We start from the raw sequence: 113069 nt of genomic DNA, 5'->3' as shown, positions 1-113069 counted from the left end.
GGACGTCGACTACGGACCTCTGGTCACGCGGGCGGCCGTCGAACGGGTGCAAGGCTACATCCAGCAGGGGATCGACGAGGGTGCGACGCTGCTCGCCGACGGTCGCGGCTTCACGGTCGAAGGGCACGAAGAGGGCTTCTATCTCGGACCGACCCTGTTCGACCACGTCACCACCGACATGGCGATCTACCGCGAGGAGATCTTCGGCCCTGTGCTCGTGATCGCCCGCGCCGCCGACTACGAGGAGGCGCTGCGCATGGCCTCGGAGCACGAGTACGGCAACGGGGTCGCCATCTTCACGCGCGACGGCGACGCGGCTCGTGACTTCGCCGCCCGCGTCGAGGTCGGGATGGTCGGGGTGAACGTGCCGATCCCCGTGCCGATCGCCTATTACACGTTCGGCGGGTGGAAGCGCAGCGGCTTCGGCGACCTCAACCAGCACGGCACCGATGCCTTCCGCTTCTACACGAAGACCAAGACGGTGACGAGTCGCTGGCCCGCGGCAGGCATCCGCGACGGCGCCAGCTTCGTCATCCCGACCATGCACTGATCCGCACCACCCGGTTCGAACTCCCACAAGGAATCACGATGACCATGACCACCGTCACCACCACCGCCGAGGAGCGCGAGGCGATCATCGGCGCCGTCCGCGAGTTCGCCGAGACCGAGCTCGCCCCGTACGCCGCCGAGCGCGACGAGAAGCATCTGTTCCCGAGGGAGTCGCTGAACCGTGCCGGCGAGCTCGGCCTCGGCGGCATCTACGTCGACGAGGAATTCGGTGGCAGTGGCCTCAGCCGCCTCGACACCGTGGCGATCTTCGAGGAGCTCGCGAAGGGCGACCCCGCTGTCGCGGCCTACATCTCCATCCACAACATGGTGGTCTGGATGATCGACACCTACGGCGACGACGCACAGCGCGGCGAATGGCTGCCGAAGCTCACCGCCATGTCCGAGTTCGGCGGTTACTGCCTCACCGAGCCGGGAGCGGGATCGGATGCGGCCAACATCGCGACCAGCGCGGTCCGAGACGGCGACGACTACGTGCTCACGGGCGTCAAGCAGTTCATCTCCGGAGCGGGCGAGGCCGCGGTCTACGTCGTGATGGCGCGCACCGGGGAGCCGGGAGCACGCGGTATCAGCGCCTTCCTCGTTCCCGGCGATTCCGAGGCGCTGAGCTTCGGGGCACCGGAGAAGAAGATGGGCTGGCACGCGCAGCCGACCCGCCAGGTGATCCTCGACGGCGTCCGTGTTCCGGCATCCGCCATGCTCGGCGACGAGGGCCGCGGGTTCGCGATCGCGATGTCGGCCCTCAACGGCGGACGCCTCAACATCGCCGCCTGCTCGCTCGGCGGCGCGCAGTGGGCGCTCGATCAAGCGGTGCAGTACGTGCATGAGCGGGTGGCCTTCGGCGAACCTCTCGCCGAGAAGCAGTCGATCCTGTTCGCGATCGCCGACATGCGCACCGACCTGCACGCCGCACGCCTCATGGTGCGTGACGGCGCGCAGGCGGTCGACGAACATGCGCCCGACGCCACGATGCGCTGTGCGATGGCCAAGCGCTTCGCGACCGACGCCGGGTTCGACGTCGCCAACCGCGCGCTGCAGCTGCACGGCGGCTACGGCTACCTGCAGGACTACGGGATCGAGAAGGTCGTCCGTGATCTGCGGGTGCACCAGATCCTGGAGGGGACGAACGAGATCATGCGACTGATCGTCGGCCGCGAGATGCTGCGCCCCGCGGGTTCGACGTCCGTCCAGCGAAGCGGCGGAGACCAGATGCGGAGCGCATCATGAACGCCTCCTCGTCGAAGGCGGTCGTCGCCTTCCTCGGCCTGGGCCACATGGGGCTGCCGATGGCGAAGAACCTCGTCGCCGCCGGTCACGAGGTGCACGGCTTCGACCTCATGCCCGCGGCCGTCGAGGCGGCCCAGGCGTCCGGCATCCCGGTGGCGGCGAGCGGTGCAGACGCCGTGGCAGGGGCGGATGTCGTGATCACCATGTTCCCCGCCGGAAAGCACGTGATCGAGGCCTATCGCACCGAGCTGCTGGCGGCGGCCCGGCCCGGCACCCTCTTCATCGAGTCGTCGACGATCGCCGTCGACGAGGCGCGTGCTGCACATGCTCTCGCGCTCGCCGCCGGACACCGCAACGTCGACGCTCCGGTGTCGGGCGGCGTGGTCGGCGCGGAGAACGGCACGCTCGCGTTCATGGTCGGCGGCTCGGACGACGACTTCGCCGCGGCGCTCCCACTGCTCGAGATCATGGGAAAGCGCATCGTGCACTGCGGCGGTCCGGGCCTCGGACAGGCCGCGAAAGTGTGCAACAACATGGTGCTCGCGGTCTCGCAGATCGCGGTCGCCGAAGCGTTCGTGCTGGGCGAGCGGCTCGGACTCGAGCACCAGGCGCTCTTCGACGTCGTCTCGCAGGCCTCGGGCCAGTGCTGGTCGATCACCACGAACTGCCCGGTTCCCGGACCGGTGCCCACGAGCCCGGCCAATCGCGACTACCAACCGGGCTTCGCCGGTGCGCTGATGGCCAAAGACCTCGGGCTCGCGTTGCAGGCGATCGAGCAGACCTCGACCGATGCGCGCATGGGCAGGCTCGCCCAGGAGATCTATGCGGCGTTCGCCGCCGGGGACGGTGCGACGCGGGACTTCTCCGGCATCATCACCGACATCCGCGACGACCGGGTCTGACGGCCGGTTTCGAATCGCGCAAATGGCCCTGTCTGGAGCGAACAAGCGGCCATTTGCGCGATTCGACGGCCAGGGTGAATGCTGAAGAACACCACGACGGAGAGGGTGACATGACCGAGTACGAGACGATCCTGGTCGAGCAACGCGGACGGGTGGGGTGGATCACGCTGAACCGCCCGGAAGCGCTGAACGCGTTGAACAGCCGGCTCGCGGAGGAGGTCACCGCCGCGGCGCTCGCCTTCGATGCGGACGAGGGCGTCGGCGCGATCGTCGTCACCGGGTCCGAGAAGGCCTTCGCCGCCGGTGCCGACATCAAGGAGATGGAGGGCATGTCGGCGGCGCAGATGCTCGAGACCGACCACTTCGGCATCTGGCACGAGTTCGCCGCCGTGCGCACGCCCGTGATCGCGGCTGTCTCCGGCTTCGCCCTGGGCGGCGGATGCGAGCTGGCGATGATGTGCGACATCATCCTGGCGGCCGACAACGCCAAGTTCGGCCAGCCCGAGATCAACCTCGGTGTGATCCCCGGGATGGGCGGCACGCAGCGCCTGATCCGTGCGGTCGGCTACTACAAGGCGGCGGAGCTGGTGCTGTCCGGGCGCTTCATGGGCGCAGAGGAGGCGGAGCGCTCCGGCCTCGTGTCGCGCGTCGTGCCGGCATCCGATCTCCTCGTCGAGGCGACGAAGCTCGCCGACACGATCGCCTCCAAATCGCTCCCGTCGGTCTATGCCGCGAAGGCCGCTCTCGACGCCGCGATGGAGACGACCCTGGCCGAGGGGCTGGCGCACGAGAAGCAGGCGTTCGCCGCGCTGTTCGACACCGCGGATCAGAAGGAGGGCATGTCGGCGTTCCGCGAGAAGCGGACGCCCGACTTCCGGAACCGCTGAGTGCGCGACGAGAAGAGTGGCTGACGAGATGTCTGCCGGGATCGGGGAGCGGTCAGACGCGGAGCGCGTCGACGATCTTCGCGATGCGGCGCTCACGGGTCGCCTCCTGCTTCGCGTCGGCCACGCTCCTCGCGTGCTCTTTGCGTGCGGAGTACGACAGCGCGTCGAACGCGGCGCGCAGCGCGGGGTCGACGTCGAGCGCTGCGGCGAGCTCGGGTGGAACGTCGACCGTGCGCTCGGCGGAGTCCACCCGGATCACGGCGTCGATCTCCTGGTCGATCTCGAGTCCGAGGTCGGCGCGCACTGCTTTGCTGAAGCCGATCATGTTCTCGCTGCCCATCCGCGCCAGGCGCAGGCGAGCGGTGCGTCCGCCGATCGTGACGGCGACAGGGAACGCCTTGCCGGCGCCGAGAGAGGCGACCTGCTCGTCGCTGAGAAGGATCGCCGCAGCGGGGCCGCGGCCGGTGAGGACGGTGTGCAGGCGCAGTTCGCTCATGCCGAAAGGGTACGCCCGGGATCGTCGAATTCCGCGGCGAGAATCGCGTTGCGCTCCACGATGAGGCGGCGCATGTACCCGCCGAGGAACACCGCGTCGACGAGTCGGCCGAGGGGACCGAAAGGTGAGCGGAACGTCACGGTGTCGTGCATGAGCGTGCCGGCGGGATGCTCCTCGAACCGGTGTTCGTGCAGGAACGCGGCGAACGGACCGGAGAGCTGGCGATCCGCGAACCCATGGGGCGGATCGATGTCGAACACGATCGAGCGCAGGCGGAAGGGGATGCCGAAGTGGCGTGCCCGCCAGGTCGCGGTGGTCCCCTCGGTGAACACGCCGCCGGCCGGTGCCTCGACCATCGTCTCGCCGAACCGGGCCATGCTCTTCACGTGCAGCGCCGGGTCGAGCGATGCGGCGAACACCTCGGCGGGAGCCGCACCGATGATCGTCTCGAGTGCGAACCGCGGCATATCAGAGGGCTTCGGGCTGCGGACGAGGATCGGCGAAGTCGCCCGCGTCCTTGCGCAGCCTGGCCACGATCGCGACGAGCTCGGCGGCGTCGTCGCGGCTCAGGCCGGGCTCGGCGAAGACGTCGGCGTTGAGAGCCTGCGTGGCGCGCTCGACCAGTTCCCTGCCGGACTCGGTCAGCACGAGCAGGGCCGCGCGGCCGTCGTGGGGGTGCGGCTCGCGCGCGATCAGGCCGTCGCGCACCAGGCGCTCCGCAGTGCTGGTGACCGTGGTCGGGTGCACCTGCAGGCGGGCGACCACGCTCGACAGGGGCAGGCTCCCGGCGCGACTGAAAGCCAGCAGACGCAGCACCTCGTAGCGCGCGAAGCTCAGGGCGAACGGCTTGAGGGCCGCGTCGACGCGGGCGAGCAGCAGCTGCTGGGCCCGCATGACCGAGGTGACCAGTGCCATGCCGTCGGCGGCATCCGTCCAGCCGTGCGCCAGCCACTGCCGCTTCGCCTCGGCGAGCGGATCGATGGGGAGCGGGCGGGGTCTGGCCATTTCTCTACGGTAGTGGCGCGAGCGCGGGGTGCGGCGACGGCGCGCGACGCATCTCGTGCCGACTTCCCTGAGTCTGAGTCGCAGAGCACGTGGAACTCAGTATCGCGGTCTAGAATTGCAGCAGTCGTGAGGAGCAATCGATGAAGATCTTCGTCCTGGTCAAAGAGGTGCCGGACACCTATGGCGATCGCAAGTTGAATCTCGAGACCGGGCTCGCCGATCGCGCGGCGGGTGATGTCGTCCTCGACGAGATCACCGAGCGGGCCCTCGAAGTCGCGCTCAGCTACGCCGACAAGAACGACGGCACCGAAGTGGTGGCCGTCTCGATGGCACCGGAGGGATCGACGGCCTCCGTGCGAAGGGCGCTCGCGATCGGTGCCGGCTCGGCCGTGCACATCGCCGACGAACAGCTTGCCGGCGCCGACCTCGGACTCACCGCCGAGGTGCTCGCCGCCGCGATCCGCCGCGGCGCCCCCGACCTCGTCATCACGGGCAACCTGTCGACCGACGGTTCCGGTGGCGTGATCCCCGCGATGCTGGCCGAGCACCTCGGATTCGCGCAGGCCACCGCCCTCACGTCGGTCGAGATCACCGCCGACGGCGTCTCGGGAGTGCGGGGCGCGGACGCCGGCAGCCAGCCGGTCTCGGCGCCGCTCCCTGCCGTGATCTCGATCACCGAGGCGCTTCCCGACGCGCGATTCCCCAATTTCAAGGGCATCATGGCGGCCAAGAAGAAGCCGCTCGAGGTGCTCTCGCTCGCCGACCTCGACGTGTCGGCGGATCCGTCCGTCGCTCCGCGCACCATCATGACCACCGTGTCGGAGAAGCCGCCGCGGGCGGCCGGTGTGAAGATCACCGATGAGGGTGATGCGGCCGACAAGCTCGTCGACTACCTCGTGCAGAACAGGCTGGTGTGAGATGACCACTTCCGAGAATCCGATCCTCGTCCTCGTCGACGTCGACCCCTCCGGCTACGTGGCCACCAGCACCGCGGCGCTCATCGGCGCGGCCTCGACGATCGGCACGCCCGTCGCCCTGATCGTCGGGGGCAGTCCTGCTGCGGTGGATCAGGCCGCTGCCGCCGGAGCATCCGTCGTGCTGACCGCCGACAGTGACGCTGCCGCGCTCACGGTGCCGATCGTGGATGCCCTGCAGGCGGCAGCCGCCCAGGTGCGCCCCGACGCCGTGCTGATCTCGAACTCCATCTCCGGTCGCGACGTGGCAGGACGCTTCGCCGTGCGCACGAAGAGTGCACTCTCCGTCGACGCCGTGGGGGTCTCGCGCGACGACGAGGGCGTGGTCGCCCACCACTCGGTCTACGGCGGGGCCTACCTCGTCGACTCGGCGCCTACCTTCGGCACCCCGGTGATCACGATTCGCCAGGGTGCGGTGGATGCGCGCGCCGAGGCTGTTCCGTCGCATTCGGTCGAGGTGCTCGATGTCGCGGCGTCCGGTGCGGTCGCGGCGACGGCGGGTGCCGTCGAAGCGGTTGAGGTCGCCTCGTCCCGTCCGGAGCTGCGCGGAGCCACGCGTGTCGTCTCGGGGGGCCGCGGTCTCGCCTCGAAGGAGAAGTTCGTGCTCGTCGAGGAGCTCGCCGATGCGCTCGGCGCGGCGGTCGGAGCGTCCCGTGCTGCCGTCGACGCGGGCTACATCCCGCAGTCGCACCAGGTCGGCCAGACCGGCGTCTCGGTGTCGCCCCAGCTGTATGTCGCCCTCGGCATATCGGGAGCGATCCAGCACCGGGCCGGCATGCAGACGTCGAAGAACATCGTCGCGATCAACAAGGACCCGGAGGCGCCGATCTTCGACGTCGCGGACTTCGGCATCGTCGGCGACGTGTTCGCCATCGTGCCGCAGGTGATCGCGGCCCTCGAGGCGCGGAAGAAGTAGCCATGGCGACGCGGATGCTGCGACGCGGTCTGCCGCGTGTACCCGGCGGGGAGCCCTGGCCCCCCGCTGATGCGGCGGCGGCGGAGCCGGCGCAGACGGCCGGCGTGGCCGCCGAGGTTCCGACGGTGACCGAGGCCGATGCCGCGGTGACGTCGGATGTCGCTGTCGCCGACACTGTCGTAGCGGCGGAGTCGGCAGCGGGGGTCACCGCTGAGCCGACCGAGAGCGCCGCTCCTGCGGCGACCGCCGAAGCTCCGCGAATCCGTCGCGGCCTGCCACGTGTGCCGGGCGGAGAGCCCTGGCCGCCATCGATCGCCGCCGTTCCCGCCGCGATCGTGGCTACCCCCGCTCCGCAGGCGACGAAGCCGGTATCGGGTGTCGCGGCGGCAGTTCCCGTATCTTCGGCGACCGGCAGCGCACCGGCGACGGCTCGTGCCTCGAGCGCACCTTCGCCCGCCGTCAGCGCGCCCGAAGCGCAGACCGCCCCCGCAGGCGGCATCCGTCGCGGCCTGCCCCGCGTGGTCGGCGGCGAGCCGTGGCCACCCGCAGACACCGTCCCGCTCGCACCTGCTGTCGCGGCATCCGACGAGCCCGTGGCTCCTGCGCCGGTCGCTCCTGAGAGCACCCGACCCGCAGACACCGGACCCGAGAGCACTGTCGCCGTTGCGGCGAACACGACCGCTACGGCCGCGACCGTACCCGCCATCGCCGATGTCTCGACCCCGCTGCCGTGGACGCGCACGGTCTGGAACGGACGCGCGCCACGTCACCTCGCCGACACGCCCGCCGCCGCCACTGGTCGACATCGCCCGACCTGGACGCAGGCGATCGGTGTGCTGTTCGGGGCCGCCGCGCTCGGAGTGCTCGCGGGCGCCGCCATCGCCTTGGTGCGCACGCTCCTGAGCTTCCCCTTCATGCAGGACTTCCTCGCGGCCTTCCCCGGAGAGTACGAGCCGGCGATCGCGGTCGAACCCGGATTCTCCCCGTGGGTCGGCTGGCAGCACTTCTTCAACATGTTCCTGATGGTGCTGATCATCCGCTCCGGGCTCCAGGTGCGCACCGAGAAGCGGCCGACCGTCTTCTGGACACCCCGAGGCAACGCCAAGGGCAAGATCAGCCTGAACCTCTGGTTCCACCAGTCGCTCGACATCCTGTGGCTGGTGAACGGTGTGATCTTCGTGGTGCTGTTGTTCGTCACCGGGCACTGGGTGCGCATCGTGCCGACGAGCTGGGAGGTCTTCCCGAACGCGCTGTCGGCGGCCCTGCAGTACGTCTCGTTCGACTGGCCGCACGAGAACGGCTGGAACAACTACAACAGCCTGCAGCAGCTCGCCTACTTCGCGACCGTGTTCATCGCCGCGCCGCTCGCAGCGATCACCGGATTCCGCATGTCGGGGCTGTGGCCGAAGAAGGCCGAGAAGCTGTCGAAGGCCTACCCGGTCGAGTGGGCGCGGGCGCTGCACTTCCCGATCATGCTCTACTTCGTGGCGTTCATCATCGCGCACGTCGCCCTCGTGATGCTCACCGGCTTCCTGCGCAACCTGAATCACATGTTCGCTTCGCAGGACGCGGTCACCTGGACCGGATTCTGGGTGTTCATCCTCTCTCTCGTGGTGATCGCGATCGCCTGGGTGGCCGCCCGGCCCCTCGTGCTCGCGCCCATCGCGAAGGCGTTCGGCAAGGTCTCCGGCCGCTGACGTCACCACGTTTCCCGCGACGGAAGGAAGATCATGGTCGAGGCATACATCATCGACGCGGTCCGTTCCCCGGTGGGGCGGCGTGGGGGATCGCTCTCCGGCATCCATCCCGCTGATCTGGGGGCACACAGCCTGCGGGCGCTGGTCGACCGCGTCGGTGTCGATCCCGCCGCGATCGACGACGTCGTGCTCGGCGCGATCGACGCGATCGGCGGGCAGTCGGGCAATGTTGCACGCACCGCCGCTCTGGTCGCCGGATTACCCGAGCACGTGCCCGGCGTCACGATCGACCGTCAGTGCGGATCGAGCCAGCAGGCCGTGCACTTCGCCGCGCAGGCCGTGATGAGCGGTGTGAACGACCTCGTTATCGCGGGCGGTCTGCAGAACATGTCGCAGGTGCCTCTGACCGCGGCCGCGACCGTCGGGGAGCAGTACGGCTTCACCACGCCGTACGCGGAGTCTCGCGGGTGGCGCGAGCGTTACGGCGATCAGGAGATCTCGCAGTTCGTCGGCGCGGAGATGATCGCCGAGAAGTGGGGCATCTCCCGCGAGGAGATGGAGCAGTTCGCTCTGGAGAGCCACCGTCGCGCGGCCGTCGCGCAGGACGAGGGGCGCTTCGTGAACGAGATCGCCCCCCTGAACGGCCTCGCTCACGACGAGGGTGTGCGGCGGGACACGACCCTGGAGCGGATGGCGGGACTCACGCCGCTGCGGGAGGGCGGACGGATCACGGCTGCCGTGTCGTCGCAGATCAGCGATGCCTCCAGCGCCGTGCTCGTCGCGAGTGAACGGGCGGTGCGCGAGCACGGGTTCACTCCCCGCGCGCGCATCCATCAGATGACGGTGCGCGGTGCCAGTCCCGTGCTCATGCTCACCGCGCCCATCCCGGCGACCCGGCACGCTCTGGAGCGTGCGGGCCTCGGCGTCGCCGACATCGACCTGTTCGAGGTGAACGAGGCCTTCGCACCCGTCGTGATCGCGTGGATGCGCGAGCTCGATGTGCCGCACGAGAAGGTCAACGTCAACGGCGGAGCCATCGCACTCGGTCACCCCATCGGGGCGACGGGCACGAGAGTGCTCACGACCATGCTGAACGAACTCGAGCGCACCGGCGGGCGGTATGGCCTGCAGGTGATGTGCGAGGGCGGCGGCGTCGCGAACGTGACCATCATCGAACGGCTCTGAGCCGGAGCGCACCGGAGCCGACAGCGAGAACGGGCCGCCTCCGAGAGGAGACGGCCCGTTCTGCGCGTGTGCGGTGGTCGATCAGGGGCGGACGAAGCGGACTTCGGTCAGCGTCTCGCCGAGGAACGGCTCGGTGTGCGAGGCGCCGTCGAGACGGAAGCCGTTGCGCGTGTAGAAGCGGTGCGCGCGGGGGTTGTCCTCGGCCACCCACAGGTACAGCGGCTCGTCCTTCTCGACGGCTGCGTCGAACAGCTTCTGACCGATGCCGGTCGAGTGCCACGCGTCGAGCAGGTAGATGAAGTACAGCTCGCGGAACGCGGGGGCATCCTTGTCACGGGCAGGACCGGAGCCGACGAAGCCGACGATCTCGCCGTCGACGAGCGCGGCGTTCATCTTGAACTCGGCGCCCTGCGAGGCCCAGTGCGTCCACAGCTCGGCCATGCGTCGGGGCGAGACCTTCTCCAGCGCGGCCTTGCTGATCAGGTGGTCGTAGGTCTCGTGCCAGCACTGCGCATGCACGCGACCGAGGGCTTCCGCATCCACATCACGGACCGGACGGACGATGACTTCAGGCTGGGCTTCGGCGCTCATGTTCGTGACTCTACGCGCGGCGTCCGCGAAGAGGAAATCGAGTGGATGTTCGATGACACCCGATGCGCGGGCATGGAGGGTTTGCACAACGATGTTCGCGAATCGTGCACGTCTGGCTACGATCGATCCTCGTGAACGTGATCTGGCGGACCCTCCTGGTGATCCTCGGCGCTCGCCGCCGTGTGCGACGGGGGAAGACCCTCGATCCGACCGCGGTCGGCAGTATCACCCTCACGACGCTGCCGACCGACATCGACATCCTGCGCCACATGAACAACGGCCGCTATCTGTCGCTGTTCGACCTCGGGCGCTGGGACCAGTTGATCCGCACCGGGCTGTTCGACGCGATGAAGGACCGCGGCTGGTACGCGGTCGTCTCCAGCGAGACGGTCACGTTCCGCAAGTCGCTGCAGTTGTGGCAGCGGTTCGAGGTTCAGTCACGTTTCATCGGACATGACGACAAGGCGCTCTTCATGGAGCACCGCGCCGTGGTCGACGGCGAGGTCTACGCCCGCGCGATCGTGCGCGCCCGCATGCTGCGCCGCACCGGAGGCACCGTCAGCAACGAGGAGCTGTTCGCCGCGGTGGGCAAGCCCGAAGGCGTGCCGGAGATCGACGCGTGGGTGCACGACTGGGCCGCGGCGTCCGCGCTCCCTCCCGTGCGGGTGAAAGCTCCGAGCGTCTGGGGCTGATCCCTCGACGCACTTCCTCTCCTCCGGTTTCCGTAAGAACGTCGCTTCTTTCCCGGTCACAGAGCCCAGGAGAGGGCGTTCTCGCCACGGCGCTCAGTACTCTGAGCGGGAAGTCAGGGGCGCAGACGCCCCGGTGATCCCGTCGACGCAGACGGGCGGAGGAGGATGCAGTGGCAGTCATCGGCATCGTGCGGGAGCCTGCGGGCGAAGCGCGGGTCTCGGCCACCCCCGCGACGATAGCGTCGCTCGGGAAGCTGGGCCACACGGTCAGGGTCGAGCAGGGAGCGGGTGCCGCGGCCTCGTACCCCGACGCCGAGTACGAGACGGCGGGAGCGGTACTCGTCGACCGTGCAGACGCCTGGGGGAGCGAGGTCGTCCTGGCGATCACAGCCCCCGGGGTGGAGGAGATCGCCCTCCTCTCCGACGGCGCCACCCTCATCGCGCTGCTCTCGCCGGCCCTGCGCCCGGACCTGGTCGAGTCGCTCGCGCAACGCGGCATCACGGCGGTCGCACTCGATGCGGTGCCGCGCATCTCGCGCGCGCAGTCGATGGACGTGCTCAGCTCGATGGCGAACATCGCCGGCTACCGGGCCGTCGTCGAGGCCGCGCATGAGTTCGGCCGCTTCTTCACGGGTCAGGTGACCGCAGCCGGCACGGTGCCGCCGGCGAAGGTGCTGGTTGCCGGAGCCGGAGTCGCGGGGCTCGCGGCCATCGGCGCGGCATCCAGTCTCGGTGCGATCGTGCGCGCCACCGATCCGCGCCCCGAGGTCGCCGACCAGGTCACGTCGATCGGCGGCAGCTATCTGCCCGTCGACGTCGAGGTCGCGGCCTCCACCGACGGCTATGCCCAGGCGACGAGCGCGGACTACGACCGCCGTGCCGCCGAGATCTACACCGAGCAGGCCGCCGACGTCGACATCATCATCACGACGGCACTCATCCCCGGGCGTGCGGCCCCTCGCCTCGTCACGGCATCCGATGTCGCCCAGATGAAGCCGGGCAGCGTGATCGTCGATATGGCTGCAGGCCAGGGCGGCAACGTCGAGGGCTCGGTCGCGGGCGAGCGCGTCGTCACGGACAACGGTGTGATCATCCTGGGCTACACCGATCTGGCGTCGCGCCTGGCCGCGCAGGCATCCCAGCTCTACGGCACGAATCTCGCCAACCTCGTGGCGCTGCTGACGCCTGCGAAGGACGGGCAGCTGGTGATCGACTTCGACGACGTGGTGCAGCGCTCGGTCACGGTCGTGCGCGACGGCGAGGTCACCTGGCCGCCGCCTGCGGTGCAGGTCGCGGCCGCTCCCGCCGCGAAAGCCACGGCGGAGCCGGTCGAGGTCGCACCGCCGAAGAAGATGTCCACGGCCCGCAAGGTCACACTGATCGTGGTGGGCATCGCCGCGCTGTTCGCCGTGAACGCGTTCGCCCCGGCCCCGCTGCCGCAGCACTTCACGGTGCTCGTGCTGTCGGTGGTGATCGGCTTCTACGTGATCGGCAAGGTGCATCACGCGCTGCACACCCCGCTCATGTCGGTGACCAACGCCATCTCGGGAGTGATCGTGGTCGGCGCGATGCTGCAGATCACCTCGCCGCTGCCCGTCGTGCAGGTGCTCGCCGCGATCGCGGTGCTGCTGGCCTCCATCAACATCTTCGGAGGGTTCGCGGTGACCCGGCGGATGCTCGCGATGTTCACCCTCGGCACATCGGCGAAGGGCGGCCGGAAGTGACCGTCGACGCGCTCGCCGGGGCGGCCTACATCGTCGCCGCCCTGCTGTTCATCCTCAGCCTCGCGGGGCTCAGCCGGCACGAGTCCGCCCGCTCCGGTGTGGTCTACGGCATCGTGGGCATGACCATCGCGCTGGTCGCGACCGTGGCCCTCACCGTCGCGGATGCGTGGAGCACCGGCGCCTTCCTCGGTCTCGGCCTGCTCGTCGCCGCGGTGCTGATCGGCGCGGCCATCGGTCTCTGGCGGGCCCGGGTGGTCGAGATGACCGGCATGCCCGAGCTCATCGCGCTCCTGCATAGCTTCGTCGGCCTCGCAGCGGTGCTCGTGGGCTGGAACGGGTACCTCGCACACCCGGAGATCGCGCCCGCGCTCGTCGGCATCCACAACGCCGAGGTGTTCATCGGGATCTTCATCGGCGGCGTCACCTTCACCGGATCGATCGTGGCGTACCTGAAGCTCTCGGCGAAGATGTCGTCGAAGCCGCTCATGCTGCCGGGCAAGAACGGGCTCAACATCGGGGCTCTCGTCGCGTTCGTCGCCCTGACCGTGTGGTTCGTGAACGACCAGCAGCTGTGGCTCCTGATCGCGGTCACCGTGCTCGCCTTCGCACTGGGGTGGCACCTGGTCGCCTCGATCGGCGGCGGAGACATGCCGGTGGTCGTCTCTATGCTCAACAGTTACTCGGGTTGGGCGGCTGCCGCGGCGGGCTTCCTCCTGAACAACGACCTGCTGATCGTCACGGGCGCGCTGGTCGGATCGTCGGGTGCGTACCTCTCGTACGTGATGTGCAAGGCCATGAACCGCTCGTTCCTCTCCGTCATCGCGGGCGGATTCGGGATCGCGGCCCCGTCTGCGGATGACACCGAGTACGGCGAGCACCGCGAGATCACCGCCGAGGGCGCGGCTGAGATGCTCGTCGCCGCCGACAGCGTGGTGATCGCACCCGGCTACGGAATGGCGGTCGCGCAGGCGCAGTACCCCGTCGCCGACCTCGTCCGACGGCTCCGCGAGCGGGGTGTCGATGTGCGGTTCGGCATCCATCCGGTCGCTGGGCGGTTGCCCGGTCACATGAACGTCCTTCTGGCCGAGGCCAAGGTGCCGTACGACATCGTCCTGAGCATGGACGAGATCAACGACGACCTCGCCTCCACCTCGGTGGTGCTGGTGATCGGCGCGAACGACACCGTGAACCCGGCCGCCGCCGAAGACCCCTCGAGCCCCATCGCCGGGATGCCGGTGCTGAAGGTGTGGGAGGCCGAGAAGGTCATCGTGTTCAAGCGCTCGATGGCCGCCGGGTATGCGGGGGTGCAGAACCCGCTGTTCTTCCGCGACAACGCATCGATGCTGTTCGGCGACGCGAAACAGCGGGTGGAGGACATCATCGCGGCGCTGTAGCCCGCCCCTCCCCATGCTCACCCAGTTCCGGTCGCACTTCCTGTCGCTCCGCACGCCGGAAAGCGACGGGAAATGCGACCGGAACGGGACGAGCACGGGCGGCGCGGCGCGGAATCCGGCGCATCCAGACCTAGGGTGAAAGTCATGGCAGACCTCCCGCCGGATGCCGTGGCATCCGCACCCCTCGCAGACCGTGCCGTCGAGCTCGCTCGGCGGTGGGCGATCGAGGCCGCGGCGATCGAACCCGACCCCGCGGCCGCGCGGCTCGCGGGCGTGTTGCAGGACGCGAACGGTCTGCCGTTCACGCTCGGCTTCGTCGACGGTGTCATGCGCCCGGAGAGCCTGACCGCCGCGGCCTCGCAGCTGCACCGGATCGCCCCGATCGTGCCGGAGTTCCTGCCCTGGTACCTGCGCTCGGCCGTGCGTCTCGGCGGCGGTGTCGCGCAGGTCCTGCCGTCACCCGTCGTGCCGATCGCCCGCCGGGTGCTCCGCGACATGGTCGGGCACCTCGTGGTGGATGCGCGACCCGCGAAGCTCGGCGCGGCGATCGAGCGGATCACAGCGACCGGTTCGCGCCTCAACCTCAACCTGCTCGGCGAGGCCGTGCTGGGTGAGGCGGAGGCGCGGCGGCGGCTCGACGGCATCCACGCGCTCATCCGGCGCCCCGATGTCGACTACGTCTCGGTGAAGGTCTCGGCCATCATCAGCCATCTCTCGATGTGGGCGTTCGACGAGGTCGTCGACGAGGTGGTCGAAAGGCTCCTCCCGCTGTATCTGACGGCCGCGGCGGACGGCACCTTCCTCAACCTCGACATGGAGGAGTACCGCGACCTCGACCTCACGATCGCGGTCTTCACGCGCATCCTCGAGGACCCGCGCCTGGCCGGGCTGGAAGCGGGCATCGTGCTGCAGGCCTATCTGCCCGACGCTCTGCCCGCCCTGCAGGAGCTCACGGCCTGGGCGCAGGACCGCGTCGCGCACGGCGGTGCCCGCATCAAGGTGCGCCTCGTGAAGGGTGCGAACCTCGCGATGGAGAACGTCGAGGCCCGGATGCACGGGTGGACGCCCGCGACCTACGACACCAAGCTCGACACCGACGCGAATTACCTGCGCTGCCTGGACTGGGCTCTGCGGCCCGAGCACGCCGCGGCAGTGAAGCTCGGCGTCGCCGGGCACAATCTCTTCGGCATCGCCTACGCCTGGCTGCTCGCCGGCGAACGGGGCGTGCGCGAGGCCGTCGAGTTCGAGATGCTCCTCGGCATGGCGCAGGGACAGGTGCAGGCCGTCTCGCGCGAGGTCGGTCCCGTGCTGCTGTACGTGCCGGTGGTCGAGCCCGCCGAGTTCGACGTGGCGATCAGCTACCTGGTGCGCCGGCTCGAAGAGAACGCTTCGCCGGACAACTTCCTCTCCGCCGCGTTCCGGCTCGGCGAGGACGAGGCGCTGTTCGTGCGGGAGCAGGACCGCTTCCTCGATGCACTGGACAGATCGGGAGACGCCACGTTGCGCATCGGCCCGCGTCGGATGCAGGATCGGAGCGCGCCCGTCCACGAATCCGTGCGCACGGCGCCTGCCGCTCCCGTACCGGAGACCGACCTGACGAAGGCGGTGCTCGGCATCTCGCGCGGATCCGACGACGGGGGGCGCGAGGCGTTCCTCGAGACCGCCGTGTACTCGGCCCGCGAACTGGATCAGGATGCCGGTGGCGCTCCCGGCTTCGCGAACACGGTCGACAGCGACCCCGCGCTCCCCGCGAACCGGGAATGGGCACGCGAGGTGCGTGAGCGCATCGCCGACTCCGACCTCGGGTCGGCCACGATCGCGTCTGCCCGGGTCTCCGATCAGGAGGATCTCGAACGGATCGTGCAGGGTGTGCGCCGCGCCGCTCCGTCGTGGGGCGGTCGGCCCGCTGCCGAGCGCGCCGAGGTGCTGCTGCGTGCGGCGGCCGCACTGGAGTCGCGTCGGGGAGACCTCATCGAGGTCGCGGCCTCCGAGACGGGCAAGGTCTTCGCGGAAGCCGACGTCGAGGTCAGCGAGGCCGTCGACTTCGCCCGCTACTACGCCGCCAAAGCGCGTGAGCTCGACGCGATCGCCGGGGCCGTGTTCGTCCCGGCATCCGTCACCGTCGTCACGCCGCCCTGGAACTTCCCCCTCGCGATCCCGGCCGGAGGGGTGCTCGCGGCGCTCGCCGCAGGTTCGGGCGTCGTCTTCAAACCCGCTCCCCAGGCTCGCCGCTGCGCCGCCGTCATCGCCGAGACCCTGTGGCAGGCGGGGGTGCCCCGCGATCTTCTCGCGCTCATCGACGTCGAGGAGGGCGAGCTCGGCCGCGAGCTCATCACGCACAACGCCGTCGACCGGGTGATCCTCACCGGCGCGTGGGACACCGCCGCGCTGTTCCGCTCCTGGCGTCCCGACCTGCCGCTGCTCGCCGAGACCAGCGGCAAGAACGCGATGATCATCACCCCGTCGGCGGATCTCGATCTCGCGGTCGCCGACCTCGTCAAGAGCGCCTTCGGACACGCCGGGCAGAAGTGCTCGGCGGCCTCGCTCGCGATCCTCGTGGGACCGGTCGGACGCTCAGCGCGGTTCGCGCGACAGCTGGCCGACGCGGTGCGGTCGCTGCACGTCGGGCAGCCCACCGATCCGCTGGCCGAGGTGGGCCCGGTGATCGAGAAGCCGACCGGAAAGCTCGCGTGGGCCCTGAGCGAGCTGGAGGGCGAGGAGCAGTGGCTGATCGAACCGTCGCTCGCGGCGGGCGACGACGGCAGCCGACGGCTGTGGCGGCCCGGCATCCGGGTCGGCGTGCAACCGGGGTCGCGTTTCCACACCGAGGAGTTCTTCGGGCCGGTGCTCGGAGTGATGCACGCTCCGACGCTCGCGCGTGCCGTCGAGATGCAGAACGCGGTCGCCTACGGGCTCACCGCGGGGCTGCACACCCAGGACCCGGAGGAACTGTCGTACTGGCTCAGCCGGGTGCAGGCGGGCAACCTCTACGTCAACCGCGGCATCACCGGAGCCATCGTGCAGCGCCAGCCGTTCGGCGGGTGGAAGCGCTCCTCCGTCGGCCCCGGTGCCAAGGCCGGCGGCCCGAACTACCTCATCGGTCTGGGATCCTGGCGGTCACTGCCGGGTGGACCGGCTTCCAGCACCCTGCATCTGCGGGGACTCGACTCCCGCATCACCGCCCTCATCGAAGCGGCCCAGTCGTCGCTCGCCTACGAGTCGTTCGAATGGCTGCGGCGCTCGGCGCTGTCGGATGCGCTGGCCTGGGACCGGGAGTTCGGGCAGGTCCGTGATGTCTCGCGTCTCGGCGTCGAGCGCAACCTCTTCCGCTATCGCCCGGTGCCGGTCGAGGTCCGTGCGACCGACGATGCGGCACTGCACGACCTGCTGCGCGTCGTGATCGCCGGGGTGCGCTCGGGCGCGAAGTTCGTCATCTCGACCCCGGTCGGACTGCCCGGCGAGGTGCGCCGCGCTCTCGGCGACCTCGACGCCCCGGTGTTCCTGGAGAGCGATGACGAGTGGCTGCAGCGGCTGCTGCGACAAGACGGTGCGCCCGAGGGCATGGCGCTGCCGGTGAGCGATCGGGTGCGGCTGGTCGGTGGTCGGGACGGTGTCGCGGCCCTTCGTGCGAAGCTCGCCACGGCTTCCGCCGGCGACCCCGACCTCGCGGTGTACGACGGCGAGGTGACGGCCGCCGCCCGCATCGAGCTGCTGCCGTTCGTGCACGAGCAGTCTATCTCGATCACCGCCCACCGCTACGGCAACCTCGATCCCTGGAGCAGCGATGTGATCTGAGCCTCGTGGCGGAGCGGCTGCATGGCGAGTCGCGCGTCTCCCGCGGGGCGTTCGGGTCGCGCTTCCTGCCGTCCGATGCGTGCCAGCGCGGCAGCAACTGCGACCGGAGTGACCTGATGTAAAGAATTCTTGACACGGTGGTCGCGCGGGCGTACGCTGAGCGTGTCAAGAATCCTTTACATCGGAGGGTGTCATGGTCTACGAAGAACGCAACGCCTGGGCGGGACTCATCGTGAGCCCCTTCGTGATGGTCGTGTACGTCGTGCTGGTGCTTCAGCAGGCGGGGGGAGGGCCGCTCACCGCCGTCGACTGGTTCCCGCTCATGCTGTGGGTGATCGGCGGCGGCATCGTCGCGACCATCGTCCTGAGCATCGTCTGGGGCATGATCGCCGGGGCGAAGGACCCCGAGAGCGTCGGCCGCTCCGACATCCGCGACCGCGACATCAGCCGCATGGGTGGCCGCGTCGAACAGGCGTTCGTCGTGATCGCCGGTCTCGGGGTCATCGCCCTCTGCGCCGTCGGCGCCGATGTGTTCTGGATCGCGAACACGATGTTCGCCGGCTTCGCGGTGTCGGCGCTCGTCGGCGGCATCGCGCGCGTGATCGCCTACCGGCGAGGGCTCGTCTGATGGTCAAGCCCACCCTCGTCTCCAACAGCATCCGCGCGCATCGTGAACAGGCCGGGATGACGCAGGCCGAGCTCGCCCGCACGATCGGGGTGACGCGGCAGACGCTCATCGCGATCGAGCAGCAGAAGTACTCGCCCACCCTCGAGATCGCCTTCCAGATCGCCCGCGCGTTCGGTCTCGGCCTCGACGACCTGTTCGCCTACCCCGGCGCATCCGGAGCGTCGTCATGAGCCGGTCGATGAAGGCGTGGCGCCGGGAGACCTACGGGCCGGCCGATGGCGTGACCCTCGAACGCGTACCGGTCCCGGTGCCCGGCCGCGGCGAAGTGCTGCTGCGGGTGCGGGTGACGGCGCTGAACGCGGGCGATGTGCGCCTGCTGCTCGGCGATCCGCTGCTCGTGCGGCCCGTGTTCGGGATGACCCGTCCGAAGCATCCGGTGCGCGGCATGGAGGTCGCCGGCACCGTGGTCGCCGTCGGATCCGACGTCGTGGGCGCGGAGATCGGAGAAGACGTCGTCGGCGAGCTCGTCGGCGGCGGAGGCCTCGGCGAGTACGTGAGCGTTCCCGCCGCGCGGCTCGTGCCCATCCCGAGCGACATCACCCCGGACGCCGCCGCGTGCCTCCCCGTGGCCGGGGGAACAGCCTGGCAGGCGCTCGACCTCGCGGGCGTCGGCCTGACGGAGGGCGCCCGGGCCGACGGCGCCCCGCCGCGGGTGCTGATCATCGGCGCCTCGGGAGGAGTGGGTACGTTCGCGGTGCAGCTCGCCGCGCTTCGTGGCGCCGAGGTCTGGGCGACCTGCCGCGATCGCAATGCACCGCTCGTCGAGAAGCTCGGCGCCGTGCGCACCTTCGACCATCGCGAGTCGCCGTTGAGCGCGCTGCCCGACGGTCGGTTCGACGCGATCGTCGACATCGCCGGTGGGATGCCGCTGCGGGAGTTGAAGCGCCTCGTGGTACCCGGCGGCACGGTCGTGCTCGTCACAGGCGATGGGGGACACGTGCTCGGCCCCGTCCCGCGGATGGTGCGCGCGGTGTTCCTGTCGATCGGCTCGCGGAGCATCCGGCCGCTCGCCGCGACACCGCGTCCCGAGGTGCTCGCGAAGCTCCTCGAACTCGTCGCCGACGGACGTATCGTGCCGGTGGTCGAACGCGAGTACCCCTTCGCCGAGGCATCTGCTGCCCTCGCCCGCCTCGAGGCGGGCCACACGGTCGGCAAGCTGGTCGTCACCGGCTCCGCCGTCTGACGGTTCCCGTCGCACCTTCTGCGGATTCCGGTCGCACTTCGTGCCGCCTTCACGCTCTTCCGGCGGCACGAAGTGCGACCGGAGCGATCGTGGTGACTGGGACTCGGACTCGGACTGGGACGGGGACTGGGACGGGGACGGACGGGACGGGCAGGGACGGGGCAGGAGGGGAACCGCCGGCGCTCTGGCGGCGCACAGGGGGCGGGTGACAGAATGGAGCTCGGCGTGCCCGAGTCGCATCTTCCCCGACGCCCGCTCGATCGAGCGAAGGGTCGAAGGACCGCCGGGCCCCTGGACAGCGTCCGCCGCGCCCGTCCCACGAGGAGAGCACCCATGTCGACGCCTGAAGCCGCCGTCTCCACCGCCCCCGCCCGCATCGCGCACCACCGCCGCTATCTCATGTGCAAGCCGGAGCACTTCACGGTCAACTACTCCATCAACCCGTGGATGGAGCCGACGAAGCCCACCGACACCGCGAACGCGGTCGCGCAGTGGCAGAAGCTCTACGACCTGTACATCGAGCTGGGCCATGAGGTCGAGCTCATCGAACCGCTCGCCGGCTACCCCGACATGGTCTACACGGCCAACGGCGGATTCCTCATCGACGGCCGCGCCTACGTGCCCGAGTTCCGCTTCGTCGAGCGTCAGGGCGAGTCCCCGGCCTTCGCCGACTGGTTCCGCGCTGCGGGCTACGACACGGTGATGCCGAAGGAGGTCAACGAGGGGGAGGGCGACTTCCTGCTCGTCGGCGACGTGATCCTGGCCGGAACCGGCTTCCGCTCCACGGGCGACAGCCACCGCGAGGTCGGCGAGGTCTTCGGCCGCGAGGTCGTGTCGCTCAACCTGGTCGACCCGCGCTTCTACCACCTCGACACCGCGATCGCCGTGCTCGACCCGGTGCAGGGCGTCGAGAACGGCGGCCCGGAGCACGCGAACATCGCCTACCTCCCCGGTGCCTTCGACGACGCCAGCCGCGCGATCCTGGAGGAGCGCTTTCCCGACGCGATCCTGGTGTCGGACGAGGACGGTTCGGTGTTCGGCCTGAACTCAGCCAGCGACGGCTACAACGTGGTCATCTCGCCGCGGGCGAAGGGCTTCGAGAAGCAGCTGCGCGAGCGCGGCTACAACCCGATCATGGTCGACCTGTCCGAGCTGCTGCTCGGCGGCGGCGGCATCAAGTGCTGCACGCTCGAGCTGCGGGGTGCGAAGTGACCGCGGTCGACGAGACCACGGGAACAGCGACCCCGACGGGAGCTGTGGGCACCGAGCCGCACGTCGCCCACAACTACCACCCGCTGCCGGTGAACATCGCCCGCGCAGAGGGTGCGTGGGTGACCGACGTGGAGGGCAAGCGCTACCTCGACCTGCTCGCGGCGTACTCGGCCGTGAACTTCGGCCACCGGCATCCGGCCCTCGTCGCCGCGCTCACCGAACAGCTCGGACGGGTCACGCTCGTCAGCCGTGCGTTCCAGAGCGACCGGCTCGAGCCCTTCGCCGCGGCACTCGCCGAGCTCGCGGGCAAGGATCTCGTGCTGCCGATGAACACGGGGGCCGAAGCCGTCGAGACCGGCATCAAGGTCGCCCGCGCCTGGGGCTATCGCGTCAAGGGCATCCCCGAGGGCAAGGCGCGCATCATCGTCGCGGCCGGCAACTTCCACGGCCGCACGACGACGATCGTCAGCTTCAGCGACGACGACACGGCCCGTGACGATTTCGGCCCCTACACTCCGGGCTTCGACGTGGTGCCCTACGGAGACGCGGATGCCATCGCCGCGGCCATCACCGACGACACGGCGGCCGTGCTGGTCGAGCCGATCCAGGGCGAGGCCGGTGTCGTGATCCCACCGGAGGGCTACCTCCGCCGCATCCGCGAGATCTGCGACGACAAGAACGTGCTGTTCATCGCCGACGAGATCCAGGCCGGGCTCGGCCGCGTGGGCGAGACGTTCGCCTGCGACCGCGAGGGCGTCGTGCCCGACCTGTACCTGCTCGGCAAGGCTCTCGGCGGCGGCCTCCTCCCGGTCTCTGCCGTGGTCGGGAACACCGACGTGCTGGGCGTCATCCGCCCGGGTGAGCACGGGTCGACGTTCGGCGGCAATCCGCTGGCGGCGGCCGTGGGGCTGCGCGTGGTGGAGATGCTGCAGACCGGGGAGTTCCAGGAGCGGGCGCGTGCACTCGGCGCCCACCTGGAGCAGGCTCTGCAACCGCTGATCGGGCACGGCGTCACGGCCGTGCGCATCGCCGGGCTCTGGGCCGGCGTCGACATCGATCCGGCGAAGGGCACCGGGCGCGAGGTCGCCGAGAAGCTGCTCGAACGCGGCGTGCTCGTCAAGGACACGCACGGACAGACGGTGCGCATCGCGCCGCCGCTGGTGATCCGTGCGACCGAGCTCGACTGGGCGGTGGAGCAGCTCAAGCTGGTGCTGGGCGCCTAGGCCCGACCCGCAAGGTTCAACGGGCGCGGGCAACGCCACCGCAGGGGAGGGCCGTCTCTGGGGATGGACGGCTGGCGGTGGCGCTGCCCTCGTGCGTGCTCAGGCGGGCGGGGAATCCGGATCGAGCGTCCTGAGGGTGTCCTCTTCGGCGGCGTTGTCCGCGTCGAGCTGATCCTCGGTGCTCTCGTCGCCACCGAGCGCTGCGCGATGGCCCTGGCCTGCGTCGCCCTGGATGGCGCCGCCGGTGGATTCGCCGCGTGAGCTGTCGCCCTGGATCGCGCCGCCGGTGCCGTCGCCCTGGCCGGAGTCCTCGTCCGGTGCTCCGACCCCCGGCGCGCCTTCTGCAGGATCCTGCGGGTGGGGGGTGCGTTCCGTGTTCTCGTCCATGCACAGACGGTACGGCCGGTGTCGCCGCCTCGCGGAGGGCGTTGACAAATCCCGCCACGAGGGTCAGTCTTCGAGATCGCGCTTCGGGGAGGTGCGGATCGGCGTCGTCACGGCGGCCTCGTCGCTGAACTCGATCGGGTCGACCTCGATCACGCGGAGCGGTCGGGTCTCGTCGAGCGTGAGCAGGAACCGGCGGTTCTCGTCGCGGCGGAGGCGGCCGGAGGTGGCGACCCAGATCACGCCGATCGCACATGCGACGAATCCGGCCGTGCCGCCGAGCATGATCGCGGCGCGCGGACCGAACGTGTCGGCCACCCATCCCGCGATCGGGGCGCCGACGGGCGTCGAGCCCATGATGACCGCCATGTAGAGCGCGAGCACGCGCCCACGTAGAGCCGGATCGGTCGTGATCTGCACGTAGCCGTTGGCGGTCGTGAGCAGCGTCACGATCATGAAGCCGGTGAAGGTCAGGGTGACGGCGTAGGAGGCGTACGTGGGCATGGCCGACGACACGAACGCGGCGATGCCGAAACCACCGGCGGCCAGGATCACCACCCGCACACGGGCCCGGTCGCGTCGGGCGGCGAGCAGCGCACCGATGAGCGAGCCGATCGCGAGCACCGAGCTGAGCACGCCGTAGCCGTCGGCGCCCGCGCCGAACTCGAGCGCCATGGTCGAGGCGAAGATCGGGAAGTTCATGCCGAAGGCGCCGATCAGGAAGACCGTCACGAACACCACGCGCAGGTCGCTGCGCCCCCACACGTACCGGAAGCCGTCGGCGAGCCCCCCGCGATTGCGGTTCTTCAGGCGCGGAGCGAGCAGGCTGCGACGCATCAGCAGCAGGGCGAGCAGCATCGCCAGGAAGGTCGCCGCGTTCACGATGAAGACCCAGCCCGAGCCGATCGCCACGATCAGGAGCCCGCCGACGGCGGGCCCGACCATACGGGCGAGGTTGAACGACGCGGAGTTGAGGGCCACCGCGTTGGAGGTGTCGCCGGTGGAGACCATGTCCGACACGAACGCCTGTCGGGCTGGAGCGTCGAACGCGTTCACGACACCGAATCCGAGGGCGAAGCCGAACATCATCGGCAGGGTCATCAGGTCGTTGAGCAGTAGGACACCGACCGCGATCGCCAAGGCCAGCAGCGCCGACTGGGTGGCGAACAGGATGTGCCGCCGGTCGAAGCGGTCGGCCACCCACCCGGTCAGGCTCACGAGCACGAGCGGCGGCCCGAACTGCAGGGCCATCGTGACGCCCATCGCGGTGGCGTCGTTGTCGGTCAGCTCGGTGAGCACCACCCAGTCCTGAGCGGTGGCCTGCATCCATCCGCCGACGTTGGAGATCAGGGCGCCCGCGAACCAGATCCGGTAGTTGATGTTCGCGAAGGAGCGGAACATGGCGCTCATCGCTCCACCACCCGCCTCATCAGGGCGCTGGCTTCACGCAGCGTGGCGAGCTCGGCTGCGGAGTAGTCGACCTCGCGCAGCATGTCGGCGAGCAGCTCGTCGCGACGGCGGATGGTCTCGACGACGATCTCGCGACCGGCCTCGGTGATGTCGACCTGCACGCGGCGGCGGTCGTCCTCGTCGGGGGTGCGCACGACGAAGCCCTGCTCTTCGAGGCCGTTGATCGTGCTGGTCATCGACGGCGCGGTGACGCGCTCGCGCTGGGCGAGGGTCGAGATCGTGCGGCGTCCGTTCATGCGCAGATCGGCGAGCACCGCCAGCTGCGCGTCGCTCATCGAGTCGGCGGCGCGGGCGCAGCGAAGGCGGCGGGCCAGCCGGAACGTGGCCATGCGAAGGTCTGTGGCGGTGAGGTGGAGTGATTCATCAGACGCAGACATTACTTAGATAGCCTATCTAATTTTCCGGATGCCGGCAGGGGAGCGGGCACAATGGAGGGGTGACCCGATCGCTCGCCCTGGAAATCGCCGTGCAGGACCCCGCCGGAGTGCGGATCGCCAAGGAGGTCGGCGCTGCACGCGTCGAACTCGCCACGGCTCTCGCCCTCGGCGGACTCACCCCGTCGCCGGCGACGCTCGAACTCGCCGTCGAGGCGGCAGGAGCCGACGGCCCCGAGGTGCACGTGCTGATCCGCCCCCGCGCGGGTGGATTCCACTACGACGACGACGAGCTGGCGGTCGCCGAGCTCGACGTGCGCCGCGCGATCGCCGCCGGTGCCTCCGGTGTGGTCATCGGTGCCCTGGATGCCGACGGGCGTCTCGACCTGTTCGCGATGGCGCGTCTGCGCGATGCGGCCGGGGGAGCGCCAGCCACGCTGCATCGGGCGATCGACGTGACGGCCGACCCGGTCGCGACGCTGCAGAGCGCCCGCGAGCTGGGCCTGCGGCGCGTGCTCACGTCCGGGGGTGCGTCCGCTGCGATCGACGGCATCGACACGCTGCGTGCCCTCGTCGCCGCAGCCGAGGGCGAGATCGAGATCATGGCGGGCAGCGGTGTCGACGTGGCCAGCGCCCCGGTGCTGGCGGCGGCGGGGGTCGATGCGATCCACTTCTCCGCCAAGCGCGCCGTGGCGGAGGACGGCGGCGTGCGCATGGGCTCCGCCTCCGACGGGGTCGGCGGCTACGAGGTCACCGATCGCGACATCGCCTTCGCGATCCGGGATGCCCTCGCCCGGTAGTCACCCACCTCGCGCGGTAGCCGCCCTCGCACGTGATGGGTAGGCTCGCACCGTGATGGATACCCGCGAGTTCACCGATGCCTATGGCGTCGACATCGTCTACGACGTCCATCCCGCCGAGGGGACTCCCCGCGGCGTGGTGCAGCTGTTGCATGGCGTCGGCGAGCACGCGGGGAGGTACGGCGCGCTGATAGCGGCGCTCACCGCCGCCGGTTTCAACGTCTACGCCGATGACCACCGCGGCCACGGTCGCACCGGCATCCGTCAGCACGGCGGCCCGGAGAAGCTCGGCCGTCTGGGCAAGGGCGGGCTGCGCGCGGCCGAGGAGGCCGTCTGGCAGCTGACGGGCATCATCCGTGACGAGAACCCCGACCTGCCCCTCGTGCTGCTCGGTCATTCCTGGGGCTCGTTCCTGGCGCAGATGCTGGTCAACGACCATCCGGAAGCCTGGGACGCCGTGATCCTCTCGGGTTCGGCGTTGCGGATGCCGGGCTCGCTGAACGCCGCTCCGCTGAACGCGCGCTGGGCAGGCGAGGGCGCCACGGGCCTCGAGTGGCTCAGCCGTGACCCCGCCGTCTGGACCGCGTTCGATGAGGATCCGCTGACCACCGATGTGCCGCTGCTGAAGCTCTTCGGCCCGATCGAGGCCGCGAAGCTCTACGGCCGCCCGGCCAAGGATCTGGGGCACGACATCCCGATGCTGCTGCTCGTGGGTCGCGACGACCCGGTGGGCGGACCCCGCAGCGTGCACAAGCTCGCCGATGAGTACCGCAGCCGCTCCGGGCTCACCGACGTCACGACGCTGGTCTACCCCGACGCGCGTCACGAGATCTTCGCGGAGCTGCAGCAGGAAGAGGTGCGCGCCGACGTGCTCGCCTGGCTCGACACGCACATCCCCGCGCGCTGAGAATCCTTCCCTGACGCCGCGGATGTGACGCGGCATTACGCGCGGTGAAGGCGTATGTCACGACTGCCTCGCGAGCTGCCGAGCCACCGTAGATTCGGGGCAATATTCCGCGCATGAGCGAGGAGAGCCCCGCTGTGCGGTGCCCTCGCACGGGAGGGAGCGCTCCGATGAGCTTCGTGAAGGATTGGCAGGACTGGCACGCGTCACGCGAGCGCTACGCGGGGTCGGAATACGGTCCGTCGGCGCTGGAGTCGACGAACTGGCTCATCACGGAGGCGGCGGCCGTCGACGGCATCCCCGGACTCTGGGCGCTCACCGGCGACGGCGGCATCCGCGGCAGTGAGCTCGGTCAGGCCGGTTCCACCGTCACCCTGCGCGGTGGCGAGAGCATCCGTCTCGGACGGCGTGAGCTGCGGGTGTTCGAGCGTCACGGCACTCTCGCCCTGCGCGTGCTGAACCCGGCGCGCCCGCAGCGCGAGTGGTTCACCGCGATCGACGCCTATGCCCCCGATGAGCGCTGGCGGCTGCCGGCTGTTTTCGAGGAGACTCCGGACGAGCGGATCGTGATCACCTCTGTCGACGGGGATGCGCGGGAGACTCCGGTCGCCGGGCGGCTGCGGTTCGAGCTGGCGGGGGCGCCGCAGACGCTCACCGTGACCAGGAGTGCTCAGGGAGCGCTGAGCGCGGTGTTCGCCGACGGGACGAATGGGCTCGAGACCTATCGCTTCCGCTTCCTCCCGGTCGACGAGCCCGCCGACGACGGCACGGCAGTGATCGACTTCAACCGCGCCTACCTGCCGCCGTGCGCGTTCTCGGACCAGTTCGTGTGCCCGCTCCCGCCCGTCGGCAACAGGTATTCGACGCCGATCCGTGCGGGAGAGCGCGTGGTGGTGCTCGGAGGCTGACCCGCCGCAACAGGGGACGCGCGCCTTAAGCTGGAACCGTGCACGGTGAATACAAGGTCCCAGGTGGAAAGCTCGTCGTCGTCGACCTCGAGATCGAAGACGACCGGATCTCCCGCTTCCGCCTCGCCGGCGACTTCTTCCTCGAACCCGACTCGGCGCTCGACGACATCAACGCCGCGGTCGACGGGCTGCCCGTGGAGTCCGATGCGACCGCGATCGCGACCGCGGTGCGCGAAGCCCTCCCCGACGGGGCTCAGCTGCTCGGCTTCACGCCCGAGGCCGTGGGCACCGCGGTGCGCCGCGCACTCGTGACCGCCCCGGGGTGGCGTGACTTCGACTGGGAGATCGTGCACGAGAAGGCGGTCTCGCCGCGCATGAACCTGGCCCTCGACGAGGTGCTCACCTCCCGCGTGGGCGAAGGGCGCCGCCGACCCACCCTGCGCATCTGGGAGTGGGACGAGTCGGCCGTGGTGATCGGCTCGTTCCAGTCGTACCGCAACGAGGTCGACCCCGAGGGCGCCGCGAGGCATGGATTCGACGTCGTCCGCCGCATCTCCGGCGGCGGTGCGATGCTCATGGCGGCGGGGCAGATCATCACGTACTCGCTGTACGTGCCGGCGTCCCTGGTCGCGGGGATGACCTTCGCCGACTCCTACGCGTTCCTCGACGACTGGGTGCTGCAGGCGCTGCGCTCGCTCGGCATCGACGCGGTCTACCAGCCGCTCAACGACATCGCGAGCCCGACCGGCAAGATCGGCGGTGCGGCCCAGAAGCGCCTCGCGAACGGGGGAGTGCTGCACCACGCCACCCTCTCGTACGACATCGACGGTCAGATGATGACCGAGGTGCTGCGCATCGGCCGCGAGAAGCTCAGCGACAAGGGCACCGCCTCCGCCGCCAAGCGCGTCGATCCGCTGCGCAGCCAGACCGGACTCGAGCGCGCCGAGATCATCGAGCGCTTCAAAGACACCTTCCGTTCGCTGACGCATGCCGAGACCGGGTCGATCTCGGCAGACGAGTACGCCGATGCCGAGGCGCTCGTCACATCGAAGTTCGCCACCGGGGCGTGGCTGCATCGGGTGCCGTGACGGCGCCGGACCCCGACCTCTCCGCCGCGGCGGACCCGCGGGACGCCGTGGCAGATGTCGTGCCCGTGGTCGCTCCGGTCGTGCCGGGGGCGGTGACGATCGTCGAGGGCGACAACCTCGCCGTCGCGGCGACCCTGACCTCCGGATCGTTCACCCTGGTGTACCTCGATCCGCCGTTCAACACCGGCCGCACACAGGAGCGGCAGGTGGTCACCGCTCGACGGACGTTCACAGCTCAGGAAGAAGGCTCGGATCCGGGCGCGGCAGCCGCCCCAACCGGGACCACGGCGCCGGTCGTCCTGAGTTCTGCGCCGGAGACGGGCGCGCCGGAGACCGAGGTGCGGCACGGATTCCACGGTCACGCCTATGAGCGCGTGCGCGGGATGCTGCGTGCGTACGATGATCGCTTCGACGACTACGGTGCGTTTCTGATGCCCCGGCTCGAGGAGGCCTGGCGACTGCTCGCCGACGACGGCACCTTGTACCTGCACCTCGACTACCGAGAGGCGCACTACGCGAAGGTCATGCTCGACGCGGTGTTCGGGCGGGACTGCTTCCTCAACGAGCTGATCTGGGCGTACGACTACGGCGCCAAGTCGCGCAGTCGCTGGCCCACCAAGCACGACACGATCCTGGTCTACGTGAAGAACCCGAGGGAGTACGTCTTCAACTCCGACGAGGTCGACCGCGAGCCCTACATGGCGCCGGGGTTGGTCACGGCCGAGAAGGCGGCGCGCGGCAAGCTCCCCACCGACGTCTGGTGGCACACCATCGTGCCGACGACAGGACGGGAGAAGACCGGCTACCCCACGCAGAAGCCCGAAGGGATCCTGCGCCGTATCGTCACGGCATCGAGTCGCCCCGGCGACCGGGTGCTCGATCTGTTCGCGGGGAGTGGCACGACGGGAGCGGTCGCCTCGGCGCTCGGCCGCGACGCCGTGCTCGTCGATGACAACCCCGAGGCGGTCCGGATCATGCGGGCGCGCATGCCGCACGCGGTCGCGACGACGCTCGACTGAGGCGGGTCGTCAGGCCGGGCGCAGCAGCACCAGGAACTGCTCGATCTCGGCGGCCATGTCGAGGGACGGATCGAGCATCCACGCGGCTTGGAGTCCGTCGGCGAGGGCGTGCAGAGTGCGCACGACCCAGGCGGGGTCGACGTCGTCGCGCATCCGTCCGGCCTTCTGATCCTCGGCGACCTGTGCGCGGGTGAAGGCCTCGATCCGCTCGGTGCGCTCGCGGAAATAGGCGTGGGCGGGGTGGGAGGGGTCTCCGGCCTCGGCGGCGAGCTGTGCGTAGAGCTGCACGAGACCGGGGACCGAGGCGTTGTGACGCATGACCGCGAGGAACGCGGAGGAGGCGTCTTCGCCCGCGTACTCCTGCTCGTCACGGTCGTCTCTGGCGCGGAGGATCGCCACGAAGAGCTCTTCCTTGCTGCCGAAGTAGTGCAGGAGGCCGGCGGGGCTGAGTCCGGCGGCATCCGCGATCTCGCGAACGGACGCCTTGCGGTATCCGTGCTCCGCGACGACGGCGAGGGCGGCCTCGAGGATCTCCTCGCGTTTGGCGACGCCCTTCGCATACGCCCCTCGTATCGCCATGGCTCCAGGGTAACCGTCACGACCAGATCACGAAAACCAAACAACGTTCGTGAATGGCTTGCGGCGGATGGAGGCGATCTGTCAGCATGTCAAGTGAATACCGAACAGCGTTTGGTATTACCTCTGATTCCGCTCAACGAGGAGCCGACATGTCCGTTTCCCCGCTCGACCCCGCCGCCGAACTCGCGCCGACCGGCACCATCCGCGCCGTCCCGCCCGAAGCAGGCGAGCCGGCGGCCAGCCCACCCGCGAACAGGCGCCTGCTGCCCAGCCTGCTGATCGCCTCCCTCACGCTGTTCGCCACGTACGGCGGGCTCATCGCGATCCTCCTGCCCAGTCAGATCCTGATGATCGACGAGGCGAACAAGGTCGGCAACCTCGCCGTCGTGTCCACGATCTCCTTCGTGTTCACACTGTTCGCGCAGCCGATCGTCGGAGCGCTGAGCGACCGCACCCGCTCGCGTTTCGGACGCCGGGTGCCGTGGATGGTGCTCGGCGCGATCATCGGCGGCATCTTCCTGTTCGGGCTGGGCTCGCTGACCGACATCCTCTGGATCACCGTGTTCTGGGTGATCATCCAGGTGGCGCTGAACTTCTTCCAGGCGCCCCTGACCGCGATCACCGCCGATCGGTTCCCGCGATCGAAGCGCGGCGGGGCGAGCGCGATGATCGGACTCGGCACGCAGGTCGGCATGACGGTCGGCATCATGCTCGCCGGTGCCTTCGCCGCCCAGATCAGCATCGGCTACGCGGTGTTCGGCGGTGCCGTGATCGTGGCGGCGCTGCTGTTCGCGCTCGTGAACCGCGACTGGTCGTCGAAGCACGCGGCCGTGGATGCGTTCCGCTGGGGTGCCTTCTTCCGAGGCTTCTGGATCGACCCGCGCCGTCACCCCGACTTCGCATGGGCGTTCGCCGCGCGGTTCCTGTTGATCCTCGGCTACTTCGTCGTCAGCGCGTACCAGCTGTACATGCTCACCGACTACATCGGGCTGCCGCTCGCGGATGCCCAGGGCGCCGTCGTCACCCTCACGCTCGTGGCCTTCATCCCGACGCTCATCGCGATCGCCCTGTCCGGGTGGTGGAGCGACAGGGTCGGACGCCGCAAGGTGTTCATCTACGCCGCCTCCGTCGTGATGGTGGCCGGCCTCGCGATGCCGCTGCTGCAGCCGAACATGACCGGCATGATCCTGATGAGCATCATCAACGGCATCGGTTTCGGTCTGTACATGTCGGTGGATGCGGCGCTCATGACCGAGGTGCTGCCGAACGAGGGCGTATCGGCGGGCAAGGATCTCGGCATCCTCAACGTCGCGACCAACGTGCCGCAGGCGTTGAGTCCCGCCATCGGCGGTGTCATCATCACGTCCGTCGGCGGCTACGCGATGCTCTTCGTCTTCGCGATCGTGTTCGTGATCCTCGCCGCCGTCGCGACCGCGCCGATCAAGGGAGTGCGCTGATGACCAGGAATGAGCAGGAGAATGCTGTGATGACCGATACCGACTTCGAGACGACCGCCGATTTCGTCGAGGTGGCCACGGCCGCCGGACGGGTGCGGGGCCGCTGGCGCCCGACCACGGGCGGGCGCGGGAATCCGCGGTCGGCGGCCTTCCTGGGCATCCCGTTCGCAGAGGCGCCGATCGGCGCGCTGCGTTTTCAGGCGCCCGTGCCGAAAGCGCCGTGGGAGGGAGTGCGCGATGCGCTCGAGTTCGCCGCCACGGCCCAGCGCGGCGACCCCGGTGTGACGCTCATCCCCGAACCGAGCATCGAGGGTGACTCGACGCTCAACGTGAACGTCTTCACGCCGCACCCGACCCGTGCCGCGCAGGGAACCGGTCTTCCCGTGCTCGTCTGGATCCACGGCGGCGGATACTTCGCCGGCTCACCCGCGAGCCCCTGGTACGACGGCCGCAACTTCAACCGTGATGGCGTCGTGACGGTGTCGCTCTCGTACCGCCTGGGTTTCGACGGCTTCGGCTGGATCGAGGATGCTCCCTCGAACCGCGGTGTGCGCGACTGGCTGCTCGCCCTCGAATGGGTGCAGCAGAACATCGCCGAGTTCGGTGGTGATCCGTCGCGCGTCACCATCGCCGGACAGTCCGCCGGGGGAGGCGCCGTGCTGACCCTGCTCGGCATGGAGAAGGCGCAGCACCTGTTCCACGGCGTGTACGCGATCTCCGGTGCGCTCGCCGACGTCGCTCCCGCCCGCGCCGAGGCGTTCGGGCGCGGACTCGCCGCAGCAGCCGGAGTCGCGCCCACCGTGGCCGGGTTCTCATCCGTGTCGGAGGAGCGCATCCTCGAGCTGCAGAAGAAGGCGACCGAACTCGGTCCTGATTCGCTCGGGAGCGTGGTCGAAGACGGCCTTCCGCTCGGGCCGGCCGTGGACGGAGACCTGCTGCCGCGCCCGACGCGTGAGGCTCTGCGGGCCGGTGTCGGTGCCGACAAGCCCCTCGTGCTCGGTGCGACGGACGACGAGTTCACGATGGTCTTCGCAGGGTCCGAGAAGAAGCTGCGCTGGGTGCCGAGGTCGCTGCTGCTGAACAAGCTCGGGCTGCCGAAGAGCGTGCGGCGGGAGTACCTCGCCGCGAACGCGGACATCACCGGGCTCGGCAACGCGCGGGTGGGCGGTCGGCTGTTGACGGACCGGATGTTCCGAGCGGCGCTGCTCAGGATCGTCGCCGATCGCGGCACCGCACCCACCTGGCTGTACCGGTTCTCGTGGCCGTCCGGACACTTCGGATTCGCCGAGCACTGCCTCGACGTCCCGTTCTTCTTCGACTGCCTCGACGGGCCGGCGATGGAGCCGCTCGCCGGCCCGAACCCGCCGCAGGAGCTGGCCGACGAGGTGCACGGCGCCGCGGTCTCGTTCATCGCCGGCGGCGACCCCGGCTGGCCGCGTCACCAGGGCTCGAAGGGCATCGCGCGGGTCTACGACGTGCCGACGCGTGAGGTGGCCGACGCCTACGCCTCAGTGCGGCCGCTGCTGGGAACGTCGTCGTGACCACGGCTGTCGCGGTCGGGGACGCCACCCGACCGGTGGCCTCGCCGCGCCCGCGATGGATGCTGTGGACCGCGCTCGGGATGCTCGCGGTGTTCGCCGCACTCGCCGTCGGCGTGGTCGTCGCCCCGGACGCGCCGTGGTCGCAGGGCCTCGATGACCTGTGGCGACGCGGGTTCGGCGTCGGGCCGGAATCGACGCTGCCCGGTTTCGCCCTGGCGCAGATGTTCCAGCACCTCGGTCAACTGCCCGGTGCCGTGCTCATGATGGTCCTGCTCCCGCTGGTGCTGGTGCTGATCGGGCGGTGGCGTTCCGCGCTGTTCGTGCTCGCCGTGCAGCTCGCGGGCCCCGGCCTGCTGTCGCAGCTGACAAAGAACCTCGTCGACAGGCCGCGTCCGGCAGACGACACGGCAGCAGGACTCTTCGGTCCGCTCGTGCAGGTCGACCACGGCTCGTTCCCCTCCGGGCACTCGGTGAGCATGGCGGCGATCATCGTCACGGTGCTCGCGCTGATCCCGGCATCCGCGGTCTGGGTGCGCCGGATCTGGATCGTGCTCGGAGTGCTCTTGGCCGTCGGCATGGTGTGGCAGCGCACGCTCATCAACGCGCACTGGTTCACCGACACGTGTGCCGGGCTGATCGGCGGCGCGGCGGTCGCGCTTCTGCTGTGGTGGGCGTTCCTGCCCTGGCTGCGGCGCGATCAGGAGCGCCGCATCCGGTTCCTCCGGAAAGGCTGATCTCTCGCCTTCGAATCGCGCGAATGGTCCCATTTCCTGGGTGAATGGGACCATTCGCGCGATTCGAAGCGCGTCAAGCGATGTAGATCTTTCGAATCGTCTCGGTGACTGTCCAGGTGGTGCGCATGCCCTCGGCGAGGCGCACCACCTGGCCGGGCCCGACCTCGAGGTCGGGCAGTCCCGACGAGGCGAAGGCGATCGTGGCGCGGCCCGACAGCACGACGAACACCTCATCGGTCTCGGTGTCGGTCGCGGTGCCCGGCGTCATCTCCCAGACGCCGATCTCGATCCCGCCGAGGGTCGCCAGCTCGTGCACGGCGGCCGTCGGCGTCCCGGCGATCACCTCGTCCGCCGGCAGAGGTTCATGCGAGAGCGGCAGTGCACTGGCATCGACCCCCGCGCCGGCAGCGAGACCGTTCATGAGTCGAAGCCCATGCCGACGGCGTCGAGTGTCTTGAGGAACAGGTTGCGCCTGCCCTCGTTGTGGTCGGCCCGGTTCATCGCGGCACGGACGAGGTTCACACCGATCGAGGCGGCAGGCTCGGGAGGGAACGGGATGGGCTTCTCGCGCACCATCCGCAGCTCGGTGCGTTCGGTCTCCTGGCCGGACAGCTTGTCGAGCATGACGTCGGCCGCGAAGCGTGCAGCCCCGACGCCGAGCCCGGTGAAGCCGGTCGCATAGGCCACGCGGCCCTTGCGGGCAGTTCCGAAGAAGGCGCAGAAGCGACTGGACGAGTCGATCGCCCCGGCCCAGCGGTGGGTGAAGCGTAGGCCCTCCAGCTGCGGGAACGTCGTGAAGAAGTGCGAGGCGAGCTTGCGGTGACTCTCGATGCGGTCCTCATACGCTGCGCGCACCTTGCCGCCGAAGTGGTAGATGGCGTCGTAGCCGCCGAACAGGATGCGGTTGTCACCGGTGAGCCGGTAGTAGTGGAACTGGTTCGCGCTGTCGGCGAGACCCTGACGGTTCGACCAGCCGATCGACGCCAGCTGCTCGGTGGAGAGCGGCTCGGTCATCAGCACGTAGTCGTACACGGGCACGGTCATCAGCCGGTTGCGCTTGAGGAGCGACGGGAAGACGTTCGTCCCGAGCGCGACGGCATCCGCGACCACGCGGCCGTTCGGGGTCACCAGCGTGATCGGGCCCGAGCCGTCGCCCTCGATGCCGCGCACCAGGCTGTGCTCGTAGATCTCGACGCCCAAGTCGGCGGCCACGCGGGCCAGCTCGACACCGAGCTTGGCCGGATGCACCATCGCGCAGCCGTCGCGGTCCCAGTCGCCGGCGAGGAACGTCTCCGAATGCACCTCGGCCTGCACCGCCTCCTGGTCGAGGAAGCCCGGCTCGTCGCGGTACCACTCCACCTGGTGCGGCTCGACAGCCACCGCCAGCTGTCCGGTGCGCTCGAATTCCGCATCCATCCCGTAGCGCTCGACGGTCTCGCCGATGCCGTCGAGATTCGCGTGTCCCAGCTCTTCCAAGCGGTCGATCTCCTCCGGCCAGCGGTTGACACCGTTCTCGTGTCCGTGCGTGAGGCTCGACTCGCAGAAGCCGCCGTTGCGGCCGGATGCCGCCCAGGCGACTCGTGAGGCCTCGAGCAGGACGACGCGGCGCTCGGGTTCGCGTTCCTTGGCGCGCACCGCTGTCCAGAGTCCGGCGTATCCGCCGCCGACGATGGCGAGATCGGCGCGGACCGTGCCGTTCAGTCGCGGATGGGTCGGCCGGTCGACATCGTCGAGCCAGAAGACCCGCAGGGCGGTGTCGCGGAGGGCGTCGTCGATGACGGACGGCGACGGCTGCTGGCGTTCGAAGACGGTGGTGCCCATGGGTTCTCTCCGTGGTGTGCGCGGTGCGGTGTCTGGGGTGCGGTGCTGGGGCGCGCGTCAGCGCGTGCCCCAGTTGTAGAGGTCTTTGTAGAGACCGGCGTAGAGCATGCTCTCGGTGTGGGTGATGCCGGGGATGGTGCGGATGCGGGTCGCGATGAGGTCGATCAGGTGCTCGTCGTTCTCGCACACGGCCTCGACGAGGATGTCGAACGTGCCGAGGGTGACGACGACGTACGCCAGTTCGGGGATCCGGGTGAGCTCTTCGGCGATCTCGCGCGGATCGCCGGAGACGCGGATGCCGATCATCGACATGCGGTGGAAGCCGAGCTGCATCGGGTCGGTGACCGCGACGATCTGGATGATGCCGGCGTCGGTCATCCGCTGCACGCGCTGGCGCGCGGCTGCCTCGCTGAGCCCGACCTCGCGGGCGATCTCGGCGTAGGGGCGGCGGCCGTCTTCCTGCAGCAACTCGACGATGCGCTTCGAGATGTCATCAAGGGCAGGCTGGGAAGACTTCGTACTCATGTGTCGATATTGTCAGCCTGACCATGATCCTGCAACCGATTCAGTCGTTTCATACTGCCAGATCTTCAGATTCCGTACCATTGCGGCTACGATGACGCCATGCCCAGTCATCTTCTGAAGAACTCCGCGCCGTTGCAGAACTTCATCGGCGGCCGCTTCGTCCCCGCGAACGGTGCGGAGCGGATGCCGCTCCTCGATCCTGTCACCGAAGAGACGTACGGGGAACTCCCGGTGTCGGACGTCAGCGACGTCGATGCCGCCTACGCCGCGGCATCCGCCGCCTTCCCGATCTGGCGCGACACCACGCCCGGCGATCGGCAGCTGGCCCTGTTCCGCATCGCCGACGAGATGGAGTCGCGGGCGGAGGAGTTCGCCGACCTGGAATCGCAGGACACGGGCAAGCCGCGTGCGAGCCTGGTAGCGGACGAGATCATGCAGTCGGTCGACCAGCTGCGCTTCTTCGCGGGTGCCGCGCGCAGTCTCGAGGGCAGGGCGGCGGGGGAGTACCTCGCCGGGCACACCTCGTTCGTGCGGCGCGAGCCCGTCGGCGTGATCGGTCAGGTGACGCCGTGGAACTACCCGCTCAACATGGCGGTGTGGAAGATCGCCCCCGCGCTCGCCGCCGGCAACACGGTCGTGCTCAAGCCCGCGGAGTCCACGCCGCTCACCACGCTGCTGCTTGCCGAGATCGTCGCGCTGCACACTCCCGCAGGCACGCTCAACGTCGTGCTCGGCGACCGGGACACCGGCGTCGCTCTGGTCGAGCACCCGACGCCGCAGATGGTGGCGATCACCGGTTCCGTGCGGGCCGGTATGGCCGTGGCCCGCTCAGCGGCGAACGACGTCAAGCGGGTGCACCTCGAGCTGGGTGGCAAGGCTCCGGCGATCGTGTTCTCGGATGCATCGATCGAGAAGGCCGTCGAGGGCATCATCACGGGTGCCTTCTTCAACGGCGGCCAGGACTGCACCGCGGCCACGCGGGTGCTGGTGCACGCCTCACGGCACCACGAGCTGATCGCGGCGCTGGTCGCCCGGTCGAAGACGCACGCCCGCACCGGCGGTCCGCACGAGGAGGGCGTGCTGTACGGGCCCCTGAGCAGTGCGGCGCAGCTCGCGCAGGTGCAGGGCTTCATCGACCGCCTGCCCGCGCATGCGACGATCGAGACCGGCGGGCGCCGTCAGGGCGATCGGGGGTACTTCTGGGAGCCCACGATCGTGTCGGGGGTGCGCCAGGACGACGAGGTCGTGCAAGGTGAGGTCTTCGGACCCGTGCTCACCGTGCAGGCGTTCAGCGAGGACGACGAGGCTCTGCAGATGGCGAACGACGTGCCCTATGCGCTCGCCGCGTCGGTGTGGACCACCGATCACGCCCGGGCGATGCGGTTCTCCCGTGACCTCGACTTCGGCTGCGTGTGGATCAACACCCACATCCCGTTCGTGTCGGACATGCCGCATGGCGGGTTCAAGCATTCCGGCTACGGCAAGGACCTCTCGCAGTACGGGTTCGACGACTACACCCGCATCAAGCACGTGATGAGTGCGCTCGACTGAGGCGGGTCTACGGGCCTGCGGTTTGCGGATCTGCGGTCTGCAGTTTGCAGTTTGCGGATCTGCGGGTCTGCAGTTTGCAGTTTGCGGATTTGCGGTCTGCGGTCTGCGGTCTGCGGATCTCGTCCGGCGTGCGCGGTCAGGCGGAGAGCAGCTTCACGCGGCGATGCTCGCGAAGGGTGAGCTGGGGGCGTTCCTCGATCTTGATCGCTCCGTCTTCGCCCCAGCCGTGGCGTGCGTAGAACGCATCGGCGCGTGCGTTGCCGTCGAGAACCCACAGGTAGGCGCGGTCGTGGCCGGCCTCGGCGATCCGCTCTTCGGCGGCTCCCAGCAGGGCGTGACCTGCGCCCGTGGACCAGGCGGAGGGATCGGCGTAGATGCCGTACACCTCGCCGTCGGCGAGCCCATCGGGGTCGCGTCCTGAGCCGAGGGACGCCCAGCCGACGATGCGGTCGTCGCGAACCGCGACGAGGGTGCCGAGGCTCGTCGGCAGCGGCTCGGCGACGTTGCGCCGCCAGCTCGCAGCTCGCTCATCGATGGAGAGACCGTCGAGAACATCCTGGTCGATGAGCCCGCGATAGGCGACCTGCCACGAGCGCACGTGCACGCGGGCGATGTCGTCGGCGTCTTCCGTGCGGGCGTCGCGGATCTCCAGCGGGCTCATCCATCCACCCTACGGTGACTGCAGAGAGCGGGCGCGTCAGTCGGCGTCGATCAGCTCACTTTCTTCTTGAGCCACGGCAGCGGGTCGACGGGGACCGTGTTGATGTGGACCTCGAAGTGCAGGCAGGAGCCGAACACGTAGCCGGTCGATCCGACGTCGCCGATGTACTGGCCCTCTTCGACGCAGTCCCCGACCTCGACCGCACGGCTTCCGTAGGTCATGTGCGAGTAGACCGTGCTCACGGCCTGCCCGTCGACGATGCTCTCGATCTGGATGGTCACGCCGTAGCCCTGGTAGCTCTCGGTGGAGCGGGAGACGCAGCCCTTCATCGCTGCGTTGATCGGCGTGCCGACGGGGGCGGCGAAGTCCTGGCCGAGGTGCGATCGGCCAGGGCGCGAGGCGCCGAAGCCGTCGGTGAACGAGTACGTCCCGTCAGCCATCGGCATCACGATGCGTCCGGCGAGGGGGATGTCCATCGCGCTTCCGAGCGGCATGCCGGCAGCGACCGCGGCGGCGACGGCGCGGGAGCGGGTTTCTTTGATCTCCTCGGGCGTCGTCGCGGAGAAGTTGCCGCGTGGGTCGATCACGGCGCGGATCTCGGACTTCGCCGTGTAGGACTGCCCGGTGCCGTCGGCGGTGGTGGAGACGTTGGAGCTGGCGGCAGCGGCCGGGCCACCAGCGGGGTTGAGTGCGGGAAGCGCTGCTCCGGTGATCATCACACCGATCGCCAGCGTGGCGCCGAGCGCCTTGGTCTTCGCCCACTGACGCTTCTGCCGGCGAGCCTCGCCTCGAGAGGCGGGCCCGTTCTTCGGTGATGTCTTCGGGGTCAGGTGGCGGGGGCGCAGGCGAGGATCCCAGGAGCGGGGCTCACGGGTGGCGCGTGGTTGTGGCTGCTCGCGAGGTGCAGCGGCGTCGGGCGCGGTGACGGCGGCGGGTGCTTCAGGCGCGGCCTCGGGTGCGGCGGCAGTGTCTGTTGCGGTTGCGGTTGCGGCTGCGGGGGCGGCGGTGGCTGCGGGAGCGGCGGTGGCTGCGGGAGCGGCGGCCGGCCTTGCGTCTGCGGGGGCGGCCTCGGCGTCTGCCGCGCGAACGAATGCGGGAGCGGTGACGGCGCGGGCGGCTGCCAGCGCTGCGTCCGCAGCAGCCGGGTTTGCTGCGGACGTTGCCGTGGGTGCCGGAGTGGCATCGGCGGCGTTCGTCGGATGGGGACTCTGCGCAGCGGCGGGAACGGAGCGCCGTCGGTCACGCCGCAAAAGCGGTCGTGTCGAGTCGGGGACTTCGGTGGGAGCTTCCGAGGCGTCGTGAGCGCGCTCGGGTGGCAGGGAATTCGTGACGGGATCCTTCCGGGAGGGCTGGCTTGCGCGGCGGTCGATCCCCCCGGATGCCACCGTTACCGATCTGTAATTTAATCGGCGAAACCGCGAGCGTCAAATCGAGGGAGATGCATCGACAGTCATATCGGTGGTCTGCGCTCCCTCTCGTGGGCTTCCTCGTGGGTGGTGTCGATGTGCATGTACCGATCCTGCCTCTGGTGTCGGACCTTCGGGAGGCGCGACGTCACGCCCCGCCAGAGGTGTGGAGAGATGGACTTGGTGCCTCATTCGTGGAGGGCGAGTGGAGTTCACGCGTGTTCTGGAATATCGATCTGATCTGGGCTTATCCGGGTGGAAATGTCGGTGGCCCCGAGTTGACTGGGCGCATGAACAACCCCGGGGAAGTGCTCGAACAGGTCGTGATCGACCTGGATGCCGTGTTGCGCTCTGACGCGGTGGCGGGGATGTCCGATGCGGTGAAGATGGACCTGCTGCGCGTGGCGGGTGAGGTACAGCGGCGGGTGGAGGCCGTGGTCGTGGAGACGGTCGCGTCTGTCGATGCGCGTCCGGCCGGATCGGGTGAGACCGGTTTTTGCGGAAAGTTCGGATGCCGGACGATGGGCGAGTTGCTGCAGCGAGTGCTGCGCACGGACGGGTCCGGTGCGGGGCGGGTGGTGAAGGCGGCGGCGGTCATGCGGCGGGAGGTGGAGCTGTCGTCGGGGGCCCGGTTGCCGGCGCGGTGGCCCGAACTACGGGCGGCACTGCTCGACGGAGTGGTCGGGGTCGCGGGAGTGTTGGCGGCGACCGGCCCGGTGGAACAGGCCGGCCTCCGGGTCGGGACGACACACCGGCTGCTCGCGGACGGGGAGTTGGCGGCGTACGCACGGGGGATCCCGGTTGCAGGTGCGGGAGCAGAAGACTCTCCAGGAGGGGATTCCGGTGGGGGTGTCGAGGGCGGCACCGCGCCGGTGGCGACGCCGGAGGATCTGAGGATTCTGGCGCAGGTGATCGTGCAGTACCTCGACCCCGATGGCGCGGAACCCGCGGATGACGTCGCGATGCGGGCACGCGGGGTCGTGCTCGGCCGGGCGAAAGACGGGGTGATCCCTATCCGGGGTGGGCTGCTGCCCGAAGTCGCGGGACAGTTGCAGCGGATCTTCGACGCGTACCTGAACCCGAAAGTCGACAGACCGCTCCTGCCCGGGGTCGTGTTCCGTCCTACGGCAGAGTCCGAACCTCGTGGCATTGAGCCCGCAGGTATCGACGACCCTCGGGGTATGGACGACGGTGTGTTGCCGTCGGGTGATCCGGGCAGACTGGTCGACCCCCGGTCACGGGCGCAGAAGCAGCATGACACCCTTGCCGCGGTCCTGGGTATCGCCGCCCGCCACGATGACATGCCCCGCCTCGGTGGTGCTGCCCCCACCCTGGTCGTGACCGTCGCCGCCGACGACTACGCCACCGGGCGCGGATGGGCCCAGATCGACGGCATCGACACCCCCGTCCCCATCCGGGTCGCCGCTCACACCGCCTGCGCAGGCAACATCCAACGCGTGCTGTTCGACCCGCACGGGCGCATCATCGGCATCCACGCCACCGACCGGATCTTCACCGCCCACCAACGCCGTGCGATCGCCCTCCGCGACGCCGAGTGCCTCATCCCCGGCTGTCATGTCCCCGCCACGTGGTGCGAAATCCACCACGTCCAAGAACACGCCCGAGGCGGGCCCACCCACACCGACAACGGCGTCGCGCTCTGCTGGCACCACCACCGCACCCTCACCACCAGCGGATGGGACATCCGCATGCACCACGGCGTCCCGCACATCCGCGGCCCCGCCTGGTGGGACCCGGCCCGGCAGTGGCGCACGCGGCGACCCCGAGGTGCTCGTCGACGAGGGCACGCCGGCGGTCGTTCGACATCGCTCAGAGCGTGAGCCCTCGCCGTCGGGCCGCCTCGTGCCGTGCCGTGCCGAGTCAAGCCGTGCCGAGTCAAGCCGAGTCCGAAGCCGAGTCCGAGACCGAAGCCGCGACCGGGCCGTGTACCGCAACCGCAAGGAATCGGTGCGAAGCCTCGACTGGTGCGACGCGATGTGGCATGCTGGCGGGCACTGCGCCCGGCTCTGACGCCTGGTGCCGCAAGCGAAACGAGAGGCGACTCCGGAACACCTATGTCCAGACCACTCGCGGGACCGCAGGGCCTGCTACGCACGCTCAACGGCCGCGCGATCCTGGAGGCCCTCGCACGCAGCGGGCCGCAGACCCGCTCGGAGCTGATGTCCACCACCGGGCTGTCGCGCACCGCGGTGACGCAGGTGCTGCGGATGCTCGAGAACGCCGGAGCCGTCGCGCCCGCGGGGGTCGATCGTGACACGAGGGGCCCCGCCGCCGGACGTGTGGCGTTGCACCCGCGCCTCGGATTCGCCGCCGCCGTGCACGTCGATCACCATGCGGCTCATGTCGTGCTCGTCGATGCGAACGGAATCGTGCGAGCGGAACAGCACGCCCCCTTCTCCGAAGCGGAGGACCGCGTTGCCCGCATCGTCGCACTCGTCGAGTCGTGTCGTCGATCGCTGAAGGCCGCGAAAGGGGCTGTCCACCTCGCGGTCGTCGGCGTTCCCGGCATCGTCACGGCCGACGGGGGCATCCGTGACGACCTCGGCCCCGACGGCGGCGCTTTCCGCGCGACACTGGCCGCCGCACTCGACTGTCCCGTCCGCATCGAGAACGATGTCAACCTCGCGGCCCTCGCCGAGCTGTCAGCCGGTGTGGGAGGGGCTCTCGCCAGCTTCGCGCTGCTGCTCCTCGACGACGGCCTCGGAGCCGGCATCGTGATCGACGGCGCGCTGCACCGTGGATTCTCCGGCGTCGCCGGTGAGGTCATGTATCTGCCGCAGACACCCATCCCGATCGGTGCACCCCTGGTGGGCGACGCAGTGGTCGGTGACCTCGCGCTCGGCGTCGGTCGCGATGCAGCGGCGTCACTCGCCGATCATCTGGAGGCCGCGGTCCGCGGCGACGATGCGGCACTCCAGATCATCGCGGAGGTCGCCCGTCGCATCGTCCTCGTCGCCGGCAGCGTGGGGCTCGTGCTCGATCCGGAGGCGTTCATCCTCAGCGGCGCTGCGGCTCATCCGGCACTCGTCGCCGCCATCGAGCGCATCGCCGAAGAATACGAGGCGCAGCTCCCGCTGCGGTTCCTCGTCTCCTCCTTCGGTCCCGAGGCTCCGCTCATCGGCGCCGTCGACGAAGCGGCGGCCGCGCTCCGCAGCGACCTCTTCGCCCGCATCCTCGCGCCCGCCCCCAAGGGCACCCGCTGAACACCACCCCGCCCGAACAACACCACCCCGCACGAACAACACCACCCGCCCGAGCATCGCCGCTCGAATCGCCCGACAGGACTCCCCGATGACCGCACCCTCCGACCTCGCCGACCGTCTCGGTCTCGCCCCCGGTGCGCGGGCGATCATCCTCAACGCGGACGACTTCGGCATGTGCCATGCGGCGAATACGGCCATCGTCGATCTGCTCACCGCCGGCCGCATCGACTCGACAACCGTGATGGTGCCCTGCTCGTGGTCGCCCGAGGCGCTCGCGTTCGCGGCCGCCCGCACCGACCTCGACATCGGAGTGCATCTCGTGCTCACCAGCGAATGGGCCCGGTACCGGTGGCGTCCGCTCACCGGTACCGCCACGAGTCTCGTCGATGATGCGGGCTTCTTCCCGACCGATGTCCTGTCGGTCGAACAGAACGCCTCCGATGACGACGTCGCCGCCGAGCTCGCGGCCCAGCTGCAGGCTGCGCTCGATGCCGGGGCGGATGTGACGCACCTCGACAACCACATGGGCTCGGTCTACGGCCTCGTGACCGGCCGCGACTTCCTCCGTCCGGTGTTCGAGCTCGCCGCACGGCACGGGCTCCCGTTCCGGCTGCCCCGCAGCATGGACGGGGTGGGGGAGGGCTCCGTCCTTCAGGCTCAGCTCGACGGCGCGGCAGCGGCCGCCGATGCGTTCGGCGTCGAGATCATCGACCGGCTCTGGTCGCATCCGTTCGAGCTGCTCCGCGAAGGCACGCCGGACGAGGAGACGTACGAGCAGATGTGCGACGGTTTCATCGCGCTGTTGCGGGCGGTCCCGGCCGGCGTCACCGAGATCTACCTGCATCCGATGGTCGACGACGACGAGCTCCGCGCGGCCGTGGACTTCAGTGCGACGAAGCGCGGCTACGAACTGCGACTGCTGAGCGATCCCGCCGTACAGCAGGCCATCGAGGATGAGGCGCTCGTACGCATCGGCTGGCGGGACCTGCGCGATCTGCAACGAGGACGCGATCTGCTGCGGGGAGAGGTGCGGTGACCTCTCTGGGCGATCGGGTGCGCGACCGACGTCTGGACGCGGCCCCGACCAGAGGGCAGACGATCGCGTTCGGAGCCTCGGGCTTCCCGACGCAGCTGATGGCGCAGACCTTCTCGGCGTTCGTCGTCTACTTCTACGTCTCGCACCTCGCGGTGCCGGCGGCGTGGGTGGCGGTCGCGATGATCGCCCACGGCATCCTCAATGCGGTGCTGAACCCCGTCGTCGGCACGCTCTCCGATCGATTGCGCACCCGGTGGGGGCGGCGGATCCCGTGGATCGGCCTCGGCATCGTGCCGCTCGTCGTCGCGTTCGCGCTGGTCTGGATGCCGCCGGAGCTCCCCGTCGCCGGACTCATCGTGTGGTTCCTGGTCGTCGTCGCCGTGTACGACGTGGCCTTCGTGGTCGTGGTGCTCAACATCTCGGCCCTGTTCCCCGAGATCTTCCGCACCACCGAGGAGCGTGCCCGGGGCAACGTGCCGCGACAGATCTTCGCGATCCTCGGTATGGTCCTCGGCACTGCCGGCGCCCCTGCCCTGTACAGCGCGATCGGATGGCCCGGCATGGCGCTGGTGCTCGGCGCCGTCTGCCTGGTGCTGCTGGTGTGGTCGTTCTTCGGCGGGATGATCGAGCGCCGGGTGCCGGATGTGGAGTCGACGGCATCGTCGGATGCGATGAGTTGGGGGGATCAGCTGAAGTACACCTTCCGCAACCGTGCCTTCGTTCCGTACGTGCTCGGATCCCTGTTCGTGCAGACCTCGATCGCGGTGATCCTCGCCGCGATCCCGTTCTACGTGCGGTACTCCCTGCATGCGCCGGAGGGCGAGGGGAGCATCCTGCTCGGCGCCATCTTCGTCACCGCGATCCCCTCGATCGTGCTGTGGAGCGCGGTCGTCCGTCGCACCTCACCGCGTACCGCGGTGCTGTGGAGCGTCGCGGTGTTCGGTGTCGCCGTGCTCGGCTACCTCGCGCCGTCGAGCGTGCTCGGCGCCGCTCTGGTCGGTGTCGCGGTCGGAGTGGGCGTCGGCGGCCTGCTGCAGTTGCTCGAGGTCATGCTCGCGCAGATCATCGACGAGGATGCGGGGCGCACGGGTCACCGTCGTGAAGGCGCTTACTTCGGGGTCAACGGCTTCGTGGTGCGCGGCTCCGTGGTGCTGCAGGCGATCGTCGCCGCTGTCGTGCTGACCGCCTCCGGCTTCGATGCCACCCTCGGCGACGCGCAGCCCGACGGCGTCGACGGTGGCATCCGACTGATGCTCGCCGTGATCCCGCTCGGTTTCACCGCGCTCGCCTGGCTCTGCTTCTGGGCGTACCCGATCCGCTCCCGCGACCTCTGACCGCTAGGGTCGAGCGGCCCGCCGTGCTTCCCACCCCGTGCGCACCATCTCGTCGACCGAGTACCGCATGGTCCAGTCGAGGTCGCGTGCCGCGAGCTCTCCCGTCGCCACGATGCGGTCGGGGTCTCCGGGGCGCCGTGGCCCGATCTCTGGTGTGAAGTCGATGCCGGTCACGCGCGCGACGGCATCCATGATCTGCTTCACGCTGAGTCCGTCACCCGAGCCGAGGTTGTACGCGGATTCGATCGGGCGTCCTCCGGACAGGCGCAGGGCCGCGGCGGCGTGGGCGGCCGCGATGTCGCCGACGTGCACGTAGTCGCGCACGTTCGTCCCGTCTTCGGTGTCGTAGTCGTCGCCGTTGATGCGGGGGGTCGTGCCCGCCAGCAGCGCCTCGAACACGATCGGGAAGAGGTTGTGCGGGCTGACGTCGTAGACCGTCGGGTCGGCGGAGCCCACCACGTTGAAGTAGCGCAGGGAGGTGTGACGCAGCGGCCGTTCGGAGTCCGCTGTCGCGATCGCCTGATCGCGCAGCAGCCATTCTCCGATGAGCTTCGACTCCCCGTAGGGGCTGGCCGGCTTCTTGGCGGTGTCCTCGACGACGAGCGCGACGTCAGGAGTGCCGAACACCGCGGCGGAGGAGGAGAACACGATGTTCGAGACCCCTGCGGCCTCCATCGCCTCGAGGATCACCCGTGTGCCCTCGACGTTCTGCGCGTAGGTGTGCAGGGGGCGTTGCACCGAGACTCCGGCGTACTTGAAACCGGCGACGTGGATCACGCCTTCGGCCTCGTGGTCGCGCAGCGTCTTCTCGACGAGCTCGCGGTCGAGGATGCTGCCCTGCACGAACGTCACGCCCTCGGGCACGAACGCCGCGACTCCGCTGGACAGGTCATCGAGCACGACCGGGGTGAGTCCGGCATCAGCGAGGGCGCGCACGACGTGGGCGCCGATGTAGCCGGCGCCTCCGGTGACGATCCAGGACATTGTCTTCCTCTCCTGCCGCGGAGTCGTCGCGGCCCGATGGATCATTCTGTCAGGCGTCGCGGCGGGGGCCGGCGGACGGGGTGACCGTGAACAGCAAGGGCGTCGCGAACCGCGACGCTGCGAAGGCCGCGGTCACGGCATCCGACACCGACGCGACGGCATCCTGCTCGACCAGTGCGATGGCAGCCCCGCCGAATCCGCCACCGGTCATCCGGGCGCCCAGGGCACCGGCGGCCAGCGCGGTTTCGACCGCGGCGTCGAGCTCGGGGGTCGAGATCTCGAAGTCGTCGCGCATCGATGCGTGCGAGGCGACCAGGAGGTCGCCGATGGCTCGTACGCCCTGTTCGCGCAGCACCTGCACCGTGTCGAGCACGCGCTGGTTCTCGGTGACGATGTGGCGCACGCGACGGAAGGTGACGTCGTCCATCAGCTCCTGCGCACGCGGCAGGTCGCCGACCGAGACGTCGCGCAGCGCAGGCACGCCCATGATCGATGCGCCGAGCTCGCACGACGCGCGTCGTTCCCGATAGCCGCCCGTGGAGTGGGCGTGCTTCACCCGCGTGTCGATCACGAGGATCGCGAGACCCGCCTCGGCGACCCCGAGTGGCACGAGCCGGGTCTCCAGCGACCGGCAGTCGAGGAAGATCGCGGTGTCGGGCCGACCGAGCATCGACGCCATCTGGTCCATGATCCCGGTGGGAGCGCCGACGGCTTCGTTCTCGGCCCGTCGTCCGATGCGGGCGAGGGACGTGCCGTCGAACCCGGTCTTCCACAGCTCGTTCAGCGCGGATGACGTCGCCCCCTCGATCGCGGCCGAGGACGAGAGCCCCGCGCCCACGGGCACGTCGGAGGCGATGGCGATGTCGATCCCCCCGAACGGTCCGCGATCGGGTGCGGCCTGGCGCAGCGCCCAGGCGACCCCGAGCGGGTAGGCGGCCCACTCCGGGACGGCCGGTTGCGACCCGGGTGCGGTGGGGAAGAGCCGGTCGAGCTCGTCGAGGCGGACCTCGACCGGCTCGTCGGCGAATGTGGAGCCGACCAGCACGCGGCCGCGGTCGTCGTCGCGCCGGCCGACTGCGGCGACCGTGCGCTGCGGGATCGCGAAAGGCAGCACGAACCCGTCGTTGTAGTCGGTGTGCTCCCCGATGAGGTTCACGCGTCCAGGCGCCGACCAGAGTCCATCCGGTTCGCGGCCGGTGAGCCGGGTGAAGAGGGCGCTGGCGTCGTCGTGTGCGGCGTTCATGCGGTCGCTCCGGGGACGGTCCGGTTGTGCGATGCGCGTTCGATCGCTTCGCGAAGGCGGGCGGCCCCGACCTCCGGCGGCACTTCGGCTGCCCACGCCCACATCGCGGCCTCGGAGCCGGCGAGGAACTTCAGCTTGTCGGCAGCACGGCGCGGGCTCGTCAGCTGCAGGTGCAGTCGCACGGTGTCGCGACCGACGTGCACGGGTGCCTGATGCCAGGCCGCGATGTACGGGGTCGGGGAGTCGTAGAGGGCGTCGACGCCGCGCAGCAGCTGCAGATACAACGGGGCGAGCTCGTCGCGCTCGGCCTCGGTGGTCTCGGCGAAGTCGGGCACGTGGCGGTGCGGCATCAGGTGCACTTCGAGCGGCCAGCGCGCGGCGAACGGCACGAAGGCCGTCCAGTGCTCGCCGCGGAACACGACGCGCTCCGACGCCTGCTCGGACTCGAGGATGCGCTGGAACAGGTCCGGCGCCGTTCGGTCGATCGACTCCAGCACGCGCGTGGTGCGCGGGGTCACATACGGGTAGGCGTAGATCTGCCCGTGCGGGTGCGGCAGGGTCACACCGATCGCCTCGCCGCGGTTCTCGAACGGGAAGATCTGCTCGATTCCGGGCAGCTGCGAGAGCACAGCCGTGCGGTCGGCCCATGCCTCGATCACGGTGCGGGCGCGGGTGACGGTCTGCGTGCCGAAGGATCCGGCGTGCTCGGGGCTGAAGCAGACGACCTCGCAGCGTCCGACGGAGGTGCGCGTGCGGCCGAGGCCCAGGGCGGCGAGATCGTCGAGCCCGCGCGGAGCGTTCGACGCCTGGGGTGCGGTGCCCGTCGCTGCAGCCAGGGCGGGCCCGAACGCGGGCGAGCGGTTCTCGAACACGGCGACGTCGTAGCGCGAGGGCACCTCGGACGGATTGCCCGGTGTCTGCGGGGCCAGGGGGTCGGCGTCGGCGCCGGGCATCATCACGCGGTTCTGCCGGTTCGCGGCGACCGTGATCCAGTCACCGGTGAGCACGTCGAGACGCATCGTCGCGGTCTCCGGACGGGGGTCGAGGACGCGCGCGTCGACGGCTCGATCGGCGCCGAGCGCGGTGCCAGGGTCGTCGTAGTAGATGAGGTCGCGGCCGTCGGCGAGGGTGGTGGCGCGTCTGACGACGCCGGCGCCGAGCGTCTCGGTGCGCAACTCAGGAAGATCATCCGTGTTCACGTCAACATGGTACGCACAACGCCGTGATAACGTCAACATGACGGAGTTGTGCACCGGTGACTCCGGCAAGAGGTCGTACCGGCAGACACGACCGACTCAGTGGATGGAGGATGCGGGTGGGGCACAGCGGACACGACCGTGCCGAGGGAGTGAAGGCCGAGCGGCAGCGCGTGTCGTCCGGACGGGTGTCGATGGCCATGGTCGCCTCTCGTGCCGGTGTCTCGGGGCAGACCGTCTCGCGCGTCGTCAACGCCAGCCCGCGCGTCGACCCCGACACCCGTGCCCGCGTCGAGCGGGCGATGGCCGAGCTCGGCTACCGGCCCCACCGCGCGGCCCGGGCCCTGCGCACCGGACGCTCGCAGACGATCGGACTCGTCGTCACCACCCTGGCCACGGTCGGCAACTCACGAATGCTGCAGGCCACGGCCGAAGCCGCCGCGGAACGGGGGTACGCGGTGACTCTCGTGACCGCGACCCGGGGTGTCGCGGAGGCATTCGATCGGCTCGCGGAGCAGGAGGTCGACGGTGCGATCGTCCTGAACGAAGCATCCGCCCTGATCTCCGACGCGCAGCGGCCGACCGGGCTGCGGCTCGTGGTCGTCGACGCTCCGCGCGAGGACGGGGTCACGTCCGTCCACAGCGACCACGCGGGCGGTGCAGCCGCTGCCACGCGTCTGCTTCTCGCCCTGGGGAACGGCGCCGTCCATCACCTCGCCGGCCCAGCCGACTCCTTCGCGGCGGCCGAGCGGGAACGCGGATGGCGGGAGACGCTCCTCACTGCCGGTATCCGTCCGCCCGCCGTCGTCCGCGGCGACTGGGGCGCCGACTCGGGGTATGCGGCGGGTCCGGCGCTGCGCGCGGCATCCGCCGTCTTCTGCGCCAACGATCAGATGGCGCTCGGGCTGCTGCGGGCTCTGTCCGAATCCGGCCGTCGGGTGCCGGAAGACGTCGGCGTCATCGGTTTCGATGATGTGCCGGACGCGGCGAACTACCGCCCGCCGCTGACCACGATCCGACAGGACTTCGCCGCCCTCGCGCAGCGTGCGGTCTCGGCTCTGGTGGACGCGATCGAAGGGGCTCCCGAGCGGGGCGAGGCCTCCGTCGTCCCGACCGTCCTCGTCGAACGTGCGAGCACGGCGTCGCGCTGAGGCGCCGACGGCATCACGTCACGTTTCGACTCGACGAACCGTGTGGGCACGCCGTGAGAAGTAGGCTCTGGGCATGACACAGCCCGCATCGTCTGCGGAGCGCCCGCGCTGTCCGCTCGCATTCGTCGTGCACGCCGTCACCCCGGGAATCGCGCAGTGACCCGGGTCGTGCTGGCGCCCGACAGCTTCAAGGGAACGATCACGGCGGCGGATGCCGCGACGGCCCTCGCCGACGGCTGGGCGAGCATCGACCCCACCGCCGAGTTCGTGCATCGGCCGATGGCGGACGGCGGCGAGGGAACGGTGGCCGCGTTCGAGGCGGCGGTTCCGGGTGCCGAGCGGATGCCGTTGACGGTCGACGGGCCTGCCGGGGTGCGGATCGACACCTTCTGGTTGCGGCTTCCGCCGACGGACGACGCCCCGGCGGGCACGGCCGTCGTCGACCTCGGTTCGACCTCCGGCATCGAGCTGCTGCACGAGCTGCGCCCCTGGGATGCCGATACGACCGGCCTCGGGCAGGCGCTGGCAGCCGCCCTCGACCACGGCGTCTCGCGTCTGGTCGTCGGCATCGGCTCCAGCGCGTCCACCGACGGCGGCACCGGGATGCTCGCAGCCCTCGGGGCGCGCTTCCTCGATGCCGCCGGTGCGCCGGTCCCCCGGGGTGCGCGCGGGCTCGACGCCATCGCATCAGTCGATCGGAGCGCGCTGCGTCCGGCACCCGAGGTGCGCGTGCTCACCGACGTCACCAATCCGCTCACCGGCCCACGCGGTGCCGCCGCGGTGTTCGGTCCGCAGAAGGGGCTGCGCTCGGCAGAGGACATCGCTGTCGTCGATGCCGGCCTCGATCGCCTCGCCGAGCTGCTCGGCATCGATGCTGCGGGCGAGGGAAACGGGGCAGCAGGAGGCACGGGCGCCGCACTCGTGGCTTGGGGAGGTGTGCTCGCCCCCGGCGCCGCCGAGGTGGCCGAACTCATCGGCCTCGCCGGCGCGATCGCCGACGCCGACGTGGTCATCACGGGCGAGGGTTCCTACGACGGGCAGTCCGGCGACGGCAAGGTGCCGTCGTTCCTCGCCGCGCTCGCCGCAGACGCGGGTGCCGACGCGATGCTCGCCGCCGGTCGGATCACCGCGGATGCCGACGCGTCGTTGTTCGCGGCCGCCGCATCCCTCACCGATCTCGCCGGGGCGGCAGATGCGGCGCTCGCCGAACCCGCGCGCTGGCTGCGGGCGGCCGGTGCGGTGCTGGCGGGTGCGTGGCAGTCTCGTGCCGCGCAGTCCCGTGCCGTGTCCTGACCGTCGGTCCCCCGACCGTCGGTCCTCCGACCGCCGGTCCTCCGACCGCCGGTCCTCCGACCGGCGGCCCTCCCACCGTCGGTCAGAGCTCGTTCAGCCGCCCAGCGCGGCGGAGACCACGGCGCGGGCCTCGGCCTGCACCTCGGCGAGGTGCTCAGGGCCGCGCAGGCTCTCGGCGTAGAGCTTGTAGACGTCTTCGGTGCCCGACGGGCGGGCGGCGAACCAGGCGTGCTCGGTCTGCACCTTGAGCCCCCCGATCGCCGCGCCGTTGCCGGGTGCGTGCGAGAGCTTCGCCGTGATGTCTTCGCCGGCGAGCGTGGTGGCCGTCACGGTCTCGGGCGCGAGCTTGCCGAGGGTGGCCTTCTGTTCCGGTGTCGCCGGTGCGTCCACGCGCTGGTAGGCGGAGGCGCCGAAAGCGGTCTCCAGCTCGCGATACCGCTCCGAGGGGGTCTTGCCGGTGACGGCGATGATCTCGGCGGCCAGCAGGCACAGCAGGATTCCGTCCTTGTCGGTCGACCAGACCGAGCCGTCCTTGCGGAGGAACGATGCACCGGCCGATTCCTCGCCGCCGAACGCGACCGAACCGTCGAGCAGCCCGGGGACGAACCACTTGAATCCGACCGGCACCTCCAGCAGGTGCCGCCCGAGCGACTCGGCGACGCGGTCGATGATCATCGATGACACGAGCGTCTTGCCGATCGCGGCGTCGCGCGGCCAACTTTCACGGTGCGAGAACAGGTAGTCGATGGCGACCGCGAGGTAGTGGTTCGGGTTCATCAGTCCGGCATCCGGGGTCACGATGCCGTGCCGGTCGGCGTCGGCGTCGTTCCCGGTGAGCACGTCGTAGGAGCCCTTCTTCGCGACCAGGGATGCCATGGCCGACGGCGAAGACGGATCCATCCGGATCTTCTCGTCCCAGTCCAGCGTCATGAAGCGCCACGTCGGATCGACCTCGGGGTTGACGACGGTGAGGTCGAGGTCGTGCATCTCGGCGATGAGCGCCCAGTACTCGACGGATGCTCCGCCCAGCGGATCGGCGCCGATGCTGACCCCGGCGCTGCGGATGGCGTCGATGTCGATGATAGACGGAAGATCGCGCACGTAGGCGTCGCGGAAGTCGTAGCCGGTGAGGGCATCCCAGTCGATGTCGGCGAAGCGCTCGAGCTTCACGCCGTCGAGTCCGGCGGCGATGAGGGCGTTCGCGCGGTCGGCGATCCAGCCCGTGGCGTCGGTGTCGGCGGGTCCGCCGTGCGGCGGGTTGTACTTGAAGCCACCGTCGCGCGGAGGGTTGTGCGAGGGGGTGACGACGATGCCGTCCGCGCGACTCGGGTCGTCGGCCGCCTTGCCGCGGTTGTAGGTGAGGATCGCGTGGCTGAGCGCCGGAGTGGGCACCCACGAGTCGCGGGAGTCGACCCGCACATCGATGCCGTTCGCGAGCAGCACCTCGATCGCGCTGCGCTCGGCTGGCAGCGACAGCGCGTGCGTGTCGCGACCGAGGAAGAGCGGGCCGGTGATGCCCTGCGCGTCGCGGTAGTCCACGATCGCCTGCGTCGTGGCGAGGATGTGGTTCTCGTTGAAACTGTTCGACAGCGAGGAACCGCGATGACCGCTGGTGCCGAACACGACGCGTTCGGCGGGAACCTCGGGGTTCGGCGTGCGGTCGTAGTAGGCGGCGATCAGTTCGTCGACGTCGATCAGGTCACTTTCCTCCGCGGGGAGGCCGGCACGGCTGGTCATCCCCTCAGTCTGCCCCCTGATCGGCGGGACCGCATCCGAGAAGTCACCCGGAAGAGCGCTCTGCCCGCCGAGGGCTAAGGTGAAACCCGTGACTGAACGCCGCACCTACAGCTATCTCGGCCCTGCCGGAACCTTCACGGAGGCGGCGCTCGACCAGGTGGCCGAGGCTCGCGGCCAGAACTGGCGCCCCGTGCACAACGTGGGCGAGGCTCTGGCCGACGTGCTCGAGGGCCGGAGCGACGCCGCGATGATCGCGATCGAGAACTCGATCGAGGGCGGTGTCTCCACCACGCAGGACGCCCTGGCCACGCTCCCAGGGCTCCGCATCATCGGCGAGTACCTGGTGCGGGTGAACTTCGTGCTCGTCGCTCCCCGGGGCACGACGCTGGACCAGGTCGAGGTGATCGCGGCGCATCCGGTCGCCTACGCCCAGTGCCATGGCTGGCTCGGCGCGCACCTGCCGTCGCACTCGCACGTCCCCGCGTCGAGCAACGTCGCCTCCGCGATCGGCGTCCTCGACGGCACGCTGCCCGCACAGGCGGCCATCGCGGCCCCCGGCATCGTGAACCACTACGACGTCGACGTGCTGGCTGACGGCATCGGCGACAACGCGCAGGCCGTCACCCGCTTCGTGCTGGTCACCCGCACGACCCGGTCGCCCGAGCCGACCGGTGCCGACAAGACCTCGCTGATCGTCGAGCTCCCGCACGACCACCCTGGTTCGCTCCTCGAGATGCTCGAGCAGTTCTCGACCCGCGGCATCAACCTGTCGCTCATCGAGTCGCGGCCGATCGGCGATGAGCTCGGCCGCTACCGGTTCGTGATCGACGCCGATGGGCACATCGAGCACGAGCGCATGGCCGACGCGCTGCTGGGCATCCGCCGGTTCAGCCCTCGCGTGGTCTTCCTCGGGTCGTACCCGCGGGCGGACCGGCAGATCGTGCAGTACCCCGACCGCTACTCCGACGACGTGTTCGTCGAGGCGCGCGACTGGCTGCGCGGCATCCTCTCCGGCGAACCCGAAGCCTGACGGCATCCGCCCCGCCGCCCAGCGCGACCGGGCGGATGCCGTGGTTCAGTGCGGTGGTTCAGTGCGGTGGTTCAGTGCGGTGGTTCAGTGCTCTTGGAAGCGCGGCCAGTCGCTGCCCGGAGCCATGTGGGAGTGCAAGGCGCCCTTCGCCGAGGCGAGGCTCGGGTAGGTGCCCGTCGCCGCATCCGATCCGACCATCGTGACCGTGTAGCCGTCTTCGTCGTGCCGGATGCTGCCGACGACGCCGTTGCGTCCGTAGGCGACCCAGAGGGCGAGAGTCTTGGTCGTGCTCATCGTCGAACTCCTTCTGCTGCTGCCGACAGTGCGTTCGCCGAAGGGGCCGCGCCCCTGTCGTCGGCACTGTTCGTGACGCTACGCCTGTGCCGCCGGGAAAGCCAGGGGTTGACAGGCGCTCGACATCAGCCGTGGAGCGCAGCGGCGATGAGCTCCAGGGTCTGCGCGCGACCGGTCGGGGCGTCCTTCGGCTCGGCGTCGTACGCACCGGCGACGGGGGAGAGCATGACCTCGTCGACACCGTATCGTTCGGCGAACGCGCGGACCTCGGCTGCGACGGTCTCACCCGTGCCGACGAACCAGCGCGAACGCGCGGCCTGCACGACCTCGTCGGTCGCGGCATCCGTCACGGCGGAGGCTGCCTGCTCCACAGTCTCGAGCGCCGCGAGGGGCTGGTTGAGACGCAGGCGTGCCATCATCCGCAGCTGCGGGAGCGCACGGGCCTCCGCCTCCTCCTGCGTGGGCGCGGCGACCGCGTTGACGGTGAGGAACGTGCGCGGCTCGGGGTGCTCCTCGCTCGGGCGGTAGCCGGTGCGGTAGAGGTCGAGCGCGCGCTCGAGGCCCTGCCCGGAGAAGTGGTTCGCGAAGACGTAGGGGAGCCCGTGCGAGGCGGCGAGCTGCGCGGAGTAGTCGCTCGACCCGAGCAGCCACACTTCGGGGGAACCGGTCGCGGCCGGCGTCGCGCGCACCGTGTACTCGCCGCCGGAGGTGAAGCGCAGTGCGGCGCCATCCGCAGACAAGAGCGCGGCGATGTCCTGCACATGACGGGGGAACTGCTCGACATCGCTCGTGGTGCCGGAACCGCGTAGCAGCTGCGTGATCACCGGGTCGCTGCCTGGAGCACGGCCGAGGCCCAGGTCGATGCGTCCGGGCGCGATGGCCTCGAGGGCGGCGAACTGCTCGGCGGCGATGAGAGGCGCGTGGTTGGGCAGCATCACTCCGCCCGAGCCGAGACGCAGGCGCGAGGTACGGGTGGCCGCGGCGGCGATCAGCACCGGGGGAGTGGTGGATGCCACCGAGGGCATGTTGTGGTGCTCGGCGAACCAGTAGCGGCGATAGCCGAGACGGTCGGCGACCTCCGCGAGGGTGAGCGAGGCGGCGATGGCCTCTGCACTGGTCTGGCCGGTGCGGACCGGAACGAGGTCGAGGACGGAGAGAGCTGTATCGGACATCCTCAACCACAACGCGCGCCTGCGTGGCTCCATTCCCCCGCTACCGTTGGGGCATGGAAGCAGGCATCTTCTACGTCCTCGTCGGGTCCGTCGCCATCGCCGCGTTCGCACGCTGGCGAGGGTGGCCGGCCCCGCTGCTGGTGACGATCGTGGCGCTCGCCGCATCCTTCCTGCCCTTCGTGCCCGACCTGGACATCGACGGGCACGTTCTGCTGAGTCTCGTGCTGCCGCCGCTGCTGTACTCGGCCGCACTCGATGTCTCGTTCGTCGGATTCAAGCGCAGCCTGCCGCAGATCCGTCGGCTCGGGATCTGGCTCGTGCTCATCACCGCCCTGGCCGTCGGCTTCGTCGCATGGTGGATCCTGCCGTCCCTCACGCTTCCGGGCGCGCTGCTCCTGGGCGCGATCGTGGCTCCGCCGGACGCGGTGTCCGCCGCCGCGATCGGTCGTCGACTCGGCCTGCCCCGACGCATCATGACCGTGCTCTCCGGTGAGAGCCTCATCAACGATGCGACCTCGCTCACCCTGTATCGGGTGTTCGCGGCGATCCTCGCCGGCGCGACACTGACCGTCTGGAACGGCATCTGGCAGTTCCTGGTGGCGGTCGGTGTCGGTGTGGCCGTCGGGCTCGTGTTCGGGATCGTCTTGCACCAGCTGCGCATGCGCATCAGCGATCCGGTCGTGATCGGCACGTTCGGTCTCCTCGCCCCGTTCGGGGCCTACGCGATCGCCGAACATCTGCTCGGATCGGGCGTCCTCGCCGTCGTGGCGATGGGGCTCTACGTCGGCTACAACTCGCCGCGCACCGACTACACCACCCGCCAGCAGGAGAAGCCGCTGTGGCTGTCGGCCGACCTGCTGCTGGAGAGTTTCGTGTTCGCGTACATCGGGCTGCAGTTCCCGCGCGTGCTCAGCGACCTGGGCAGCGAGTCGGTCGTGCAGATCCTGCTGCTCTCCGGAGCGGTGCTTCTCGTGGTCGTCATCGTGCGGCCGCTCTACATCTATCCGACCAGTGCGTGGGCGAACTTCCAGGACCGCCGCAAGCTCGAGCGCTGGGATCGCGGCGTCGAGTCCGGCGCGTTCGAGAAGAGGCAGCAGAAGTCGCGACGCTGGGGCAACTACACCGCCGACGAGCTGCGCAGTCAGATCGTGCGCGATCGGATGGCCGGACTCAAGCTCACCTGGAAGGACAGCGCCGTCATCTCCTGGGCGGGCATGCGCGGGGTCGTGACCCTGGCGATCGCGGTGGCGGCCGCCGACCTCGCGACCCTCGACACCGAGGCCTCGCACGCGATCGTCGTGGTGGCGTTCATCGTCACGGTCGGCACGCTGCTGCTGCAGGGGCTGACACTGCCGCTGCTCATCCGCAGCCTCGGCATCGCCAGCGATGTGGACGAGGAGGAGGATGAGGCGGCGCTCGCCGAGGTGCGCGCGAAGAGCCGTGAGGCCGGCAAGAAGTTCCTCGCCGAGAAGCGGCTCGAGTGGGAGACCAAGTACGGCGAGGTCGACCTCAGCGTGTTCGACGCCTTCACCAAGCGCATGACCCGGGTCGAGAAGGATACGGACGAGGCGCAGAAGGTCGAAGAAGCCGCGAGCCGACCGTCGTACGAAGACCTCGTCGCCCTGTCCCGCGGCTGGCTGCAGGTGCGCCGCGACATCCTCCTCGCCGAGCGCGATGCGGGCAACCTCGACGAAGAGGTGATGCGCGAGTTGATCGCCGCGATGGACGCCGAGGAGCTGGCGCTGGATACGCGGGGCGCCACCCGTCAGCAGAGCCGCGCCTGACCCCCGAACGCCAGAGCGCCTCGCCCCACGAGGGGACGAGGCGCTCTGGCGTTCAGCGGTGAGGTCAGCGGGCGCTGACCGGCTCCTTGTCTGAGGCGGCATCCGCTTCGGGAGCGTCGTCGTCTCCGGAGTCGTCGGCGAAGGGCAGGCCCTCGCGCGGCGCGTTGTAGAGCTCCTCGTTCAGGATGCCCTCGCGCTTGGCAACGATCGTCGGGATCAGCGCCTGACCTGCGACGTTCACAGCAGTGCGGCCCATGTCGAGGATCGGGTCGATCGCGAGCAGCAGTCCGACGCCCTCGAGCGGCAGGCCCAGGGTCGACAGGGTGAGCGTGAGCATGACGACGGCACCCGTGGTGCCTGCGGTGGCGGCCGAGCCGACGACCGAGACGATCACGATCAGCAGGTACTGCACGAAGTTCAGCTCGATGCCGAAGAACTGGGCGACGAAGATCGCGGCGATGGCCGGATAGATCGCGGCGCAGCCGTCCATCTTGGTGGTCGCGCCCAGCGGCACGGCGAACGAGGCGTACGAGCGGGGCACACCGAGGTTGCGCTCGGTCACCCGCTCGGTGAGCGGCAGGGTGCCGATCGAGGAGCGGCTGACGAAGGCCAGCTGCACGGCGGGCCAGACACCCGAGAAGTACTGCCTGATCGACAGGCCGTGCGTCTTCACCAGGATCGGGTAGACGACGAACAGCACGAGCGCGAGGCCGATGTACACCGCGGCGGCGAACCAGCCGAGGGAGGCGAGCTTCTCCCAGCCGTACTTGATGACGGCCGAGCCGATGAGGCCGAACGTGCCGAGCGGGGCGATGCGGATGATCCACCACAGCACGCGCTGGATGACCTTCAGCAGCGACTCGGTGAAGACGAGGAACGGCTCGGCCTTCTTGCCGGCCTTGAGAGCCGCGATGCCGACGACGGCCGCGACCACGATGACCTGCAGGATGTTGAAGCCGACGCTCGAGGAGAACGTGCCCTCCACCGCACCGGGCGAGGTGTTGACCGTGAGGCCGAGGAAGTTCTGCGGGATCAGGCCCAGCAGGAAGTTCCACCAGGTGCCCACGGTGTACGGGTCGCCGGGTTCGAGGCCCTCGCCGGCGCGGTTGCCGGGCTGGATCACGAGGCCGAGGACGATGCCGATGATCACGGCGATGAACGCGGTGATCGCGAACCACAGGATCGTCTGGCCGGCCAGGCGTGCGGCGTTCTGCACGCGGCGCAGGTTCGAGATGCTGGCGACGATGGCCGTGAAGATCAGGGGGACGACGGCGGCGCGCAGCAGCGTCACGTACGAGTTGCCGATGGTGTCGAGTGTCGCGGACAGCCCGGTCGGGTTCTCGGCGGTGGCGCCGAGCTGGCGGCCGATCAGTCCGGCGGCGATGCCGAGAACGAGGGCCGCGAGGATCTGGAAGCCGAACGAGGTCAGCAGCTTCCGGACCGGTCCGCGGGTATCAGGCGCTTTCTGGGCGCGTGCGGTGGTGCTCATGGGGGTGGGGACTCCAGAATCGCGGCGCGCCGAGTGCGCGCCATGAGGCTCAACGCTATGACTCCCTGAGAATTCCCTGGGTGGATATGACGAAGGATGACGCTCCGGGCCGGAATCCGTTCGGCGTGGCCGGCAGGCCTGTTCCGGTCGCACTTCCTGCCGCCTGAACGCGCCACGAGCGGCAGGAACTGCGACCGGAAACGGAGGTAGGGGCGGGATTCCCGGCTCAGCGCGGAGCGAGTACCAGCAGGTCGCCGACCTCGCAGTCGAGGGCCTCGCAGATCGCCCGCAGCGTCGAGTAGCGGATGGCGCGGGCGCGGTCGTTCTTCAGCACCGACAGGTTCACGATGCTCACCCCGACCGTGGCGCTCAGCTCGGTGAGCGTCATCCCCCGCTCGGCGAGCAGCTCGTCGAGTCGGCAGTGGATGCCGGTGAACTCGTCGTCGCTCTCGGCCGGGGTCACACCAGCCCCTCCGTGTCCTTCTCGAGAGCCGCCTTCTCCTTCTGCAGGCGTGCCCGGTCCTGATCGAGGCGCATCCCCTGGCGGAACACCGCGGCGAGGGCGAGGAGCCCGAGCGCACCGGCGAACGGCAGAGGGGAGACGTTGAGGGAGAAGTTCGGGTACCACTCGCTGTCCGGCGGGAACACCTCGCGCAGACCGGCGGTCGCTGCGATGGCGCCGAGGAGGTCGGTGGCCACCCCGAACACCAGGACGGCGATCGCCCCGACGGTGAGAGCGCGCGTCACGGTCTGTGAGAACGCGCGACCCCGCAGCGTCTGGAAGCAGATGACCATGAGCATCGCGGCAGGCGTCGTGGAGAATGCCAGCGAAGCGAGCTGCGCGGCACCCGCAAGCGCCCGGAGCCCGAGAGTGGCGTTGGTCACGGTGAAGTTCGTGATCGAACCGCCGCCGCATTGAAGGACCGCAGTGGTCACTTCATCCGCGTCGCTGCAGGGGAGGTCGGTGGGCCAAGGTGCCCGGAGTGACCCCGAGGCGATCTCCGCCCAATCGGTCGCGAACACCTTGAGGATGATGATGATCGCACCGACGGCCGACAGGATGACCCACCAGCCGGAGACGGTGAGTGCCGCGTCGATCGCGAGTGTGCGGCTCCCGCGACGTCGGCCGCGCCAGACGACGATGCCCACGATCACGGCGATGACCGCCAGTCCGATCCCGATCTGGGCGAGCGAGGTTCCGAGGTCTTCCGAACTGATTCCGAACATCAGACGAGTCCTTCCGTGTCGCGCTGCAGTCTGCGACCGATCTCGAACAGGCCTGCGACGAGCGCGAGCGCGAACGCCCAACCCACCGGCGCGAGGTCGAACTGCACGAGCAGCGTCCACAGCACGTCCTCGGCCCCGGGGCTCGCCGCGGTCAGATCCTGGACGATGATGGCCCTCCCGATCCCGCCAGCCAGCTGCCCGAAGAGGGAACCGGCGATCATCAGGCAGGCCGCGACGGCGAACAGCCACCCCAGCGATGCGCGGAACGGGCGAGACCGGATGAGGGAGACTCCCAGCCACCAGACTCCGGCACAGAGCGCGACCGTGGCGAGGGCCGGGAGGGTGGTCTCGAGGAGCAGCATCCACCGGGCGCCGGAGGACATCGCCGGCACGGTGACGAGCGCGGAGTCGACCGTCGCCGCGCTCACTCCGGCCACATCGTCGAGCGCGGTCAGCTCGACGTCGTGCACGGGCATCGACACGGTCGGCGCGGCACCGAACACTTCGAACGCGGCGGTGACGACCGCGACGACAGCCCCGATCGCGACGCTGACCGCACCGGTCGCGATGAGACCGAGGGCGATCCCGTCTGCGAGTGTGGGGCGTCCTTCTTTCGTGAGCATCGCTGCCTCCTGAAGTGGCGTCGTTATCGACAGTCGTTAACATAACGACAATCGATAAGCTCGTCAATCCTTCCGGTCGCAGTCCCTGCCGCCCCAGCGGCGGAAGGGCGGCAGGAAGTGCGACCGGAAGGAACGCCGGGTGCACCCGGGGCTGCTCTATGCCCACGGCGAACACGGGCATACGTGCTCCGCGCGGTGGTTACTCTCGATGTACAGGCGCAGAGAACGCCACAGGTGTCAGCGCTTCGCCCCGTGCGAATAAGGAGTCACAGCATGTTCGAGAGATTCACGGACCGAGCCCGTCGAGTGGTCGTCCTCGCCCAAGAAGAGGCGAAGATGCTCAACCACAACTACATCGGGACCGAGCACATTCTGCTCGGCCTCATCCACGAGGGTGAAGGCGTCGCCGCCAAGGCCCTCGAGAGCCTCGGCATCTCCCTCGACGCCGTGCGCGAGCAGGTGCAGGACATCATCGGCCAGGGTCAGCAGCAGCCGACCGGGCACATCCCGTTCACCCCGCGTGCCAAGAAGGTACTCGAGCTCAGCCTCCGCGAGGCCCTGCAGCTCGGCCACAACTACATCGGCACCGAGCACATCCTGCTCGGCCTCATCCGCGAGGGCGAGGGCGTCGCCGCCCAGGTGCTCGTCAAGCTCGGCGCCGACCTCAACAAGGTCCGCCAGCAGGTCATCCAGCTGCTCTCCGGTGCTCCCGGACGTGAGCCGGCCTCCGTCGGCGCACAGACCAACGACTCGCCGGCCGGCACCCAGGGTGGTTCCGCGGTGCTCGACCAGTTCGGTCGCAACCTCACCCAGGCCGCGCGCGACAACAAGCTCGACCCGGTGATCGGGCGCGAGAAGGAGGCGGAGCGGGTCATGCAGATCCTCTCCCGCCGTTCCAAGAACAACCCTGTCCTGATCGGCGAGCCCGGCGTCGGCAAGACCGCCGTCGTCGAGGGACTGGCCCAGGCGATCGTCAAGGGCGATGTCCCCGAAACGCTGAAGGACAAGCAGCTCTACTCGCTCGACCTCGGCTCGCTCATCGCCGGTTCCCGCTACCGCGGCGACTTCGAGGAGCGACTGAAGAAGGTCACCAAGGAGATCCGCACGCGCGGCGACATCATCGTCTTCATCGACGAGATCCACACCCTCGTGGGTGCGGGTGCCGCCGAGGGTGCGATCGACGCGGCCAGCATCCTGAAGCCGCTCCTCGCCCGTGGCGAGCTGCAGACGATCGGTGCCACCACGCTCGACGAGTACCGCAAGCACTTCGAGAAGGATGCCGCGCTCGAGCGCCGCTTCCAGCCGGTGCAGGTCAACGAGCCCACGCTGCCCCACGCGATCAACATCCTCAAGGGACTCCGCGACCGTTACGAGGCGCACCACAAGGTGCAGATCACCGACGGTGCCATCGTGGCCGCGGCGAACCTCGCCGACCGCTACGTCTCCGACCGGTTCCTCCCGGACAAGGCCATCGACCTGATCGACGAGGCCGGCGCACGTCTGCGTCTGTCGATCCTGTCGAGCCCGCCCGAGCTGCGCGAATTCGACGAGAAGATCGCCGCCGTGCGCGAGCAGAAGGAGATCGCCTCCGAGGAGCAGGACTTCGAGAAGGCGGCATCCCTCCGTGACGAGGAGAAGAGCCTGCTCGCCGAGCGTCTGCGTCTCGAGAAGCAGTGGCGTGCTGGCGACGTCGCGACCTCCGCGGTCGTCGACGAGGGCCTGATCGCCGAGGTGCTCGCACAGGCCACCGGCATCCCCGTCTTCAAGCTCACGGAAGAGGAGTCCAGCCGACTCGTCTTCATGGAGAAGGCCCTTCACCAGCGCGTCATCGGTCAGGAAGAGGCGATCGCCGCCCTCTCCAAGACGATCCGTCGCCAGCGTGCCGGTCTCAAGGACCCGAAGCGTCCTTCGGGCTCGTTCATCTTCGCCGGCCCCACGGGTGTCGGAAAGACCGAGCTCGCCAAGGCGCTCGCCGAGTTCCTGTTCGACGATGAGGCTGCGCTGATCTCGCTCGACATGAGCGAGTTCGGTGAGAAGCACACCGTCTCGCGTCTGTTCGGTGCCCCTCCCGGATTCGTCGGATTCGAAGAGGGTGGCCAGCTCACCGAGAAGGTGCGCCGCAAGCCGTTCAGCGTGGTGCTCTTCGACGAGATCGAGAAGGCCCACCCGGACATCTTCAACTCGCTGCTGCAGATCCTCGAAGAGGGGCGTCTCACCGACGGTCAGGGTCGGATCGTGGACTTCAAGAACACGGTCATCATCATGACCACCAACCTCGGTGCACGCGACATCGCGGGCGGTCCCGTCGGCTTCCAGATCGAGGGCAACGACTCGACCAGCTACGACCGCATGAAGGGCAAGGTGAACGAAGAGCTCAAGCGGCACTTCAAGCCCGAGTTCCTGAACCGTGTCGACGACATCATCGTGTTCCCGCAGCTGTCGAAGGAGGAGCTGGTGCAGATCGTGGATCTGTTCACCAAGCGCCTCGGCGAGCGTCTGCTGGACCGCGACATGACGATCGAGCTGTCGCAGGCCGCCAAGGAGCGTCTCATCGAGATCGGCTTCGACCCGGCTCTCGGCGCTCGACCGCTGCGTCGCGCGATGCAGCACGAGGTCGAGGACCGTCTGTCGGAGAAGATCCTGCACGGTGAGCTCAACTCCGGTGACCACGTGAAGGTCGACGCGAAGGACGGGCAGTTCCTGTTCGAGCACGGCCCGCGCGACGGCGGCCCCGTCGCGGTCGGCGTCAACACCGGCGGTGGCGCGATCTCCGGCACCCCCGACCTGGCGGTCGCCAGCGGGGAGTGACCTCGACGCACTCATGTGAAAGGGGCGGATGCCACGGCATCCGCCCCTTTCGCTGTGTCCGCCCCTTTCCTGTGTCCGCCCCCGTGCTGTTTTCCTGTGTCCGCCCCCGTGCTGTGCGCCCTCGAACCGTGCGAAACCCAGACCATGTGCACCCATCACGGCGTGCCGCCTTCCGACACGCGGCAGGTGCGACGTTCGGTCTGGGTTTTCGCTCACCGACACGCGGCTACGGGGATGCCGGGTCACGGGTTCTAGGCTTGTGGTGTGAGCGAGTACATCGTCCGGCCGGCGCGCAGCGCTGACATCGTCGGCATCCGCGCCCTGCTGCAGCCGCTCGTCGAGCAGCGCATCCTGCTCGGCAAAGATCTGGCGGTGCTGTACGGCGCCGTGCAGGAGTTCGTCGTGGCGGAGGCCGATGGGGTGCTGATCGGATGCGGCGCACTGCACGTGATCTGGGAAGACCTCGGTGAGGTGCGCACCCTGCTCGTACGGGACGACTGGCTGCACCACGGTGTCGGGCGAGCGATCGTCGACCGCTTGGAAGAGAACGCCAGAATGCTCGGTCTGAGCCGCCTGTTCTGCCTCACCTTCGAGGTGGAGTTCTTCGGGCGACGCGGCTACACGCCGATCGGCGAGCAGGTCGTCGATCCCGATGTCTACTCGCAGCTGTTGCGCAGCGGTGACGCGGGTGTCGAAGAGTTCCTCGACCTCGCCCACGTGAAGCCGAACACCCTCGGCAACACCCGCATGCTCAAGGTGCTGTGACCGTTTCGCCTCCGCCCGTGCCGTGGGGCCTCCCAGGCTGAGGGCGCGGGATCATTTAGCCTGGAGTCATGCCCCGTCGCTCTGCCGCCGTCTATCGTCGTCGGCGACTGGTCGTCATCGTCGGACTCATCCTGGCGGTCGCCGCGATCGGTATCGGTGCCTGGTTGCTGATCGCGCGCCCGTGGGCCGCAGCCGACTCGGCGTCGACCCCGCGGCCGACACCGTCAGCGTCCCCCTCGTCTTCCGCCACCTCGTCTGCCGACGGGCAGTCGCCGTCGCCTGGCCCCTCTGCCGAGCAGACTCCCGCGATCGCGGCCTGCGAGGCGGCGGACATCGAGGTCACGGCCGTGACCGACTCCGACTCGTATGCGGCCGGTGCGATGCCGAAGCTCTCGATCTCACTGACGAACAAGGGCACCAAGGACTGCACCATCGACGTGGGATCGACCACCCAGGTCTTCACGATCTCCAGTGGCGCCGATGTCTGGTGGCGTTCGACCGACTGCCAGGAGAACCCGAGCAGCATGATCGCGACGCTCACGGCGGGCACCACCGTCACGAGCAAGGACCCGGTCACCTGGGATCGCACGCGCTCGAGCGTCGAGACCTGCGCGCAGGAGAATCGACAACGCGCACCGGGCGGGGGTGCCTCGTACCACGTCGAAGTCTCGATCGGCGGCTTCACGAGCCCGGCGAGTGCGCAGATCCTGCTCTACTGAGCGCGCCGAATCTGACCCCCTGAGTTCGAAGCGATCTCGGTGGGCGTCATCGAAAACCGTCGTGAATCGGCGAACATCGCACGAAATGCGCCGATCTCGTCGGCCTTCCGTGCGCGATGCTGACATCCATGAGTCTTTGGGATACCATAGAAGCGACTCTCCGCATTAGCGGCACCAAGCCATCCCCAGTGGCGTCGAACTACAGCGTCCCCAGCGCTTCGACACCGCCGCCCGAGAGTCCGAGGGCCCTCTCGAGTACCCCAGTCCCCAATGTGGGACTCGAGAGGGCCCCAATCGTCTCCACGGTCGAATCGGCTCTCTGCGCGTCGCACCGTGAATAAGCTGGACACATGGCAGCGAAGAAGGCGAAGTCCGCGAAGAACAAGCCCGCACCCGAGGACTTCCGGTCGGATGCTCTGGCACAGGCGCTCGAGAAGCAGGATGTCGCCGCGGTCGCTCTCGCCCTCCGTCACGGCACCACGGTCGTGCCGCTGATCAAGCCCGGGGCGCGTGACAACCCGCTCGACAGCAGTGAGGTGTGGACCTACCGCGACCCGAAGACCGGTGACCTCGCGCTGCTGCTGTTCAGCGACGCCAAGAACAAGCCGGCCAACCTGCCACCCGGGGTCGGCATCTACAGTGCGGACTGGCTGCGGAAGTTCCTGGCGGCGCACCCGATCACCACGGTCTTCCTCGACATCGCGGGTCCTCACCCCATGCAGGCGGACCCCGCAGAGCTCCTCAAGGCGCTCGACGCCTGAGCCCGCGTCTTCGGCCGAGGCGGTTCCGGTCAGAACGGCGGGATGTCACGGTCGGAACGGCGTGACGTGTTGCGCGCCCGCACATCACCGAGTGCGGCGCGGAGGGTCTTCGAGCGATCGTCGACCACCTGTTCGTAGCCGAGGCGTGCAGCCTCGGAGCGCCGCTGTGCCGCCTGGGTGACGGGACGGATCTCGCCCGCGAGGCTGAGCTCGCCCACCGCCGCGACAGTGCGCGGCACCGAGATCTGCTGGATGGAACCGGCCACCGCGATCGCGATCGCGAGGTCGGCCGCCGGTTCGGTGAAGCGCACGCCGCCGACGGTCGATACGTACACGTCGAGGCTGCCGGTGGGCACTCCTGCACGGCGTTCGAGGATCGCCAGCACCATCGCGACCCTCGACGAATCGAGGCCGTGAACGATGCGGCGAGGATTCGGCGCGTTGCTGGGAACCGTCAGCGCCTGCACCTCGACCGGCAGGGCACGCCGTCCTTCGAGCGAGATCGCGACGCAGGTTCCCGGCTCGGTGGCGCCCTGCGAGAGGAAGAGCCCGGAAGGGTCGGGCACCTCGGCGATACCGTCTCCGGTCATCTCGAAGCAGCCGACCTCGTCGGTCGGGCCGAAGCGGTTCTTGAGCGCGCGGACGAAACGCAGCGAGGTCTGCCGGTCGCCCTCGAAGTGGCATACGACGTCGACCAGGTGCTCGAGCACCCGAGGACCGGCGACCTGACCGTCTTTCGTGACGTGCCCGACGATGATGATCGGCAGGTCGCGATCCTTCGCGATGCGGATCAGCGTGGCGGCGACCTCGCGCACCTGGCTCGGCTGCCCGGCGGCACCGTCGATCAGCGACGACGAGACCGTCTGCACCGAGTCGACGATCACGAGCTGCGGCTTCACCTCGTCGATGTGGCCGAGGATCGTCGCGAGGTCGGTCTCGCTGGCGAGATACAGCTCGTCGTGCAGTGCGCCAGTGCGCTCGGCCCGCAGGCGCACCTGGCCCGGGGACTCCTCGGCACTCGCGTAGAGCACACGGCGGCCGCCGCGCGCGGCTTGGGCGGCGACCTCGAGCAGCAGGGTCGACTTGCCGACACCCGGCTCTCCGCTGAGCAGGATCGCTGCTCCGGGCACGATGCCCCCGCCGAGCACGCGGTCGAACTCGCCGACGCCGCTCGAACGGCGCGGAGCATCGTGCGTGGTGATCTGGGTGATCGGCCGGGCGGCGCGATCGGCGGTCGGCGCGACGGGCCCGACCCGACGGAGGATGCCGGTCTGCGCGGCCTGCTCCTGCACCGTTCCCCACTGCTGGCATTCCCCGCAGCGGCCCACCCACTTCGCGGTCGTCCACCCGCATTCCGTGCACACGTACGCGGGAGGAGCGGGTTTCCGGGTGGCCATGCCCCCAGGCTATCGCCGGCATCGGACATCCCTATCGGCCAGGTGTTTATTCACGGCCGTACCTCTCGGCAAACTCGCAGCGTCGCGGGATACTGGGTTCATGGCCAACGGCGGGCCCGTCTGCGGGCCGATCTCGAGCTACTCCCGGGTGCAGATCCTGCACTTGCTCTTCGAAGCGGGAAGCTCGACGACCCGCGCCGAGCTCTCGATCACCGAGTTGTGCGAGGCCACGGGCTTGCACCCCAACACGGTCCGCGAGCATCTGCAGCGTCTGATCGAGGGGGGCTACGTGATCCCGACGATCGAGCACCGCACCACGAGGGGGCGGCCGCGCACGCTGTACAGCGCCGCCACCGGGACGCCCGGGGCATCCAGTCCGGTGGCCCGTGACAAGGCCAAGGCCGCTGCCCGCCGCGGAGACCTCATGCGCAGCATGCTCCCCGAGGCGACGGCATCCGATCTCGGCCGCGAAGCCACCTATCAGCTCGACGCGCTCGTGGAGCACCTCGAGGAGAGCGGCTTCGAGCCCGTCCTCGACGACCGGCGGCTGACGGTCGACCTCAGCCCGTGTCCGCATGCGGCGGGTCGCTCGGAAGACCGTCCGATGCTGTGCCGGGTGCACCTCGAACTCATGCAAGGCGTCCTGAACGAGGCGGGCGGACCACTCGAAGCCGAGTGCGTGCGCGATGCCGTCCTCGCATCGGAGTGCACCGTGCAGCTGCGCGACACCACCGCGCCGCTGATCGAGGGAACGGAGCAGCTGCGTCACAGCACGAAGCAGCGGCACCACAGAACAGGAGTCGTGCATGGAATGGCTTGATCCGCTCGCTCTGGCCCGATGGCAATTCGGGCTGACGACCGTCTACCACTACCTCTTCGTGCCGCTGACGATCGGCATGGCGCTGGTCTCCGCGATCTTCCAGACCGCGTGGGTGCGCACCGGCAAGGTGCAGTACCTGCACCTGACCCGCTTCTTCGGCAAGATCTTCCTGATCAACTTCGCGATGGGTGTCGTCACCGGCATCGTGCAGGAGTTCCAGTTCGGCATGAACTGGTCGGACTACTCCCGCTTCGTCGGCGACGTGTTCGGCGCTCCGCTCGCGTTCGAGGGCCTGCTGGCCTTCTTCTTCGAGGCGACCTTCATCGGATTGTGGATCTTCGGGTGGGACAAGCTCCCGCAGAAACTGCACCTCGCCACGATCTGGTGCGTCTCGATCGGCAGCATCCTGTCGGCGTACTTCATCATCGCCGCCAACGCGTTCATGCAGAACCCGGTCGGTTACACGTTCAACGAGGCGACCAACCGCGCCGAGCTGACCGACTTCTGGGCGCTGCTGACCAACCCGGTCGCGCTCGCCGCGTTCCCGCACACGATCTTCGGTGCGTTCATGTTCGCCGCGGGTGTCGTCATCTCGGTCTCGGCCTGGCACCTGTCCCGCGGCCAGCACTTCGACACCATGCGCATCTCGCTCAAGTTCGGGCTGTGGGCCATGATCGTCTCGACCGCGGGCGTCGTGCTCACGGGCGACCAGCTCGGACTCGCGATGTACGCCGCGCAGCCGATGAAGATGGCCGCAGCCGAGGCGACCTTCAACACGGTGTGCGGTCCGGACGCCTCGTTCAGCATCTTCACGCTCGGCACACCCGACGGCAGCTCCGAGCTGTTCTCGATCCGCGTGCCGTACCTGCTCTCGCTGCTGTCGACCCACACTCTCGACGCCTGTGTGCACGGCATCAACGATCTGAACGCCGAGTACGCCCAGACCTATGCCTCCACCGGTCTGACCGACTTCGCCCCGGTCCTGTGGATCACCTACTGGGCGTTCCGCTGGATGATCGGTCTGGGCATCGCCGCCGCGCTCGTCGCCGTCGTCGGTCTGTGGCTCACCCGCAAGGGCGCCAAGAAGCCCCCGGCTCCCTGGATGTGGAAGCTCGCGATCTGGTCGTTCCCGCTCGCGCTGGCCGCCAACATCATGGGCTGGGTCTTCACCGAGATGGGAAGACAACCCTGGATCGTGTTCGGGCTGATGACGACGCAGGACGGGGTCTCGCCGGGTGTCAGCGGGCTCGAGGTGCTGATATCGCTCATCGCTTTCACGGCGATCTATGCGGCGCTCGCCGTCGTCGAGATCCGCCTCATCATCCGGGCTGCCCAGAAGGGGCCCGACACCGAAGAGAAGCCGCATGACGAGACGGCCCAGCTGCCGTCGGTCGTCTACTGAGAGGGAGGAGCATCATGGATCTCGCAACACTCTGGTTCTTCATCGTCGCCTTCTTCTTCGTGGGCTACTTCGTGCTCGACGGGTTCGATTTCGGTGTCGGCATGTCGCTGCCGTTCCTCGGCAAGAACGACGTCTCGCGCCGTCAGGTGATCAACACGATCGGTCCGGTCTGGGATCTCAACGAGACCTGGGTCATCGTCGCCGGCGCCGTGCTGTTCGCGTCGTTCCCCGAGTGGTACGCGACGCTGTTCAGCGGGTTCTACCTGCCCCTGCTGCTGATCCTGCTCGCCCTGATCCTGCGCGGCGTCTCGTTCGAGTACCGGCATCAGCGCGAGGGCGCGAAGTGGAAGGCCGGCTTCGACCGGATGATCGTGATCGGCTCGGTCGTGCCGGCTCTGCTCTGGGGCGTCGCGTTCGGCAACATCGTGCAGGGGGTGGCGATCGATGAGAACCACATCTATGTCGGCGGGTTCTTCGCCCTGCTGAACCCGTACGCACTGCTGGTCGGCGTCACCACCCTGCTGCTGTTCTTCCTGCACGGCGTGCTGTTCGTGGCGCTCAAGACCGACGGTCAGGTGCATGAGGACGCGCAGAAGCTGGCGAAGAAGGCCGCCATCCCGACGATCCTCGTCGCGGCCGGGACGGTGATCTGGACGGTCGCGATCGCGATGGGCCGGGAAGCCCCGCTGCTCTGGCTGGTCATCGGCGCCGGCGCGCTCGCGGCGGTCAGCCTGATCGCCGCGGTCGGACTCTCGATGGTTCGACGCGACGGGTGGGCCTTCTTCTCCGGGATGCTCACGGTGCTGTTCGCGGTGGTCATGCTGTTCGCCGCCCTGTTCCCGTACGTGATGCCGTCGACGATCGACCCGGCGTACAGCCTCACGATCGCGAACGCGTCGAGCACTCCGTACACACTGCAGATCATGAGTTGGACGGCCCTGATCGCGATGCCGCTCGTGCTCGCGTACCAGGCGTGGACCTACTGGGTCTTCCGCAAGCGGGTCACCCGCAAGTCGATCGAGGGGGCTCCGGCGCACGCGTGAAACCCGTCGATCCCCGACTGCTGCGATACGCGGGTGCCGCGAGGGTGTTCCTCGCGGCATCCGCGTTGATCGGCGTCGTCCAGACCGCGGTCACGATCGCCTTCGCCTGGTTGCTGACCGCTGCGATCACCGGGGCCATCGCGGGGCGCGACGTCACGTCTTCCCTGCTCTGGCTGCTGGTCGCGGCGCTGCTGCGCGGGTTGCTGATCGCCGCCTCGGATGCGGCGGGAACGCGGGCGGCGGCGAAGACCGGGATGCAGCTGCGGGCAGCGCTGGTCGCCGCGGTCGGGAAGCTGGGGCCCGGATGGCTCGCACAGCGGAACCAGACCGCACTCGCCGTCACCGCGGGGCACGGGCTCGAGGCGCTCGACGCCTATTTCGCGCGCTATATCCCGCAGCTCGTGCTGACCGTGATCGCGACGCCGGTGCTGGTCGCGGTGATGTGGTGGCAGGACTGGCCGAGCGGACTCACCGCGGTGATCACGCTGCCGCTGATCCCGCTGTTCCTGATCCTGATCGGCATGGCGACGCGCACGGTGCAGACGCGGCAGTGGCAGACGCTGCAGCGCCTCGCGGCACGCTTCGCCGACACGGTGCAGGGGCTGTCGACGCTGCGACTGTTCGGGCGCGACCGTCGCGCGGCCGACCGCATCGAGGTCACCGCCGACGAGTACCGCCGCGAGACCATGAAGGTGCTGCGGTTCTCGTTCCTCTCCGGCTTCGCGATGGAGCTGCTGGCCTCGATCGCGGTGGCCCTGATCGCGGTCTCCGTCGGCTTCCGGCTGCTGTCGGGAGATCTGACACTCGAGGTCGGACTGTTCGTGCTGCTGCTGGCCCCCGAGGCGTTCCTGCCGATCCGTCAGGTCGGGGTGCAGTTCCACGCGGCTGCCGAAGGGGTTGCGGCGACGGAGGACGTGTTCGATGTGATCGACGCGGCAGGTGAGCGCGCGCGGATGCAGGAGCTTTCGACGGATGCTGGAGGAATCGCCGTCGAAGCCCCCGGCATCCGGGAATCGGTCATGCAGGTGGAACCCGCGAAGGGCGGAAACCTCGTGGTCGAGGGTGTGCGGGTGCGCGACCTGCCGCCCGTGTCGTTCGCTGCCGGGCCGGGGACCATCACGGTCATCGAAGGGCCGAGCGGGTCGGGGAAGTCGTCGCTGCTGGCCGCACTCCGGGGCGCGGTCGAGTTCGAGGGCACAGCGTCCTACACCGGGAAGGATCTGCGGTGGCTCGCGCCGGCGGCGTGGCTCGCGTGGGCGGGACAGGCGCCCGGTCTGATGCGTGGAACCGTGGCTGCCAACGTCACCCTCGGTGATCCCGAGCCGGACGCCGACCGGGTGCGCGATGCTCTCGACGATGCCTGCGCCGAGGGCATCGACCCCGCGCTGGAGCTCGGCGTGCAGGGAGCGGGGCTGTCGGGTGGGCAGGCGCAGCGCGTGGCTGTCGCTCGAGCGCTGTATCGCCAGGCCTCCGCCTCCGACCGCGTGCTCGCGCTCGATGAGCCGTCGAGTGCGCTCGACCCCGAGACCGAGGATCGGCTGTGGCGGTCGCTGCGCGAGAGGGCGGATGCCGGGGCGACGATCCTCCTCGTCTCGCACCGTCGCACCGCGCGGGAGATCGCGGATCAGATCGTGGAGCTGGGGGTGAACGCATGACCGCACCTGACGCAGCATCCGACACCGTGCATCCGCGCGGCCAGCGGGTCCGCGACATCCTGCGGCTCGCCCAGCCCTCGGCCGGGCGCTTCGTGCCCGGTCTGATCTGGGGGCTGCTCTCGGCTGCCGCCGCCGTGAGCCTGCTCGCAGTCAGCGGCTGGCTGATCGTGAGCGCCTCGATCGTGGACTCGCTCGTGCCGCTGTCGATCGCCGTCGTGGGGGTGCGCTTCTTCGCGGTGTCCCGCGCCGTCACCCGCTACCTGGAGCGACTGAGCGGCCACGATGCCGCACTGCGTCAGCTCGCCTCGACCCGTGCCGACATGGTGCGCCGACTCATTCCGCTGTCTCCCGCCGGGCTCGGATCGACGGATCGCGGTCGGGTGCTCACCGCGCTCGTCGACGATGTCGAGAACCTGCAGAACCTGCCGCTGCGCGTGGTGCAGCCGCTCGGGGTCGCCGCTCTCGTCGCCGTGGGGGCCGTCGGATTCATCGCCTTCGTATCGCCCGCCGCCGCGCTCACCCTGGCCGTATGCCTGCTCGTCGCCGCGGCAGCCGCGATCGGTCTGGGGTGGGTGTTCGGCTCACGCGCCGAAGCGCTGGTCTCGGAACGTCGCGCCGAGCTCTCCGCTGCTCTCGTCGACTACTTCGGCAGCCTCGACGTGCTGATCGCCTATGGTGCGGAAGAGCAGGCACGTGCACGGATCACCGCAGCGGATGCTGCGCTGCGACGCGTGGTCGACCGGGCCTCGCTCGCACAGGCCGTCGCTGCCGGCGTGGTCTCTGCAGTCGCCGGGGCCGCCTCGGTCTGGGCGCTCGCCGCGGCGGCTCCCGGCCTCTCGGACGGGACGATCGACGGGCCCTGGCTGGCGGTGGCCGTGCTCGTGCCGATGGTGGTCTTCGAGATCTTCGGCGCGGTGCCGATCGCAGCGGCCTCGTGGCGGAGCGTGCGCTCCAGCGCGGAGCGCATCGTCGACGTGCTGCCCGAGCGCATGCCGGAAGAGCTGCGCACCGACGCGGGCGACGATGTCGAGATCGAGGGGACCCCGACGGTGCGCCTGCGCGACGTGCGTGCGAACTGGCCCGGTGGGGCGCCCGCGCTGAGGGGCGTGGACCTCGATCTCCGACCCGGCGAACGGGTGCTGGTCGCGGGGCCGAGCGGTGCCGGCAAGAGTTCGCTGGCGGCCGCACTGGTCGGTTTCCTGCGCGTCGAGGGGGAGTACCTCGTCGACGGGCGCGATGCGGCGGAGCTCTCGGGGCCGGCGCTTCGACGGGTGATCGGGCTGTGCGAGCAGAGTCCGCAACTGTTCGACGAGGACATCCGCCAGAACCTGCTCTTCGCCCGGGACACGGCGACCGACGACGAGCTGCGAGAGGTGCTCGACCGCGTCGGCCTCGGCGCCTGGGTCACCGAGCGCGGCGGCCTCGATGCCAGGGTCGGTGACCGGGGCGCACTGGTGTCAGGCGGTCAGGCCCAGCGGATCTCGCTCGCCCGCGCCCTGCTGCGCGGCTTCCCCGTGCTGGTGCTCGACGAGCCGACGGCCGGCGTCGACCCGGAGGCATCCGACGCACTCCTGCGCGACCTGCTGCAGGCCGCCGGCGACCAGTCGGTGCTGTTGATCTCGCATGTCGCACCGCCGGCGGGGACCGTCGGCCGCACGGTGCGGATCGAGGGCGGCCGCACGGTCTGAGGGTTGCGCTTCGGCGATCTCAGACGTTCATGTCGACGGGCGGTTCCATCACGATGCCCTGCGCCTCGAAGGCACGGCGACGCTCTTCGATGCGGCGGTGCAGCTCGACCTGCGCATCGTCGACGAACTGCGGGTCGAGGGCGACCGTCGGCGGGTGCGAGTCGCCATGGTTCGCGGCGATGTACGCATCGAGCTCGGGGCCGCTCGTCCAGGAGGTGATGAGCGCGTAGCGGGGCGCGGTGCCGCGGTGCCAGACCGCGTGCCAGAAGCGCTGGGTATCGACGATGATGCGGGAACCGGCACGCAGCGGCAGGCGGATCTCGGTCGCGGGGTCGAAGCGGTCGGCGCGCAGGATCAGCATCGACTCGGTGTCGTCGGAGAGGTTGAAGAACCCGCGGACCACCCAGCCGGTGCCCTCGTCGTTGAGGCGGTTGTTGTCGTCCTGGTGCAGGTTGTAGATCGCGTCGGCGTACTCGTTCGGCTGCAGCTCGATCACGCGGCAGCGACCGATGCCGGCACCGGGTTCCTGTGCACGACGCTGCAGGGTGGGGGCGATCGCGACCTGCGAGTCGACCCAGACGCCCTCCTTGTCGGCGCGCGGCGGCGTGTGGTTCCAGAAGCCGTTGCAGTCGACGTCGCCCGCGTAACTGGTGAGCGGGGCGAAGCGCGTGATGCCGGACGAGCGCCAGCCGACGTATTCGAGGGCGAGCCACTCGGCGGGGTCGGTCGGTCCGATGTGATCGTCGAGGACCACGTAGCCGGTCTCGGCCAGCGCCTCGGACGTGATGAAGCCCATGATGAATACCTTCCCGTCATCGCTGCCCCCACAGGCGGCGGGTTCTTAGGCCATCCTAACTCGGATGCCACTCGTGGCGCGGGGCCATCGCCGGGGAAAAGCACGCCGGGAGCGCCGATATTCTGAGGGCGTGACTCAACCGCAGGGGGCCCTCCTCGTGGGCAGCGTGAACTACGACGATGCCGAGACCACGTTCCGCACCGCCGCCGAACTGCTCGGCACGCGACTGCGCCGCATCCCCGACGGTGAGGTGGGCAAGCGGTTCCACTGGATCATGTTCCAGCCCGACGTGATCGGCCAGGCCGACGGCATCGAGCGCATCGGCGACGAGCCCATCCCGTTCCCTGCCGGCATCGATGCTCGCGGGCTGCGGATCGCCGAGGGAGTGGATCCCGAGAGCATCGAGCTGCCGCCGCTGGGGTACGCCGCTGCGGCGATCGAGTCGTATGGCGTGTTCACACGCCTCCGCGCCGAGGGCGCGGTTCCTGCGGGCGTGCGGTTCCAGGTGTCGTTGCCGACGCCGCTCGCCGTGATCTCCTCGTTCTTCCAGGGCGATGACCGTGTCGCCATCGAGCCCGTCTACACGGCCGCGATCCTGCGCGAGCTCGACGGGATCCTCGAGGCCATCCCGCACGAGGACCTCGCGGTGCAGTGGGACGTGGCGAGCGAGATGGGCATCATCGAGCGCGCGGCCGGCTACGGAGCGGTCATGGAGGCGTGGTGGCCCGGCGACCCGTTCGACGGTCTGGTCTCGCGCCTGGCCGCACTGATCGACGCGGTGCCTGCCGACGTCGAGGTGGGTGTGCACCTCTGTTACGGCGACGCGGGCGAGAAGCACTTCTTCGAGCCGCGCGACGCCGCGAATCTGGTCCGGTATGCGAATGCCGTGGTGGCGGCAGCCGCCCGTCCGCTCAGCTGGCTGCACCTGCCGGTGCCGATCGACCACGACGACGAGGACTACTTCGCCCCGCTCGCACGCCTCGCCCCGGTCGACGAGCTCTACCTGGGCCTCGTGCACCGGGAGGACGGCGCGGAAGGCGCCGCCCGCCGCATCGCCGCTGCGGCTCCGTTCGCCCCCGAGTTCGGGGTCGCCACCGAGTGCGGTATCGGCCGCGCTCCCGCCGGATCGACCGAGGGCATCCTGCGCACGCACGCCGAGGTCGCCGCCGCCTGGTGACGCGCGCGGCGGTGTGCGGGTCTCGATTCGCGTGCGGGCCCCGCGTCGCGTAAGCTATTCCGCGGTGACGTGTCCGAGCGGCCGAAGGTGCAACTCTCGAAAAGTTGTGTAGGGTAACCCCCTACCGTGGGTTCAAATCCCACCGTCACCGCCACCACGAAGGCCCCGACTCCCTTGGAAACACAGGGAAGCGGGGCCTTCGTCTTGTGTGGGGTGAGGCCGGCGGTAACGCAACGGACAGCGCGGGGTGCCGCCTGGCTCCGGGGTCGCCGTAGGCGACGGGGTGGGGAGCTCGACTCCATCGTGCGGCGGCCGAGGTGCTTCCAGAACACGAACACGGTGGCGACGAACGAACCTGCGACCGCGAAGATTCCGCGTGCGCCCGCAGAGATCCATTCAATCGATCTGTGCAGTCGACACCACTGTTACCAACACTTATCGATATAAGTGTTGGTAACATGGATGCATGGCCACGGATGCGACGCCCCCTTCGATTCCCATCGAAGCCGTCGCGCACGAGACCTTCGAGTGGGTTCCCCGCGCTCCGGAGATGTTCTCCCGCGCAGAGGTGCAGCGTCAGACGGGCCCGTACGACGCGACCATCACGGCACCGATCGCCCAGTGGCATCCCCTGCTCTCCGGCGAAGACGCGGCCGACGTGGAGGACGCGACTCGCCAACTGGTCGAGTTCGATCAGCACGCACAGAAGAAGCTCGGCACGGACAACCCCGCCCTCGGGCCGATGGCCGCGATCCTGCTGCGCACGGAGTCGGCGTCGAGTTCGCAGATCGAACAACTGACGACCTCGGCGAAGCAGCTCGCACTGGCCGAGATCGATGAGGGCGACAAGGCGAACGCTCTGACGGTCATCGGCAACGTCCGCGCCATGGAGGCCGCGCTTCAGATGGCCGACGACCTCGGTGAGGGCTCCATCTTGGCCATGCACCGTGCACTGCTGACGCATCAGCGCGGCCTTGAACACGAAGCCGGTCGCTACCGCCGGGAACAGGTCTGGATCGGCAGGGGAAACGCCGGACCCCGCTTCGCGACGTTCGTCGCCCCGCACCATGGCCGCATCCCCGGTGCGATCGCGGACCTGGTCTCCTTCACCGACCGCCAGGACGTCTCGGTTCTGGTCCAGGTCGCGGTCGCCCACGCCCAATTCGAGACCATCCATCCGTTCGTCGACGGCAACGGTCGCACCGGGCGCGCCGTCGCGCAGTCGATCCTCCGGAACAAGAGGCTCGTCGGGTCCACAGCGGTGCCGATCTCCGCGGGACTCCTCGTGGATACCGAGCGCTACTTCTCAGCCCTCGGTGCGTTCCGCGACGGGGATGCCGGTCCCATCGTCCGTGCGTTCGCGATGGCCAGCCGCATCGCTGCGACGACGGGCACCGGGCTCGTGGATGATCTGGTCGAGCAGCTCGACGAGTCCCGCCAGAAGGTGAAGGGCATCCGTGCGGATGCCGCGGCCTGGAAGGTGCTTCCCTACCTGGTCGGACAGCCCGCGGTGAACACGAAGTACCTCATGGCCCAGCTCGGCCTGGGCGAGATGGCGGCGCTGCGCGCGCTCGACGCGCTGACTGCGCGCGGAGTGCTCATCGAGACGACGGGGAAGGGTCGTAACCGGGTCTGGCAGCACCGCGGGATCTTCGGGGTGCTCGACGCCTATGCTGCCGAGATCCGTCGGCTGACCGTGCACTGACACCGAGCAGCACGAACGCCGGCCGTGCAGGGTGACCCTCCTCAGGCTGCGGTGAGCAGCGCCGGGAAGGGAAGCTGGCATCGAGGAGCCGCGCTGAGCAGGAGCAGGCCGCCGACAGGAACTGACGTCCGGCCTGTTCCCCGTGCGCGACGGCGTGGAAGAGGAGGTCGTCCGGAGCTCCAGCTGGTCGACGTCGACGACCTCACCCGAGCAGCTCCACCCCGAACTCGGAGACGACGGCGCGCAGCTCGGCGAGATAGCGCAGCGCCTGCTCGGTGAGCGGGATCGCCGCGTGCCCGATCCAGCCGATCTCGATGTGCTCGTCGACATCGAGCGGGATGGCGACGATCTCGGGATCGAGGTCGTCGCTGATGATCCCTGTCGAGATCGTGTAGCCGTCGAGCCCGATCATCAGGTTGAAGATCGTCGCGCGGTCGGAGACGCGGATGTCCTGCGGGCTGGAGAGGGTGGAGAGGATCTCCTCGGCGAAGTAGAAGGAGTTGTTCGCGCCCTGGTCGAAGGTGAGCCTCGGCACATCGGCGAGATCGTCGAGGGTCACGCGATCCCGCGCGGCGAGGGGATTCTTGCGGGAGATGAAGATGTGCGGCTCGGCGACGAAGAGCGGGTGGAATGCGAGCCCGGAGTCGCGGAGCAGCTTGTCGATGACGTTGCGGTTGAAGTCGTTCCGGTAGAGGATCCCCAGCTCGCTGCGGAGCGTGCGGACGTCTTCGATGATGTCCCACGTGCGCGTCTCGCGCAGGGAGAACTCGTACTCGGCAGCCGAGGTCGCCTTCACCATCCGCACCAACGCGTCGACAGCGAACGAGTAGTGCTGGGTCGACACTCCGAGCAGACGTCGCGACGGTGGCCGACCGAGATAGCGCTGCTCGAGGAGCGCGACCTGCTCGACGACCTGCCGGGCGTATCCGAGGAACTCCACGCCATCCGTGGTGAGCGTCACACCGCGGGCGGAGCGGACGAGGAGGCTCCTCCCCACTCTGCTCTCGAGGTCTTTCATCGCTGCGGACAGAGTGGGCTGGGCGACGTAGAGCAGGTCGGCGGCGGCGCTGATCGATCCCTCCGCGGCGACCTCGATGTAGTAGGTGAGCTGTTGCAGAGTGATGCCGTTCGAGCGCCTGGCCATAGACAAAGCCTATGTCATCACATAGTCGCCGCGCATTACCCGATGGGGGCACCTTGTCGTCATCATGGAGACACCCCGATCGAGGCCGAGCCCGGCCGATCAGTCCACCGATTGGCCGCTCATGGCATCCGAATTCACGTTCCGCATCACGACGACCCGTTTCGACGAGGACTACTCGCCGTCCGACGACTCCCGCATCACCACGAACTTCGCCAACCTGGCGCGGGGTGAGCACCGTCAGCAGAACCTCCGCAACGCCCTGACGATGATCGAGCGTCGGTTCAACGATCTGGCGCACTGGGACAACCCCGACCGGGACCGCTACGCCCTCGAGCTCGAGATCGTCTCGGTCGCGCTGCAGTTCGCCACGGCGGGGGAGGACCAGGAGTTCCCGCTGCTGGAGGTGCTGGACGTCGCGATCGTCGATCGTCTGACGGGCACGCGCACCCAGGGGATCGTGGGCAATAACTTCTCGTCGTACATCCGCGACTTCGACTTCAGCGTGCGGCTGCCGGCGGCCACCGAAGCTGCAGGCCGTTTCAGCATTCCCGACGACTTCGGCGACCTGCACGGCAAGCTCTTCCAGCACTTCCTCGATTCCGAGGCCTACCGGGAGCGCTTCTCGCTGTCGCCAGTGATCTGCATCAGCGTCTCGACGAGCAAGACGTACCGCCGCACCGAGAACCATCACCCGGTGCTCGGCGTCGAGTACGAGCAGAAGGACGCCTCGCTGACCGACGCGTACTTCGGCAAGATGGGCCTCTCGGTGCGGTACTTCATGCCGCGCGGCAGTGTCGCGCCGCTGGCGTTCTATTTCCGCGGCGACCTGCTCAACGACTACACGAACCTCCAGCTCCTCGGCACGATCAGCACGATGGAGACGTTCCAGAAGATCTACCGACCGGAGATCTACAACGCGAACTCGGAGGCGGCGAGCATCTACCGGCCGACCCTCGACCAGCAGGACTACTCGGTGACCAAGATCGCCTACGACCGTGAAGAGCGGAGCCGGCTTGCGACCGAGCAGGGGCAGTATGCCGAGGCGCACCTCATGAAGCCGCACGGCGAGCTGCTCGAGCAGTGGGCCGCCGGCACCTCCGCCGCGTCTTTGGCCTTCGTCGGATGACGAAAGGAAGATCACCGATCATGCGCGAGCTCCTTCCCACCTCGATCGTCGGCAGTCTGCCGAAGCCTTCCTGGCTGGCCGAGCCCGAGACGCTCTGGTCTCCGTGGAAGCTGCAGGGCGACGCGCTGATCGAGGGCACGCAGGATGCGCTTCGCATCGCCGTCGAGGAGCAGCGCGTGGCGGGTATCGACATCATCAGCGACGGCGAGCAGACGCGGCAGCACTTCGTCACGACGTTCATCGAGCACCTGTCCGGCGTCGACTTCGACCAGCGCGAGACCGTGCGGATCCGCGATCGGTACGACGCCAGCGTGCCGACCGTGGTCGGTGCCGTGAGCCGCGAGAAGCCCGTGTTCGTCGACGACGCGAAGTTCCTCCGCCAGCAGACCGACCAGCCCATCAAGTGGGCTCTGCCCGGACCGATGACGATGATCGACACGCTCTACGACCGTCACTACAAGAGCCGCGAGAAGCTGGCGTGGGAGTTCGCGACCATCCTCAACCAGGAGGCGAAGGAGCTCGAAGCAGCCGGGGTCGACATCATCCAGTTCGACGAGCCGGCCTTCAACGTCTTCTTCGACGATGTGCAGGACTGGGGCGTGGCGGTGCTCGAGCGGGCGGCGGAAGGGTTGCGCGCCGAGACCGTGGTGCACATCTGCTACGGGTACGGGATCAAGGCGAACACGGATTGGAAGGCGACTCTCGGCGCGGAATGGCGGCAGTACGAGAAGTCGTTCCCGCTTCTGCAGCGCTCGATCATCGACACCATCTCGCTGGAGAGCCACCACTCGCACGTGCCCCTGGACCTCATCGAGCTCATCCGAGGCAAGAAGGTCATGCTCGGAGCCATCGACGTGGCCAGCCCGATCATCGAGACTCCGGAAGAGGTCGCCGACACCCTTCGGAACGCGCTCCGGTTCGTCGACGCGGACAAGCTCATCCCGAGCACGAACTGCGGCATGGCGCCGGTGTCCCGTGACATCGCCCGCGGCAAGCTGCGAGCTCTCAGCGCAGGCGCCGCGATCCTCCGTGAGGAACTCGTTCCCGCGACGGTCTGAGGTTCCGGCTCCGGCCCCGGATGCGGGCCTACGACGCGATCTTCTCGTCGTCGACGGGAATCTCGTCACGGGCCAGAACCCCGGCTCTGCGAAGGAGACGGCCGAGAAGGTGGCCGCCCTGCTCTGAACCCCGCGGCGGCGAGAAGACCGCACCGAGGTCTCGCTAGTGTGACGGCATGACCGACGAAACCGGCCGCGCAGTGATCGCGGATCTGTGCCGCCTCCCGAATCCCGAAGCGATCGATCGCACGACCTTCGTCGAGCTCGGCGGCGTCGAGCAGTTCGTCTCGATTCGAGGACGCGACACCCGCAACCCCGTCCTCATCGTCTGCCATGGCGGGCCGGCCCTTCCCTCGCTGCCGTCGTCGTGGATCTGGCAACGCGCAGTCGAGGACTACTTCACCGTGGTCAACTACGACCAACGCGCCAGCGGGAAGTCTGCGGCGGGGGTGCACGACGGGATGGATCTGAGCGTCGAGCGGTACGTCGGAGACCTCGAGGAACTGATCGCCTGGCTCCGGGATGAACTCGGGGTGAGCGCTGTCGGCGTGCTCGGGCACAGCTGGGGAACGATCATCGGCATCACGCTGGCCGAGCGGCGGCCAGACCTGCTCTGGGCCTACATCGGGATCGGGCAGGTGATCTCCGGGCCGGAGAACGAGGTCGAGAGCTACGGGTTCGCGATGCGCAGCGCGCTCGCCGACGGGAACGAGCAGGCCATCGCCGAACTGCAGTCGCTCGGCGAGTATCCCGGCGCGCAGCCTCTCACACTCGAGCGCATCGTGACGTGCCGGAGATGGGCGCAGTACTACGGCGGACTCTCCGCCTACCGTTCCGACTTCGCCTACTTCACGGACGCGGCCGGACTGTCGCCGCACTACACGGACGACGAGCGGGCACTGATCGGTGTCGGACAACAGGCGACCATGCCCGAGGTACTCCCCGCCCTGCTGTCCTTCGACGCTCGTGCGAAGACCTCGTTCGCGGTGCCGATGCTGCAGTTCCTCGGACGCCATGACTGGACGACGCCGACAGCCCCGGTGGAGCGCTGGATCGACCAGGTGTCAGCGCCGTCCGTGGATGTCGTCTGGTTCGAGAACTCCGCGCACCTGTGCATGTTCGAGGAGCCGGGGAAGTTCATCGTGAGTCTCGTGGATCTGGCGTTGCCCCACGCGCGTTCCACTGGATCCGGCGGTGAGATCCGTGCGTGATCTCTGCTCACAGGCCGGGCGTCTGCACCTCGGGGCTGTCGATGCCGTCGAAAGTCGGAAGCAGGTAGTGCTCCGCGTCATCGCGGCTCATGGGGTGCAACGACGCGATCAGGGCGGCGATGTCCTCGGCCGTCGCAGCGGTCGATCCGCCCACCCGCTCCGCGTCGTAGCCGCCGAACGCCATGATCCACATGGTGGTGCCGGTGCCCGCGTCATGGGTGTAGACGGCGCTTCCGTCTGAGCGAGACCACCGGTTGCCCGTTCGCACGCACCAGGACGGCAGGTGTTCGGAGCCCTGATCCCACTCCAGCCCGGGTCCGCCGATGAAGTTGCACGGCGCGAGCGGGTCGGGGTCGACCGCGTTCCACTGGATGATGATGCGAGCGACGGAACCCGTGTCGCTGCGCACCCAGGTGGCGGCATCGGTTCCGGTCGCTCTGACCTCGACGTTCGACCAACCGGGAAGGTCGGTCACGAGCGGGAAGTTCCCCGACTCGATCCAGCTCGTCTTCACCTCGGCCAATCGGTCGCTCTCGGCATTCGCGCGATCGACGGCCGCGGTCTCGGTCGGCGTCGGGACGAGGGCGAGCACGGCGACCAGCACCACGACCGACACCGCACCCACGAGCCGCAGCGGCATCGGCCCGAGGAAGAGTCCGAGCGTGAGAGCCGCAAGGGTGCACACCGCGACATGCAGCAGCGCATCGGTCTGGAGAGCCAGGGGGCCGAGGATGCCGCTCAGGAGTCCGAACGCGCCCGCGCACGTGAGCACCCCGGCGGCGACCACTCCTCCCAGGATCGCGGGCCTTCCCGTGAACGCCGTGCCCAGGACAGCGATGCCTGCCGCGAGCACGGCGAACGCGATGAGGACCGCCGCGATCAGGACGAACGGGAGACCGCCGACGAGCGCGACGACCGTCGCGTAGGACACGGCGTAGTCGATGAGGAGCATGAGCGGGATCGTGAGCCCGATCACCGCGAGCGAACGTCCGGCCGTGGTCCGCGGGGCAGGCCGGGGCTCGACGACCGCGCTGTCGATGGGGCTCACCATGCGTCGAGGCTACGACATCCGACAGCGCTCACCGCGGAACCTGACGGTCACGAACCTCGGAAGCTCCCGTCGTGGGCGCGTGCGTTCGGAGTAGCCTCAGACCATGGGAACTCTCGAGTACAACAGCTCACGACCTCCGATCGAGATCGATGATGCGACGTTGGCGCACCTGAAGATCGTGATCGGCACGAAGCTCCGCCGACACGAGAGCTTCATGATGACCTGGCTGCCGGAGGAGAAGAACCCCGCCGGCCGGCTCACCATCTGGATGCACCCCGCGATTCCGCTGGCGCTCGCGTTCGACGGCGCGAAGATGCCGGAGATCGACACGAAGCGGATCGAGCGCATGATGGAGAACCTCAACGCTCGCGGAGAACTCGTCCTCGATCAGCTCGGGTAGGCGTCATCAGCGAGCATTCAGAAGTCTCCGTCGTGCCCGCCGCCCGTCGTTCCCTCCGCCGAACCGCGCTCGCCCTGGTGCTCACCGTCGGCATCCTCTTCGGAGCCGTCGTCATCGCGGATGCCCCGGCGTCCGCCGCGGAATCCGCGCCCACGGTCACCGACATCTCGGTGGCTCCGTACGAAGCATCGAATCCTCTGGTCCCGTCTGCGGCCCTGCCCTATCTCGCCGTCACCCTCACCGTGGAGCGCGAGCTCCCGAACACCGGGGACACCTTCGAGGTGCGTGCACCGGCGGGCACCCGAGCTGTGCTCAGCGAAGGGGCATCGATCGTCGATGCGGCGGGAGCGGCACTCGTCGACGTCGCCGTGACAGCTCAGTCGGCCGACGGCGATACGGTCACCGGAACGTTCACCGAGACCGCCGCGAACAGCCGGAAGGTGAGCGGAACGTTCACGTTCTTCCTGCAGATCGTCGGCAACGGGATCCTCAGCGAGGGAGGTGGGACGTACCACGCCGTGTTCGACGCGGAGGGTGTGCGTCATACCGCCGACGTCGGGTACGGGGTCGCGGTCGACCTCTTCCGGTATGTCGGCGGGCACTGGGTCCACGGCGCGACCAGCACCTCGACCGGCAGGTTCGTCGTCCAGGCGAAGGCCGAAGGCGATTCCTCGCTCGCTGCCCGGGGTGGCCAGTGGGTGGCCGCCGGCGCGGACCCGAGCCCTCCGTTCACCGGATCGACCCCGGACTGCGCCGGTGTGCAGCTGCGCGAGTTCTCTGCGGACCCCGGCCCCGTGAACATCCCCGTCAGCGGTGGCACCGTTCTCGTCGCCGGCACCGACTACGTCTTGAACTGCGACGACTCCCTCGACGGCACCCCGGTCGTGAGCGCCACGATCCCGCGCCCCGTCGACGGTGCCTTCTACGTGCTCTCGTCCCCTCGGGAGGTCACCGGTGTCGTCACCTATCTCCCCGCCGACAACCCCGCGGTGCCGGAGGCCGGTCGAGCGGTGGGGCTGTTCAATGCCATCGGCGCCGTGTCGGACGCGCTCCACGACCCCTCGGGGTCCACTCAGACGTCCACCCTGCTGATGTACACCGGCCGCAGTGGCGGGATCGGCAGCACCGAGCCGGCGTCGCCTGGGCTCGACCTCGACACGGCCGCATCACCGGCCGAGGGTACATCGCTGCGCCCCGGCGACCGGGTCGCGTACGAGTTCACGCTCACGAACACCGGGAACGTGCCCCTGGCGGATGCGACGCTGACGGCCGACCTGGCATCGCTGCTGCGTGCAGCGCGCATCGACCGTCCGATCGGAGCGACCGCGGGCGCTGCCGTCCTCGACGGCGATGTGCTGCGCTGGACGGGGCTGATCGCCCCCGGAGACAGCGTCACGGTCTCCTTCTCCGCCCTGGTGGTCACGGGCGGCACCGCGATCGTCGTCGATGTCGAGGCGACGAGCCCGGGTGCTCGAGGCGGCTCTGTGCCCGTGGATCATCAGACCCTCACACGCGAGGTCGTCGCCGCGCCGGCGGCGGCCGTCGATCAGGGCGATCCGACGCTTCCGCGTGAACTCGCGCGCTCCGGAGGGGACGGCCCCGCGCTCGCGGCCGCCGGGATCGCGTTCGCGTTCGCCGGCGCTTGGCTATCGGTAGCCGCCCGCCGTCGTCAGTCGCGCTGAGGATCGTCGGCGAGGACGTCCTTTTCCTTGTCCGTGTCGTCCCCGTCCGTGTATTCCTTGTCCGTGTCTTCCTTGTCCGTGGGAGGCACGGTCGGCGGGGTCCCCTTGCCGTCCTCGGCTCCGAGATTGTCGTTCTCGTCCGGGCCGGGAGAGGGCTCGGTGCTGATGTCGTTGCGATCGCGTGTGCTCATGTGCGGCTCCTTCGTCGTGCCGGTCTTCTCCGGGCAGATCTTCTTCTCAGGGCAGATCTTCGACGTCGATGTCGCCGTTCTCGTCGTCATCGAGGTCGTCGTCGGTTGAGGGCATGTCGGGGTCGATGCCTTCTGCTTCGACCTCGGGGCGGTCGTCCGTGTGGTTCTGCGGGTCAGACATCAGGTGCTCCGATCGATCGGTGGGTGACCGACCAGTCTCGGCCCTGAGCCCTCCGCCCGCCTGCCCATTGACAGGCGGGCGCCCACGAGCGCAGAATCCGGCCCCCGATGCTGCTGGTGCCCGCGGTTCGCCGAGTGCACGGCTTGCCCGCGAGTGCACGGTTTATCGACGCGAGCACCCCGTGCACTCGGCGAGATCCCGTGCACTCGACGTGTGGGGGGCGAGGGGGGCGAGGGGGCGAGGGGGCGTCGGTCAGCGGCGGACGCGGGCCCGCGTCTTCGCGACGCTCGCGAGCGTGGCACGCACCGGGGTGCCGAGGTAGAGGCCGAGCGAGGCGCCGGATGCCAGGCCGATTCCGATGACCGCCGCATCGATGAGCGATCCGCCGGCGAGCAGCATGCCGGTGGAGGTGCCGGCCGCGTGGACCATCTCGAGCAGGCCCTGGAACACGGCGACCCCGGGAACCAGCGGCACGATCGCGGCGGTGGTCACCGCGACCGAGGGTACGTGCAGGTTGCGTGCGATCAGCATTCCGAGGAAGCTCGCCAACAGGGCACCGACCGCGCTCGCCGCCGCGGGGTGCAGGTTCAGTGCCACCGATGTCGAGTAGCCGGCGAGGGTGACGGCGCTGAGCAGGGCGCTGACCAGGATGATGCGGATGCCGGCTCCGTTGAACACGGCCACGGCGACCGCGATGATGATCGCTCCGGCGAACTGGTTCACGAGTGGCCCGAACGGTGCAGGGTCATCCGGGAGGTCCATGGTGAAGCCCAGGACGCCGCCGAGTTCCAGGCCGACGAGGATGCCGATCACCACGCCGAGGGTCTGCATGGTGAGGTCGAGGATGCGCCCGCCGGCGGTGAGGGCGAAGCCGTCGATCGCGTCCTGCGCGGCGCCGACCACGGTGAGGCCGGCGAGCATGAGCACGATGCCCGAGGCGACGATGATCGAGGGGCGGATGTCGACGAACGGTTCGATTCCCGCGGCACCGAGTGCGGAGACCACGACGGCGACGACGGTCGTGACGAAGCCTCCGGCGATCTGACTGAAGAACAGCGGCACTCGGAGTCGGGCGAGGCCCGCCTGGGTCAGTGCCGCGCACAGGGCGGCGACGAACGTGAGACCGACGATGATCGGGGAGGCGCCGAGCATGATGCTGACACCGACCGCGAGCAGGGCGCGCGCGACGATCACGACCGGCTGCTGATAGCGGAACGGCACCCGTCGGATGGCGCGGAACGTGGTGCGTGCGGATTCGAGGTCGAGGCCGCCGTCGATGTCGGCGACCAGGGCCTGCACGCGCTGCAGCTTCGCGTGATCGGGGGCGGTGACACGCACGACGCGCACCAGGGTCTCGGGCCAGACTTCGCCGCTCAGGTGGAACGACACTGTGATCGAGTTGTAGGTGACGTCGACCTGCACGCCCCTCATCCCGTAGGCGTCGCACACACGGGTGATCGCGAGCGTGACCTCATGCGCGGAGGCGCCCACTGCGAACATCGATTCGCCGATCCGGGTCGCCAGGTCGAGCACCCGGGGGACCGTGCGTTCGTCGATGACGGGCATCGCCTCGGTATGCGCGACGGCCGAGGGATCGGTGTGCAGCAGGCGGCGCACGGAGGAGAGCAGCGGCCGGCGGGATCTCGCGGACATATGCTCCATTCTCCCGCCCGTGCCGACGATCCGTCGAGCCGGCCGGAGGAGGTGCGCCGGAGATGCCCTTCGCTGCGGGCTCCCTAGTCCTGCGCGAAGATCTCGGGGTGCGCGTCGATCAGCTCTGCCTGCTCGCTCCACGAGAGGCCCACGATGCTCAGCACCACGCGGACGACGGTCGAGTCGGCGTCGGTCGTGGTGAGCCGGAGCTCGCGCAGGGTGGCTCTGGCGGTCTCCTCGATGAGGAAGGCGAGCAACTCGGCCGGCATGTCTGCGCGGAACGCCCCCGAGTCCACTCCGACCCTCGTCAGATCGCGGATGCGTCGACGCAGGGGCGCCAGAGCGAGCACGGTGTCGGCCAGATGCGCATCGTCGAGGGCGATGTTGGCCGAGGCGCGTACGGCGGAGGCCTCTCGCCAGAGTCGCGTCGCCATGCGTGCCAGGGTCACCCGGGGGTCGGACTCGTCGGTCGTCTCGGCGATCGCGTTGAACCGCTGCGCACCGACCGCGATCACTTCGCGCAGCAGGCTGTCGCGATCGGCGAAGTGACCGTAGACGGCGCGACGGGTGAGACCCGCTGCCTGCGCGATGACGTCGAGCGACGCCGTGGGATTGGTCGCGAGCACCGACTGTGCCGCACGCAGCAGGGCCTCTCGGTTGGCCAGGGCATCGCGTCGACGCGGCGGGTTCGGTGCGGTCACTTCAGGTCCTTTCGCGGGGGCGCGGGGGTCAGGACATCAGTTTGGTCGAGGCGAGTGCTTCGACCAGTTTGCGGTTGTACGTCATCAACGGACGCCGCAGCACGAGTCCGAGGAGCAGCGCGGGAACGATGAACAGTGCGAGTGCGCCGAGCGCCCACCAGAAGTCGGCCTGGTAGACGCCGGCGATCGCCGATCTCACCATGTTGACCGCATAGGTCGCGGGGAGGAAGGGGCTGACGCCCTGGAACCAGTCGGGAAGCAGCTGCAGGGGGTACGCGCCGCCCGAGCCCGAGATCTGGATCACGAGCAGCAGCACGGCGAGTGCCTTGCCCGCATTCCCGAACGCCACGACCGCGGTGTAGACGATGAGCGTGAACACGGTCGAGATCGCCCACCCGGCCAGGATCAGCAGGAGCGGATGCGCGGGTTCGATCTGCACGAAGAGGATCAATCCGAGCGTCAGCAACGTGCTCTGCGCGAGACCGACCAGACCGAAGATGCCGTAGCGGCCGAGGTACTTCTGCGTCGGTGTGAGCTCGGGGCGGTCGGGGAGCGTCTCAGCGTTCACGTCGACGCGGATCGTCACGGTCATGAGAAGCGCGCCGACCCAGAGGGCGAGGATCATGTACAGGGGCGCCATGGCCGCACCGAACCCGGCCACAGGGAAGACCGCGGTGCGGTCCAGGCGTACGGGCTCGGCGAGCGAGGTGGCGAGCACACCGGGGTCGGCGCCGATCAGTTCGCTGAGGTCCCCGGTGTCGGCAGCCTTCGCGATCGATTGCTGCACGGTATCGAACCTGTCGGCCAGAGCATTCAACGATGCGGACAGCTGCGTCGTGGCTTCCTGCGCGCGCGACAGCGTCGACAGCACCGAGTCGGATGCTCCGGACAGGCCCGATGTGATGCCGGACAGGTCGGAGCGGATCGCCGACACATCGGACCCGATCTGCGTGAGCGTCGACGAGAGCGCGTTCAACTGAGCCTTCAGACCGTTGTCATAGGTGCTCCGGGCGTCGGCGATCGCCTTCTTGGCCTCGGCGATCGCGGCCGTGATCTCCTGGTGCGAGCTCTGCGCCGAGTCGTTGCCGGCGGCGACCTCGGTCGCCGCCTTCTGCAGTCGCTCCTGCAGCGCCTGCTGCCGTGCGATCGCCTCGTCGAGGCGGCTGATCACGGCCGCGAAGTCGGGCTGTGCGGATTCAGGGAGATTCGGTCCGACCTGCGTCTCCAGCGTGTTCTTCACCGCGGTGTACTGGTCGACCTGCTGCTGCACGCGCTCGGCGAGCGTGGTGATCGCCTGCACCTGGCTGCCGCTGAGCGAACCGGCACCCGCGTAGAGCTCGTCGACGCGCTGGCCCACGGCGTCGTAACTGTTCGACGTCGCCGCGAGGGCGTCCGCCAGCGATTGCGCCGCCGTCTGCAGGGTCGCCTTCAGCGTGCTCGCCGCATCCACTCCGCTGCCGAGAGCACCCGAGGTGTCCGTGAACGCGTCGCCGGCCTCGTCGACCAGGACTGAGGCGCTGTCCAGCAGCGGCCTGCTCGCTTCGAGCAGAGCGGTGAAAGTGTCGGCCGTGTGCGCCCCGGAGCGCAGCTGATCGCCCACGCTTCCCACGCGCGCATCGACGCGGGTGAGCGCCGCCTGCGTGTCTTCATCGGTGAGGTAGTCCGACATCGACGAGATGAGGCCCAGCGCCACGTCACCGAGCGTCTGCGCGAACGTGTCGCTGATCGCGGACGACACCCCCTCCGCACCCTGGCCGGTGATCTTCGGTGCCAGGGCGTTCTTCTTCTCGTTCGTGTAGAGCGCGATGTGCGTGCGGTCGCCGCCGTCGGCGTAGAACGTCAGCATGTCGGCGCTGAAGGTCTCGGGCAGCACGATCGCGGCGTAGTACTCGCCGGACTCGGTACCGTCGATCGCGTCGTGCTCGTCGGTGATGACCCAGTCGAGTTGGTCGTTCCCTCGGAGCTGAGAGAGGACCTGCTCCCCAACGTTCACCCGGATCGGGACCAGGTCACTCTCGTACCCGGCGTCGGTGCTGGCGACGGCGATCTTCAGGTCCTTGGTGTTCGCGAACGGGTCCCAGCTGGCGATGACGTTGAACCAGGTGAACAGAGAGGGGATGACGACCAGGCCGAACAGGACGATGCACGCCATCACGTTCTGGGTCGCGTGACGCACGTCGCGGAGCGTCAGGCGCAGGATGTCCTTCACGCGCGGTCCTCCCCTTCTGCGGTCTCGTCGTCTGCTGTCGATGCGGTGTGTCCTGCTCCGGGTTCGTCTTCGTCCTCGTCTTCGTCTTCGTCTTCGTCCGGAAGGAGAGGATCCTCCGCAGCGTCGGCGACGACCGCCTCCGCTGCCTGCGCAGGGGCTGCAGGATCGGTGTCCGCTCCGGTTTCCCCGTCGTCGGCAGGCTCCGACGGCGGTTCCGGGTCGAACCACGCGGTGAGCAGGGCTTCCGCCTCGGCGCCGGCGGCCGGCGCCTCCGGCACATCGGCCGCGGTCATGGCGACGGCTGCGGGGGAGGCCGGGCCGAGCGGTTCGACCATCGCCGTGGGCAGGGCGGCCTCGCGCCCGGCGGGGCCGGCGAGAGCGAGCCGGCGCAGTTCGGTGTCGTCGAGAGCAGCGACCTCCTGCCCGTTCTCGAAGCTGTGCTTGATGTACTCGATCGCAACGAGGAATCCGATGACCACCAGGATCCAGAGGGTCCACAGCCCCAGCAGCAGAGCCTTCGACCCGGGGAGCGCCCAGGTGAGGATGCCGAGCACGACGAGCCCGGCGACCCCCGTGAGCACCGTCGCCTTCAGCAGTGTCGGGTAGCGGCGCGTGAACGGCTCGGCGCGGCGAGCGAGGTCGTCGCGGTATTCGGCGCGGTTCGACAGCGCCCGGATCACGTCGGTGAGCCGGTATCCGCTGCCGACGACCTGCACCTTCTCGCCGATGAGGAGGTCGGTCGAGAGCACCTGCCGGTTGAAGAGCAGGGTGAAGTTCGCGAGGCGGCGGCGCAGGACGAGTCCGAGGAGGAACGCGAGGGCGACGAACACGGCGAGGGCGCCGAGGAAGCGCCAGTAGTGGCCGTCGTAGAAGCCCCCGATCGTCTCCCGCATCGCGTCGATGCCGTAGGAGAACGGGAGGAGCGGATAGATCGCGCGGAAGAACCCGGGCATCAGTTCGATCGGGTACAGCCCGGATGCTCCGGGGATCTGCATGATCACGAGCAGGATGCACAGGCCGCGGCCGACGTGTCCGAACGCGACGCAGAGGGCGTAGATGATGCTCACGTACGCGAGGGCGATCAGCACACCGGTGCCGACGAAGGCGGCGGCACTGACCGTCTGCACGCCGATGATGAGGTTGCCGATGCACACGATCAGCGCCTGGCCCACGGCGAGCGTCGCGAAGAGGAAGAAGCGGCCGAAGTAGGCCTCGCGTACCGTGACCCCCTCGACGCCTTCCGTGTCGACCTCGACGCGGAAGATCACCATCAGCACGAAGGCACCGATCCACAGCGACAGGTTCGTGAAGAGCGCGGCCATCGCCGAGCCGTAGGTGTCGACCGGGAAAACCAGGTGCTCGTCGACCTCGACGGGGGAGGAGATGAACTGGGCGATCTGCTCGGGTTCCAGATCGGTCAGGGTGCCGAGCAGACCCCATTCGGATGCGGCGCCCGCCGCGACCACGTCGGTGCGCGACGTCTGCAGACCCTGTTCGATCCCGGCGAGGTCGTCGTCGAAGCTCGCCAGTGCCGCCGAGGTGGCCACGAGCTGCGAGTCCAACCCGGCCAGCAGCTGATCGGCCTGGGCGAGGACGCCCTTCTGCGCGTCCAGCGCCCCCGAGAACGATCCGACGCTCGCCGACAACTGCGACATGGCGCTGTTCAGGGAGGGAACGGTGCGGGTGAGGATGTCGCGCATGGCGGAGGAGGCATCCCTGGTGTCCTGCATCGCCTTGTCGACAGCGTCGGCCGTCGCCTGAATGGAGCGCACGGTGTCGGAGGCGCCGGTCTTGAGGTTCTTCAGGTCCGCGAGCAGTTGCTGGTCGGTGGCATTGCGCTGCTGCAGCGAGGTGATGACCCCGGTCAGTCGCTGCTTCGTGTCGTCGCTGAGCTCGGTGTTGTCCAGCAGCGTCTGCAGCCGGGCGACCGCCGCCTCGTTCGCCTTCAGCACGTTCGAGACATCGTCGATCCCCGCGTCGATGCGCACGCCGGCCTGTTCGAGGCTCTGGGTGAGACGGGTGATCGAGACGTTCGCCTTCGACGAGGCGTCGGCGAGCAGGGTCGTGCCCTGGAGGAACGCGGTGGTGGCGCTGTCGGTGAAGGCGATCACCTCCTTCTGCGTCTCCGCGATGATCGACTGCGTCTGAGCGAGCGACTTCTGCACGTCGCCGAGCGTCTTGTCGACGTCACCGAGCGTGTTCCGTGCAGACGAGAGCGTGCCGCGTGAGGAGGTGAGCCCGTCCTGCGTCTCGGCGAGGTTCTCGCGGGCCGAGGCGAGCGTCTGCGTCGCCTGGTCGAAGGCATCGAGGGTGTTGTCCCTGGCGTTCAGCAGTCGCAGCTCGGTGGAGTCGCCGACGTCCTTGAGGGCGTTCGTCGCTGCGAGGGCCACCTGTTCCTTGAAGGCGCTCGTGACCTGCTTGTCGAGCTCGGAGGCGCCGACGTCGGTGATCTTCGGCGCGATCGCTCCGGCCTTCTCGTTGACGTAGTACTGCAGCGCCGGCTGGGTGAAGTCGCCGCTGGTGATGCTGAGCAGGTCTTCGCTGAACGAGGCGGGGATGACGATGGCGGCGTAGACATCGCCGCTCTTCACGGCGTCTTGAGCCTCGTCCTCGCCCATGAAAGTCCAGCCGAGCTGGTCATTGTCCTCGAGCTGCTCGGTCACCTGCTCACCGATGTCGATGTGGCCGGTGAGGTCAGAGGTGGCGCCCTCGTCGAGGTCGACGACCGCGACGCGGATGTTCGCGGTGTTGGCGTACGGGTCCCAGAAGGCGTTGATGTTGAACCAGGCGTATAGGGCGGGGGTGATGAGCACGCCGATGATGATGATCCAGGCTTTGGGTACGCGGGAGAGTCTCTTGACGTCGCGTTTGTAGACCCGCCAGCTCTGTTTCACAGGACGAGTTTACACAGTACGTGCACACCAACGTGCAAGTTAGCTGGATGCGGACATCGCCCGCAGCACCGGGGCTTTCGCGAATGCGCAGTCGGCCGAATCCGCAGGGGCGGCGATCGCTGCTGCGGGGTGCTCGGCTTCACGCGATCGTGGATCGCCGCGGGCTGACTACGCCGATCGCACGCGCTCGTCGATCAGCCCGCGCAGTTCCTCCGCGGTGACATCGGCGCCGAATGCCGGGTTCCCGGGCTGGAGTGCCGCGCCGGCCGACAGGGTGTCGAGGACGACCGGATCGAAGCCGAGCCTGTCGATCAGCTCCGCGACCGCGGCGAGGTCGGCTGGCGCGTCTCCCGCGATGGCGATGGCCTTGCGTCCGGGCGCTCCCGCCGGCCGGGCCTCGTCTTCGAGGTCGTGATAGCCCATGTGGTTCAGGGCCTTCACGACGCGCGACACGGTCAGGAACTCCTGCACCAGCTCGCTGGTCGAGGTGCGGGGGTCGCTCAGATCGTCACGGATGCCGTCGGTCTCCCACCAGTAGTTCATGGCGTCGAGCACGAGCTTTCCGCGCAGCTGCTCGACCGGAAGCGTGCGGTACTTGCCCAGCGGAAGGGCGAGGATGGCGGCATCCGCCCCGGCCGCCGCATCCTCGGCCGTCACCGCGGTCGCTCCCTGCGCGAAGACATCGATCGTGAGCGCGATCCGCTCCGGTGTGCCCGAGCCCGCGATGAGCACCCGATACCCCGCGGTGAGAGCGAGGCGCGCGATGGTGGTGCCGACCTTGCCGGCGCCGAGGATGCCGATGGTCTCGATGGTGTCGTTCATGACGCTCTCCTTCAGGCGTGGACGGCCTTGCCGTCTTTCGTGATCTGGGCGACACCGGGGTCGGCGAACGCTCCTTCTCCCGGATCCTCGGCGAGCAATTCGCGCACGCGCGGGGCGACCTTCTCTCCGAAGAGGCGGATGCTGCGTGCACGCGCGTCCTTCGGCAAGTGCATGATGTCGTACTTCAGGTCGAACCGGGACAGGTGATTGCTGCGCACGGCGGCGGCGAGCTTGCGTGCGACGGTCTCGGGAGAGCCGACGTAGAGCGCCCCGGTGTCGACCTCCTCCTCGTAGCGCTCGAGCGTGGGCGCATAGAAACCGCGCTCCTTGCTCATCTGGGTCACGACCGGCTCCCAGTGCTTCCAGTGCACGTTCTTCGCCTCGTCGTCGGTGTCGGCGATCAGGCCGAGCGAGTGCTGCCCGATCGGCAGCTCGGCCCGCCCGAACTGCTCCAGGGCGCGCAGATACAGACGCGCGTGGCCGGCGAAGCGCTCGGGGCGTCCGCCGATGATCGCCATCATCAGGGGCAGTCCGTGCTCGGCCGCGCGGATCACGGAGTCGGGGCTGCCGCCGATGCCGATCCAGGCCGGGATGCCGCCCTCCGGCATCCGCGGCTGCAGTCGTACGTTCTCGAGCGGGCTGCGGTAGGTGCCGCTCCAGGTGACGCGCTCCTCGCGCATCAGGCGCAGGAACAGGTCGAGCTTCTCCTCGAAGATCTGCTCGTACTCGGCGATGTCGTAGCCGAAGAGAGGGAACGACTCGATGGCCGACGCGCGTCCGAGGATGAGCTGGGCGCGGCCGTCCGAGAGCCCGTCGACGGTAGCGAACTCCTGATACAGCCGCACCGGGTCCTGCGTCGACAGCACGGTGACCGACGAGCCGAGGCCGATGGTCGACGTGGCCTGCGCCGCGGCGGCCAACACGACGGGGGTCGCCGAGTCCATGTGGCCTTCGCGATAGTGCTCGCCGATGCTGAACACGTCAAGACCGACCGACTCGGCCAGTTGCGCCTCTTCGACGAGCAGCCGCAGCGTCTCGCCGTCCGACATGACGCGACCGGCGTCGGTGGCCACCTCGCCGAAGGAGTTCAGCCCGAACTCGAGTTCCGTCATCTCCATCACGACCCTTCTGCACGACCCGGCGCCTCCGGATTGACGTGTCAATAGGCTGCAACCGTAGGATTGACGTATCAATTCCCGGGAGGTGTGATGGTCGAAGAACGCCGCCGCAGCACGCCGACGCCTGAGCAGCTGCGCATCTGGCGCGGCTTCGTCGAGACGTCGGCAACGCTGCGGGATCGTCTGGGCGCGCAGCTCCAGAACTCGTCGTCACTCTCCTCCGGCGACTACCAGGTGCTCCTCGCCCTGAGCGAAGCTCCCGGGCATGCCGCGCGGTCGTCCGAACTGGCGGCCCTGATCGATTGGGAGCGCAGTCGCCTGTCGCATCATCTCGGACGGATGGAGAAACGCGGTCTCGTCCGGCGCGTCCCGGCAGCGGACGGCGTGCACGGTGTCGACGTGCACCTCACCGACGAGGGAGCAGAGGCCTTCCGCGCCGCAAACGTGCCCCATCTCCGCGCCATCCGCGACCTGTTCGTCGACGCGCTCTCGGCCGAGCAGCTGGCCGCGGTCGACGAGGTCACTGCGGCCCTGCGCGCCCACCTCGGACTCGACGCGGATGCCGATGCCGACGGTCGCCCGTCGGAGTAGCGCCGTCTCGGTCCAGCTCGGGTGCCCTGTCAGCGAACGTCGGCCCTCATGCCCAGGAATGCCGAGCAGACCTGCAGGGAGAGGCGCAGCATCCGCTCGCGATCGAATCCGGGCGCACCCACGGTGAGTTGCACCGACAGGCCATCGACGGCTGCCGAGATCACGTCGGTCGCATCATCGAGGTCGTCGAAGGTGAAGGCGCCGCGCTCCCGCCCGTAGGCGAGGATCTCACGCAGGATGCTGCGCCAGCGGCCGTCGAGCTCGCCGTGCACCGCCGCGACCGCGTCGTCGGTCGCCGCGTCGGACCACACCTGGAACCAGAGGATCCAGCCCGGGTCGCCTCGTCCGTCCGATGCCGACAGCTCGAGGAGACGCTCCAGCCGTGCCCACGGCTGATCGATGATGCGGAGCTCGGCATCGACCTTCTCGACGAGAGATTCCTCGCTGCGGCGGATGGCGAGCATGAGCAGGTCGGTCTTCGACGGGAAGTAGTACGTCACGTGCCCCGCGGTCATGCCGGCCCGCTCGGCGATGTCCGCGACGCGCACGTTCGCGAGTCCGAGTTCGGCGATGGCTGCGGCCGTGGCATCGACCACGATCTTCTGACGGGCCGCGCCCTTTGCGAGCCGGGCGGTCACGGCGTCCCCGGCAGGTCGTGGGTCGCGCAGTGGATGCCGCCGCCGCCGGATGCCACGGTGTCGATGTCGAGCGACACGATCTCGCGATCGGGGAAGTGGTCCTGCAGGATGCCGCGGGCACGGTCGTCTGCGCGACGATCGCCGAACTCGGGCACGAACACCGCGCCGTTGCCGACGAAGAAGTTCACATAGGAGGCGAGGAAGTCGTCACCGGATCCGCGGATCTCGCCGAAGTCGGGCTGAGGCAGGTCGATGACCTCGAAGCCATGCCCGTCGGCATCCGTCGCCTCCTCGAGGACGGATCGCGCCTGTGCGCTGGAGCGCGACCAGACGTCGTCGGGCGACCCTTTCCCCGGGGTGTCGAGCAGCACGACTCCGGGCGCGGTGAAGCGCACGAGCGAATCGATGTGGGCATCGGTGATGTCTTCGCCGTACACCCCGTCGAACCAGATCACCTTCCGCATGCCGAGCAGCGTCACGAGTCTCTCCTCGATCTCGTCGCGGCTCAGCCCCGGATTGCGGTTGTCGTTCACCAACGAGCTCTCGGTCACGAGCAGAGTGCCGAGGCCGTCGGTCTCGAGCGAACCGCCTTCGCCGACCAGGCCGGCCGGAATACGCGGGATCTCGAACTCGCGCAGGAGCGTCTGGGCCACGAGAGCATCGTTCGGATGCGCCTGCTTGTCGCCCCAGCCGTTGAAGGAGAAGTCGACGCCTTCGACGCCGTGTGCGCCGTCGACGAAGACTGGCGCCGTGTCGCGCGCCCACAGATCGTCCACGGGCAACTCGACGATCTCGACCGCGGAGCCGCATCGGGCGGCCGCATCGTCGACGTCGGACGGGGAGGCGAGCATCACCACGGGTTCGAATTCCGCGATCGCGCGGGCGACGTTCGCGATGTCGTCGCGCACGAACCTGACGTCTTCGCCCCAGATCAGAGCGGTGGGCCACGACATGAAGGTGAGGGCATGGCTGTCCCACTCGGCGCCCATCCGCCGGTCTGTGCTCGGCTGCGCGCTGCCGGATGGTCGACGGGGCTCCACTGATCCTGCCGGTGCGCACGCGAGCAGCGTCGTCCCGAGCAGCCCCAGCCCGGTGGCCGCGAACAACCCGCGCCGGGACACCTCGAACGTTCCCATGTCCGCCCTCCTCAGAATTAGATGAAATCCAATTCTAGGCGGGGTAGTCATGACCGACTCAGCTTCGGGGACGCTCGTCCGTGCTCAGCACGGACATCATGATGGAGTCGACCCATTCGCCGTCCCAGAAGAGCGTCTCCCGTTGGCGCCCCTCGTACCGGAACCCCGCCTTCTCGTAGGAGCGCTGAGCGCGGGGGTTGAACGAGAAGACGTCGAGGCTCACGCGGTGCAGCCCGATGCGGTCGAACGCATGGTCGAGGACGGCGCGGGTCGCCTCGGTGCCGAATCCGCGCCCGACCCGGCCCGGATTCAACGAGATGCGGAAGTTCATCGCGGCATCGTCTTCCTCCAGCTCGTTGAGGACGATCTCGCCGACGTACTCCTCGGTCGCGCGCTCGATGATCGCCCAGTCGGCGCGATCGGCGCGATCCGCGAGAGATTCCAGATGCCGTACGACCGCCTCGCGAGTGAAGGTCTGACGCGTACCGGTGAGCCGCAGCGACTCCGCGTCGAACAGGCCCTCCCATACGCCGTCGAGATGAGCGACGCCCAGGGGTTCGAGCCGGAGCCGTGGGGTCGACAGCGTGGCGAGGGCGGTCAGCGCGGCGACCTCGACGGCCGGCGGATTCATGCCTACGCCCCCTCGAAGACCGGGCTCAGGAAGCGGCGCTCGTAGCGGCGGATGCACCGTGTCCTGCGCGCGAAGTCGAACGCATCGACGCACTCGGGGTCGGTCTTCGAGGCGGTGCGGTACACCTCGTACTCCGCCAGGGAGGGGAAGGAGAACAGCGCGAAGGCCTCGTCGCTGTCACCTTCGCTGGGCAGGAAGTAGCCGTGGTGGGTACCGCCGTGCTTCTCCACGAGACGGATCCAGGTGCGCCCGTACGCGGTGAAGTCCTCCAGCTTGTCGGGGTCGATCTCGTAGCGCAGGTGAACGGTGATCATGCGGATGATCTTTGCAGATCGGCCCGTACGCCGCGGAACGCGGACACTACGCTGAGCACGTGACGAACTCGCGCGACATGGTCCACATTCCGGGCGGCACCTTCCTGATGGGGTCCGACGACTTCTATCCTGACGAGCGCCCGGCGCACCAACGCGAGGTCGCGTCGTTCTTCATCGACCGCTACCAGGTGACGAACGCGCAATACGCCGAGTTCGTCGATGCCACCGGGTATGTCACCGTCGCCGAACGCGAGCTCGATCCTGCGGCATTCCCCGGTGCTGATCCTGCCGATCTCGTCCCGGGCGCGATGGTGTTCACTCCGACGTCAGGGCCGACGAATCTGGGCGACTGGCGCAACTGGTGGCGCTGGCAGCCGGGCGCGTACTGGCGTCGTCCGTTCGGTCCTGACTCGTCCATCGACGATCGGCTGCAGCATCCGGTCGTGCACGTCGCGTTCGAGGACGCGGTCGCCTACGCCGACTGGGTGGGGATGCGACTGCCCACCGAGGTCGAGCACGAGTACGCGGCACGCGGGGGAGTGGACGGTGCCCCCTTCGCCTGGGGCGACGAAGCCTACCCCGGCGGTGTCGCCCAGGCGAACTCGTGGCTCGGCCGCTTCCCCTACGACAACCAGGGCGTGGGCGGCACGGCTCCGGTCGGCTCGTACCCTCCCAACGGGTACGGCCTCTACGACATGATCGCGAACGTCTGGGAGTGGACGACCGATTTCTACACCCCGCGCCATATCCGTCTGTCCGACACCCCCGTCGACGCCGGCAAGCGCACGAACCTGCTCGCCGCCGCGAGTGCGCAGGAGGGGTTCCCCGACATCCCGCGTCGCGTGCTCAAAGGCGGCTCCCACCTGTGCTCGCCCGACTACTGCCTGCGCTTCCGGCCAGCCGCGCGCTCGCCGCAGGCCGAGGACACCGGCATGTCGCACATCGGATTCCGCCTCACCCGCTCCGAGTGAGGCGCCCTGGGTGTCCGTACGAAGGAGTGCTTAGCTTCGATCGAGGGCGATCGCCCGTCTCACGCGTCGAAGCAAGGAGTCGTCATGGCTGACAAGCCCAACATCCTCATCATCTGGGGCGATGACATCGGCATCGCCAATCTGAGCACCTACTCCGACGGCCTCATGGGTTACCGGACGCCGAACATCGACCGGATCGCCGACGAGGGCGTGAAGTTCACCGACTACTACGGCGAACAGAGCTGCACCGCGGGACGCGCGGCGTTCATCACGGGCCAGAACCCGTATCGCACCGGGCTCACCAAGGTGGGGATGCCGGGCGCGAAGCTGGGTCTGCAGCCCGAGGATCCCACGATCGCCGACGCGCTCAAGCACCACGGCTACGCGACGGGACAGTTCGGCAAGAACCACCTCGGCGACCGCGACGAGCATCTGCCGACCGCGCACGGATTCGACGAGTTCTTCGGCAACCTCTACCACCTCAACGCCGAAGAAGAGCCGGAGCACCCCGACTATCCGACGGATGAGGAGTTCCCGGGCTTCAGCGAGAAGTTCCGTCCGCGGGGAGTGCTGCACACCTGGGCGAACGACGACGGCACCCAACGCATCGAAGACACCGGTCCTCTGACGAAGAAGCGCATGGAGACGGTCGACGAGGAGTTCCGCGACGCGGCAGCCGACTTCATCCGCCGACAGGCCGACGACGACACCCCCTTCTTCGTCTGGTTCAACTCGACGCACATGCACTTCCGTACCCACACCAAGGAAGAGAGCAAGGGACGGGCGGGACGTTGGCAGTCGGAGTACCACGACACGATGCTCGACCACGATGACGTCGTGGGAAGTCTGCTCGACCTGCTCGATGAGCTGGGGCTGGCCGAGAACACGATCGTCATGTATTCCACCGACAACGGCCCGCACATGAACAGCTGGCCGGATGCGGGCATGACGCCGTTCCGCAACGAGAAGAACTCCAACTGGGAGGGCGCGTACCGCGTGCCCGCGATGGTCCGCTGGCCCGGGCACATCCCGGCGGGGACGACGCTCAACGGGATCGTGAGCCACAACGACTGGTTCGTGACGCTGTTGGCGGCCGTCGGCGACGCTGACATCGCTGAGCGTCTGAGGGCGGGCACCGATCTGCATGGCACATCGTTCAAGGTGCACCTCGACGGGCACGACCAGCTCGACTACATCACCGGCACCGCCGAGCAGAGCCCGCGACGGCACTTCTTCTACGTCTCGGACGACGGCGACCTCACCGCCCTGCGCTTCGACAACTGGAAGCTCGTGTTCCTCGAGCAGCGTGCGGTGGGAACCCTGCAGGTGTGGCAGGAGCCCTACATCGAACTGCGCTTCCCGAAACTCTTCAACCTGCGCACCGATCCGTTCGAGCGGGCCGACATCACCTCGAACACCTACTGGGACTGGGTGCTCGACCACGTGTTCCTGTTCGTGCCGGCACAGGCCTACGTCGGACGGATGCTCGGCACACTCGCCGAGTTCCCGGCCCGCCAGGAGTCGGCGTCGTTCACGATCAATCAGGTCATGGCGAAGCTGGAGTCGACCGTCGGCAGCTCCTGACCGGATTCCGCCCGAGTTCCTCTCGATAGCATTGCCGTTCCCCCCTTTTCGCACGGCAATGAGGATGGTTCTGCGTGGCGGCTCGGCAATCAGGAACCGCGGACTCGTCGGGCGCACCCGTTTCCGCCTCGCGCTACATCGTCCGTTCGCGGCTGCTGCGTGGAGTGTTCATCAGCCTGGTGATCTCCGGAATCGGAATCTCCGTCACGGTTCCGCAGATCACGCTGTTCCTCGTCGGCGAGCTCCACCTCTCGACGGCGCAGGCCGGTCTCTACTTCCTGACCAACCTCACCGCTCCGATCGCCGGATACGTCGTGGGGTCCCTGTCGGATCGTGCCGGTTCGCGGCTGCTGGTCTTCCGCCTGTCCGCCCTCGCCGGGTTCCTCGGCTGGGTTCTGATGGCCGTCGCCATGCAGGCGTGGATGCCGTTCGCCATCAACATGCTCCTGTTGAGCACGGCCGGGGCCGGCGCCGCGCAGCTGCAGGCCGCGGTGAGGGACGAACTGAACCGGAGGCCGACTCCCGCCGACAACGAGGTCGTCGCGGTCATGCGGATGGCCATGGCGTTCGGATGGATCGTCGGGCCGGTCATCGGTGCCGTCCTCGGAGCGCTCATCGGGTTGCGCCCCCTCCTGCTGGTGACGGGGCTCTGCGTGCTGCTCTCGCTGGTGCCGCTGATCGGCGTGAAGACCGACTCCGCGGCCGCGCGCAGGGTGTTGTCGACTCCGATCCGCGAGCCCGGTGGCGCGGCCCCGGTCTCGACTGCGCAGCCCGTACCGCATCCGCGTTCGATGCTGCCGCTGCTCGTGTTCACCGCGATCTACGTGCTCATCATGTGCGGTGAGACGGTCAAGCTCGCCTATCTGCCCCTGTACATGGACGGCGAGCTCGCCGTCGATGCGGGCGTGCGCGGTGCGATCATCGGCTTTCAGCCCCTCGTCGAGCTTCTCCTGATGCCGTTCGCCGCGAGACTCGCGACACGATTCGGGACCACGCGCGTGCTCTTCGCGGGTGCCCTGATGGCGGTCGCCGCGCACGTCTCCTACGCTTCCGCCGGCCAGATCGTGCCGCACATCGCCCCGCTCATCGTGGGACAGGTGCTCATGGCGGGTGTGATCGCGACGTTCGGCGTGCTGGGGATCACGGTGGCGCAACGGCTGGTTCCGGCACGGGTGGGCATGGCGACCAGCGTCTTCATGAGTTCCTATGCGATCAACGCCGCCGTCGGAGGCTTCGTGGGCAGCATCGGTTCGCTGTGGCTGGGCTTGCCGCAACTCTTCTGGATTCCCGCCGTGATCTCCGCGATCGGCGCAGTGGCGCTGGTCGTCCTCAACATGCGGGTGCCGCTGGATGCGCCCGATCGGAGCAGTTGACCTCGAACGGTGCGTCCTGAGAAGGAACGGGCCCCGGTGGGAGGCGTCCGGCGGACGGCCGTGCGCCCGAGAGGGATGGAGGGGGTGACCGGGCACTGGGGAGAGCGCGGGTCACCCGCCTCCGCTGGCCGGGGAGCCAGCACGGGGCGGAGCGGAAGAGGCCGCTCCGAGATGAAGACAGTCCCCACCGCCTTCATCACCGGTGCCATCGCACCACACCGGGAGAGCCTTCCGGCGCGGTTCGGCTTCTGATGAGTGTCAACGGTCCTCGACTGAGGTGTCGTTCGAGGATGGAGAAGTGGTGGATGCCGGCTCCGTAGGTGTCTGCACGCGCATCGACAGCGATGCGGCCTCGTCGTCTCGGCGGCTCGGGCGCCATGGCACCCTGCCGATTCCGCGATTCGCGCGCCCACACGATGCCCACGGCGTCCGATGCAGGGCGTGCATCACGATCCCCCGACGCTCTTCTTCTGATTCCGGCGCGCACCGCCACTGAGGAGGCCGCGGGTCATCACTGCACTAGGTCGGAAACGCCACGTCAAGCGGATGCCATCAACCGAGGAGCTCGCAGAGGTGCTGTGAGGTGGGTTGTACACGGTCCGCAGATCTGGGGGACAGCACAACGCGAACCGTGCCCATCGACAGCAGCGGCCGATCCTCCATTCGGGCGCCGAAGTAAGGAAGAACATGAGAAACGCCAAGTCCGGCCGTTTCGCGCTGAGCGCGGGCGCGGTCGCCATCCTCGCCGGGGGGCTCTTCGGCGCTCCGCTGGCCGCCAGCGCAGCGGAGGCCGATGCTCTCGACATCACCGTCAGCCCGACCTCCGAGTGGGCCAACGGCGACGAGCAGATCGTCAGCATCGCCGCTTCGAACAACACCGACGAAGACGGCGTCGTCGACTTCACCTTCGACACCTCCGGTTCGAACGGTGTGGAATGGCGACAGGACGTCGTGGGTCACACCTCCGCGCCCTCCGTGACGATCGACGGCGTGGACGTTCCGCTCACCTGGTCCGGAACGCAGAACAAGCACCTGAGCTTCGACGTCCCCGCAGGGAAGACGGCTCTGGTCTCCGCTCCTTTCATCATGAGAGCGTGGACCACCGATCCTCACTCCGAATCCGCCGCCGTCACGGCGAGCACGCTCACCACGAGCACCGATACGGTGCGAGGCACCTGCCAGACCGGCAGCGACGCGGGCTGCCGTGCGACCTGGGATGTGTCGCAGTGGTACTCGGAGGCCCTCACTCTCGCCAGCACTCCCGCAACCGGGGGTACTGTTCAGGCCGGAGACACGATCACCTACTCGCTCACGGCGCTCACTCATCTGTGGAACGCGAACGAGAACGTCGTCGCCGCAGCCGATCTGACCGACCTGTTCGCCCATGCCACCCTCGTCGACGGCTCGCTGCAGACCACGAGCGGCACCGTCGACATCGATGCAGACAACCGCCTCAACTGGACCACCGGTGCGCTTGACTCCGCCGGCGTCGGCGACAACGGCTCAGGAGATCCGGAGACCGCCACGTTCCAGGTGACGGTCGACGATGACGCGGCAGAGGGTTCCGCCCTCCAGGTCATCGCCGGTGGATACGGCTTCCACCCCCTGTTCGGTTCCGAGGGTCGCATGCTCGAAGCAGCCATGGACCCGACGACGGGTGCGATCACCCCCACGGCTGCAGCCACGAGCGACCTCACCGTCGCGACCTCCGACGATGTCCCCGCGCCCGCGATCACCGTGAACGGTGTCGACGACCAGGCCAACACCGTCGGTGACGATGTGACGGTTCAGGTCGAGGCGTCGTCGAGTGACTCCTCCGCGCTGACCTACTCCGCCGACAACCTGCCGGACGGCGTGACCATCGATCCCACGACCGGTGCGATCTCTGGCGCCCCTTCCGTAGCCGGCGAGTACACCGTCACGGTGTCGGCGTCGTCCGCTTCGGCGCCGACTGTCACCACCACCTTCATGTGGACCGTCAGCGCGACGGCCGCACCGACCCCGGATGACAACACCGGCACCGACGCTTCCGGCAATGGCGCGACGACTGCGGGCGGGCCCTCCGTCCACACCGGTGGAGCACTCGCCGCGGATGCGGACTCGACCGCCCCCTGGCTGGTCGGCGGGTCGGCGCTGTTCGCTCTGCTGGCGGCCGCCGCGGGCGTGATCGGCTTCCGCAAGGTCCGGGCTCAGCGCAGCTGAGTTCCCGTCTCCGAAGCCGGTCCCGTCGTCTCACCGACGACGCGGGCCGGCTTCGCGATGCGAGTCCTTCCTCGTGGACTCGCCCATCCTCTCGCTCCCTCATCACAAGCTGGACGACATGAACACCTCGCTCGTCCCACCTCTTCACGGTGGCCCTGACTCCACGTCCGCTCGACGCGCGCGCCGATCCCCGCTCATCTGGATCGCCGGGGCGGTGAGTCTGATCGTCATCGCCGTCGTCCTGCTCCTGGCCGTCGGCACGGGCGAGGCCTCGTCGTCACCGGCAGAATCGACGCGCGACATGGCCGGCAACGCCGTGGTGCTCGAGGACCCGATCGCAGACCCGCAGACGCTCGCCCGAATGGATGTCGTCGAAGATGCGGGCGAGCGCTTCACGGTTCCGTCTGTGGGCTTGGACGTGCCGCTCGGCGGGCTCGACATGGTCGACGGCGAGATCACGCCGCCGGGGTTCACGTCGGCGTACACCGTACGCAATCTGGGACTCCCCGATGACCCTTCGGCCGGTACGACCTACGTCGTCATGCACTCGATGCCGGCGCCGGGTGTCGCGCCGGGCAACTACCTGATCGATGTGGCCGACGGTCACGCCGCAGTGCTCGCGGGTGCGCAGGTCGTCGTGGGCGAGCAGGTATACGAAGTCGATTCCTCGTACTCGGTGGACAAGAGTGAGCTCTCCACGCAATCCGTGCTGTGGGCCGACCACCCTGGACGACTCGTGATCATCACCTGTCAGCAGCTTCCCTCCGGCGAGCGCTCCGTTCAGAACACGGTGATCGAAGCACACCTCGTTGCGTCCTGAGGCTCGATCGAGGTCCCGAAGCTCGCGATCCCTCGCATCTTCTGCGTTCCCGGGCCAGACTGAGCGCATGTTCGGTAATCAGATCGCCCTCAGCGATGCGGTCGCCTATCTGCGATCCGGTGTCGATGTCGCGGTGTACGGGCGGCCGGGCAACGGTCGCACCACATTCCTGCGACGCCTTCAGGAGGTGCTGCGGACGAGTGGCGCGTCGGTTCTGCTGCTCGCTGGGTCGCCGGGATTGAAGCACGTACCGCTGGGAGCACTCGCGGCATTCATCGGCGACACCGCACAGGTCTCGCGGGTGCCCGACGTCGGCGCGTACGCCCAACGTCTCAAAGAGGCGGCGAAGGGTGACTTCATCCTTCTCGTCGATGACGCCGACCACCTCGACGACGCATCGTGGGGCGTCATCCGCGCAGTTCAGCATCAGATGATGTTCCCCATCGTGACGACGCACCGCCGCGTCAAGGAGGTGTTGCAGGGGGCGCGCAACCCTCATCTCGGACGCGCGTATCAGCTTCGCCTGCAGCCGTTGCGGCTGGACGAGCTCGAGGCTCTGTTGGAACAGCGCGCGGACGCGGCGATCGATCCCGCAACGTTGAGCCGCATCTTCGGGAAGTCCGGAGGGCTCGCGGGGCTCGCGATCGGCATCTGGGAGGTCGGCATCCAGGAAGGGCAACTGGCCCTGGTGGATGGCGTGTGGGTCGCGCAGGGCGAACTGTGGAGCCCGACGCTCGGGCGTCTCGTGGAACGTCACATCGGACCGCTGCGACGCCGGGAGAGGGACGCGCTCGAACGGTTGAGCCTCGGTGGCCCGCTCGACCTCGACAGCGCCGTCGCCCTTCTCGGCGAGCCTCTCGTCGAGAAGCTCGAGGAGAAGGCACTTCTCACTTTCGAGTCGGTCAACGGCCAGGAACGGTCGGCCGTGGCACCGCCCCTCATCTCCGAGTACTTCCGTCACCTGGCGCTTCCCGCGCGCGCCACGCGGTTGTCTCGAGAGGACCAGGGCTACATCGGGGGTGAATCGCTCGTGCGCGGCGTCGCCGACGTCAGCGATCTCCACGCTGCACAGCCGGACGCGATGTTCGTTCGCTCCGTGCAGGATGCCGCCCGCGCGCGGCTCCTCGGTGCCAGAGCCGAGTGGGAGCAGGATCCGACTGCGGAGAACGCCTTCACGTATCTGCTCGCGCTGGGCGCGGGGGATCTGGGACCGCGCGACGTGCGTTCGATCCTCGGCCGCACGGTCCACGGCGACGACCTGATGCCCACCATTCGATTGCGGGGGTGGCACTCGGCCTGGATCGCCGGACGGGGAAACGTCGGGCAGGCGAAGGAACTGCTGCGCGACGGAGAGCCCTCCGCAGGGAAGTTCCGGCCGGCGCTGCAGGCGGCACGGATGCGTCTCGAAATGCTGTACGAGGGATATGACGGAGACATCCGCGAAGAGGTGGCGCTGCCGATCGGCCTCCCCGACGACGTCCGCGGGTCCGTCCACGTGATCCGCGCCGCCGGGTTGCTGGTCGCAGGGCGGATCATGGCAGCGGAGGAAGAGCTCGCCGAGGTGGATCCTCACAGCCTGGGGGCGGACTGGGCAGACCACGAGACGATCCGCGGCATGGTGCGCCTGGCGAAGGGGGAGCATTCCCAAGCCACCCTTCTCGCCTACAGCGCTCTCGACCACGCCCGCGCCTCAGCGGATGCCACGGCTGTGCGCACGACCGCCTACTTCGCGGCCCTATGCCAGCTGATCCGCGGGGATTACCGGGAGGCCACGACGTTGGTGGAGACCGCGCTCGCGGTCGGAACTCCGAGTTCGAACGCGCCGACGTCCCTCCTGGGAGCGCTGTGCATCGGAAGCATCGTGGCGGGACGCACCGGCAGTGCGGGACTCGCGCAGACGCGACTGGACCAGGCGGAGCGTCTGGTGATCTCGGACGGGCCGTTTCCGGCGATGTCGACGAGCTGGCCTCGCAGCCAGATTCACCTCGCCGCCGGACGCACGGACGCGGCGCGTCAGGAGCTGCTCCAAGGTGCCGAGCGACTCTGGCATCGGGGTGCACGGTGGAATGCGGTGCTGGTGCACCTGATCGAGCTGGAGCTGTGGCCGGATCCCGAGCGGTTCGAAGAGGTGCGTCCGCGGCTCGATGCCGTCGAAGGCGAGTTCGTCGGCGCCCTGCGCACGTACGTCGAGGCGCTCGTCACGAAGAATCCGACCCAGCTGGAGGAGTCCGCACCCCGGCTGCTGCGGACCGGGCGTGCCGGATTCGCGGTCAACGCCTATGACCGTGCCGCACGGCTCTTCGAAGACGCCGGCCACGTCGAGGACGCCGCACGCGTACGCGGTGCAGGCGAGGAACTCATCTCCGTACTCGAACCGGGGACGTTCGACGCGGCACGCTTCCGCAGCGCGGACATCCTGCTGACGAAGCGCGAGATCCAACTCGCGCGCCTGGCTGCCATGGGGTGGTCGAACCAGCAGATCGCCACCGAGTTGGTGCTGAGTGTGCGAACGGTGGAGAGCCACCTGCACCGCATCATGAAGAAGACCGCGACGACAAGCCGTCGAGACCTCGCCGAATACCTTCCCGAGAAGTCGGATTAGCGGTACCCGACGTCGTGTCGCAGACTCTCCGCACCGCATCGTGCCGATCGCCCGTCGGCCGAATCGGTGAGTGCTGTGGAAGTGGCGCGGCCGGGACTATCCCGAGTACGGGCGCACGCAGGTGTCCTGCGCGGCGCTCTGCCCGTCGATGTTCGACGGCAGGGTCTCGGGCTGTGCCGGGTCGGTCGTCGCAGACCCCGGCGGCTCCTCGGACGGCGCGGCGACCGGAGGCTCGGACAGCTCGCTGCCACGGCCCGTGTGGTCGGCACTGATGTTCACCGTCTCGCCGGACTTCACCCGCTCCATCAGCGCGGCCGCGGCCTGCTCGTCGGGGACGACGCGATCGCCGGCCGGAAGGTGCGGGTAGGAGACGAACGCGATGTTCTCGAGGGGCAGGTCGCTGAACACCTTCGCCATCGACGCGAGCGTGCCCAGGTCGGCGAGCGGCGTGGACAGCGTCATGTTCCGGGTCGCCGCATCGGCGATCCCGTACAGCTTCACCGGATCGGTGAGCGTCGACCGATCGCGGAGGGTGCGCACGAGCGAGGAGAGGAACACCTGCTGGGTCGAGATGCGGGCGAGGTCGCTCCCGTCGCCGACGCCGTATCGGGAGCGCAGGAGCGCCAGAGCCTGTTCTCCGCTGAGGTCGTAGGTCCCCGCTTCGGGGATCTCCAGACCGGAGTGCCGATCGTGGATCGGGCCGGCGAAGCAGATGGGCACGCCGCCGACGGCGTTGGAGGCGTCGATGACCCCGGTGAAGCTGATCTCCGCGGCATAGGCGAGATCGATGCCGGTGAGCGCCGTGACCGTGGAGGCGACGCACCCCAGCCCCCCTCGGGCGAGGGATTCGTTGAACTGCACTCGGCGACCGGAATCCCACGACCTTCCGGTGTCGGCATCGGAGCACGCCGGCATGTCGACGAGCAGGTCACGGGGGAAGGAGATCACGGTGGCCGCGTCGTGCGATTCGTTCACGTGCAGCAGCAGGGTGACGTCGTTCCGGCTGCCTTCGACGTCGCCGCCCTCGCCGTACTGGGCACCCTGCCCTGTCCGGCCGTCGGAGCCGACGAGCAGGACATCGAATGCGCCGTCGAAATCCGCGACGACGGGCGGCTCATCCGTGCGCGCGGGCTGCAGCTCGACCGTGGCGACGTTCTGCGACAACCGGATCGCGGCGACCGCGACCGTTCCCCCGCCGATGACCAGGATGGCGACAGCGGTCAGGGTGAGGAAGCGCCGCAGACGTCTCCGGCGCTGTCTGCTCGGAGAAGGGGACGGGGGAAGACTCATGGGAAGACCTCTCGACATCGGCGAACGGCCAGTGTCGATGACGAATGTCACACGAGTGTCACAGGCGAGGAAGAGTCACGCGGAAGGTCGCACCGGGGGATAGGGGGAGCAGCGTGAGATCGCCGCCGAGGAGTCGGGCGCTGTCGCGGGCGATCGCGAGCCCGAGCCCGGTTCCCGCACCGTCGGAGCGCGAACGGTCGGTGGTGACGAAGCGGTCGAACACCCGCTCGGCGTCGGACTCGGGGATGCCGGGGCCCTGGTCGCCGACATCGATGTGCAGTGCGTCGCCGTCTTCGTGAACGCGGACGGCGACGGGCGGGCGACCGTGCCGGGAGGCGTTGGTGAGCAGGTTCGCCACCACGGTGTGCAGCCGCGATGAGTCGGTGCGGATCCGCAGGCCGGGCGAGGCCCGCAGTTCGACGACATCGACGCCTGTCGCGTCGATCACGTCGGTCAGCAGCCCGGGGAGCGCGACGGTCGTGCGGTGTACCCGCGCGACCCCGGCGTCGAGACGGGAGAGCTCGAGCAGGTGCTCGATCAGCGAGTGCAGGCGGCGTGTTCCGCTGCGAACGACCGCAGCGGCGACGGCCCGCTCCTCAGTCGTCGTCTGCTCGTCTTCGTCGAGGAGCTCGTCGACCGCCATCATCGACGTGAGGGGCGTGCGCAGTTCGTGGGCGACGTCGCTGACGAGCTGCCTGGACTCCGCTTCCCGGCGCTGCAGCTGCGCGATGGTGGCACCCAACTGTTCGGAGGAGAGGTGAAGGGCGTCGGCCACCCGGTCGACGTCGTCGAACGACGGCTTCCATGCCGGTGGTCCCTCACCCGACCCGACCGCGTGCGCGGTGTCGACCAGACGGCGCAGCGGGCGCGTCAACGCCCCGCCGAGCAGACGTTCGATCAGCACGACGAGCACCACCACGCCGCCGCTGAGGAGCACCCCGGAGAGGATGAGCTCGTGCACCTGCTCGCGCTGCGGCTCCATCGAGTAGGCCGTGACGACCGCGAGTCGGGCGGTGGGGTCCTGCGGGAGGTCGTCCCGCACCACCGATACGAAGAAGACCTCGCGCCCTTCGAACGTGGTCATCAGCGAGGTCAGTTCCCCGGAGCGACCGGTGTCGTCGATGGCCAGTGCGTCAGGCACCTGGTCCGGTCGGAGCTCGCCGGCGCTGCGGCCGCTGTCGAGGTCGATGATGACCGTCTCGCCGGGAAGGATCTCGGCGTAGTACTTCCAGGTGTCCTCCGCAGACGCGGTGGAGATGGAGGTGAACAGGGCGTCCGCGGTCGTGGAGAACTCGTCGAGCAGACCCTGCTGGCGCGACTCGTAGACGATCCGCCCCGCCGTGAGCACGACGACCCCGGTGACGAGGACCGAGACCGCGATCGTGCTGCCGACGAGAGCGAGGGCGATGGCTGTACGGAGGGTGGGGCGACGATGACGACGGGTGGTCATCGCAGCCGGTATCCGATCCCGCGGACGGTCTCCAGCTGCGGCGTCGAGACGTTCGCTGCGGTCAGCTTCGCACGTAGCCGCTGGATGGAGGTGTCGACGACCCGCGGGGTGTCGGGCGGCGACTGCGCCCAGACCGCGTCGATCAGTCGAGAGCGGCTCAGGGCGTGTCCGTCGTTCAGTGCCAGCTCATGCAGGAGCCGGAACTCGGTGGCGCTCAGGCGCAGGGCCTCGCCGCCGGCCAGCGCCTCGGCGGAGTCCTCGTGCAGCTCGAGCGACCCGACCCGCAGCGGTTCTGCGGTGAGGCGGGAGCTGCGACGCAGGACCGTCCGCAGGCGTGCTTCGAGCACGGCCACGCTGACGGGCTTGGCGATGTAGTCGTCGGCTCCGGAGTCGAGGCCGACGACGACGTCTGCATCCTCATCTCGCGCGGTGAGCATCACGGTCGGGAAACCCCATCGGGCGCGGATCTCCCGGCACAGTGAGAACCCGTCGCCGTCGGGGAGCATGACGTCGATGATCGCGACGTCCGGGGCGATGCGTTCGGCGAGCCGGCGGGCCGAGGCGACATCCTCGGCCGTGTCGACGATGTGACCGCGGCGTCGCAGGGCGGTCGTGAAACCGAGGCGGATCTCCGCATCGTCATCCACGAGCATGACCTTCATCAGGCGCCCACCTCCCCGGCCATCGCGCGCTTGCGATGATAGACGGCCGCGCCCGTGGAAGCCCTCCATACGGCGACCGTCATCATCCGCAGGGGGTCGTCAGGTCGAGCCGCTACCCTCGTGCCATGCGCCGATTCGTGGTCCTTCCTCTCGTGCTCGCTGCCGGACTCGCCGCAGGAGTCCTCGCCGGCTGCTCGCAGGTCACGCAGATGGCGGGTGACGCCGTGGGCATCGACGTGCAGGCGACCTGCACCACGATCGACGACGCCTACGGGCAGTATCAGACGCTGCTCGATCAGGGGGAGGTCTCGGCGGAGCAGGCCGATGCCGCGCGCGATGAACTCGTCGCATCGCTCGAGGGGCTCGCGGCGAACGTCGACGGGCAACTGGGCGACCTGATCCGCTCGGGTGCCGCACAGATCGACGGTATGACCGACCTGCAGGCTCCCGAGACGGTCGCGGCGATCGAGCAGCTCAAGGACTCAGCCTCGGCGTTCTGCGGCTGAACCTCCCGCCTGTGAGACGATGCCGGAGATGAGCACTGCGGCTGAAGACGAGCTCCGCGTCCTGCGGGCCCGCGCCTATGGTCCGACGGCGGACATCGAGAACGACCCGGCCGCGCTCCGGCGCCTCCAGCAGCTGGAGGCGATGCGGCATCCGAGTCCCGATGCCCGCGATGCCGGGGTGGCTGTCGCGGAGGCGGTCCGCCAGCCTGAGCCGGTTCTGCCGGTGGACTCCGGTCGGGACGTGCGGCCGGGGAGAAGTGCTCCGGGTTCGGGTGACGATGCGCTCGACGTGTTCGACGGCGTCGCCACCGGCACCGGCGTCGAACCCCCGGCGCAAGCCGCCCCGAAGGCGGAACCGGCGGAGCGGCTGGCGGCCTGGTTCTCGGTGCGGACCACTCGGATCCTGTGGGTGGTCGCGATCGTGGCTGCAGCCGCGGTGTCGGCGGCCATCACGTTCGCGCTCGTGAAGATCTCTCCCGTCGCGGTCTCCTCCGGCGCTCCGCAGATCGCCACCCTCGAACCGACGTCTGCCCGGGAGATCCCCGCGGGATGGATGGGGGCGGGTCCGAGTTCCGCAGTGTTCGACTTCTACGGCTTGACCCTGATGGAGACCACAGGCGGGTACGGCGGCGGAGGCGTCGGAAGCGAGTGCTTCACGGTCGCTCGGACCGACCAGCTCCCGAAGGCGGAGGAGTTCGATTCCTCGGGCTGGAGCTACGACGGGCCCATCTACACCGGGTGCGCCGTCGGCACCTTCCCCGCCACCGTGGAGCTGCCGTTCGACAGCAGCTCTCCGAAGGAGCTCAGCGAGCGCTTCCCGTCGGGGACGGCACTGCAGTTCGTGTACGACGGTGAGCGTGTCGGGGTCTTCCTCGACAGTGAGTGATCAGACGGCCTGCGCGCCCCGCCGTGCCAGCTCGACGATCGGCTGAGGGTGCGGGTCAGCGCCGATCGCTCTCCAGGGTGGTTCGTGCCAGCCCTCGTGCCACCTCGAACGGCTCGGCGAAGGTCTCCATCCCGACCGTGACGATCGCGCCTTCATAGAGCAGCATCATCGCCTTCGACATGAGTCCGGCGTCCGAGACGCCCGACTCACGGCACAGCTCGAGGAACAGCTCCAGCAACCAGGCCTTCTGGCGGGACACCTCGGGGAAGACGGGGTGGCCGTCATGGCCGTCGCCGATCTCCGCTCGGGCGTTGATGGCGCTGCACCCCTTGGGGCTGTACTCGTCGGACCAGGTGATCGCCGCGTCGAACACCGCCAGCACCCGGTCGATGCCGGGCTCGGGGACGCTCTCCAGGTGTCGGGCGACGTGCGCGCGCCACAGGGCGTCGCGGTGCTGCAGGTAGGAGACGACGAGGGCCTCCTTCGAGCCGAAGCGGTCGTAGAGCGTCTTCTTCGTGACCCCGGCCGCCTCGGCGATGGTGTCGACGCCCACCGCATGGATGCCCCGTTCGTAGAAGAGTCGCGATGCCGCGTCGAGGACGCGGGTGGCTCCTGGTGTGAGCGGGGCGAGTTCGGGAACGGGGACGGCCATGGCCCCACTATAACGCACCGACTAAACCGACCTGTATAGTCGGAGAGATGAGTAAACAGATCGGTGTACTTCGTCTCGCGGTGACGGTGCTGGCCTCCGCGGCGTTCGTCGTGACCTGGAGCTCCGGCTTCCTCGTGCCCGCGATCGCCGTCGACGCCGTCGCGCCCCTGACCCTGCTCGTGTGGCG

103 protein-coding genes and 1 tRNA gene (2 of these 104 cut by a window edge) are annotated in these 113069 nt (G+C 69.0%); 61 read left to right on the top strand and 43 right to left on the bottom strand.

From position 1 onward, the window contains the following. The 4 genes from ACIQLD_RS09390 to ACIQLD_RS09375 form a co-directional block, all read left to right on the top strand. Positions 1-550, top strand: the 3' end of a protein-coding gene (locus ACIQLD_RS09390; RefSeq protein ID WP_402607674.1) for a CoA-acylating methylmalonate-semialdehyde dehydrogenase. It extends 953 nt beyond the left edge of the window; the window shows 550 of its 1503 coding nt (coding positions 954-1503); its start codon lies off the left edge, out of view; it ends in the stop codon at positions 548-550. A 38-nt stretch (positions 551-588) separates the two neighbouring features. Further along, the gene (locus ACIQLD_RS09385; protein WP_402607672.1) at positions 589-1794 is read left to right on the top strand and encodes an acyl-CoA dehydrogenase family protein; all 1206 of its coding nucleotides are present in this window, start codon (positions 589-591) and stop codon (positions 1792-1794) included. Then, positions 1791-2696 (top strand): 3-hydroxyisobutyrate dehydrogenase, encoded by a 906-nt coding sequence (mmsB, locus tag ACIQLD_RS09380; protein ID WP_402607670.1) that lies wholly within the window; start codon positions 1791-1793, stop codon positions 2694-2696. Before ACIQLD_RS09385 ends, mmsB begins: the two co-directional genes overlap by 4 nt. A 110-nt stretch (positions 2697-2806) precedes the next feature. After that, positions 2807-3583 (top strand): enoyl-CoA hydratase-related protein, encoded by a 777-nt coding sequence (locus ACIQLD_RS09375; protein ID WP_402607668.1) that lies wholly within the window; start codon positions 2807-2809, stop codon positions 3581-3583. 52 nt (positions 3584-3635) lie between these two features. Here the strand turns inward: ACIQLD_RS09375 and ACIQLD_RS09370 are convergent, their stop codons facing one another. The 3 genes from ACIQLD_RS09370 to ACIQLD_RS09360 are packed head-to-tail and all read right to left on the bottom strand — an operon-like array spanning position 3636 to position 5084. Beyond that, positions 3636-4079, bottom strand: coding sequence for a YdeI/OmpD-associated family protein (locus ACIQLD_RS09370; RefSeq protein WP_402607666.1), 444 nt, complete (start codon positions 4077-4079; stop codon positions 3636-3638). After that, on the bottom strand, positions 4076-4546 hold the full coding sequence (locus ACIQLD_RS09365; protein ID WP_402607664.1) for an SRPBCC family protein: 471 nt from the start codon (positions 4544-4546) through the stop codon (positions 4076-4078). The genes ACIQLD_RS09370 and ACIQLD_RS09365 overlap by 4 nt, the downstream gene beginning before the upstream one ends. A 1-nt stretch (position 4547) precedes the next feature. Beyond that, positions 4548-5084: a MarR family winged helix-turn-helix transcriptional regulator gene (locus ACIQLD_RS09360; protein ID WP_029267750.1), complete on the bottom strand. Its 537-nt coding sequence runs from the start codon at positions 5082-5084 to the stop codon at positions 4548-4550. Between the two features lie 140 nt (positions 5085-5224). On the opposite strand from ACIQLD_RS09360, the gene ACIQLD_RS09355 reads away from it, so the two are divergent. From ACIQLD_RS09355 to ACIQLD_RS09340, 4 genes are read left to right on the top strand one after another with little or no spacing between them, the layout of a single operon-like run. Further along, positions 5225-6001, top strand: coding sequence for an electron transfer flavoprotein subunit beta/FixA family protein (locus tag ACIQLD_RS09355; protein WP_402607662.1), 777 nt, complete (start codon positions 5225-5227; stop codon positions 5999-6001). Position 6002: 1 nt separating this feature from the next. Next, positions 6003-6974 carry an electron transfer flavoprotein subunit alpha/FixB family protein gene (locus ACIQLD_RS09350; protein ID WP_402607660.1) on the top strand — a complete coding sequence of 324 codons (972 nt, stop codon included), beginning with the start codon at positions 6003-6005 and terminating at the stop codon, positions 6972-6974. A gap of 2 nt (positions 6975-6976) precedes the next feature. Continuing rightward, entirely contained in the window at positions 6977-8671 is a 1695-nt protein-coding gene (locus ACIQLD_RS09345) for a cytochrome b/b6 domain-containing protein (RefSeq protein ID WP_402607658.1), read from the top strand. Positions 8672-8704: 33 nt separating this feature from the next. Next, on the top strand, positions 8705-9856 hold the full coding sequence (locus ACIQLD_RS09340) for an acetyl-CoA C-acetyltransferase (protein WP_402607656.1): 1152 nt from the start codon (positions 8705-8707) through the stop codon (positions 9854-9856). 81 nt (positions 9857-9937) lie between these two features. Here ACIQLD_RS09340 and ACIQLD_RS09335 read toward each other — a convergent pair whose 3' ends face one another. Continuing rightward, complete coding sequence (locus tag ACIQLD_RS09335) at positions 9938-10447, bottom strand: GNAT family N-acetyltransferase (protein WP_402607654.1); 510 nt, start codon at positions 10445-10447, stop codon at positions 9938-9940. A gap of 131 nt (positions 10448-10578) precedes the next feature. Between ACIQLD_RS09335 and ACIQLD_RS09330 the strand changes: the two genes are divergently transcribed. The 9 genes from ACIQLD_RS09330 to rocD all read left to right on the top strand — a co-directional run bounded on the left by ACIQLD_RS09330 (position 10579) and on the right by rocD (position 22358). After that, entirely contained in the window at positions 10579-11139 is a 561-nt protein-coding gene (locus ACIQLD_RS09330) for an acyl-CoA thioesterase (protein WP_402607652.1), read from the top strand. A gap of 170 nt (positions 11140-11309) precedes the next feature. Continuing rightward, on the top strand, positions 11310-12863 hold the full coding sequence (locus ACIQLD_RS09325) for a Re/Si-specific NAD(P)(+) transhydrogenase subunit alpha (RefSeq protein ID WP_402607650.1): 1554 nt from the start codon (positions 11310-11312) through the stop codon (positions 12861-12863). Continuing rightward, positions 12860-14257 (top strand): Re/Si-specific NAD(P)(+) transhydrogenase subunit beta, encoded by a 1398-nt coding sequence (pntB, locus tag ACIQLD_RS09320; protein WP_402607648.1) that lies wholly within the window; start codon positions 12860-12862, stop codon positions 14255-14257. The genes ACIQLD_RS09325 and pntB overlap by 4 nt, the downstream gene beginning before the upstream one ends. Positions 14258-14401: 144 nt before the next feature. Then, on the top strand, positions 14402-18052 hold the full coding sequence (locus ACIQLD_RS09315; RefSeq protein WP_402607646.1) for a proline dehydrogenase family protein: 3651 nt from the start codon (positions 14402-14404) through the stop codon (positions 18050-18052). Positions 18053-18245: 193 nt separating this feature from the next. After that, the gene (locus ACIQLD_RS09310) at positions 18246-18680 is read left to right on the top strand and encodes a hypothetical protein (protein ID WP_402607644.1); all 435 of its coding nucleotides are present in this window, start codon (positions 18246-18248) and stop codon (positions 18678-18680) included. Continuing rightward, entirely contained in the window at positions 18680-18910 is a 231-nt protein-coding gene (locus ACIQLD_RS09305) for a helix-turn-helix transcriptional regulator (RefSeq protein ID WP_402607642.1), read from the top strand. The genes ACIQLD_RS09310 and ACIQLD_RS09305 overlap by 1 nt, the downstream gene beginning before the upstream one ends. Further along, complete coding sequence (locus tag ACIQLD_RS09300) at positions 18907-19923, top strand: NAD(P)-dependent alcohol dehydrogenase (protein WP_402607640.1); 1017 nt, start codon at positions 18907-18909, stop codon at positions 19921-19923. Before ACIQLD_RS09305 ends, ACIQLD_RS09300 begins: the two co-directional genes overlap by 4 nt. A gap of 333 nt (positions 19924-20256) precedes the next feature. Further along, on the top strand, positions 20257-21135 hold the full coding sequence (gene ddaH / locus ACIQLD_RS09295; protein ID WP_402607638.1) for a dimethylargininase: 879 nt from the start codon (positions 20257-20259) through the stop codon (positions 21133-21135). Next, positions 21132-22358 (top strand): ornithine--oxo-acid transaminase, encoded by a 1227-nt coding sequence (gene rocD / locus ACIQLD_RS09290; protein ID WP_402607636.1) that lies wholly within the window; start codon positions 21132-21134, stop codon positions 22356-22358. Before ddaH ends, rocD begins: the two co-directional genes overlap by 4 nt. A gap of 99 nt (positions 22359-22457) precedes the next feature. Here rocD and ACIQLD_RS09285 read toward each other — a convergent pair whose 3' ends face one another. The 3 genes from ACIQLD_RS09285 to ACIQLD_RS09275 all read right to left on the bottom strand — a co-directional run bounded on the left by ACIQLD_RS09285 (position 22458) and on the right by ACIQLD_RS09275 (position 24589). Beyond that, a complete protein-coding gene (locus ACIQLD_RS09285) occupies positions 22458-22745 on the bottom strand; it encodes a hypothetical protein (RefSeq protein ID WP_402607634.1) in 288 nt (95 codons plus the stop codon). A 63-nt stretch (positions 22746-22808) separates the two neighbouring features. Then, a complete protein-coding gene (locus tag ACIQLD_RS09280; RefSeq protein ID WP_402608512.1) occupies positions 22809-24143 on the bottom strand; it encodes an MFS transporter in 1335 nt (444 codons plus the stop codon). 5 nt (positions 24144-24148) lie between these two features. Then, the gene (locus ACIQLD_RS09275) at positions 24149-24589 is read right to left on the bottom strand and encodes a MarR family winged helix-turn-helix transcriptional regulator (RefSeq protein WP_402607632.1); all 441 of its coding nucleotides are present in this window, start codon (positions 24587-24589) and stop codon (positions 24149-24151) included. 59 nt (positions 24590-24648) lie between these two features. Between ACIQLD_RS09275 and ACIQLD_RS09270 the strand changes: the two genes are divergently transcribed. The 5 genes from ACIQLD_RS09270 to ACIQLD_RS09250 all read left to right on the top strand — a co-directional run bounded on the left by ACIQLD_RS09270 (position 24649) and on the right by ACIQLD_RS09250 (position 29305). Then, the gene (locus tag ACIQLD_RS09270; RefSeq protein WP_402607630.1) at positions 24649-25386 is read left to right on the top strand and encodes a copper homeostasis protein CutC; all 738 of its coding nucleotides are present in this window, start codon (positions 24649-24651) and stop codon (positions 25384-25386) included. A 55-nt stretch (positions 25387-25441) separates the two neighbouring features. After that, positions 25442-26293, top strand: a complete 852-nt coding sequence (locus tag ACIQLD_RS09265; protein WP_402608510.1) for an alpha/beta fold hydrolase — start codon at positions 25442-25444, stop codon at positions 26291-26293. A 167-nt stretch (positions 26294-26460) separates the two neighbouring features. Beyond that, the gene (locus tag ACIQLD_RS09260; RefSeq protein ID WP_402607628.1) at positions 26461-27198 is read left to right on the top strand and encodes a DUF1684 domain-containing protein; all 738 of its coding nucleotides are present in this window, start codon (positions 26461-26463) and stop codon (positions 27196-27198) included. A gap of 38 nt (positions 27199-27236) precedes the next feature. Then, positions 27237-28286 (top strand): biotin/lipoate A/B protein ligase family protein, encoded by a 1050-nt coding sequence (locus ACIQLD_RS09255; protein WP_402607626.1) that lies wholly within the window; start codon positions 27237-27239, stop codon positions 28284-28286. Next, positions 28265-29305, top strand: coding sequence for a DNA-methyltransferase (locus ACIQLD_RS09250; protein WP_402607624.1), 1041 nt, complete (start codon positions 28265-28267; stop codon positions 29303-29305). The genes ACIQLD_RS09255 and ACIQLD_RS09250 overlap by 22 nt, the downstream gene beginning before the upstream one ends. A 9-nt stretch (positions 29306-29314) precedes the next feature. On the opposite strand, the gene ACIQLD_RS09245 is transcribed toward ACIQLD_RS09250, so the two are convergent. Next, positions 29315-29884 (bottom strand): TetR/AcrR family transcriptional regulator, encoded by a 570-nt coding sequence (locus ACIQLD_RS09245; RefSeq protein WP_402607622.1) that lies wholly within the window; start codon positions 29882-29884, stop codon positions 29315-29317. A 149-nt stretch (positions 29885-30033) separates the two neighbouring features. Between ACIQLD_RS09245 and ACIQLD_RS09240 the strand changes: the two genes are divergently transcribed. From ACIQLD_RS09240 to ACIQLD_RS09230, 3 genes are read left to right on the top strand one after another with little or no spacing between them, the layout of a single operon-like run. Next, complete coding sequence (locus ACIQLD_RS09240) at positions 30034-31341, top strand: MFS transporter (protein WP_402607620.1); 1308 nt, start codon at positions 30034-30036, stop codon at positions 31339-31341. 29 nt (positions 31342-31370) lie between these two features. Further along, positions 31371-32882 (top strand): carboxylesterase/lipase family protein, encoded by a 1512-nt coding sequence (locus ACIQLD_RS09235; protein WP_402607618.1) that lies wholly within the window; start codon positions 31371-31373, stop codon positions 32880-32882. Next, entirely contained in the window at positions 32879-33616 is a 738-nt protein-coding gene (locus ACIQLD_RS09230) for a phosphatase PAP2 family protein (protein ID WP_402607616.1), read from the top strand. Before ACIQLD_RS09235 ends, ACIQLD_RS09230 begins: the two co-directional genes overlap by 4 nt. A gap of 73 nt (positions 33617-33689) precedes the next feature. On the opposite strand, the gene ACIQLD_RS09225 is transcribed toward ACIQLD_RS09230, so the two are convergent. The 3 genes from ACIQLD_RS09225 to ACIQLD_RS09215 are packed head-to-tail and all read right to left on the bottom strand — an operon-like array spanning position 33690 to position 35962. After that, the gene (locus tag ACIQLD_RS09225; RefSeq protein ID WP_402607614.1) at positions 33690-34037 is read right to left on the bottom strand and encodes a cupin domain-containing protein; all 348 of its coding nucleotides are present in this window, start codon (positions 34035-34037) and stop codon (positions 33690-33692) included. Then, positions 34034-35437 carry an NAD(P)/FAD-dependent oxidoreductase gene (locus tag ACIQLD_RS09220; RefSeq protein ID WP_402607612.1) on the bottom strand — a complete coding sequence of 468 codons (1404 nt, stop codon included), beginning with the start codon at positions 35435-35437 and terminating at the stop codon, positions 34034-34036. Before ACIQLD_RS09220 ends, ACIQLD_RS09225 begins: the two co-directional genes overlap by 4 nt. 57 nt (positions 35438-35494) lie before the next feature. Beyond that, positions 35495-35962 carry an Lrp/AsnC family transcriptional regulator gene (locus ACIQLD_RS09215; protein WP_402607609.1) on the bottom strand — a complete coding sequence of 156 codons (468 nt, stop codon included), beginning with the start codon at positions 35960-35962 and terminating at the stop codon, positions 35495-35497. 99 nt (positions 35963-36061) lie between these two features. On the opposite strand from ACIQLD_RS09215, the gene ACIQLD_RS09210 reads away from it, so the two are divergent. After that, on the top strand, positions 36062-37513 hold the full coding sequence (locus ACIQLD_RS09210) for a gamma-aminobutyraldehyde dehydrogenase (protein WP_402607606.1): 1452 nt from the start codon (positions 36062-36064) through the stop codon (positions 37511-37513). Positions 37514-37649: 136 nt separating this feature from the next. On the opposite strand, the gene ACIQLD_RS09205 is transcribed toward ACIQLD_RS09210, so the two are convergent. Further along, the gene (locus ACIQLD_RS09205; RefSeq protein WP_402607604.1) at positions 37650-38174 is read right to left on the bottom strand and encodes a GNAT family N-acetyltransferase; all 525 of its coding nucleotides are present in this window, start codon (positions 38172-38174) and stop codon (positions 37650-37652) included. Positions 38175-38224: 50 nt separating this feature from the next. Further along, a complete protein-coding gene (locus ACIQLD_RS09200) occupies positions 38225-39424 on the bottom strand; it encodes a M23 family metallopeptidase (protein WP_402607601.1) in 1200 nt (399 codons plus the stop codon). Between the two features lie 446 nt (positions 39425-39870). On the opposite strand from ACIQLD_RS09200, the gene ACIQLD_RS09195 reads away from it, so the two are divergent. From ACIQLD_RS09195 to ACIQLD_RS09180, 4 genes are all read left to right on the top strand, one after another. Beyond that, complete coding sequence (locus ACIQLD_RS09195) at positions 39871-41421, top strand: DUF222 domain-containing protein (protein ID WP_402607598.1); 1551 nt, start codon at positions 39871-39873, stop codon at positions 41419-41421. A 234-nt stretch (positions 41422-41655) separates the two neighbouring features. Further along, positions 41656-42804, top strand: coding sequence for an ROK family protein (locus ACIQLD_RS09190; RefSeq protein ID WP_402607596.1), 1149 nt, complete (start codon positions 41656-41658; stop codon positions 42802-42804). Positions 42805-42892: 88 nt separating this feature from the next. Further along, positions 42893-43840: a polysaccharide deacetylase family protein gene (locus ACIQLD_RS09185; RefSeq protein WP_402607593.1), complete on the top strand. Its 948-nt coding sequence runs from the start codon at positions 42893-42895 to the stop codon at positions 43838-43840. After that, positions 43837-45174 (top strand): MFS transporter, encoded by a 1338-nt coding sequence (locus tag ACIQLD_RS09180; protein ID WP_402607590.1) that lies wholly within the window; start codon positions 43837-43839, stop codon positions 45172-45174. The genes ACIQLD_RS09185 and ACIQLD_RS09180 overlap by 4 nt, the downstream gene beginning before the upstream one ends. A 3-nt stretch (positions 45175-45177) precedes the next feature. Here the strand turns inward: ACIQLD_RS09180 and galE are convergent, their stop codons facing one another. Genes galE through galT form a run of 3 tightly spaced genes read right to left on the bottom strand, consistent with a single transcriptional unit; the run spans position 45178 to position 48600 of the window. Continuing rightward, positions 45178-46158, bottom strand: a complete 981-nt coding sequence (gene galE / locus ACIQLD_RS09175; protein WP_402607587.1) for a UDP-glucose 4-epimerase GalE — start codon at positions 46156-46158, stop codon at positions 45178-45180. A gap of 49 nt (positions 46159-46207) precedes the next feature. Beyond that, positions 46208-47401 carry a galactokinase gene (gene galK / locus ACIQLD_RS09170; protein WP_402607584.1) on the bottom strand — a complete coding sequence of 398 codons (1194 nt, stop codon included), beginning with the start codon at positions 47399-47401 and terminating at the stop codon, positions 46208-46210. Further along, complete coding sequence (galT, locus tag ACIQLD_RS09165; RefSeq protein ID WP_402607581.1) at positions 47398-48600, bottom strand: galactose-1-phosphate uridylyltransferase; 1203 nt, start codon at positions 48598-48600, stop codon at positions 47398-47400. Before galT ends, galK begins: the two co-directional genes overlap by 4 nt. A 191-nt stretch (positions 48601-48791) precedes the next feature. On the opposite strand from galT, the gene ACIQLD_RS09160 reads away from it, so the two are divergent. Then, positions 48792-49748, top strand: a complete 957-nt coding sequence (locus ACIQLD_RS09160) for a LacI family DNA-binding transcriptional regulator (RefSeq protein WP_402608508.1) — start codon at positions 48792-48794, stop codon at positions 49746-49748. Between the two features lie 156 nt (positions 49749-49904). Next, entirely contained in the window at positions 49905-51041 is a 1137-nt protein-coding gene (locus tag ACIQLD_RS09155) for a glycerate kinase (protein WP_402607578.1), read from the top strand. Positions 51042-51134: 93 nt separating this feature from the next. Here the strand turns inward: ACIQLD_RS09155 and pgm are convergent, their stop codons facing one another. Further along, complete coding sequence (pgm, locus tag ACIQLD_RS09150) at positions 51135-52778, bottom strand: phosphoglucomutase (alpha-D-glucose-1,6-bisphosphate-dependent) (RefSeq protein WP_402607576.1); 1644 nt, start codon at positions 52776-52778, stop codon at positions 51135-51137. A 79-nt stretch (positions 52779-52857) separates the two neighbouring features. Here pgm and pheA point away from each other — a divergent pair, with 79 nt between their 5' ends. After that, positions 52858-53808, top strand: coding sequence for a prephenate dehydratase (pheA, locus tag ACIQLD_RS09145; RefSeq protein ID WP_402607573.1), 951 nt, complete (start codon positions 52858-52860; stop codon positions 53806-53808). Positions 53809-53892: 84 nt separating this feature from the next. Here pheA and ACIQLD_RS09140 read toward each other — a convergent pair whose 3' ends face one another. Together ACIQLD_RS09140 and ACIQLD_RS09135 are read right to left on the bottom strand one after the other, a co-directional pair. After that, positions 53893-54102, bottom strand: coding sequence for a hypothetical protein (locus ACIQLD_RS09140; protein ID WP_017829430.1), 210 nt, complete (start codon positions 54100-54102; stop codon positions 53893-53895). 125 nt (positions 54103-54227) lie between these two features. Further along, complete coding sequence (locus ACIQLD_RS09135; RefSeq protein ID WP_402607568.1) at positions 54228-55274, bottom strand: LLM class flavin-dependent oxidoreductase; 1047 nt, start codon at positions 55272-55274, stop codon at positions 54228-54230. 53 nt (positions 55275-55327) lie between these two features. Between ACIQLD_RS09135 and ACIQLD_RS09130 the strand changes: the two genes are divergently transcribed. Beyond that, entirely contained in the window at positions 55328-57058 is a 1731-nt protein-coding gene (locus ACIQLD_RS09130) for a cation:proton antiporter (protein WP_402607565.1), read from the top strand. A 64-nt stretch (positions 57059-57122) separates the two neighbouring features. On the opposite strand, the gene ACIQLD_RS09125 is transcribed toward ACIQLD_RS09130, so the two are convergent. The 4 genes from ACIQLD_RS09125 to ACIQLD_RS09110 all read right to left on the bottom strand — a co-directional run bounded on the left by ACIQLD_RS09125 (position 57123) and on the right by ACIQLD_RS09110 (position 60397). Beyond that, complete coding sequence (locus ACIQLD_RS09125; protein ID WP_402607562.1) at positions 57123-58547, bottom strand: dicarboxylate/amino acid:cation symporter; 1425 nt, start codon at positions 58545-58547, stop codon at positions 57123-57125. A gap of 226 nt (positions 58548-58773) precedes the next feature. Further along, positions 58774-59010, bottom strand: coding sequence for a helix-turn-helix domain-containing protein (locus ACIQLD_RS09120; protein WP_387178713.1), 237 nt, complete (start codon positions 59008-59010; stop codon positions 58774-58776). Next, the gene (locus ACIQLD_RS09115) at positions 59007-59774 is read right to left on the bottom strand and encodes a hypothetical protein (RefSeq protein WP_402607559.1); all 768 of its coding nucleotides are present in this window, start codon (positions 59772-59774) and stop codon (positions 59007-59009) included. Before ACIQLD_RS09115 ends, ACIQLD_RS09120 begins: the two co-directional genes overlap by 4 nt. Further along, complete coding sequence (locus ACIQLD_RS09110; protein ID WP_402607557.1) at positions 59774-60397, bottom strand: hypothetical protein; 624 nt, start codon at positions 60395-60397, stop codon at positions 59774-59776. The genes ACIQLD_RS09115 and ACIQLD_RS09110 overlap by 1 nt, the downstream gene beginning before the upstream one ends. A gap of 273 nt (positions 60398-60670) precedes the next feature. Between ACIQLD_RS09110 and ACIQLD_RS09105 the strand changes: the two genes are divergently transcribed. The 4 genes from ACIQLD_RS09105 (at position 60671) to ACIQLD_RS09090 (ending at position 65450) form a co-directional block, all read left to right on the top strand. Beyond that, complete coding sequence (locus tag ACIQLD_RS09105) at positions 60671-63205, top strand: ATP-dependent Clp protease ATP-binding subunit (RefSeq protein ID WP_402607554.1); 2535 nt, start codon at positions 60671-60673, stop codon at positions 63203-63205. A 264-nt stretch (positions 63206-63469) separates the two neighbouring features. After that, a complete protein-coding gene (locus ACIQLD_RS09100) occupies positions 63470-63970 on the top strand; it encodes an amino-acid N-acetyltransferase (RefSeq protein ID WP_402607551.1) in 501 nt (166 codons plus the stop codon). A 68-nt stretch (positions 63971-64038) separates the two neighbouring features. Then, a complete protein-coding gene (locus ACIQLD_RS09095; RefSeq protein WP_402607548.1) occupies positions 64039-64689 on the top strand; it encodes a hypothetical protein in 651 nt (216 codons plus the stop codon). 350 nt (positions 64690-65039) lie between these two features. Continuing rightward, positions 65040-65450 (top strand): dehydrogenase, encoded by a 411-nt coding sequence (locus tag ACIQLD_RS09090; protein ID WP_402607545.1) that lies wholly within the window; start codon positions 65040-65042, stop codon positions 65448-65450. 29 nt (positions 65451-65479) lie between these two features. Here the strand turns inward: ACIQLD_RS09090 and radA are convergent, their stop codons facing one another. Further along, on the bottom strand, positions 65480-66847 hold the full coding sequence (gene radA / locus ACIQLD_RS09085) for a DNA repair protein RadA (RefSeq protein WP_402607543.1): 1368 nt from the start codon (positions 66845-66847) through the stop codon (positions 65480-65482). 100 nt (positions 66848-66947) lie between these two features. Here radA and ACIQLD_RS09080 point away from each other — a divergent pair, with 100 nt between their 5' ends. Genes ACIQLD_RS09080 through cydC form a run of 5 tightly spaced genes read left to right on the top strand, consistent with a single transcriptional unit; the run spans position 66948 to position 73455 of the window. Continuing rightward, positions 66948-67667 (top strand): helix-turn-helix transcriptional regulator, encoded by a 720-nt coding sequence (locus tag ACIQLD_RS09080; protein ID WP_402607540.1) that lies wholly within the window; start codon positions 66948-66950, stop codon positions 67665-67667. Next, the gene (locus ACIQLD_RS09075) at positions 67654-69069 is read left to right on the top strand and encodes a cytochrome ubiquinol oxidase subunit I (protein ID WP_402607537.1); all 1416 of its coding nucleotides are present in this window, start codon (positions 67654-67656) and stop codon (positions 69067-69069) included. The genes ACIQLD_RS09080 and ACIQLD_RS09075 overlap by 14 nt, the downstream gene beginning before the upstream one ends. Positions 69070-69083: 14 nt before the next feature. Further along, complete coding sequence (gene cydB / locus ACIQLD_RS09070) at positions 69084-70112, top strand: cytochrome d ubiquinol oxidase subunit II (RefSeq protein ID WP_402607534.1); 1029 nt, start codon at positions 69084-69086, stop codon at positions 70110-70112. Continuing rightward, positions 70109-71767 (top strand): thiol reductant ABC exporter subunit CydD, encoded by a 1659-nt coding sequence (cydD, locus tag ACIQLD_RS09065; protein ID WP_402607532.1) that lies wholly within the window; start codon positions 70109-70111, stop codon positions 71765-71767. The genes cydB and cydD overlap by 4 nt, the downstream gene beginning before the upstream one ends. Continuing rightward, positions 71764-73455 (top strand): thiol reductant ABC exporter subunit CydC, encoded by a 1692-nt coding sequence (gene cydC, locus ACIQLD_RS09060; protein ID WP_402607529.1) that lies wholly within the window; start codon positions 71764-71766, stop codon positions 73453-73455. The genes cydD and cydC overlap by 4 nt, the downstream gene beginning before the upstream one ends. A 19-nt stretch (positions 73456-73474) precedes the next feature. Here cydC and ACIQLD_RS09055 read toward each other — a convergent pair whose 3' ends face one another. Next, positions 73475-74251: a hypothetical protein gene (locus ACIQLD_RS09055; protein WP_402607526.1), complete on the bottom strand. Its 777-nt coding sequence runs from the start codon at positions 74249-74251 to the stop codon at positions 73475-73477. 130 nt (positions 74252-74381) lie between these two features. Here ACIQLD_RS09055 and ACIQLD_RS09050 point away from each other — a divergent pair, with 130 nt between their 5' ends. The 3 genes from ACIQLD_RS09050 (at position 74382) to ACIQLD_RS09040 (ending at position 77133) form a co-directional block, all read left to right on the top strand. Continuing rightward, on the top strand, positions 74382-75428 hold the full coding sequence (locus ACIQLD_RS09050; protein ID WP_402607523.1) for a hypothetical protein: 1047 nt from the start codon (positions 74382-74384) through the stop codon (positions 75426-75428). 63 nt (positions 75429-75491) lie between these two features. Next, positions 75492-75582, top strand: a tRNA-Ser gene (locus ACIQLD_RS09045). A gap of 312 nt (positions 75583-75894) precedes the next feature. After that, positions 75895-77133 (top strand): Fic family protein, encoded by a 1239-nt coding sequence (locus tag ACIQLD_RS09040; RefSeq protein WP_402607521.1) that lies wholly within the window; start codon positions 75895-75897, stop codon positions 77131-77133. 202 nt (positions 77134-77335) lie between these two features. On the opposite strand, the gene ACIQLD_RS09035 is transcribed toward ACIQLD_RS09040, so the two are convergent. Further along, entirely contained in the window at positions 77336-78277 is a 942-nt protein-coding gene (locus ACIQLD_RS09035) for a LysR family transcriptional regulator (RefSeq protein ID WP_402607518.1), read from the bottom strand. A 121-nt stretch (positions 78278-78398) separates the two neighbouring features. Here ACIQLD_RS09035 and ACIQLD_RS09030 point away from each other — a divergent pair, with 121 nt between their 5' ends. From ACIQLD_RS09030 to ACIQLD_RS09020, 3 genes are all read left to right on the top strand, one after another. Beyond that, positions 78399-79403 (top strand): DUF1852 domain-containing protein, encoded by a 1005-nt coding sequence (locus ACIQLD_RS09030; RefSeq protein WP_402607516.1) that lies wholly within the window; start codon positions 78399-78401, stop codon positions 79401-79403. A 20-nt stretch (positions 79404-79423) separates the two neighbouring features. Continuing rightward, the gene (locus tag ACIQLD_RS09025) at positions 79424-80461 is read left to right on the top strand and encodes a methionine synthase (protein WP_402607513.1); all 1038 of its coding nucleotides are present in this window, start codon (positions 79424-79426) and stop codon (positions 80459-80461) included. A 176-nt stretch (positions 80462-80637) separates the two neighbouring features. Next, the gene (locus tag ACIQLD_RS09020; RefSeq protein ID WP_402607510.1) at positions 80638-81672 is read left to right on the top strand and encodes an alpha/beta fold hydrolase; all 1035 of its coding nucleotides are present in this window, start codon (positions 80638-80640) and stop codon (positions 81670-81672) included. A 7-nt stretch (positions 81673-81679) separates the two neighbouring features. Here ACIQLD_RS09020 and ACIQLD_RS09015 read toward each other — a convergent pair whose 3' ends face one another. After that, positions 81680-82723 carry a hypothetical protein gene (locus ACIQLD_RS09015; RefSeq protein ID WP_402607507.1) on the bottom strand — a complete coding sequence of 348 codons (1044 nt, stop codon included), beginning with the start codon at positions 82721-82723 and terminating at the stop codon, positions 81680-81682. 103 nt (positions 82724-82826) lie between these two features. On the opposite strand from ACIQLD_RS09015, the gene ACIQLD_RS09010 reads away from it, so the two are divergent. Both ACIQLD_RS09010 and ACIQLD_RS09005 read left to right on the top strand, forming a co-directional pair. After that, positions 82827-83123, top strand: coding sequence for a hypothetical protein (locus tag ACIQLD_RS09010; RefSeq protein ID WP_402607506.1), 297 nt, complete (start codon positions 82827-82829; stop codon positions 83121-83123). Between the two features lie 32 nt (positions 83124-83155). Next, complete coding sequence (locus tag ACIQLD_RS09005; protein WP_402607504.1) at positions 83156-84805, top strand: hypothetical protein; 1650 nt, start codon at positions 83156-83158, stop codon at positions 84803-84805. Here the strand turns inward: ACIQLD_RS09005 and ACIQLD_RS09000 are convergent. The 8 genes from ACIQLD_RS09000 to ACIQLD_RS08965 all read right to left on the bottom strand — a co-directional run bounded on the left by ACIQLD_RS09000 (position 84793) and on the right by ACIQLD_RS08965 (position 94574). Then, on the bottom strand, positions 84793-84996 hold the full coding sequence (locus ACIQLD_RS09000) for a hypothetical protein (protein ID WP_402607502.1): 204 nt from the start codon (positions 84994-84996) through the stop codon (positions 84793-84795). The genes ACIQLD_RS09005 and ACIQLD_RS09000 overlap by 13 nt on opposite strands. A gap of 46 nt (positions 84997-85042) precedes the next feature. Beyond that, entirely contained in the window at positions 85043-85177 is a 135-nt protein-coding gene (locus ACIQLD_RS08995) for a hypothetical protein (protein ID WP_402607499.1), read from the bottom strand. Positions 85178-85429: 252 nt separating this feature from the next. Further along, the gene (locus ACIQLD_RS08990; RefSeq protein ID WP_402607496.1) at positions 85430-86830 is read right to left on the bottom strand and encodes a threonine/serine exporter ThrE family protein; all 1401 of its coding nucleotides are present in this window, start codon (positions 86828-86830) and stop codon (positions 85430-85432) included. An 83-nt stretch (positions 86831-86913) separates the two neighbouring features. Then, positions 86914-87531: a TetR/AcrR family transcriptional regulator gene (locus tag ACIQLD_RS08985; protein ID WP_402607493.1), complete on the bottom strand. Its 618-nt coding sequence runs from the start codon at positions 87529-87531 to the stop codon at positions 86914-86916. 28 nt (positions 87532-87559) lie between these two features. Then, complete coding sequence (locus tag ACIQLD_RS08980; protein WP_402607490.1) at positions 87560-89740, bottom strand: YhgE/Pip family protein; 2181 nt, start codon at positions 89738-89740, stop codon at positions 87560-87562. After that, complete coding sequence (locus ACIQLD_RS08975; RefSeq protein WP_402607487.1) at positions 89737-92634, bottom strand: YhgE/Pip family protein; 2898 nt, start codon at positions 92632-92634, stop codon at positions 89737-89739. The genes ACIQLD_RS08980 and ACIQLD_RS08975 overlap by 4 nt, the downstream gene beginning before the upstream one ends. A gap of 168 nt (positions 92635-92802) precedes the next feature. Next, entirely contained in the window at positions 92803-93456 is a 654-nt protein-coding gene (locus tag ACIQLD_RS08970) for an NADPH-dependent F420 reductase (RefSeq protein WP_402607484.1), read from the bottom strand. Between the two features lie 11 nt (positions 93457-93467). Then, on the bottom strand, positions 93468-94574 hold the full coding sequence (locus ACIQLD_RS08965) for an LLM class flavin-dependent oxidoreductase (protein ID WP_402607481.1): 1107 nt from the start codon (positions 94572-94574) through the stop codon (positions 93468-93470). A 90-nt stretch (positions 94575-94664) separates the two neighbouring features. On the opposite strand from ACIQLD_RS08965, the gene ACIQLD_RS08960 reads away from it, so the two are divergent. Next, positions 94665-95165, top strand: a complete 501-nt coding sequence (locus ACIQLD_RS08960) for a MarR family winged helix-turn-helix transcriptional regulator (protein WP_402607478.1) — start codon at positions 94665-94667, stop codon at positions 95163-95165. Positions 95166-95194: 29 nt separating this feature from the next. On the opposite strand, the gene ACIQLD_RS08955 is transcribed toward ACIQLD_RS08960, so the two are convergent. Genes ACIQLD_RS08955 through ACIQLD_RS08940 form a run of 4 tightly spaced genes read right to left on the bottom strand, consistent with a single transcriptional unit; the run spans position 95195 to position 97884 of the window. Beyond that, positions 95195-95803 carry a TetR/AcrR family transcriptional regulator gene (locus ACIQLD_RS08955; protein WP_402607475.1) on the bottom strand — a complete coding sequence of 203 codons (609 nt, stop codon included), beginning with the start codon at positions 95801-95803 and terminating at the stop codon, positions 95195-95197. After that, positions 95800-96939, bottom strand: a complete 1140-nt coding sequence (locus ACIQLD_RS08950) for an agmatine deiminase family protein (RefSeq protein WP_402607472.1) — start codon at positions 96937-96939, stop codon at positions 95800-95802. The genes ACIQLD_RS08955 and ACIQLD_RS08950 overlap by 4 nt, the downstream gene beginning before the upstream one ends. A gap of 58 nt (positions 96940-96997) precedes the next feature. Then, on the bottom strand, positions 96998-97570 hold the full coding sequence (locus tag ACIQLD_RS08945) for a GNAT family N-acetyltransferase (protein WP_402607470.1): 573 nt from the start codon (positions 97568-97570) through the stop codon (positions 96998-97000). A gap of 2 nt (positions 97571-97572) precedes the next feature. Then, positions 97573-97884 carry an NIPSNAP family protein gene (locus tag ACIQLD_RS08940; protein ID WP_402607467.1) on the bottom strand — a complete coding sequence of 104 codons (312 nt, stop codon included), beginning with the start codon at positions 97882-97884 and terminating at the stop codon, positions 97573-97575. Positions 97885-97961: 77 nt separating this feature from the next. Here ACIQLD_RS08940 and ACIQLD_RS08935 point away from each other — a divergent pair, with 77 nt between their 5' ends. From ACIQLD_RS08935 to ACIQLD_RS08910, 6 genes are all read left to right on the top strand, one after another. Then, positions 97962-98855, top strand: coding sequence for a formylglycine-generating enzyme family protein (locus ACIQLD_RS08935; RefSeq protein WP_402608507.1), 894 nt, complete (start codon positions 97962-97964; stop codon positions 98853-98855). Between the two features lie 84 nt (positions 98856-98939). After that, on the top strand, positions 98940-100439 hold the full coding sequence (locus ACIQLD_RS08930; protein ID WP_402607465.1) for an arylsulfatase: 1500 nt from the start codon (positions 98940-98942) through the stop codon (positions 100437-100439). A gap of 74 nt (positions 100440-100513) precedes the next feature. Further along, a complete protein-coding gene (locus ACIQLD_RS08925) occupies positions 100514-101812 on the top strand; it encodes an MFS transporter (RefSeq protein ID WP_402607462.1) in 1299 nt (432 codons plus the stop codon). A 687-nt stretch (positions 101813-102499) separates the two neighbouring features. Continuing rightward, positions 102500-104014, top strand: a complete 1515-nt coding sequence (locus tag ACIQLD_RS08920) for a putative Ig domain-containing protein (RefSeq protein WP_402607459.1) — start codon at positions 102500-102502, stop codon at positions 104012-104014. Between the two features lie 118 nt (positions 104015-104132). Beyond that, positions 104133-104834: a class F sortase gene (locus ACIQLD_RS08915; RefSeq protein ID WP_402607457.1), complete on the top strand. Its 702-nt coding sequence runs from the start codon at positions 104133-104135 to the stop codon at positions 104832-104834. Between the two features lie 67 nt (positions 104835-104901). Next, a complete protein-coding gene (locus ACIQLD_RS08910) occupies positions 104902-107436 on the top strand; it encodes a LuxR C-terminal-related transcriptional regulator (RefSeq protein ID WP_402607454.1) in 2535 nt (844 codons plus the stop codon). 96 nt (positions 107437-107532) lie between these two features. Here the strand turns inward: ACIQLD_RS08910 and ACIQLD_RS08905 are convergent, their stop codons facing one another. Genes ACIQLD_RS08905 through ACIQLD_RS08895 form a run of 3 tightly spaced genes read right to left on the bottom strand, consistent with a single transcriptional unit; the run spans position 107533 to position 110838 of the window. Further along, the gene (locus ACIQLD_RS08905) at positions 107533-108726 is read right to left on the bottom strand and encodes an LCP family protein (protein WP_402607451.1); all 1194 of its coding nucleotides are present in this window, start codon (positions 108724-108726) and stop codon (positions 107533-107535) included. Positions 108727-108784: 58 nt separating this feature from the next. Then, complete coding sequence (locus tag ACIQLD_RS08900) at positions 108785-110176, bottom strand: sensor histidine kinase (RefSeq protein ID WP_402607448.1); 1392 nt, start codon at positions 110174-110176, stop codon at positions 108785-108787. Continuing rightward, on the bottom strand, positions 110173-110838 hold the full coding sequence (locus ACIQLD_RS08895; RefSeq protein WP_402607446.1) for a response regulator transcription factor: 666 nt from the start codon (positions 110836-110838) through the stop codon (positions 110173-110175). Before ACIQLD_RS08895 ends, ACIQLD_RS08900 begins: the two co-directional genes overlap by 4 nt. 125 nt (positions 110839-110963) lie before the next feature. Here ACIQLD_RS08895 and ACIQLD_RS08890 point away from each other — a divergent pair, with 125 nt between their 5' ends. Then, positions 110964-111344, top strand: a complete 381-nt coding sequence (locus ACIQLD_RS08890; RefSeq protein ID WP_402607443.1) for a hypothetical protein — start codon at positions 110964-110966, stop codon at positions 111342-111344. A 28-nt stretch (positions 111345-111372) separates the two neighbouring features. Then, entirely contained in the window at positions 111373-112230 is an 858-nt protein-coding gene (locus ACIQLD_RS08885) for a hypothetical protein (protein ID WP_402607440.1), read from the top strand. 55 nt (positions 112231-112285) lie between these two features. Here ACIQLD_RS08885 and ACIQLD_RS08880 read toward each other — a convergent pair whose 3' ends face one another. Continuing rightward, positions 112286-112882, bottom strand: coding sequence for a TetR/AcrR family transcriptional regulator (locus ACIQLD_RS08880; protein WP_402607438.1), 597 nt, complete (start codon positions 112880-112882; stop codon positions 112286-112288). Positions 112883-112929: 47 nt separating this feature from the next. Between ACIQLD_RS08880 and ACIQLD_RS08875 the strand changes: the two genes are divergently transcribed. After that, a protein-coding gene (locus ACIQLD_RS08875) for a DMT family transporter (protein ID WP_402607435.1) crosses the window boundary here: on the top strand, positions 112930-113069 show its 5' end (the start). Its footprint extends 808 nt past the window's final position; 140 of the gene's 948 nt are visible here — the first part of the coding sequence; its start codon is at positions 112930-112932; the stop codon falls past the right edge of the window.

It is taken from the genome of Microbacterium sp. NPDC091662 (genome assembly GCF_044756705.1).
GTDB lineage: Bacteria > Actinomycetota > Actinomycetes > Actinomycetales > Microbacteriaceae > Microbacterium.
The sequence above is the reverse complement of the archived record's forward strand: the minus strand, read 5'-3'. Positions and strand labels throughout refer to the sequence as shown.

What these genes read in the sequence shown, in the direction of transcription:
- ACIQLD_RS09385 (WP_402607672.1), top strand. Translation starts at nt 589, where the DNA reads ATGACCATGACCACCGTCACCACCACCGCCGAGGAGCGCGAGGCGATC.
- mmsB (WP_402607670.1), top strand. Translation starts at nt 1,791, where the DNA reads ATGAACGCCTCCTCGTCGAAGGCGGTCGTCGCCTTCCTCGGCCTGGGC.
- ACIQLD_RS09375 (WP_402607668.1), top strand. Translation starts at nt 2,807, where the DNA reads ATGACCGAGTACGAGACGATCCTGGTCGAGCAACGCGGACGGGTGGGG.
- ACIQLD_RS09370 (WP_402607666.1), bottom strand. Translation starts at nt 4,079, where the DNA reads ATGAGCGAACTGCGCCTGCACACCGTCCTCACCGGCCGCGGCCCCGCT.
- ACIQLD_RS09365 (WP_402607664.1), bottom strand. Translation starts at nt 4,546, where the DNA reads ATGCCGCGGTTCGCACTCGAGACGATCATCGGTGCGGCTCCCGCCGAG.
- ACIQLD_RS09360 (WP_029267750.1), bottom strand. Translation starts at nt 5,084, where the DNA reads ATGGCCAGACCCCGCCCGCTCCCCATCGATCCGCTCGCCGAGGCGAAG.
- ACIQLD_RS09355 (WP_402607662.1), top strand. Translation starts at nt 5,225, where the DNA reads ATGAAGATCTTCGTCCTGGTCAAAGAGGTGCCGGACACCTATGGCGAT.
- ACIQLD_RS09350 (WP_402607660.1), top strand. Translation starts at nt 6,003, where the DNA reads ATGACCACTTCCGAGAATCCGATCCTCGTCCTCGTCGACGTCGACCCC.
- ACIQLD_RS09345 (WP_402607658.1), top strand. Translation starts at nt 6,977, where the DNA reads ATGGCGACGCGGATGCTGCGACGCGGTCTGCCGCGTGTACCCGGCGGG.
- ACIQLD_RS09340 (WP_402607656.1), top strand. Translation starts at nt 8,705, where the DNA reads ATGGTCGAGGCATACATCATCGACGCGGTCCGTTCCCCGGTGGGGCGG.
- ACIQLD_RS09335 (WP_402607654.1), bottom strand. Translation starts at nt 10,447, where the DNA reads ATGAGCGCCGAAGCCCAGCCTGAAGTCATCGTCCGTCCGGTCCGTGAT.
- ACIQLD_RS09315 (WP_402607646.1), top strand. Translation starts at nt 14,402, where the DNA reads ATGGCAGACCTCCCGCCGGATGCCGTGGCATCCGCACCCCTCGCAGAC.
- ACIQLD_RS09310 (WP_402607644.1), top strand. Translation starts at nt 18,246, where the DNA reads ATGGTCTACGAAGAACGCAACGCCTGGGCGGGACTCATCGTGAGCCCC.
- ACIQLD_RS09305 (WP_402607642.1), top strand. Translation starts at nt 18,680, where the DNA reads ATGGTCAAGCCCACCCTCGTCTCCAACAGCATCCGCGCGCATCGTGAA.
- ACIQLD_RS09300 (WP_402607640.1), top strand. Translation starts at nt 18,907, where the DNA reads ATGAGCCGGTCGATGAAGGCGTGGCGCCGGGAGACCTACGGGCCGGCC.
- ddaH (WP_402607638.1), top strand. Translation starts at nt 20,257, where the DNA reads ATGTCGACGCCTGAAGCCGCCGTCTCCACCGCCCCCGCCCGCATCGCG.
- ACIQLD_RS09285 (WP_402607634.1), bottom strand. Translation starts at nt 22,745, where the DNA reads ATGGACGAGAACACGGAACGCACCCCCCACCCGCAGGATCCTGCAGAA.
- ACIQLD_RS09280 (WP_402608512.1), bottom strand. Translation starts at nt 24,143, where the DNA reads ATGTTCCGCTCCTTCGCGAACATCAACTACCGGATCTGGTTCGCGGGC.
- ACIQLD_RS09275 (WP_402607632.1), bottom strand. Translation starts at nt 24,589, where the DNA reads ATGTCTGCGTCTGATGAATCACTCCACCTCACCGCCACAGACCTTCGC.
- ACIQLD_RS09265 (WP_402608510.1), top strand. Translation starts at nt 25,442, where the DNA reads ATGGATACCCGCGAGTTCACCGATGCCTATGGCGTCGACATCGTCTAC.
- ACIQLD_RS09260 (WP_402607628.1), top strand. Translation starts at nt 26,461, where the DNA reads ATGAGCTTCGTGAAGGATTGGCAGGACTGGCACGCGTCACGCGAGCGC.
- ACIQLD_RS09245 (WP_402607622.1), bottom strand. Translation starts at nt 29,884, where the DNA reads ATGGCGATACGAGGGGCGTATGCGAAGGGCGTCGCCAAACGCGAGGAG.
- ACIQLD_RS09240 (WP_402607620.1), top strand. Translation starts at nt 30,034, where the DNA reads ATGTCCGTTTCCCCGCTCGACCCCGCCGCCGAACTCGCGCCGACCGGC.
- ACIQLD_RS09235 (WP_402607618.1), top strand. Translation starts at nt 31,371, where the DNA reads ATGACCGATACCGACTTCGAGACGACCGCCGATTTCGTCGAGGTGGCC.
- ACIQLD_RS09225 (WP_402607614.1), bottom strand. Translation starts at nt 34,037, where the DNA reads ATGAACGGTCTCGCTGCCGGCGCGGGGGTCGATGCCAGTGCACTGCCG.
- ACIQLD_RS09220 (WP_402607612.1), bottom strand. Translation starts at nt 35,437, where the DNA reads ATGGGCACCACCGTCTTCGAACGCCAGCAGCCGTCGCCGTCCGTCATC.
- ACIQLD_RS09215 (WP_402607609.1), bottom strand. Translation starts at nt 35,962, where the DNA reads ATGAGTACGAAGTCTTCCCAGCCTGCCCTTGATGACATCTCGAAGCGC.
- ACIQLD_RS09210 (WP_402607606.1), top strand. Translation starts at nt 36,062, where the DNA reads ATGCCCAGTCATCTTCTGAAGAACTCCGCGCCGTTGCAGAACTTCATC.
- ACIQLD_RS09205 (WP_402607604.1), bottom strand. Translation starts at nt 38,174, where the DNA reads ATGAGCCCGCTGGAGATCCGCGACGCCCGCACGGAAGACGCCGACGAC.
- ACIQLD_RS09195 (WP_402607598.1), top strand. Translation starts at nt 39,871, where the DNA reads ATGAACAACCCCGGGGAAGTGCTCGAACAGGTCGTGATCGACCTGGAT.
- ACIQLD_RS09190 (WP_402607596.1), top strand. Translation starts at nt 41,656, where the DNA reads ATGTCCAGACCACTCGCGGGACCGCAGGGCCTGCTACGCACGCTCAAC.
- ACIQLD_RS09185 (WP_402607593.1), top strand. Translation starts at nt 42,893, where the DNA reads ATGACCGCACCCTCCGACCTCGCCGACCGTCTCGGTCTCGCCCCCGGT.
- galE (WP_402607587.1), bottom strand. Translation starts at nt 46,158, where the DNA reads ATGTCCTGGATCGTCACCGGAGGCGCCGGCTACATCGGCGCCCACGTC.
- galK (WP_402607584.1), bottom strand. Translation starts at nt 47,401, where the DNA reads ATGAACGCCGCACACGACGACGCCAGCGCCCTCTTCACCCGGCTCACC.
- ACIQLD_RS09160 (WP_402608508.1), top strand. Translation starts at nt 48,792, where the DNA reads ATGGCCATGGTCGCCTCTCGTGCCGGTGTCTCGGGGCAGACCGTCTCG.
- pgm (WP_402607576.1), bottom strand. Translation starts at nt 52,778, where the DNA reads ATGACCAGCCGTGCCGGCCTCCCCGCGGAGGAAAGTGACCTGATCGAC.
- ACIQLD_RS09140 (WP_017829430.1), bottom strand. Translation starts at nt 54,102, where the DNA reads ATGAGCACGACCAAGACTCTCGCCCTCTGGGTCGCCTACGGACGCAAC.
- ACIQLD_RS09135 (WP_402607568.1), bottom strand. Translation starts at nt 55,274, where the DNA reads ATGTCCGATACAGCTCTCTCCGTCCTCGACCTCGTTCCGGTCCGCACC.
- ACIQLD_RS09130 (WP_402607565.1), top strand. Translation starts at nt 55,328, where the DNA reads ATGGAAGCAGGCATCTTCTACGTCCTCGTCGGGTCCGTCGCCATCGCC.
- ACIQLD_RS09125 (WP_402607562.1), bottom strand. Translation starts at nt 58,547, where the DNA reads ATGAGCACCACCGCACGCGCCCAGAAAGCGCCTGATACCCGCGGACCG.
- ACIQLD_RS09115 (WP_402607559.1), bottom strand. Translation starts at nt 59,774, where the DNA reads ATGTTCGGAATCAGTTCGGAAGACCTCGGAACCTCGCTCGCCCAGATC.
- ACIQLD_RS09110 (WP_402607557.1), bottom strand. Translation starts at nt 60,397, where the DNA reads ATGCTCACGAAAGAAGGACGCCCCACACTCGCAGACGGGATCGCCCTC.
- ACIQLD_RS09105 (WP_402607554.1), top strand. Translation starts at nt 60,671, where the DNA reads ATGTTCGAGAGATTCACGGACCGAGCCCGTCGAGTGGTCGTCCTCGCC.
- ACIQLD_RS09095 (WP_402607548.1), top strand. Translation starts at nt 64,039, where the DNA reads ATGCCCCGTCGCTCTGCCGCCGTCTATCGTCGTCGGCGACTGGTCGTC.
- ACIQLD_RS09090 (WP_402607545.1), top strand. Translation starts at nt 65,040, where the DNA reads ATGGCAGCGAAGAAGGCGAAGTCCGCGAAGAACAAGCCCGCACCCGAG.
- radA (WP_402607543.1), bottom strand. Translation starts at nt 66,847, where the DNA reads ATGGCCACCCGGAAACCCGCTCCTCCCGCGTACGTGTGCACGGAATGC.
- ACIQLD_RS09080 (WP_402607540.1), top strand. Translation starts at nt 66,948, where the DNA reads ATGGCCAACGGCGGGCCCGTCTGCGGGCCGATCTCGAGCTACTCCCGG.
- ACIQLD_RS09075 (WP_402607537.1), top strand. Translation starts at nt 67,654, where the DNA reads ATGGAATGGCTTGATCCGCTCGCTCTGGCCCGATGGCAATTCGGGCTG.
- cydB (WP_402607534.1), top strand. Translation starts at nt 69,084, where the DNA reads ATGGATCTCGCAACACTCTGGTTCTTCATCGTCGCCTTCTTCTTCGTG.
- cydC (WP_402607529.1), top strand. Translation starts at nt 71,764, where the DNA reads ATGACCGCACCTGACGCAGCATCCGACACCGTGCATCCGCGCGGCCAG.
- ACIQLD_RS09055 (WP_402607526.1), bottom strand. Translation starts at nt 74,251, where the DNA reads ATGGGCTTCATCACGTCCGAGGCGCTGGCCGAGACCGGCTACGTGGTC.
- ACIQLD_RS09040 (WP_402607521.1), top strand. Translation starts at nt 75,895, where the DNA reads ATGGCCACGGATGCGACGCCCCCTTCGATTCCCATCGAAGCCGTCGCG.
- ACIQLD_RS09035 (WP_402607518.1), bottom strand. Translation starts at nt 78,277, where the DNA reads ATGGCCAGGCGCTCGAACGGCATCACTCTGCAACAGCTCACCTACTAC.
- ACIQLD_RS09030 (WP_402607516.1), top strand. Translation starts at nt 78,399, where the DNA reads ATGGCATCCGAATTCACGTTCCGCATCACGACGACCCGTTTCGACGAG.
- ACIQLD_RS09025 (WP_402607513.1), top strand. Translation starts at nt 79,424, where the DNA reads ATGCGCGAGCTCCTTCCCACCTCGATCGTCGGCAGTCTGCCGAAGCCT.
- ACIQLD_RS09020 (WP_402607510.1), top strand. Translation starts at nt 80,638, where the DNA reads ATGACCGACGAAACCGGCCGCGCAGTGATCGCGGATCTGTGCCGCCTC.
- ACIQLD_RS09015 (WP_402607507.1), bottom strand. Translation starts at nt 82,723, where the DNA reads ATGGTGAGCCCCATCGACAGCGCGGTCGTCGAGCCCCGGCCTGCCCCG.
- ACIQLD_RS09010 (WP_402607506.1), top strand. Translation starts at nt 82,827, where the DNA reads ATGGGAACTCTCGAGTACAACAGCTCACGACCTCCGATCGAGATCGAT.
- ACIQLD_RS09000 (WP_402607502.1), bottom strand. Translation starts at nt 84,996, where the DNA reads ATGAGCACACGCGATCGCAACGACATCAGCACCGAGCCCTCTCCCGGC.
- ACIQLD_RS08995 (WP_402607499.1), bottom strand. Translation starts at nt 85,177, where the DNA reads ATGTCTGACCCGCAGAACCACACGGACGACCGCCCCGAGGTCGAAGCA.
- ACIQLD_RS08990 (WP_402607496.1), bottom strand. Translation starts at nt 86,830, where the DNA reads ATGTCCGCGAGATCCCGCCGGCCGCTGCTCTCCTCCGTGCGCCGCCTG.
- ACIQLD_RS08970 (WP_402607484.1), bottom strand. Translation starts at nt 93,456, where the DNA reads ATGAACGACACCATCGAGACCATCGGCATCCTCGGCGCCGGCAAGGTC.
- ACIQLD_RS08965 (WP_402607481.1), bottom strand. Translation starts at nt 94,574, where the DNA reads ATGGAGATGACGGAACTCGAGTTCGGGCTGAACTCCTTCGGCGAGGTG.
- ACIQLD_RS08960 (WP_402607478.1), top strand. Translation starts at nt 94,665, where the DNA reads ATGGTCGAAGAACGCCGCCGCAGCACGCCGACGCCTGAGCAGCTGCGC.
- ACIQLD_RS08950 (WP_402607472.1), bottom strand. Translation starts at nt 96,939, where the DNA reads ATGGGAACGTTCGAGGTGTCCCGGCGCGGGTTGTTCGCGGCCACCGGG.
- ACIQLD_RS08945 (WP_402607470.1), bottom strand. Translation starts at nt 97,570, where the DNA reads ATGAATCCGCCGGCCGTCGAGGTCGCCGCGCTGACCGCCCTCGCCACG.
- ACIQLD_RS08940 (WP_402607467.1), bottom strand. Translation starts at nt 97,884, where the DNA reads ATGATCACCGTTCACCTGCGCTACGAGATCGACCCCGACAAGCTGGAG.
- ACIQLD_RS08935 (WP_402608507.1), top strand. Translation starts at nt 97,962, where the DNA reads ATGGTCCACATTCCGGGCGGCACCTTCCTGATGGGGTCCGACGACTTC.
- ACIQLD_RS08930 (WP_402607465.1), top strand. Translation starts at nt 98,940, where the DNA reads ATGGCTGACAAGCCCAACATCCTCATCATCTGGGGCGATGACATCGGC.
- ACIQLD_RS08920 (WP_402607459.1), top strand. Translation starts at nt 102,500, where the DNA reads ATGAGAAACGCCAAGTCCGGCCGTTTCGCGCTGAGCGCGGGCGCGGTC.
- ACIQLD_RS08915 (WP_402607457.1), top strand. Translation starts at nt 104,133, where the DNA reads ATGAACACCTCGCTCGTCCCACCTCTTCACGGTGGCCCTGACTCCACG.
- ACIQLD_RS08910 (WP_402607454.1), top strand. Translation starts at nt 104,902, where the DNA reads ATGTTCGGTAATCAGATCGCCCTCAGCGATGCGGTCGCCTATCTGCGA.
- ACIQLD_RS08905 (WP_402607451.1), bottom strand. Translation starts at nt 108,726, where the DNA reads ATGAGTCTTCCCCCGTCCCCTTCTCCGAGCAGACAGCGCCGGAGACGT.
- ACIQLD_RS08900 (WP_402607448.1), bottom strand. Translation starts at nt 110,176, where the DNA reads ATGACCACCCGTCGTCATCGTCGCCCCACCCTCCGTACAGCCATCGCC.
- ACIQLD_RS08895 (WP_402607446.1), bottom strand. Translation starts at nt 110,838, where the DNA reads ATGAAGGTCATGCTCGTGGATGACGATGCGGAGATCCGCCTCGGTTTC.
- ACIQLD_RS08890 (WP_402607443.1), top strand. Translation starts at nt 110,964, where the DNA reads ATGCGCCGATTCGTGGTCCTTCCTCTCGTGCTCGCTGCCGGACTCGCC.
- ACIQLD_RS08885 (WP_402607440.1), top strand. Translation starts at nt 111,373, where the DNA reads ATGAGCACTGCGGCTGAAGACGAGCTCCGCGTCCTGCGGGCCCGCGCC.
- ACIQLD_RS08880 (WP_402607438.1), bottom strand. Translation starts at nt 112,882, where the DNA reads ATGGCCGTCCCCGTTCCCGAACTCGCCCCGCTCACACCAGGAGCCACC.